Origin of the sequence: Lentzea kristufekii, assembly GCF_033949925.1 — a bacterium.
GTDB classification, from domain to species: Bacteria; Actinomycetota; Actinomycetes; order Mycobacteriales; family Pseudonocardiaceae; genus Lentzea; species Lentzea kristufekii.
In genome coordinates this window covers 115,344-230,686 of sequence record NZ_JAXAVV010000007.1, presented here as the reverse complement: position 1 = coordinate 230,686, position 115,343 = coordinate 115,344, and the positions used below count along the sequence as shown (strand labels likewise).

The following is a 115,343-nucleotide window of genomic DNA, read 5'->3' as shown; positions in this document are numbered from 1 at the left end:
GGCGTCGAGCACACCTTGATGTCCGGGCTGTAGTAGATGCTGCCGGTGCTGGGCTCGTTGCCGACGTCGCTCACGTTGTCCCGGACGAAGACGTCGCGTTGGAACGGAGTCGCGCTCACGGCCGGCGCGATGAGCGTCGCGGCCGCCAGCAAGCCTGCCAGCGCCGTTGCCAGTGTGGCTTTCACCATGTCCTCCATCGGTTGTGGACTGCCGAGGGAAGAAGTACCGGCGCGCTGTTGTGGCGACGTTGTCGTGCTGTTGTCGCCGCCTGGGATCAGACTCGGCGCAGGCTGAGCACGTTGCCAGAGGACCCGTTCGTTCCTCACCAACCGGGCCGTCACCTGGCTTTGATGGCGTCTGCAAGTACCACCAACCCAACATCAACAGGCACTTTCCTGCCGCCAACAGCGTCGACCCGGCTTACCGGAACGGAATCGAGTTCGGCGGACAGCGAACAGGTTGGATGTGGTTGACGGCGATTCGATCAAGAGTTGGTGGTACTTGCAGACGCCCATAGCCACCAACGAGAGGCCCTGAGGTTTCGGACAGACTTCAGGCCAGACTTAGTAGGGGCCGATCAGCCGGTAGCCGGGCCACAGCTCGGCCCACGGCGCCCGCGGCTCGCGGCACACCGAGATGGCCCGGCCCTGTTCCATGGTCGCGAGCCAGTGCCCGTTGTCGATGCGCGCCGCCACGGAGCACTCGCGGAAGTCCCGCGCCAGCAGGTCCTCGCCCACCCCCACCGCGATCACGACGTCCGCGCTCTCGGGCGGCGATCCGCGGAAGTAGAGTTCGTTGTGCCCGCTGTAGATCCGGGGGAGCGGATAGTCGTCGCGCATCCAGTGCAGCGCGCCCGCCTCGCCGAAGTTCTTCGTCAGCACCACGGCGCGCGACCGTTCACCTTCGGGCAGTGCGGCGTAGGCGTCGGCGGTCTGCCGGGCTATCCGATCCCAGCCGATGGTCTCGGTCGTCAGACTCGTCGCCGGGAACCGGGCGAACATCCGCTCCGGCAGCACCGGCACGATCACGGCCACCTGTACCACGGCGAAGACCGACAGCACCGAGACAGCCACTGGCAACCGCGACCGTCCGCGGGTCAGCCACTCGTCCGCGATCACCCAGCCCGCGGCGACCAGCGGCACCAGGTAGCCCTCGGTGTAGTCGATGCCGCTGGGCGAGACGGCGAGCACCAGCGCCGTGCCGATGAGGTAGGCCGCCCCCAGCGCCCGCGCCGGTCGCCATTGCGGCCGCCGCAGCAGGCCTGCCACGCCCGTGACCAGAACGAGGGCCACTGCCGGCCCCGTGAGGAACGCGACGTAGAGGGGGAACATCAGCCCGTCAGTCCAGTTGCCGTCGGACAGCGTCCGCGCCATGACGAGTTGCGGCCAGCCGTTGACCGCCTGGTAGATGACGTTCGGCGCGCCGATCAGCAGGGTCAGCCCGGCGCCTGCCCACAGCCACCGGCTGCGCAACTCCTGGCGCGGCCCCACCACGAGCAGCGCCAGCACCAGCGTCACCGGCAGCAGAAGTACGACGTACTTGGCGTAGGTCGCCACTCCGCACGTGGCACCGGCGGCCAGCCACCACCGGCCGTCCCCGCGCAGTAGCGCCCGCAACGCGAACAGCGCCACCGCGCTCCAGGCGACGAGGTCCGGGCTGTTGGTCAGCAGGAAGTGGGCCACGACGAGCACGGTCACCGACGTGCCGGAGGTGGCCGCCGCGAGCACCTGTGCGCGTGGCCCGCCGCCCAGTTCCGCGGTGATCAGCGCGGCGAGCACGACGACGGCCAGGCCGCACAGCAGGGCCGGCGTCCGGACACCCCATGCCGTGTCGCCGAACAGCACCGCGCCCGCCTTCGCCAGCAGCGGCGCGAGCGGTGGCTGGTCGAAGTATCCCCAGCGCGGATCGTCGCCCAGCATCCGGAAGTAGAGCTCGTCCGCCGAGAGTCCGTAGTTCCCGGCGAACGGGAACACCAGGGCCGCGTACAGCACCGCGACCACCGCCACCGGGCGTCGCGCCAGCGGCACGGCCAAGCCGGTCCGCGCTGCCACGCCCTCGATCGTGAACACCGAATCGCTCCCCTCGTGGTGACCACGGGGCCACCGCGACGGCGATGCTATCGACATGATCGCCTATGCCTATTGCTCCAATTGGCAGCAATCATGTGGGCGTCCGATGAAACGTGTAGACGATTGATTTAGCCGGAAGTGTCACACGTCCGCGCCCATACCAGGTCGCCTGACGCGGCGCTGCGGAATGGCTCCGAATCCGGATAATTGGCGGATATCCGCCACCACCTCGTCTTCGGCCGTCTCAATTGGCGGACGTGAATCCGTGGTAATTACCAAATCTTGATGTAACGCGCGGCGCTTCAGGGCACGTGTGACGCGTCGCACAGAATTCGGTCACGGCACGTGTCCGAGTGATCGCGGCTCGTGACAACGTGCTGGGAGCTCGGCGTTCGGGTATAAGCGAATTGATGAAGGTTTCAATTTTTCGAGTTGGGCTGTTCGGCGGATTCATGCAGGTCGTGGGCCTGGCTAATCTTCGGATGTCGCTTCGGCGGCTCTGGGGGCTTCTTTGGGGTGGGTGCTTTCGTCGACCCGCTGTTTCGCGTGCGCTTCTCGCGTTCAGCAGTGTGGGCGGATGACGCAAGGGGGTTTTCATGGCTGTTGTCCGAGAATTGACGTACGAGTCGCGAGCGAGCGCGTTGCCCGCACGGGTGTTGCGCTGATGAACCGCATATCGCGGTGCGCACCCAAGAACGCGACCTGATCCGCCGGCATCGTCATGCCCGGTGACAGTCCAGGAGCCCGGACTTCAAAAGTGGCCCCTTCACCCGCTGTATCTGTGACTTCAGCGGTCTCTCTGTCCTGTTGTGTCGGGGCAATCAGCAAAGAGGAGCAGTTCAGTGGTTGAGCGGCGCGCGCCCGGCGTTCGGTACTCGCTGACGGCGGCGCAGGTGGACATGTGGCTGTCCGCGGAGTTGCTCGGGGACACCCCGGAGTTCAACCCCGCGCAGTACGTGGTGCTCCGCGGGCCTGTCGACGAGGAGCTGCTGCGGGCAGGCGCTCGTGTCGCGGCCCAGGAGACCGACGCGTACCGCCTGTACTTCGGTGAGCACGCGGACGGCGCGCCTTGGCAGGCGCTCGCCGACGACCTTCCCGGCGATGTCATGCCGGTGGTGGACCTTCGTGGTGCGGCCGATCCGGCGGACGCGGCGCGGGCGTGGATGCACGCCGACAGCGCCCGGCCGATCGACCACCGTGCGGCGCCGCTCTGGCGCTGGGCGCTGCTGCGCGTCGCCGAGGCCGAGTACTGGTGGTACCACCGGGCGCACCACCTCATCACGGACATCTTCTCGTTCAACCTGCTCACGCAACGCGTCGCGGAGATCTGCTCCGGGGAGCACCGGCCGCGCTACTTCGGTTCCTGGGCCGATGTCGTGGCCGAGGACGAGGCCTACCGGCGGTCCGCCGACCGGGCGGTCGACGAGCGGTACTGGCTCGACTCGGTCGCGGACGCGGTGCAGGGCAGGCAGGACGAGCGGCGTGCTGACCGGCAGCGGCCGTCCCGGCGGCGCACGATCGCCGTCGACCCAGCATTGCGCGGCGCGGTCCTCGATCGCTGTGCCGAGCTGGGTGTGCGCGTCCCGCACTTCCTCGTCTCGGCGTTCGCCGCCTACCAGCGGCAGCTGACCGATCGCGACGACGTGGTGTTCAGCCTCCCCACGGCCTCCCGGCGCAGTCCGCTGACTCGCGCGACTCCCGGTCTACTGGCAGGCGTCGCACCGCTGGTCCTGCACGTGCCGGACGCGACGACGGTTCGGCAGCTGACCGGCGCCACCACCGCGCGGCTGGCCGAGATCAGCACCAGGTCGCGGTACCGGGGTGAGGACCTGGCCCGGCTGCTCGGCGTCACCGGCAACGGCGCCTGGTTCGGTCCCACGCTCAACGTGGTCGACTTCAACCGGCCGAGGGACTTCGGTCCCGAGGTGCACGCGGATGTGCCCCGCAACCTGGCGGTCGGTCCCGTCCGCGACCTCACCGTCACCACCTACGGCTGGTCTCGCGGTGATCAGGCGTGGCTCGACGTCGACGTCGAGGACGGAGTGGCCGCTGACGCCGAACTGGCGCTGCACGAGCAGCGGTTCCTGGAGGTGCTCGACCGGCTTGCACGCGGGCCGGTGGACGGCGGGGTCCCTTCGTCCACTGTGGATCCGAGTCTCACGCGGCGATGGGGATCCGGAGTCACGCCAGGCATTGCCGCGAGCGTCCCCGACCTCATCGCGGGGTACGCCGGGACCCGGCCCGACCAGCCCGCTGTCGTCTGCGGTCAGGACCGGCTCACCTTCCGCGAGCTGGGGGAGCGGGCCGACGCGCTCGCCGCCCGGCTCCAGCGGGCCGGGGTGACCGCGGAGTCGCCGGTCGCGGTGCTGGTGCCGCGCGGGCTCGACCTGGCGGTCGCCTTCCAGGGCGTGCTGCGCAGCGGTGGCGTCTACGTGCCGATCAACCCCGGGCTTCCCGCGGAACGGCTGGCGTTCCTGCTGGCCGACGTCGGCGCGGTCGCCGCGGTGACCACGCCGGAGCTTGCCGGTGAGCTGAGCGGCTTCGCCACCGTGCTGGTGTTCGGCGAGGAGTCCCCGGCCGCCGAGGAGGCGCCGGTGCGCGTCGAGCCCGGCGCGATGGCGTACGTGGCCTACACGTCCGGCTCGACCGGGCGGCCCAAGGGCGTGGCGGTGACGCATGCCGCGTTGTCGTCGTACGTGGCCGGCTGGCGCGAGGCACTCACGCCGCTGGGCGGGGCCGGCACCGTGCTGTCGATGTCGGGCCCCGGGTTCGACGTGTCCATCGGTGACATGACGCGGGCGCTGGCGTTCGGGCAGACCGTGGTGTTCCTGCCGCACGACGAGGTCGTGTCGGTCGACTCCCTGCACCGGACGCTGGCCGGCCACGAGGTCGAGGTCGCCGAGATCGTGCCCGGCATGCTCCTGCGCGATCTCGCCGCCCACTGCCGGGAGGCGGGTCCGGTCGAGTCGTTGCGCCTGGTCATCTCCGGTACGGACATGTGGACGTACGACGCACTCGTGTCGGCCGTCGCGGCCGTGGCGCCCAATGCCGTGCCGGGCAACGTCTTCGGCGTGACCGAGGCGGCGATCGACTCGATCTTCCACCCGGTCCTGGAACGGCCGGAGCACGAGGGCGAGGTGGTCCCCGTCGGCGTACCGCTGGCCGGCGTCGGTGTCTTCGTCGTGGACGGGTCGTTGCGGCCGGTGCCGGTGGGCGTCGAAGGTGAGCTGCTGGTCGGCGGCGCCGGTCTGGCCCGCGGTTACGTGGGTCGTCCGGACCTGACCGCGGAACGGTTCCTGCCCGACGTGTTCGGTGGGTCCGGCGGTCGGTTGTACCGCACCGGTGACCGGGCGCGGTGGCGGGCGGACGGTGTGCTCGAGTTCCTCGGCCGGGTGGACGAGCAGGTGAAGATCCGCGGCTACCGGGTCGAGCCGGGCGAGGTCGAGGTCGTCCTCGGTGACCACCCGGACGTGCGTGATGTCGTTGTGGTGGCTCGCGATGGCGGTCCGCACGGCGGCAAGCGGCTCGTGGCGTACGTCGTCGCGGAAGGCGAGTTCAGCGGTTCGGCGTTGCGGTCTTGGCTGCGGGAGCGGGTGCCGGACTACCTCGTGCCGTCGGTGTTCGTGGCGCTGGACCGGTTGCCGCTGACGCCGAACGGCAAGGTCGACCGCCGAGGTCTGCCCGAGCCCGAGCCGGAGACGGGCGAGGTGTACGAGGCACCCCGTACGTCCACAGAGGACGCCCTGGCGGCGGTGTGGTCGCAGGTCCTGTGCGTCGAACGCGTTGGTGTGCACGACAACTTCTTCGAGCTGGGCGGCGACTCGATCCTGGGTCTGCAGATCGTGGCGCGTGCCCGTGCCGCCGGTCTGGGCCTCGGCGTGGCCGACGTGCTGTCCCGCCAGACCGTCGCCGAGCTGGCTGTCGCGGTGCGCGACAGCCCCGTGGTGACGCTGGCGGAGCAGGGCGTGGTCACCGGTCCGGTGCCGTTGACGCCGATCCAGCACTGGTTCCTGGCGCAGGACGTCGAGAACCGGGACCACTGGAACTGGTCGGGCGTGTTCGAGCTCGCACCGGGCACCGACGCCGGCCGGCTCGCCGAAGCACTCGACGTCCTGGTCGCCCACCACGACGCGCTGCGCCTCCGGTTCTCGCCCGACGGCCAGCACAACGCCGGCGTCGAGGCCGCCGACCTGCTCCGGGTGGTCGGAGGCGACACGGACGTGGTCGCGGAGATGACGGCGGCGCAGAAGTCGTTGCGGCTGGCCGATGGCCCGCTGGTGGCGGCCGTCTTCTTCGACCGCGGCGATCTGTCCCCGTTGCTGGGACTGGCCGTCCACCACCTGGTGATGGACGGCGTCTCGTGGAACGTCCTGCTGGAGGACCTCGGCACCGCGTACCGGTCGGAGCCGTTGGCACCCAAGACGACCTCGTTCCAGCAGTGGGCCGAGCAGCTCCAGTCGTTCGATCCCAGCGATGAACGGGGCCACTGGGCCGCGGCGACGTCCGGCGTGGTCGCGCTGCCGGTCGACCGCGACGGGCTCAACGACGAACGTTCCGCGCGGGTTCACACGACGTGGCTGGACGCCGGGACGACCACCGCGTTGCTGGGCGACGCGCACAAGGCCTATCGCACGCAGGGCAACGACCTGCTGCTGGCGGCGCTGGTGCGCACGCTCGGTCCGTGGGCGGGCACCGACGAGCTGACCATCGACTTGGAGAGCCACGGTCGTGAGGCGATCGCCGACGGCATCGACCTGTCGCGCACGGTCGGGTGGTTCACGTCGATCTTCCCTGTTCAACTGTGCCGGCACGAGGATCTCAGCACGACCGTGAAAGCCGTGAAGGAGCAGCTCAGGGCGGTGCCGCGCCGAGGTGTCGGCTACGGCGCACTGCGGTGGTTGCACGGAGAACTCGCCGATGCGCCGGATCGCCCCGTGCTGTTCAACTACCTCGGAGCCGCCGCGGCCACCGGTGATCTGCTGCGCCGCGAACTGCCCGCGGCATCGAGGGGCGCGGCGACGTCCGGCGAGGGCACGCGGTCCCACGTGCTGAACCTCGAGGTGACCCGCACCGCCGACGGGAGGCTGCAGGTCGAGTGGCACTACAGCGCCGGCCTGCACGAGGCCGCGACCGTCGAACGGCTCGCCGGGGCTTATCAGTGCGAGCTGGAGGCGGTGGTCGAGCACTGCCGGTCCGGCGTCTCGGGTCTCACGCCGTCGGACTTCCCGCTGGCATCCCTGACGCAGCACGAGGTCGACCGGCTGGCGGCGCGGTTCCCCGGCCTGGCGGACGTGTACCGGTTGGCGCCCGTGCAGTCGGGCATGTTGTTCGGCGTCGTGGGCGCCCCGGCGGAGGACGGGCTCTACTGGGGTCAGGGGATCTACGAGCTCACCGGCACCGTCGACGCGGACCGGCTCGCCGGCGCCTGGCGATCGGTGATCGCGCGCCAGGCGGCGTTGCGCAGCGGGTTCGTGTGGGAGGGCGTCAGCGAACCGGTGCAGGTCGTGCTGTCCGATGTGGACGTCCCGCTCCGGGTGCGTGACTGGTCGGGTCTCGACGGGGACGCCCAGCAGGCCCGGTTGCGGGAACTGCTGGAGGAGGACCGCGCGCTCGGGTTCGACCTCGCCGCGCCGCCGCTGACGCGTCTGTACCTCGTCGACCGGGGTCTCGGGCAGCACTGGCTCGTCTGGGGGCTGTACCAGGGTCTGTGCGACGGGTGGAGCCTGCCCGTCGTCATGGACGAGGTGCTGGCCGCCTACGAGGGCTCGCCGCTGGCTCCGGTGCGGTCGTACCGCGAGTTCATCTCGTGGCTGGACGGGCGCGACCCCGGCGAGGCCGAGGGCTTCTGGCGGTCCTGTTTGGACGGCTTCGAGGCACCGACGCCGTTGCCGGTGGACCGCTTGGCCACCAGCCACTACGCGCAGGACCGGCGGCGCACGCACCTCGACGCGAGCGTGACCGCCGCCCTGGTCGGCCTGGCCCGCCGGGAACGCGTGACGTTGTCCGCGCTGGTGCAGGCCGCGTGGGCCAAGGTGCTGTCGGCCAGCTCGGGTGAGGACGAGGTGGTGTTCGGCCTGACCGTGTCGGGCCGCCCCGCCGAACTGGCCGGGGTGGAGTCGACCGTGGGCCTGTTCATCAACACGCTGCCGGTCCGGACGGTCGTGCCCGCGGACGTGCCGTTCACGTCGTGGCTGCGCGAGCTGCGGGACAACCAGGTCGCGGTGCAGCGGTTCGAGTACACGCCGCTGGTCGACGCGCAGCGCTGGTCGTCCGTGCCCGGTGGCCGTGCGTTGTTCGACAGCATCGTGGTGCTGCGCAACTACCCCGGCGGCCGGAGCCGCGTCGCCGACTTCGAGCTGTCGCCGTTGCTCGACTCGGTGGAGCAGGGCAACTACCCGCTCACCTTCGCGGTCGACGTGGAGGCCGAGCTCAGGATCGAGGCCGAGTTCTCCACCGCCGCGTTCGACGCGTCGACGGTCGAACGGATCCTCGACCAGCTGGTGGTCGTGCTGACGGCGGTGACCGAGCGGCCGGACCTGGCCGTGCAGGACGTGCCCCTGCAGCGCCCGGAGCAGGCGGCGGCGCTGGTGGCGTGGGGCGAGACCCCCGAGCCCGCCACCGAGCGGCCGGTGCCGGACCTGATCGACGACTGGGCGCGGATCTCTCCCGAGGTCGCGGTGGTCTGCGGTGCGGAGAGCCTGACGTTCGCGGAGCTGGGTTTCCGGGCCGACGCACTGGCCGGCCGGCTTCAGAACGCCGGAGTGGGAGTGGGCTCGCGGGTCGCGGTGCTGGTGCCGCGCGGGATCGACCTCGCCGTCGCCTTCCAGGGCGTGCTCCGCTCCGGTGGCGTCTACGTGCCGGTCAACCCCGGGCTTCCCGCGGAACGGCTGGCGTTCCTGCTGGCCGACGCCGGCGCGACGGTCGCGGTCACGACTCCGGCGCTGGCCGGTGAGGTGGCCGGGCTCGCCGAAGTGCTGGTGCTGGACGAGGACTCTCCGGGATTCGGCGCCCTGCCGGTGCGCATCGATCCCGACGCGTTGGCGTACATCGCTTACACGTCAGGGTCGACCGGACGGCCCAAGGGCGTGGCGGTGTCCCACGGCGCGTTGTCGTCCTACGTGGCTGGATGGCGGGAAGGGCTCGCTGATCTGGGCGGCCCTGGCACGGTGCTGTCCATGTCGGGCCCTGGGTTCGACGTGTCGATCGGTGACATGACGCGGGCGCTGGCGTTTGGGCAGACGGTGGTGTTCCTGCCGCACGACGAGCACGTGACGGTGGAGTCGCTGCGCGAGACCTTGGTGGACCACGAGGTCGAGGTCGCGGAGATCGTGCCGGGCATGCTGTTGCGCGACCTGGCCGCTCACTGCCGGGAGGCCGGGCCGGTCAAGTCGCTGCGACTGGTGATCTCCGGCACCGACATGTGGACGCATGACGCGTTGACTTCGGCGGTGGCGGAGGTGGCGCCGAACGCGGTGCCGGGCAACGTGTTCGGTGTGACCGAGGCGGCCATCGACTCGATCTTCCACCCGGTCGGCGAGGACCATCCCGCCGCGGTCGTGCCGATCGGCACGCCGCTGGCCGGTGCCCGTGCCGTCGTCGTGGACAGCAGGATGCGGCCGGCGCCGGTGGGTGTTCCGGGTGAGTTGCTGGTCGGTGGTTCCGGTGTGGCCCAGGGCTATGTGGGACGGCCTGACCTGACCTCGGAGCGGTTCGTTCCCGACGTGTTCGGTGGTTCCGGCGGGCGGTTGTACCGCACTGGTGACCGGGCTCGGTGGCGTGCGGACGGGACGATCGAGTTCCTGGGTCGTGTCGACGAGCAGGTCAAGATCCGCGGCTACCGGGTCGAGCCCGGTGAGGTCGAGGTGGTCCTCGGTGATCACCCAGGCGTGCGTGATGTCGTCGTGGTGGCCAGGGATGGCGGCCCGCACGGCGGCAAGCGGCTCGTTGCGTACGTCGTGGCGGAGGGTGAGTTCAGCGGTTCGGTGCTGCGGTCGTGGTTGCGCGAGCGGGTGCCGGACTACCTGGTGCCGTCGGTGTTCGTGGCGTGGGATCGCCTTCCACTGACGCCGAACGGGAAGGTGGACCGGCGTGGTCTGCCCGAGCCGGAGCTGGAGGCGGTCGCCGAGACCTATGTCGCGCCCCGGACCGCCGTCGAGGAGACCCTCTCCGCGGTGTGGAGTGGCGTGCTCGGTGTCGAACGCCTTGGCGTGCACGACAACTTCTTCGAGTTGGGCGGAGACTCGATCCTGAGTCTGCAGATCGTGGCGCGTACCCGTGCCGCTGGTCTGGGTGTGGACGTGGCGGACGTGTTCGCCCACCAGACCATCGCCGAACTCGCGCTCGTGGTGCGGGAGACGCCCGCGGTCTCGCTGGCGGAGCAGGGAGTCGTCACCGGGCCTGTGCCGTTGACGCCGATCCAGCGGTGGTTCCTGGTGCAGGACATCCCTGATCGTGACCACTGGAACTGGTCGGGTGTCTTCGAACTGGCGCCCGGCACCGATCCGGTCCGGCTGGGTCAGGCGCTCGACGTCCTCGTCGCGCACCACGACGCGCTGCGGATCCGGTTCGGTCAGGACGGCCAGCACAACGCGCCGGTCGAGATCGGTGGGTTCCTGCGCGTCGTCGAGGGCGACGAGACCGTGGTCGCGGAGATGACCGCGGCGCAGAAGTCGTTGCGCCTGGCGGACGGCCCGCTCGTGGCCGCCGTCTACTTCGATCGCGGTGATCAACCCGCGTGGCTCGGCCTGACCGTGCACCACCTGGTGATGGACGGCGTCTCGTGGAACGTCCTGCTGGAGGACCTCGGCACCGCGTACCGCTCGGAGGCGTTGGGGCCCAAGACGACCTCGTTCCAGCAGTGGGCCGAGCACCTGCTGGAGCTGGAGGCCGGCGGCGAGCGGGAGCACTGGGCGGCGGCGACGTCGGACGTGGTCGCGCTCCCCGCCGACGGCGACGGCCCGAACACCGAGGCGTCCGGCGCCGTGGTGCGCACCTGGCTGGACGCGGACACGACCGCCGCGCTGTTCGGCGAGGCGCACAAGGCTTATCGGACGCAGGCCAACGACCTGCTGCTCGCAGCACTGGCGAACGTCCTGGGGGAGTGGGCGGGCACCGACCACGTCACGGTCGACCTGGAGAGCCACGGCCGTGAGGGCCTGGACCTGTCGCGCACCGTCGGGTGGTTCACGTCGATCTTCCCCGTGCGGCTGAGCCGGTACGAGGGTGTCGGCGCCACGGTGAAGGCCGTCAAGGAACAGCTGCGGGCGGTACCGCGCCGCGGTGTCGGCTACGGCGTGCTGCGGTGGGCACAGGGCGAGCTGGCCGGTGCGCCGGAGCGTCCGGTGTTGTTCAACTACCTGGGCGCGTTCGACGCGGTGGACTCGGCCGGGCTGATCCGCCGCGAGCTTCCCGCCGAGCTGGCCGGCCCGATGCAGGGGCCTGGCGGGACGCGGTCCTACCCGTTGCAGCTCGAAGTGGTCCGCGCGGAGGACGGGCGGCTGCGGATCGACTGGCTGCACAGCACCGACCTGCACCTCTCCGAGACCGTGGAACGGGTCGCCGTCCACTACGTCGAGGCGTTGCGCGCACTGGTGGCGCATTGCAGGACAGGTGTCACGGGCTTCACCCCGTCGGACTTCCCGTTGGCGTCGTTGACGCAATACGAGGTCGACGGGCTTGCCGAGCGTTATCCGCTGGTGGACGTGTACCGGTTGGCGCCGGTGCAGTCGGGCATGTTGTTCGGTGTCGTGGGTTCGCCTGTCGACGGTCTCTACTGGGGGCAGAGCGTCTACGACCTGGCCGGTCCGATCGACGCCGAACGGCTGGCCGGTGCCTGGCATTCGGTGATCTCCCGGCATGCCGCGTTGCGCAGCGGGTTCGTCTGGGAGGGCGTCAGCGAGCCGGTGCAGGTCGTGCTGTCCGATGTGGACGTCCCGCTCCGGGTGCGTGACTGGTCGGGTCTCGACGGGGACGCCCAGCAGGCGCGGCTGCGGGAACTGCTGGAGGAGGACCGCGCGCTGGGCTTCGACCTGGCGGCGCCGCCGTTGATGCGGCTCTACCTGGTCGATCGCGGCGAGGGCCGGTTGTGGCTGGTGTGGGGGCTGTACCAGGGTCTGTGCGACGGGTGGAGCCTGCCCGTGGTCATGGACGAGGTGCTGGCCGCCTATGACGGCTCGCCGCTGGCTCCGGTGCGGTCGTACCGCGAGTTCATCTCGTGGCTGGACGGGCGTGATCCGGACGAGTCGGAGTCGTTCTGGCGCAGGGCGCTGGACGGGTTCGAGGCGCCCACGCCGTTGCCGGTGGACCGGCTGGCCACCAGCCACTACGCGCAGGACCGACGCAGGACGACGCTGGACGAGCGTGTCACCACGAAGCTGGTGGAGCTGGCGCGCAGGGAACGCGTGACGCTGTCGACGGTGGTGCAGGCGGCGTGGGCCAAGGTCCTGTCCGCGTCGTCCGGCGAGGACGACGTGCTGTTCGGGCTCACCGTGTCCGGCCGGCCGGCTGATCTGGCCGGCGTGGAGTCGATCGTCGGCCTGTTCATCAACACGCTGCCGGTGCGGGCCGTCGTGCCCGCGGACGTGCCGTTCACGTCGTGGCTGCGCGAGCTGCGGGACAACCAGGTCGCGGTGCAGCGGTTCGAGTACACGCCGCTGGTGGACGTGCAGCGCTGGTCGGCTGTTCCGGGTGGCCGCGCGTTGTTCGACTCCATCGTGGTGTTCGGCAACTACCCCCACCGGGAACTGCCGGACGACCCCGCCGAGATCCCGGACGGGTACGCCTCCGTCGACTCGGTCGAGCAGGGCAACTACCCGCTGACCTTCGCGGTCGACCTGGAGCGCACGCTGCGCATCGAGGCCGAGTTCTCCACGGCCGCCTTCGACGCCGTGACGGTCGAACGCGTCCTCGACCAGCTGGTGGTCGTGCTCACCGCCATCGCGGAACGGCCTTCGCTGGCCGTCGCGGACGTGCCGTTGCAGCGGCCGGAGCAGGCCGCGGAACTGGTGGCGTGGGGCGAGACCCCCGTCCCGGCCACCGAGCCGTCCGTGCCCGAGCTGATCCACAGCTGGACGGACACCGACGCCGTTGCCGTGGTGTGCGGCGACGCACGGCTGACGTTCGCCGAGCTGGGTGCTCAGGCCGATGGTCTCGCCGTCCGGCTCCAGCGGGCCGGTGTGACGGTGGAGTCGCCGGTGGCCGTGCTGGTGCCGCGTGGTCTTGAGCTGGCCGTGGCGTTCCAGGGCGTGCTGCGCTCCGGTGGCGTGTACGTGCCGATCAACCCGGGGCTGCCCGCCGAGCGACTCGCGTTCCTGCTGGCCCATGCCGGTGCGGGCGTGGCGGTCACGACCGCGGCGCTGGCGGCTGAGCTGGCCGGGTTCGCCGGTGAAGTGCTGTTGGTGGACGACGAGTCCGCGGTCGTCGGCGAGCTCGCTCCGGTCGACCCGAACTCCTTGGCGTACATCGCTTACACGTCGGGCTCCACAGGACGGCCCAAGGGCGTTGCGGTCACGCACGCCGCGCTGTCGTCCTATGTGGCCGGGTGGCGTGGCGGGCTGGCCGCGTTGGGCGGACCTGGCGCGGTGTTGTCGATGTCCGGGCCCGGGTTCGACGTGTCGATCGGTGACATGACGCGGGCTTTGGCGTTCGGTCAGCGCGTGGTGTTCCTGCCGCACGACGAGCACGTGTCGGTGGAGTCGCTGCACGCGACGTTGGTGGAGCACCGGATCGAGGTCGCCGAGATCGTTCCCGGCATGCTCCTGCGGGATCTGGCGGCACAGTGCCGGGTCGCCGGGCCGGTCGAGTCGTTGCGACTGGTGATCTCGGGTACGGACATGTGGACGCATGACGCGTTGACTTCGGCGGTGGCAGAGGTGGCGCCGAACGCGGTGCCGGGCAACGTGTTCGGCGTGACCGAGGCGGCGATCGACTCGATCTTCCACGCCGTGACGGAGGACCACCCGGCAGCCGTGGTGCCCATCGGCACTCCGCTGGCCGGTGCCCGCGCGATCGTCGTCGACTCCGCGCTGCGGCCTGTTCCCGTCGGTGTTCCGGGTGAGTTGCTGGTCGGTGGCGCCGGTGTGGCGCGCGGCTACCTGGGACGTCCGGACCTGACCTCGGCGCGGTTCGTGCCGGACGTGTTCGGCGCGGCCGGTGGCCGGCTCTACCGCACTGGTGACCGGGCTCGGTGGCGTGCGGACGGGACGATCGAGTTCCTGGGTCGTGTCGACGAGCAGGTCAAGATCCGTGGTTATCGCGTCGAACCGGGTGAGGTCGAGGTCGTCATCGGCGACCACCCGGATGTGCGTGATGTCGTTGTGGTGGCGCGAGATGGTGGTCCGCACGGTGGCAAGCGGCTCGTCGCCTACGTCGTCGCAGAGGGCGCATTCAGTGGTTCGGCGTTGCGGTCGTGGTTGCGCGAGCGCGTGCCGGATTACCTGGTGCCGTCGGTGTTCGTGGCGTTGGATCGCCTTCCGCTGACGCCGAACGGGAAGGTGGACCGGCGCGGTCTGCCCGAGCCCGAGCCGGAGACGACGGGCGAGGCCTACGTCGCGCCCCGGACCGCTGCCGAGGAGACCCTCGCGGCGGTGTGGAGCGGTGTGCTCGGTGTCGACCGTGTCGGTGTGCACGACAACTTCTTCGAGCTGGGCGGCGACTCGATCCTGAGTCTGCAGATCGTGGCCCGTACCCGTGCTGCTGGTCTGGGTGTGGACGTGGCGGACGTGTTCGCCCACCAGACCGTCGCCGCACTGGCCGCCGTCGTGCGGGACACGCCGGCGGTGACGCTGGCCGAGCAGGGCGTCGTCACCGGACCTGTGCCGTTGACGCCGATCCAGCACTGGTTCCTGGCCCAGGACATCCCGGACCGGGACCACTGGAACTGGTCGGGCATGTTCGAGCTGGCGCCGGGCACCGACCCGGAAAGGCTGGGGCGGGCACTCGGCGTCCTGGTCGCTCATCACGACGCGCTGCGCATCCGTTTCACGCCGGAAAGCCAGTACCAGGCGCCGGTCGACGGCAGCGCGTTGTTGCGGGTGGTGGAGGGCGACGAGGCCGTGGTCGCGGAGATGACCGTCGCGCAGACGTCGTTGCGCCTGGCCGATGGCCCGCTGGTGGCCGCCGTGTTCTTCGACCGCGGTGATCAGCCCGCGTGGCTCGGCCTGACCGTGCACCACCTCGTGATGGACGGGGTGTCGTGGAACGTGGTGCTGGAAGACCTCGACGCGGTCTACGCGGGCCGGGAGCTCGGGCCGAAGACGACTTCGTTCCAGCAGTGGGCCGAGGTGTTGCAGGACTTGAACGCTCAGGGCGAGCGGGAGACCTGGCTGGCCCAGACCGCGGACGTCGTGGCGGTGCCGCAGGACCAGGACGGCCCCAACACCGAGACCTCGGCCGGTGTCGTCCGGTCGTGGCTGGACGCCGGCACCACCGCCGCGCTGCTGGGCGACGCCCACCGCGCCTACCGCACCCAGGCCAACGACCTGCTGCTGGCCGCTCTCGCCCAGGCACTGGGGGAGTGGACGGGTACCGGCCACGTCACGGTGGACCTGGAGAGCCACGGCCGCGAGGCGGTGGCGGACGGCGTGGACCTGTCGCGCACCGTCGGGTACTTCACCTCGATCTTCCCGGTGCGGCTCACGCACGAGAGCGATCCGGCGGCGGCGATCAAGGCCGTCAAGGAGGAGCTGCGGGCCGTGCCGCGCCGCGGTGTCGGCTACGGCGCGTTGCGCTGGCTGCACGGAGATCTGGCCGATGTGCCGGAGCGTCCGGTGCTGTTCAACTACCTGGGTGCGTTCGACGCCGTCGACTCGCTGGGGCTGATCCGCCGGGAACTGCCCGCCGAGCTGGCCGGTCCGAGCGAGGGACCGGGCGGGACGCGTTCGCACGTCCTGCAGATCGAGGCGGAACAGGACGCGGACGGACGCCTGCAGGTCGACTGGCACTTCAGCCACAACCTGCACGACATGGCCACCGTCGAACGTGTCGCCGCGCGCTACGTCGAGGCGTTGCGCGCACTGGTGGCGCACTGCCGATCCGGGGCATCGGGCTTCACGCCGTCGGACTTCCCGCTGGCGTCGCTGACCCAGCCGGAGGTCGACGGGCTTTCGGAGCGTTACCCGCTGGTGGACGTGCATCGGCTGGCGCCGGTGCAGTCGGGCATGTTGTTCGGTGTCGCGGGTTCTCCTGTCGACGGGCTCTACTGGGGCCAGGGGGTCTACGACCTGACGGGGCCGATCGACGCCGACCGATTGGCCGAGGCTTGGCGTTCGGTGATCTCCCGGCATGCCGCGTTGCGCAGCGGGTTCGTGTGGGAGGGCGTCAGCGAACCGGTGCAGGTCGTGCTGGCCGATGTGGACGTTCCGCTCGAGCGACGGGACTGGTCTCGGCTCGGCGACGCCGAGCAGCAGGAACGCCTGCGGGTGCTCCTGGACGAGGATCGCGCGCTGGGCTTCGACCTCGCCGCGCCGCCGCTGACCCGCCTGTACCTGGTGGACCGCGGCGAGAGCCGGTTGTGGCTGGTGTGGGGGCTGTACCAGGGTTTGTGCGACGGGTGGAGCCTGCCCGTCGTCATGGACGAGGTGTCCGCCCTCTACCAGGGCCGGACGCTGGAGCCGGTGCGGTCCTACCGGGACTTCATCGCGTGGCTGGGCCGGCGCGACCCGGCCGAGTCCGAAGGGTTCTGGCGCGAGTACCTGGGCGGTTTCGAGGCTCCCACGGCACTTCCGGCCGATCGGCCGGCCGCGAACCACTACGACCAGGACCGGCGTCGCCTGCGCCTGGACGAGACCGTCACGGGCAGGCTGGTCGAGCTGGCCCGCCGCGAGCGCGTGACGTTGTCGACGGTCGTCCAGGCGGCGTGGGCACTGCTGCTGTCGACGTACTCGGGTGACGACGACGTGATCTTCGGCCTGACCGTCTCCGGCCGTCCGGCCGACCTGGCCGGGGTCGAGTCGATGGTCGGGTTGTTCATCAACACGCTGCCGGTCCGGGCCGAGGTGCCGGCGGACACGACGTTCGCCGCGTGGCTGCCGAGGTTGCAGGACAACCAGGTTGCGCTGCAGCGGTTCGAGTTCACGCCGTTGGTGGACGTGCAGCGGTGGTCTTCCGTGCCGCACGGCCGGGCGTTGTTCGACTCCATCGTGGTCTTCGGCAACTACCCGCAGGAGGAGCTGCCGGAGGACCTGGGTGGGGTGCAGGCCGCCGACTCGGTGGAGCAGGGCAACTACCCGCTCACCTTCGCCGTCGACCTGGAGCGCACGCTGCGCGTCGAGGCGGAGTTCTCGACGGCCGCGTTCGACGCGGTCACGGTCGAGCGGATCCTCGACCAGCTCGCCGTCGTGCTGACCGCGGTGGCGGAGCGGCCGGACCTGGCCGTCCGGGACGTGCCGGTGCAGCGTCCCGGCCAGGCCGCGGAGTTGGTGGCGTGGGGCGCGACCCCTGTGCCCTCCGCCGAGCCGCCGGTGCCGGACCTGATCGCCGGTCGGGTGTCGTCCGAGGTCGCCGTGGTGTGCGGCGATGAGCAGCTGACGTTCGCCGAGCTCAACGCCCGAGCCGATGCCCTTGCCACGCGTCTGCGCCGCGCTGGTGTCACGGTGGGATCACCGGTCGCCGTGCTGGTGCCGCGTGGTCTTGAGCTGGCGGTGGCGTTCCAGGGCGTGTTGCGCTCTGGCGGCGTGTACGTGCCGATCAATCCTGGGCTTCCCGCTGAACGGCTGGCGTTCCTGCTGGCCGATGCCGGTGTGGTCGCGGCCGTCACGACGTCGGCTCTGGACGGTTTCGCCGGGGAAGTGCTGCTGGTGGACGACGAGTCCGCGGTCGTCGGCGAGCTTGCTCCGGTCGACCCGAACTCGTTGGCGTACATCGCTTACACGTCGGGTTCGACGGGCCGTCCGAAGGGTGTGGCGGTGACGCACGCCGCGTTGTCGTCGTACGTGGCCGGGTGGCGTGACGGGCTGCGTGCGCTGGGCGGTCCGGGCACGGTGTTGTCGATGTCGGGCCCTGGGTTCGACGTGTCGATCGGGGACATGACTCGGGCGTTGGCGTTCGGACAGCGCGTCGTGTTCCTGCCGCACGACGAGCACGTGACGGTGGAGTCGTTGCACCGCACTCTGATCGACCACGACGTCGAGGTCGCGGAGATCGTGCCCGGCATGTTGTTGCGTGACCTGGCGGCGTTCAGCCGGACGGCTGGGCCGGTGGAGAGCCTTCGTCTGGTGATCTCCGGTACGGACATGTGGACGCATGACGCGTTGACGGCCGCTGTGCGCGAGGTGGCGCCGAATGCCGTTCCGGGCAACGTGTTCGGCGTGACCGAGGCGGCGATCGACTCGATCTTCCACGCCGTGACCGACGACCATCCTGCCGCTGTGGTGCCGATCGGCACGCCGTTGGCGGGGGCCCGGGCCTTCGTGGTGGACGGGTCGTTGCGACCGGCGCCGGTGGGCGTTCCGGGTGAGTTGCTGGTCGGTGGTTCCGGTGTGGCCCAGGGGTATGTGGGCCGGCCTGACCTGACGGCCGAGAGGTTCGTCCCCGATGTGTTCACGGGTTCTGGTGAGCGGTTGTACCGGACCGGTGACCGGGCTCGGTGGCGTGCGGACGGGACGATCGAGTTCCTGGGTCGTGTCGACGAGCAGGTGAAGATCCGTGGTTACCGGGTCGAGCCCGGTGAGGTCGAGGTCGTCCTCGGTGACCACCCGGACGTGCGTGATGTCGTTGTGGTGGCTCGTGAAGGTGGGCCTCACGGTGGCAAGCGTCTTGTCGCGTACGTCGTGGCGGAGGGTGAGTTCAGTGGTTCGGCGTTGCGGTCGTGGTTGCGCGAGCGGGTGCCGGACTACCTCGTCCCGTCGGTGTTCGTGGCGTTGGATCGCCTTCCGCTGACGCCGAACGGGAAGGTGGACCGGCGAGGTCTGCCGGACCCCGAGCCGGAGACGACGGGCGAGGCCTACGTCGCGCCCCGGACCGCTGCGGAGGAGACCCTCGCGGCGGTGTGGAGCGGTGTGCTCCGTGTCGACCGTGTCGGCGTGCAGGACAACTTCTTCGAGCTGGGTGGCGACTCGATCCTGAGTCTGCAGATCGTGGCTCGGATTCGTGCCGCCGGCCTGGGTGTGGACGTGGCGGACGTGTTCGCCCACCAGACCATCGCCGAACTCGCCATGGCCGTGCGCGACGCTCCGGTGGAGTCGTCGGCCGAGCAGGGCGTGGTCACCGGCCCGATTCCGTTCACACCGATCCAGCACTGGTTCCTGGCCCAGGACATCCCGGACCGGGACCACTGGAACTGGTCGGGCATGTTCGAGCTGGCACCGGGCACCGATCCTGGCCGGCTCGGGCGGGCGCTCGACGCACTTGTCGCGCACCACGACGCGTTGCGCATCCGGTTCACGCCCGATGGCCAGCACAACGCCGGTGTTGATGCCGCCGAGGTTCTCCGCGTCGTTGCTGTGGATGACGTCACTGCGGAGATGACCGCGGCGCAGAAGTCGTTGCGGTTGGCCGATGGCCCGCTTCTCGCCGCTGTCTACTTCGACCGCGGCGACCAGCCCGCGTGGCTCGGCTTGACCGTTCATCACCTGGTGATGGACGGCGTCTCGTGGAACGTTCTGCTGGAGGACCTCGACACCGCCTATCAAGGCAGTTCGCTCCCGTCGAAGACGACCTCGTTCCAGGCGTGGGCCGAGCAGCTCCAGACCATCGACGCCGCGGAGGAGCGCGACCACTGGGCCGCTACGACGGCGGACGTCACGGTCGTTCCGGTGGACGGGCACGGGCCGAACTCCGAGGCGTCCGGTGCGGTCGTGCAGTCGTGGCTTGATGCCGAGACGACGGCGGCGTTGCTCGGTGACGCGCACAAGGCGTACCGCACGCAGGGCAATGATCTGCTCCTGACTGCTCTTGCCCAGGCATTGGGTGAGTGGGCTGGTAGCGATCACGTGACGATCGATCTGGAGAGCCACGGCCGTGAAGGCGCGGACCTGTCTCGCACGGTCGGCTGGTTCACCTCGATCTTCCCGGTTCGGTTGAGCCGTCACGACGAACCCGGTGCGGCGATCAAGGCCGTGAAGGAGGAGCTGCGGTCGGTTCCGCGCCGCGGTGTCGGCTACGGCGCGTTGCGCTGGCTGCACGGAGAGCTGGCCGACGTGCCGGATCGTCCGGTGTTGTTCAACTACCTCGGGGCGTACGACGCCGTCGACTCGGCGGGGCTGATCCGCCGGGAACTGCCCGCGGACCTGGCCGGGCCCAGTGAGGGTGAGGGCGGGACGCGCTCGCACCTGTTGCAGCTCGAGGTGCAGCAGACCGCCGACGGGCGGCTGTCGATCGAGTGGTTCCACTCAGGCGCTGTGCACGACACCGCCAGCGTCGAACGGGTTGCCGCCCGGTACGTCGAGGCCTTGCGCGCACTGGTCGCGCATTGCCGGTCCGCCAGCGGGTTCACGCCTTCGGACTTCCCGTTGGCGGCACTGGCCCAGCGAGAGGTCGACCTGCTGGCGGAGCGCTATCCGCTGGCGGACGTGTACCGGTTGGCGCCGGTGCAGTCGGGCATGTTGTTCGGTGTCGTGGGCTCTTCCGTCGACGGCCTCTACTGGGCGCAGAACGTCTACGAGCTGGCCGGCCCGATCGACGCCGGGCGGCTGGCGGCGGCGTGGCGTGCGGTGGTCGGCCGGCACGCGCCGCTGCGGAGCGGGTTCGTGTGGGAAGGCGTCAGCGAACCGGTGCAGGTCGTGCCGGTCGACGTCGACGTGCCGCTGACGACCCATGACTGGTCGGGTCTCGACGAGGCCGCCCAACAGGTCCGGCTCCAGGAGCTCCTGGACCACGACCGCGCACTCGGGTTCGATCTCGCTCACCCGCCGCTCATCCGGCTCTACCTCGTCGACCGGGGCAACGGGCGGAACTGGCTCGTGTGGGGCCTGTACCAAGGGTTGTGCGACGGGTGGAGCCTGCCCGTCGTCATGGACGAGGTGTCCGTCGCCTACCAGCGGCAGGCGTTGCCGCCGGTGCGGCCGTACCGCGACTACATCGCGTGGCTCGGTCAGCGTGATCCCGCTGCCACGGAAGGGTTCTGGCGCACCTACCTGGACGGCTTCGAGGCACCGACGGCACTCCCGGTGGACCGGCTGGCCGCGAGCCACTACGCCCAGGACCGCCGGCGCACACACCTGAGCGAGGCCGTCACGGCCGGGCTGGTGGACTTGGCGCGACGTGAGCGCGTGACGTTGTCGACGGTCGTGCAGGCGGCGTGGGCCAAGGTGTTGTCCGCGTCGTCCGGCGAGGACGACGTGGTGTTCGGCCTGACCGTGTCGGGCCGTCCGGCTGATCTGGCCGGGGTGGAGTCGATGGTCGGCTTGTTCATCAACACGCTGCCGGTGCGGGCCGCGGTGCCTGCCGACACGTCGTTCGCCGCGTGGTTGCCCGCGCTGAGGGACAACCAGGTTGCGCTGCAACGGTTCGAGCACACGCCGTTGGTGGACGTGCAGCGGTGGTCTGCCGTGCCGCACGGCCGAGCGTTGTTCGACAGCATCGTGGTGTTCGGCAACTTCCCCCAGGAGGAGCTGCCGGAGGACCTGGGCGGGGTGCAGGCCACCGAGTCGGTGGAACAGGGCAACTACCCGCTCACCTTCGCGGTCGACCTGGAGACCACGCTCAAGATCGAGGCCGAGTTCTCCACGGCCGCCTTCGACGCCGCCACCGTCGAGCGGATCCTCGACCAGCTGGTGGTCGTGCTCACGGTTGTCGCGGAACAGCCGGAGCTCGCGGTCGGCGACGTGCCGTTGCAGCGCCCCGAGCAGGCGGCGGAGTTGGTGGCGTGGGGGAGGACGCCGGAACCGGTGACCGAACTGCCGGTGCCCGACCTCGTCGGCGGCTGGGCTCACGCGACGCCGGATGCCGTGGCGGTGGTGTGCGGTGAGGAGAGCCTCACGTTCGCTCGGCTGGGCGCTCGGGCCGACGCGCTGGCCGCACGGCTGCAAAGGGCCGGCGTGGCGGTGGGGTCGCCGGTGGCGGTCGTGGTGCCGCGCGGAATCGAGCTGGCGGTGGCGTTCCAGGGCGTGTTGCGCTCTGGCGGCGTGTACGTGCCGATCAATCCTGGGCTTCCTGCCGAACGGCTCGCGTTCCTGCTGGCCGATGCCGGTGTGGTCGCCGCTGTCACGACCTCGGCTTTGGGCGGCTTCACCGGAGAAGTGCTGCTGGTGGACGACGTGTCCGCGGAGCCTGGTGAACCGCTTGCCCCGGTCGCCCCGAACGCCCTGGCGTACATCGCTTACACGTCGGGCTCGACGGGCCGCCCCAAGGGGGTGGCGGTGACCCATGCCGCGTTGTCGTCGTACGTGGCGGGATGGCGTGCCGGGCTCGCCGACCTGGGCGGTCCGGGTGCGGTGTTGTCGATGTCGGGTCCTGGGTTCGACGTGTCGATCGGGGACATGACGCGGGCGTTGGCGTTCGGTCAGCGCGTCGTGTTCTTGCCGCACGACGAGCACGTGACGGTGGAGTCGTTGCACCACACCTTGGTCGAGCACTCGGTCGAGGTCGCGGAGATCGTGCCCGGCATGCTCCTGCGAGATCTGGCGGCCCACTCCCGGACCGCGGGGCCGGTGGAAAGCCTCCGCCTGGTGATCTCCGGTACCGACCTGTGGACGCATGACGCGTTGACGACCGCGGTGGCGGAGGTGGCGCCGAACGCGGTGCCGGGCAACGTCTTCGGTGTGACCGAGGCGGCGATCGACTCGATCTTCCACCCGGTGGGTGAGGATCGTTCCGCCGCCGTGGTGCCGATCGGCAGGCCTTTGGCGGGTGCTCAGGCGTATGTGGTGGACGGGTCGTTGCGGCCGGTTCCGGTGGGTGTCCCGGGTGAGTTGCTGGTCGGTGGTTCCGGTGTGGCCCAGGGGTATGTGGGGCGTCCGGATCTGACGGCGGAGCGGTTCGTGCCCGGTGTGGCCGGTGAGCGGTTGTACCGCACCGGTGACCGGGCGCGGTGGCGTGCGGACGGCACGATCGAGTTCCTCGGGCGGGTCGACGAGCAGGTCAAGATCCGCGGCTACCGGGTCGAACCCGGTGAGGTCGAGGTCGTCCTCGGTGATCACCCCGATGTGCGTGATGTCGTCGTGGTGGCCAGGGATGGCGGCCCGCACGGCGGCAAGCGGCTCGTTGCGTACGTTGTGGCTGAGAGGGAGTTCAGCGGTTCGGTTCTGCGGTCTTGGCTGCGGGAGCGGGTGCCGGACTACCTGGTGCCGTCCGTGTTCGTGGCGCTGGACCGCCTTCCGCTGACGCCGAACGGAAAGGTGGACCGCAGAGGACTGCCCGACCCCGAGCCCGAGACGTCCGGCGTGGCGTACGTCGCGCCGAGGACCGCTGCCGAGGAAGTCCTGGCGGCCGTCTGGTCACAGGTTCTCGGTGCGGAACGTGTTGGCGTGCATGACAACTTCTTCGAGCTGGGCGGAGACTCGATCCTGAGTCTGCAGATCGTGGCGCGTACCCGTGCCGCCGGTCTGGGTGTGGACGTGGCGGACGTGTTCGCCCACCAGACCATCGGCGAACTCGCTCTCGTCGTACGTGATGCCCCGGCGGAGTCGCTGGCCGAGCAGGGTGTCGTCACAGGCCCGATTCCGTTCACGCCGATCCAGCGCTGGTTCCTGGCTCAGGACATCCCCGACCGGGACCACTGGAACTGGTCGGGCATGTTCGAGCTCGCACCGGGCACCGATCCCGGTCGCCTCGCGTCGGCGTTGGACGCTGTGCTGGCGCACCACGACGCGTTGCGCATCCGGTTCACCCCGGACGGCCAGTACAACGCGCCGGTGGAGACCGGGTTCCTGCGTGTGGTCGAGGGCGACCACGACGTGGTCGCGGAGATGACCGTGGCGCAGAAGTCGTTGCGGCTGGCCGATGGCCCGCTGGTGGCGGCTGTGTTCTTCGATCGTGGTCCGCAGCCTGCGTGGCTCGGCTTGACGGTGCACCACCTGGTGATGGACGGGGTGTCGTGGAACATCCTGCTGGAGGACCTCGACGTCGCCTACCGGGGTGGTGTGCTGGCGCCGAAGACGACGTCGTTCAAGGCGTGGGCCGAACAGCTCCAGACCATCGACATCGCCGGCGAACGTGAGCACTGGGTTGCGGCGACCGCGGACGTGGTCGCGCTTCCGGCGGACGGCGACGGACCGAACACGGATGCGTCCGAGGCGATCGTGCAGTCGTGGCTGGATGCCGAGACGACGGCGACTCTGCTCGGTGACGCGCACAAGGCGTATCGGACGCAGGGCAACGACCTGTTGCTGACGGCTCTTGCCCAGGCTTTGGGGGAGTGGAGCGGTGGTGACCACGTCACGATCGATCTGGAGAGCCACGGCCGTGAAGGTGCGGATCTGTCGCGCACGGTCGGTTGGTTCACGTCGATCTTCCCGGTTCGGTTGAGCCGTCACGACGAACCTGATGCGGCGATCAAGGCGGTCAAGGAGGAGTTGCGCGCTGTTCCGCGTCTTGGTGTGGGCTATGGCGCGTTGCAACTGGTCGATGTGCCGGATCGGCCGGTGCTGTTCAACTACCTCGGCGCGTACGACAGGAATGACGACTCGACTGGGCTGATCCGTCGTGAGCTGGATGGTGCTCTCGCCGGTCCGAGCGAGGGCGAGGGTGGAACCCGGTCGCACCTGCTCCAGCTCGAGGTGCAGCAGACCGCTGACGGCCGGTTGTCGATCGAGTGGTTCCACTCGACCAACCGGCACGACACCACCACCGTCGAGCGGGTCGCGGCCAGGTACGTCGAGGCGTTGCGCGAGTTGGTCGCGCATTGCCGGTCGGCCGGTGGCTTCACGCCGTCCGACTTCCCGCTGGCGTCGCTGACCCAGCCCGAGGTCGACGGGCTTTCGGAGCGTTATCCGCTGGTGGACGTGTACCGGTTGGCGCCGGTGCAGTCGGGCATGTTGTTCGGTGTCGTCGGTTCTCCTGTCGACGGGCTCTACTGGGGGCAAAGCGTTTACGACCTCGCGGGCCCGATCGACGTGGAGCGGTTCGAGGCGGCTTGGCGTGCGGTGATCACCCGGCACGCGTCCCTGCGGAGCGGCTTCGTGTGGGAGGGCGTGGCGGAGCCGGTTCAGGTGGTGCTCGGCGATGTCGAGATGCCGTTGACGGTCCACGACTGGTCCGGGCTCGACGAGGCCGCACAACAGGTGCGGCTGGAAGAGCTGCTGGCGGACGACCGCGCGCTCGGCTTCGACCTGGCCCGGCCGCCGTTGATGCGGCTTTACGTCGTGGACAGGGGCGACGGGCAGAACTGGCTCGTCTGGGGGCTGTACCAGGGTTTGTGCGACGGGTGGAGCCTGCCCGTCGTCATGGACGAGGTCACCGCCGCCTACCAGGGCAGCGCGCTCGAACCGACCCGGCCCTACCGGGACTTCATCGCGTGGCTCGACGGGCGTGACCCGGCCGAGCCGGAAGCCTTCTGGCGCGAGTACCTGAGTGGGTTCGAGGCGCCGACTCCGCTGCCCGCCGATCGTCTGGCCGCGAGCCACTACGCCCAGGACCGCCGGCGCACGCACCTCGACGAGGATGTGACCGCCGAACTGGTGGCGCTGGCCCGGCGCGAGCGCGTCACGTTGTCGACGGTCGTGCAGGCCGCGTGGGCCAAGGTCCTCGCGGACACCTCCGGTGAGGACGACGTGGTGTTCGGCCTGACCGTGTCTGGCCGTCCGGCCGATCTGGCCGGGGTGGAGTCGATCGTCGGACTGTTCATCAACACGCTGCCGGTCCGGACGGTCGTGCCCGCGGACGCGCCGTTCACGTCGTGGCTGCACGACCTGCGGGACAACCAGGTTGCGCTGCAACGGTTCGAGTTCACGCCGTTGGTGGACGTGCAGCGGTGGTCTGCCGTGCCGCACGGCCGTTCGTTGTTCGACTCCATCGTGGTGTTCGGCAACTACCCGCAGGAGGAGCGGCCGGAGGACCTGGGCGAGGACTGGTTGCAGGCCACCGAGTCGGTCGAGCAGGGCAACTACCCGCTCACCTTCGCGGTCGACCTGGAGGCCACGCTCAAGATCGAGGCCGAGTTCTCCACAGCGGCGTTCGACGCGGTCACGGTCGGACGGATCCTCGACCAGCTGGTGGTCGTGCTGACCGCGGTGGCGCAGCGGCCGGGCCTGCGGGTGCGGGACATCCCCTTGCAGCGCCCGGCGCAGGCTGCCGAGATCGTCGAGTGGGGGAGCACGGCTCCGCCCGCGGCTGAGCTGCCGGTGCCGGACCTGATCGCCGGGTGGTCCTCTTCCGAGGTCGCGGTGATCTGTGGTGACGACCGGCTCACGTTCGCCGAGCTGGGCGATCGGGCCGATGCCCTGGCCGCCCGCCTCCAGCAGGCCGGTGTGACAGTCGGATCGCCGGTCGCCGTGGTGGTGCCGCGTGGGATCGACCTCGCGGTGGCCTTCCAGGGCGTGCTGCGTGCCGGCGGTGTCTACGTGCCGGTCAACCCGGGGCTTCCCGCGGAACGTCTTGCGTTCCTGCTGGCCGATGTCGGCGCCGTTGTCGCCGTCACGACCGGGGCTCTGGCCGGCTTCACCGGCGAGGTGCTGGTGCTGGACGACGCGTCGCCGGTGTTCGACGCGGTGCCGGTCCGCATTGATCCCGGCGCGTTGGCTTACGTGGCTTACACGTCTGGCTCGACGGGCCGCCCGAAGGGGGTGGCGGTGACCCATGGCGCGCTTTCGTCGTACGTGGCCGGGTGGCGTGACGGGCTGCGCGCGTTGGGTGGCCCGGGCCCGGTGTTGTCGATGTCGGGTCCTGGGTTCGACGTGTCCATCGGTGACATGACGCGTGCGTTGGCGTTCGGGCAGACCGTGGTCTTCCTGCCGCACGACGAGCACGTTTCGGTCGAGTCGCTGCACCACACCCTGCGCACGCACGACGTGGCGATCGCGGAGATCGTGCCGGGCATGCTCCTGCGCGACCTGGCGGCGCACTGCCGCACGGCCGGTCCCGTGGACAGCTTGCGGCTGGTGATCTCGGGTACGGACATGTGGACGCATGACGCGTTGACTTCGGCGGTGGCGGAGGTGGCGCCGAACGCGGTGCCGGGCAACGTGTTCGGTGTGACCGAGGCGGCGATCGACTCGATCTTCCACGCCGTGACCGGTGACCACCCTGCCGCCGTGGTGCCGATCGGCACGCCGTTGGCGGGTGCGCAGGCCTTCGTGGTGGACGGGTCGTTGCGACCAGTGCCGGTGGGCGTGCCTGGTGAGTTGCTGGTCGGCGGTCCGGGTGTGGCCCAAGGTTATGTGGGACGGCCTGACCTGACTTCGGAGCGGTTCGTTCCCGACGTGTTCGGTGGTTCCGGCGGTCGGTTGTACCGGACCGGTGACCGGGCTCGGTGGCGCGCCGACGGGACGATCGAGTTCCTGGGTCGTGTCGACGAGCAGGTGAAGATCCGTGGTTACCGGGTCGAGCCCGGTGAGGTCGAGGTCGTCCTCGGTGATCACCCCGATGTGCGTGATGTTGTTGTGGTGGCTCGTGATGGTGGTCCGCACGGTGGCAAGCGGCTGGTGGCGTACGTCGTCGCGGAAGGGGAGTTCAGCGGTTCGGCGTTGCGTGCCTGGCTGCGGGAGCGGGTACCGGACTACCTGGTCCCGTCGGTGTTCGTGGCGCTGGACAGGTTGCCGCTGACGCCGAACGGCAAGGTCGACCGGCGAGGACTGCCTGACCCGGAGCCCGAGTCGGCCGGTGAGCAGTACGTCGCACCCCGGACCGCGGCCGAGGAGACCCTCGCCGCGGTGTGGAGCGGTGTGCTGGGCGTCGAACGCGTTGGCGTGCAGGACAACTTCTTCGAGCTGGGCGGCGACTCGATCCTGAGTCTGCAGATCGTGGCTCGGGTTCGTGCCGCCGGACTCGGCATCGACGTGGCGGACGTGTTCGCGCACCAGTCGGTGGCGGAGCTGGCGTCAGCAGTGCGTGACGCTCCGGCGGAGTCGTTGGCCGAGCAGGGTGTGGTGACCGGTCCCGTCCCGATCACGCCGATCCAGCGGTGGTTCCTGGCGCAGGACATCCCTGACCGGGACCACTGGAACTGGTCGGGAATGTTCGAGCTGGCACCCGGTACCGATCCCGATCGGCTGGGCCGGGCGCTCGACGTCCTCGTCGCTCACCACGACGCGCTGCGGATCCGCTTCAGCGCGGATGACCAGTACAACGCTCCGGTCGACGGTGGCGGGCTCCTGCGCGTCACCGACGGAGATGTGGTCGCGGAGATGACGGCGGCGCAGAAGTCGTTGCGCCTGGCCGATGGCCCGCTTCTCGCCGCCGTCTACTTCGACCGCGGCGACCAGCCCGCGTGGCTTGGTCTGACCGTTCATCACCTGGTGATGGACGGCGTCTCGTGGAACGTCCTGCTGGAGGACCTCGACACCGCCTACCAGGGCGGTTCGCTCCCGCCGAAGACGACCTCGTTCCAGCAGTGGGCGTTGCAGCTGCAGGAGGACGATCCCAGCGGTGAACGTGAGCACTGGCTGGCGGCGACCGCGGACGTGGTCGCGCTTCCGGCCGACGCCGGCGGACCGAACGTCGACGCGTCCGAGGCGATCGTGCAGTCGTGGCTGGATGCCGAGACGACGGCGGCGCTGCTCGGCGACGCGCACAAGACGTATCGCACGCAGGGCAACGACCTGTTGCTGACGGCTCTTGCCCAGGCTTTGGGTGAGTGGGCCGGTAGTGATCACGTGACGATCGACCTGGAGAGCCACGGCCGCGAAGGCGCGGACCTGTCTCGCACGGTCGGATGGTTCACCTCGATCTTCCCGGTGCGCCTGACGAACCAGGAGGATCCTGCGACGGCGATCAAGGCCGTGAAGGAAGAGCTCCGCGCGGTTCCGCGTCGTGGTGTCGGCTATGGCGTGTTGCGTTGGTTGCACGGTGAACTGGCCGACGTGCCGGAGCGTCCGGTGTTGTTCAACTACCTCGGCGCGCACGACGGCAACGACGACTCGGCCGGGCTGATCCGTCGTGAGCTGGACGGCGATTTCGCCGGCCCGAGCGAGGGAGAGGGCGGGACGCGGTCGCACCTGTTGCAGCTCGAAGTGCAGCAGACCGCCGACGGACGGCTGTCGATCGAGTGGTTCCACTCCACGAACAACCACGACACCGCCACCGTCGAACGGGTCGCGGCCCGGTACGTCGAGGCGTTGCGCGAACTGGTCGCGCACTGCAGGTCGGCCGTCGGTGGGTTCACGCCGTCGGACTTCCCGCTGGCCACCCTCACCCAGGACGAGGTCGACGGGCTCACGGGACGCCATCCGTCGCTTGTGGACGTTCATCGGCTCGCGCCGGTGCAGTCGGGCATGTTGTTCGGTGTCGTCGGCGCTCCCGACGAGGGGGACGGGCTCTACTGGGGTCAGGGCGTCTACGACCTGGCCGGTCCGATCGACGCCGAACGGCTGGCCGGTGCCTGGCACCAGGTGATCACCCGGCACGCCGCGCTGCGCAGCGGGTTCGTCTGGGAGGGCGTCAGCGAGCCGGTGCAGATCGTGCTGGCCGGCGTCGACGTCCCGCTGACCACCCACGACTGGTCGGATCTCGACGAGGCCGCACAGCAGCTCAAGCTCCAGGAACTGCTGGCGGACGACCGCGCGCTCGGCTTCGACCTCGCCCGGCCGCCGTTGACGCGCCTGTACCTCGTCGACCGGGGCAACGGGCGGAACTGGCTCGTCTGGGGCCTGTACCAGGGTTTGTGCGACGGGTGGAGCCTGCCCGTCGTCATGGACGAGGTGTCCGTCGCCTACCAGCGGCAGGTGTTGCCGCCGGTGCGTCCGTACCGCGACTACATCGCGTGGCTCGGGCAGCGTGATCCCGCTGCCACGGAGGGGTTCTGGCGCACCTACCTGGACGGCTTCGAGGCGCCCACCGTGCTGCCGGTGGATCGTCTGGCCGCGAGCCACTACGCCCAGGACCGCCGGCGCACGCACCTCGAGGAGAACGTCACCGCCAGGCTGGTCGAGCTGGCCCGGCGCGAGCGCGTCACGTTGTCGACGGTCGTGCAGGCGGCGTGGGCCAAGGTCCTGTCCGCGGCCTCGGGTGAGGACGACGTGGTGTTCGGCCTGACCGTGTCGGGCCGCCCGGCCGATCTGGCCGGGGTGGAGTCGATGGTCGGCCTGTTCATCAACACATTGCCCGTGCGGGCCGAGATCCCCGGCAGGACGCCCTTCTCCGCCTGGTTGCACGAGCTGCGCGACAACCAGGTCGCGCTGCAACGGTTCGAGTTCACGCCGCTGGTCGACGTGCAGCGCTGGTCCGCGGTGCCGCACGGCCGCGGCCTGTTCGACAGCATCGTGGTGTTCGGCAACTACCCGCAGGAGGAGGCACCCGCCGACAGCGGCGAGGAGTGGGCCGACGCGGTCGAATCCGTCGAGCAGGGCAACTACCCGCTCACCTTCGCGGTCGACCTGGAGTCCACGCTCAAGATCGAGGCCGAGTTCTCCACGGCCGCCTTCGACGCCGCCACCGTCGAGCGCGTTCTCGACCAGCTCGTCGTCGTCCTCACCGCGGTCGCCCACGAGCCGGAACTGGCCGTCGCCGACCTGCCGTTGCAGCGTCCGGAGCAGGCCGCGCGGCTCGTGGCGCAGGGCGAGACCCCGGCGCCGATCGCCGAACCGCCGGTGCCCGAGCTGATCCACGGCTGGGCGCGCACCGGCGCCGTGGCCGCGAAGTGCGGCGACGAGCGCCTGACGTTCGCCGAACTGGACGCCCGCTCCGCCGGACTGGCGGCACGGCTCCGGCGCGCCGGCGTGACGGCGGAGTCGCCGGTGGCGGTGCTGGTGCCGCGCGGGATCGACCTGGCGATCGCCTTCCAGGGCGTGCTGCGCAGCGGCGGTGTGTACGTGCCGGTTAACCCCGGCCTGCCAGGCGAACGTCTCGCGTTCCTGCTCGCGGACGCGGGTGCCGTCGCGGTGGTCACCACCGAGGGCCTCGCCGGCGAGCTGGCCGGGTTCGCCGGCGAGGTGCTCGTGCTGGACGGCACGGTCGTCGACGACCTGCCGGTGCGGATCGACCCGGACGCGTTGGCGTACATCGCTTACACGTCGGGGTCGACCGGACGGCCGAAGGGAGTGGCCGTGACCCATGGCGCACTCTCGTCGTACGTGGCGGGATGGCGTGACGGACTCGCCGATCTGGGCGGTCCGGGTGCGGTGTTGTCGATGTCGGGCCCCGGTTTCGACGTGTCGATCGGCGACATGACCCGCGCACTGGCGTTCGGGCAGACGGTGGTGTTCCTGCCGCACGACGAACACGTGTCCGTGGAGTCGTTGCACAGCACGCTTTCCGGTGACGGCGTGGCGATCGCCGAGATCGTTCCGGGCATGCTCCTGCGCGACCTGGCGGCGCACTGCCGGACGGCCGGTCCCGTCGACAGCCTGCGGCTGGTGATCTCGGGTACGGACATGTGGACGCATGACGCGTTGACCTCGGCGGTGGCGGAGGTGGCGCCGAACGCGGTGCCGGGCAACGTGTTCGGTGTGACCGAGGCGGCCATCGACTCGATCTTCCACCCGGTGGCGGAGGACCACCCGCAAGCCGTGGTGCCCATCGGCACTCCGCTGGCCGGAGCCCGCGCCGTCATCGTCGACGACGCGCTGCGGCCGGCTCCCGTCGGTGTTCCCGGCGAGCTGCTGGTCGGTGGTCCGGGTGTGGCGCGTGGCTACGTGAACCGGCCTGACCTGACCGCGGAACGGTTCGTGCCGGACGTCTTCGGCCCGGCTGGTGGCCGGCTCTACCGGACCGGTGACCGGGCGCGGTGGCGTGCGGACGGGACGATCGAGTTCCTGGGTCGTGTCGACGAGCAGGTGAAGATCCGTGGTTACCGGGTCGAACCGGGTGAGGTCGAGGTCGTCCTCGGTGATCACCCCGGTGTGCGTGATGTCGTTGTGGTGGCTCGTGATGGCGGCCCGCACGGCGGTAAGCGGCTCGTGGCGTACGTCGTCGCAGAAGGCGAGTTCAGCTCGAAGGAACTCCGGACCTGGCTGCGCGAGCGCGTGCCGGACCACCTCGTCCCATCGGTGTTCGTGGCGCTGGAGTCGGTGCCGCTCACGCCGAACGGCAAGGTCGACCGCAAAGGGCTGCCCGACCCCGAGCCGGAGACGGCGGCCGAGGTCTTCGAGGCACCGCGGACGTCCGTGGAGGACGTGCTGGCCGAGGTGTGGTCGCAGGTGCTGGGCCTCGAACGCGTTGGCGTGCACGACAACTTCTTCGAACTCGGCGGCGACTCGATCCTGAGCCTGCAGATCGTGGCACGCACTCGTGCCGCCGGCCTGGGCGTCGACGTGGCGGACGTGTTCGAACACCAGACCATCGCCGAACTGGCCCCTGTCGTGCGGGACACCCCGACCGCCATGCTGGCGGAACAGGGTGTCGTCACCGGTCCCGTCCCGCTCACCCCGATCCAGCACTGGTTCGTCGAGCAGGACATCCCGGACCGCGATCACTGGAACTGGTCCGGCGTGTACGAACTGGCTTCCGGCACCGACCCGGAGAAACTCGCGCGGGCGCTCGACGCCGTCATCGCCCATCACGACGCCCTGCGCATCAGGTTCCGCCGGGACGGCGACACCTGGGTGCAGGACAACGACGGTGAGCTGACTCAGGTCCTGCGCGTTGTCACCGCCGGGGACGACGACGAGGTCGTGGCGCACATGACCGAGGCGCAGATGTCCTTGAGCCTGGCGGACGGTCCGCTCGTGGCCGCGCTCTACTTCGACCGCGGCGCGGAACCGGCCTGGCTGGGGCTCACCGCGCACCACCTCGTCATGGACGGCGTGGCGTGGAACGTCCTGCTGGAGGACCTGGACACCGCTTACCAGGGTGGTCTGCTCGGGCCGAAGACGACGTCGTACCAGCAGTGGGCCGAAGTGCTGCGCGACGACAACCCGGAAGCCGAACGCGCTCACTGGGCCGCGCAGACGGAGCGGGTCATGGTGGTGCCCGTCGACGGCCACGGTGCGAACACCGAGGCGTCGGCCGACACCGTCCGCACCTGGCTGGACGCGAAGTCCACCGAGGTCTTGCTCGGTGAGGCCCACAAGGCCTACCGCACGCAGATCAACGACCTGCTGCTGGCCGCGCTCGTCAGGACGCTGGGCGAGTGGGCGGGCACCGGCGACGTCACGATCGACCTCGAGAGCCACGGCCGCGAGGCGATCGCCGACGGAGTCGACCTGTCCCGCACCGTCGGCTGGTTCACGTCGATCTTCCCGGTGCGCCTGCGTCACCAGCGTTTCGGTGACGACGGTGAGCTGATCAAGACGGTCAAGGAACAGCTGCGCACCGTGCCGCGCCGTGGCGTCGGCTACGGAGTCCTCCGGTATCTGGAACGCGACGACAATGTTGTCGAAGCACCTGCGCGGCCTGTTTTGTTCAACTATCTTGGAGCGTTCGACGCAGCGGGCGACGACGCGGTCGGCCTGATTCGCGAAGAACTTTCCGCTGACCTGTGCGGACCGACGGAGAACGAACAGGGGAACCGTTCCCACCTGCTGCACATCGAAGCGGAGCAAACGTCGGACGGCCGGCTCCTGGTCGAGTGGTATTTCAGCACCAACGTGCACCGGGAGGCGACCGTGCAGCGGCTCGCGGCCCGCTACGTGACCGTGCTGAAGGAGCTGGTCGAGCACTGCCAGTCCGGAGCCGGCGGCGTGACTCCGTCCGACTTCCCGCTGGCCAACATCGATCAAGCGAGTCTCGCCGCCGTGCTGAAGCAGATGGGAGGGTGATCAAGTACAGCTCGGGGGCATCTAGCGCACTGGGCTCTGCGCATCTGGGGGAATGAATTACACGGTGATGAACGGTTCTATTCGGCGTGCCATTTTAAATCAATCATGGCCGCCGCGAATGACCCTCATGTGAATGTCTTATGACTGCTCGGCGGGAATAGCTTGACCGGGTAAATGAAGATTGTGTAAAAATGACGCCAGGGGAGGGGCTTATCTGTGATCGAAGATATGTATCCGTTGGCGCCCGTTCAGCAGGGCATGCTGTTCCACGTCCTGGAAGCGCAATCGGACAAGGGCGTCTACTGGGCGCAGGGGCTCTACGAGTTCGACGGGGTGCTCGACGTCGGCGCCATGCGGCGCGCGTGGGAACTGGTGGTCGCCCGCCACGCCGTGCTGCGCACCGGATTCGTGTGGGAGGGCGTGCCCGAGCCGCTCCAGGTCGTCATGGGTGATCTCCAGGTGCCCTTCGAGGTACACGACTGGACTGCCGTGACCGACCAGCAGGCCGCGCTCGACGAGCTGCTCGCCCGCGACCGCGCCCAGGGCTTCGACCTCACCAAGCCGCCGCTCATGCGCGTGCACGTCATCAACGACGGCACCAGCCACCACCGGATGGTGTGGGCCCTCTACTCCGGCCTGTGCGACGGCTGGAGCGTGCCCGTCGTCCTCGAAGAGGTCGGCGCCACCTACGACGCCCTGTGCCGCGGTACGACCCCCGATCTCGAACCCGTCCGCCCCTACCGCGACTTCATCGCCTGGCTGGGCAAGCGCGACCGCGCGGAGGCCGAAGCCTTCTGGCGCGACTACCTGGCCGGCTTCGACGCCCCGACGGCGTTGCCCGTCGACCGCTCGGTTCGCGACCACTGGGCTCAGGGACGCCGCCGCGCCGAGCTGCCGGAGGACCTGACCACCTCGGTCATGGACCTCGCCCGGCGCAGGCGCGTCACGCCGTCCACGGTGATCCAGGCGGCGTGGGTGCTCCTGCTGTCCGCCTACTCCGGTGACGACGAGGTCGTCTACGGCCTCACCGTGTCCGGCCGCCCCGCCGACCTGCCCGGCGTCGAGTCGATGGTGGGCGTCTTCATCAACACGCTGCCCGTGCGCGTGCGGGTGTCGTGGGAGCGTTCCTTCGCCGACTGGCTGGGGGAGCTGCAGGCGAACCAGGTCGCGGTGCAGCGCTACGAGTTCACCGCGCTCTCGGACATCAAGCGGTGGTCGGACCTGCCCCGCGGCAGCGGTGTCTTCGACAGCATCGTGGTGTTCGGCAACTACCCGCAGGCGCTGCTGTCCGAAGAGGACGAAGAGAGCGACGGCGACGAGGACCGCTTCGGCGCCCTCGACTCCATCGAGCAGGTCAACTACCCGATCGCGTTCGCGGTCGACCTGGAGGACACGCTCAAGATCGAGGCCGAGTTCTCCACCGGCGCGTTCGACGAGGCCACCGTCGACCGGCTGCTCGACCAGCTGCAGGCCGTGCTGGCCGCCGCGGTCGCCGGTCCTGACCGGCCTGTTCGTGCAGTGACGCCGACGCCGGCGACCGGCTGGGGCACGGGCCCCGCGTTCGACGAGCCGTACGTCGGCCTGGCCGAGCGGTTCCGGTCGGCTGTCAGCGAGTTCGGCGACCGGCCGGCCGTGCGTGACGGGGACCGCGAGCTGACCTACGCCGAGCTGGGTGACCGGGTGGCGCGGGTGGCGTCGGGCCTGCGCGCCGCCGGTGTCGCCGCGGAGACGCGGGTCGGCCTGTGGTTCGAGCGATCCGCTGACCTGGTCGTCGCGATCATGGCTGTGACGGAGGCGGGTGGCACGTACGTGCCGCTTGATCCAGCGCTCCCGCAGGGCCGGCTGCGTGACGTGCAGACCGCCGCCGGGGTCGAGCTGGTGGTGTCCCGCGGTGACTACGCCCTGGACGGTCCGCGCGTCGTCGAGTTCGCCGAGCTGGTGACCGGGGCGCCCGGATGGCCGGAACTCGTTGCCACGCCTGAACGCCTGGCCTACACGATGTTCACGTCGGGCTCGACCGGTGTGCCGAAGGGCGTCGAGATCACCGAGGAAGGTGTCGTGCGGGTCGTTCTCGACCCGGCGGTGACCGCCGTGCCCGGCGACGTGGTGGCGCACATGGCCGCCGTGTCGTTCGACGCGTCGACCTGGGAGATCTGGACGGCGTTGCTGAGCGGCGCGACGCTCGCCGTGGCGTCCGCGAACCTGGCCGAGCGGCTGGACGTCGCCAAGCTCTTCGCCGAGCACGGCGTGACGTTGTCGTTCATGACCACCGGTCTGTTCCACCAGCTGGCGGACACCGACCCCGGCGTGTTCTCCGGACATCGCAAGGTGCTGGCCGGTGGCGAGGCGATGTCACCTCTCCAGGCGCGCAAGGTGCTCGACGCCAACCCGGCCGTGGCGATCTACAACATGTACGGCCCCACCGAGTCCACTGTGTACGCGTCGTTCCACGACATGCACACCGGCCGGCTCGGCCCGTCGTCGGTCCCGATCGGCACCGCGTTGCGGGGCCTGCGCTTCTACGTGCTGGACCGCTGGCTCCAGCCGACGCCGGTCGGTGTGCCGGGAGAGCTGTACATCGGTGGCACCGGCCTGGCGCGTGGCTATGCGGGCCGGGCGGACCTGGCCGCCGAGCGGTTCGTCGCCGACCCGTACGTGCCGGGTGCCCGGATGTACCGCACCGGTGACCTGGTGCGGTGGGGTGCGGACGGCGCGGTCGACTTCGTCGGCCGCACGGACGACCAGGTGAAGATCCGCGGGTTCCGGGTCGAGCCGGGCGAGGTCGAGCACGTGCTCGTCGGCCACCCGGACGTCGCGAACGCCGCCGTGATCGTGAACGACAAGCGCCTGATCGCCTACGTCGTGAGCACCGCCGACCAGGCGGAGCTCCGCCGCTTCCTCGCCGAACGACTGCCGGAGTTCCTGGTGCCGTCGGCGATCGTGCCGCTCGACGAGCTGCCGTTGAACACCAACGGAAAGCTCGACGTGCGCGCACTGCCCGACCCCGGCGCACCCGAGAGCACCACCGCGTACGCACCGCCCAGCACCGATGCCGAACGCACCCTCGCCGAGGTGTGGTCGCAGGTCCTCGGCGTCGAACGGGTCGGTGTCCACGACAACTTCTTCGAGCTGGGCGGCGACTCGATCGTCAGCCTCCAGATCGTCTCGCGGTCCCGTGCCGCCGGACTGCGGCTGGAGATCGCCGACCTCTTCACGCACCAGACGGTCCACGAGCTCGCCGCCCGCGTCGGCACGTCCGAGCCCGGTTCGGCCGACCAGGGCACCGTCAGCGGACCGGTGGCCTTCACGCCCATCCAGAGCTGGTTCCTCCGCGAGAACCTGCCGCAACGCGACCACTTCAACTGGTCCGGCATGTTCGAGCTGGCACCGGGAACCGACGCGGGCACGATGCGGTCCGCGCTCGGCACCGTCGTCGCCCACCACGACGCCCTGCGGCTGCGCCTGAACGGCGACACCCAGGAGAACGTGCCCGCCGAGACCGCCGAGCTCGTGACCGTGCTCAGGACGGACCTCGACGGTCCGGCGCTGGACGAGATCGTCACCGCGGCCATGACCGCCGCGCAGACGTCGCTGAGCCTCACGGACGGGCCGCTGTTGCGTGCCGTGTACGTGGATCGCGGCGCCAAGCCCGCGTGGTTCGGCCTCACCGTGCACCACTACGTCGTGGACGCGGTCTCCTGGAACGTCCTGCTGGAGGACCTCGACACCGCGTACTCCGCCGGCGCGCTGGCGCCGAAGACCACGTCGTACCAGGAGTGGGCCGCCGCACTGGAGGCGTTCGACCCGCAGGACGAGCTGCCCTGGTGGCGTGAAGTCGCCCGGACGGCCACGGCCGTGCCGACCGACCTCGACGGACCCAACACGGAGGACTCGACCGAGTCCGTTCGCGTGGCCCTCGACGCTGACCGGACCTCGGTCCTGCTCACGCAGGCCCACCGCGCCTACCGCACCCAGGGCCACGAACTGCTCCTGGCCGCGCTGCTCCAGGTCCTCGGGCGGTGGACCGGCACCGGCTCCGCCGCCATCGACCTGGAGAGCCACGGCCGCGAGGCGATCGCCGACGGCATCGACCTGTCCCGCACCGTCGGCTGGTTCACCGCCATCCACCCCGTCGGGCTGCACCACGACGACCTCGGGGACGTCGGCGGTCTCATCAAGGGCGTCAAGGAACAGCTGCGGGCCGTGCCGCGCCGCGGTGTCGGCTACACCGTGCTGCGCGAGCGCGACGAGCAGCTCCGGAACGCCTTGGCGCGCCCGGTCGTCTTCAACTACCTCGGTGGTGTCGACGCCGCCGAGGACGACGCCGTGGGCCTGTTCGCCCGCGAGCTCTCCGAGGACCTGTGCGGCCCCGCAGAGGGCGACGGCGGCCTGCGCTCCCACGTGCTCGGCGTCGAGGTCGTCCAGGCCGCCGACGGAACCCTGTCCGTGGAGCTGCAGTACAGCACCAACCTCCACCTGCGCTCGACCGTCGAACAGCTCGCCGAGGCCTACGTGGCCGCACTGGCCGGCATCGTCGACCACTGCCGGTCCGGCGCGCACGGCCTGACACCGTCCGACGTTCCGCTGGCGGCCCTCGACCAGTCCTCTTTGGACGCCCTGGTCGCCCGCACGCCCGGACTGACCGACGCCTACCCGTTGTCGCCGTTGCAGCAGGGCATGCTCTTCCACGCCGTCGAGTCACCGGACAGCGGCGTCTACTGGACGCAGGACGTGCGGGAGCTGACCGGCGAGCTCGACGTGGACGCCATGCGCGCGGCCTGGCAGCTCGTGCTCGACCGGCACCCGGCGCTGCGCACCGGCTTCGTCTGGTCGGGTGTGCGCGAGCCGCTCCAGGTCGTCGTGGCTGACGTCGAGGTGCCGTTCGAGGTGCACGACTGGTCTGACGTCACGGACCCCGACGCCGCTGTCGAGCAGCTGCTGGCGGGCGACCGCGCTCGCGGGTGCGACCTCGCCACCGCGCCACTGCTGCGCGTGCACGTCGCCCAGGGCCGTGGCCACCACTGGATCCTCCTGGCGTTCCACCACCTCTACGCCGACGGCTGGAGCATCCCGCTGCTGTGGGACGAGGTCACCGCCGCCTACCAGGGCGAGTCGCTGCCGCCGGTGCGGCCGTACCGCGACTTCATCGCGTGGCTGGCACAGCGCGACTCCGCCGAGGCCGAGGCGTTCTGGCGCGAGTACCTCGCCGGGTTCGACTCGGCGACGCCGTTGCCGGTCGACCGGGTGGTGCGCGAGCACTGGGCCCAGGACCGGCGCGAGCTGGCGCTGCCCCGCGACGTCACGACGGCGCTCGTCGCCCTGGCCCGCGACCGGCGGGTCACCCTGTCGACCGTCGTGCAGGCGGCGTGGGCCGTGCTGCTGTCGGCCTACTCGGGCGAGGACGACGTCGTGTTCGGCCTGACCGTGTCCGGGCGCCCGGCCGACCTGGCCGGGGTGGAGTCGATCGTCGGCCTGTTCATCAACACCCTGCCCGTGCGGGTGAAGGTGGCGTGGGAGCGGTCGTTCGCGGACTGGCTCGGTGAGCTGCAGGAGAACCAGGTCGCCGTGCAGCGGCACGAGCACACACCGCTCGCCGACATCCAGCGCGTGGCCACCGGTGGCCTGTTCGACAGCATGCTCGTCTTCGGCAACTACCCGCAGGGTGAGGCCCCGGAGGAGGGCGAGGAGGACCCGGAGGAGCTGTTCGCCTCGACCGACTCCGTCGAGCAGATGCACTACCCGATGATCCTCGCGGTCGACCTCGAAGCGACCCTGAAGGTGGAGGCCAACTTCTCCACCGGCGCCTTCGACGCGTCCACTGTGGAGCGTCTGCTCGGTCAGCTGGCCGAGGTGCTCACCGCCGCCGCCCGCCGGCCTGCCGCCGCCGTGCGCGAGGTGACTCCCGCGCCCGTGACCGGATGGGGTCTGGGTCCGGTGCTGGACGAGCCCTTCATCGGGCTCGCCGAGCGGTTCCGGCTCGCTGCCGCCCGCTTCGCCGGTGAGGTGGCCGTGCGTGGCGGCGACCGCGAGCTGACCTACGCCGAACTGGGCGAGCGCGTGGCTCGCGTGGCGTCGGGTCTGCGTGCCGCCGGTGTGCGCGAGGAGACGCGGGTCGGGCTGTGGTTCGAACGGTCCGTGGACCTCGTGGTCGCGATTCTCGCTGTGACGCAGGCGGGTGGCACGTACGTGCCGCTCGACCCCTCGTTGCCGCACGGCCGGCTGCGTGACGTGCAGACCGCCGCGGGGGTCGAGCTGGTCGTGTCCCGTGGCGACTACGCCCTGGACGCGCCGAGTCTCGGCGTGGTGGACCTGGCCGATCTTGCCGCGGAACCGGACGACCGGCTGGTGCCGTCGTTGCCGGAGCGCCTCGTCTACACGATGTTCACGTCGGGCTCGACCGGTGTGCCGAAGGGCGTCGAGATCACCGAGGAAGGTGTCGTGCGGGTCGTGCTCGACCCGGCGGTCGCTGCTCGCCCCGGCGACGTCGTGGCGCACATGGCCGCGGTGTCGTTCGACGCTTCTACCTGGGAGATCTGGACGGCGTTGCTGAGCGGCGCGACGCTCGCCGTGGCTCCCGCGAACCTGGCCGAGCGGCTGGACGTCGCCACGTTCTACCCGGCGCACGGCGTCACGTTGTCGTTCATGACCACCGGTCTGTTCCACCAGCTGGCGGACACCGACCCCGGCGTGTTCTCGGGGCACCGCAAGGTCCTCGCCGGTGGCGAGGGCATGTCTCCGGTCCAGGCGCGCAAGGTGCTCGACGCGAACCCGGCCGTGGCGATCTACAACATGTACGGCCCGACTGAGTCCACTGTGTACGCGTCGTTCCACGACATGCACACCGGACGGCTCGGCCCGGCCACCGTGCCCATCGGCGACGCCCTGCGCGGCCTGCGCTTCTCGGTGCTCGACCGCTGGCTCCAGCCGACGCCGGTCGGTGTGCCGGGAGAGCTCTACATCGGCGGAACCGGCCTCGCGCGTGGGTACGCGGGCCGAGCGGACCTGGCCGCCGAGAGGTTCGTTCCCGACCCGTACGTGCCTGGCGCGCGGATGTACCGCACCGGTGACCTGGTGCGGTGGGGCGCCGACGGTGCTGTCGACTTCGTCGGCCGCACCGACGACCAGGTCAAGATCCGCGGGTTCCGGGTCGAACCGGGCGAGGTCGAGCACGTGCTCGCCGGGCACCCGGACGTCGCCAACGCCGCGGTCGTCGTTCGTGAGCTGCCGCAAGGGAAACGGCTCGTCGCCTACGTCGTGGGCACCGCCGAACCGGCGGACCTGCGGACGTTCCTCGGTGAACGGCTGCCCGAGTTCCTGGTGCCGTCGGCGATCGTGCCGCTCGACGAGTTGCCGTTGAACAGCAACGGAAAGCTCGACAAGCGCGCACTGCCGCTGCCCGAGGCGCCGGACTCCGCCAGCCACGAGGCACCCGGCACCGACGTCGAACGCACCCTCGCCGCCGTGTGGTCGGAGGTGCTCGGCGTCGAACGAGTCGGCGTGCACGACAACTACTTCGAACTGGGCGGCGACTCGATCGTCAGCCTCAAGATCGTCGCCAGGGCCCGGGAAGCGGGTCTGGAGCTGAAGATCGCCGACATCTTCACGCACCAGACCATCCAGCAGATCGCCGCCCACACGGGCGTCGCCACCGTCTCGCAGGTCACCGCGAAGCCGCTGGCGGACCTGGAGCCCCTGCGGGCACGGGTGCCGGACCTGGTCGACGCGTACCCGTTGTCGCCCATGCAGCAGGGCATGCTCTTCCACGTCCTCGAGGCGCCCGCCGACACCGCCGTTTACTGGGCGCAGGACGTGCGCGAGCTGCGCGGACCGCTCGACGTGGCCGCCCTGCGGGAAGCCTGGCGCACCGTCGTCGGCCGCCACCCCGCGTTGCGCAGCGCGTTCGTGTGGGAAGGCGTCGAGGAACCGCTGCAGGTCGTCGTAGGCGGGGTCGACGTGCCGTTCGAGGTGCTCGACTGGACCTCCGTCGCCGACCCCACCGCCGCTCTGGACGACCTGCTCGACGCCGACCAGCGGCGCGGGTTCGACGTCACCACGGCACCGTTGCTGCGGGTGTACGTGGCCGACCGGGGCGACCGCCAGTGGGTCGTGTTCACGTTCCACCACCTGTACCTCGACGGCTGGAGCATCCCGCTCGTCTGGGACGAGGTGTTCGCGGCCTACCGGGGGCAGTCGCTGCCGCCGGTGCGCCCGTACCGCGACTACATCGCCTGGCTCCAGGAACAGCCCTCCGCCGACGACTTCTGGCGCGAGTACCTCGACGGCTTCACCTCGCCCACGGCACTGCCGGTCGACCGCACCACCCGTGTGCACTGGGAGCAGGGCAGGCGCCACCGCGAACTGCCCGAGAGCGTGGCCCTGGCACTGGAAGGGCTGGCACGACGTGAGCGCGTCACGATCAGCGCCGTCGTGCAGGCCGCGTGGGCGTTGCTGCTGGCCTCGCACAGCGGTGACGACGACGTCGTCTTCGGCCTCACCGTGTCCGGGCGGCCCGCCGCGCTGGCCGGTGTCGAGTCGATCGTCGGGCTGTTCATCAACACGCTGCCCGTGCGGATCAGGGTCCCCGGCGACCGCACCCCGTTCGACCAGTGGCTGCGGACCGTCCAGGACGGCCAGGTCGCCGCGCAGCGGTTCGAGCACTCGCCGCTGGTCGACATCCAGCGGGTGGCCGGTGTGCCGAGGCTGTTCGAGAGCATCGTCGCCGTGCAGAACCTGCCCGGCGGGTTCGACGACGGTGACGGCGACGACGACGAGTTCGACTCACCCGCGTTGCTGGAGCAGGGACGCTATCCGCTGAAGCTCGTCGTCGACGTCGACGGCCAGCTGGCCCTGCTGTGCGAGTACTCCACCGGCGCGTTCGACGACGCCACCGTCGAGGCGCTGCTGGACCAGCTCGAACGCATTCTCGTCACCGTCGCGGCGCTGCCCGGCACGTCCGTGCGGGAGATCGCCCTGCTCGACGCCGCCCAGCGCGCCGAGGTGCTGGGGTGGAGCACGTCGGAGTCGCGTGAGATGCCGGCGACCCACCTGGCCGAGCTGTTCGGACGCCAGGTCGCGGCCCACCCGGAGCGCCCGGCGTTGCGCGGCGGTGTCGACCTCACCTACGCCCAGCTCGACCGCAGGGCCTCGGGTGTCGCCGAATGGTTGCGCGCCAACGGTGTCGGCACGGGCACCAGGGTCGGACTCCACCTGGACCGCGGCCCCGGGCTGATCATCGCCATGCTCGGTGTGATCGGCGCCGGCGGCAGCTACGTCCCGCTGGACCCCGCCCAGGGCACCGCCCGGCTCGCCCAGATGATCGGCACGGCCGGAGTCGGACTCGTTGTCACGGCAGGGGAGTGGCCCCTCGACATCCCTCGGGTGCGCGTGCTCGACGCGAACGTGCTCGACCTGCCCGAGGCCAAGGGGCCTCTGCCCGTCGCAGGCGGTCCTGGCAGCGAGCTGTACGTGCTGTTCACGTCGGGCTCGACGGGCGTGCCGAAGGGCGTGTCGCTGACCCACGAGGGCGTGGCCAGGGTGTGCACCGATGCCGCCGTGCGCGTCGGGCCCGGTGACGTCGTCTCGCACCTCGCCGGCATCGGCTTCGACACCGGCGCGTTCGAGATCTGGCTGGCACTGCTCAACGGCGCCACCCTCGTCGTCGGCCCCGCGGACATCGCCGAACGGATGGACGTCGGCAAGTTCCTGCGCGAGCACGGCATCACCGCCTCCCTGCTCACCACGGGCCTCTTCCACCAGCTGGTCGAGACCTCGCCCGACGTCCTCGACGGCCTGCGCCTGCTCGTGGTCGGCGGTGACGCCCTGCAGGCCCAGCACGCCCGCACGGCCCGCGAACGCCGCCCGGACCTGCACATCGTGAACGCCTACGGGCCCACCGAGACCACCATGACGTGCACGATCCACACGCTCGACGACATCGGCGCGCAGGTGCCCATCGGCAGGCCGTTCGCGGGCATGCGGGCCTACGTCCTCGACCCGTGGCTGCAGGTCGTGCCGGCGGGGGTGGCGGGCGAGCTGTTCGTCGGCGGCCCCGGCGTGGCCCGCGGCTACGTCGGCCGCGCGGACCTCACGGCGGAACGGTTCGTCCCCGACCCCACGGGCTCCGGGGAACGCCTGTACCGCACCGGTGACCGCGCTCGCTGGCGCTCCGACGGCACGCTGGAGTTCCTCGGCAGGGCCGACGAGCAGGTCAAGATCCGGGGCTTCCGGGTCGAGCCCGGCGAGGTCGAGGCACTGCTGGGCACTCACGAGGACGTGCGGGCCGCGGCCGTCGTGGCCACGTCGTCCGGGACCGGGAAGCGCCTTGTGGCCTATGTGGTCACCAGCGTCGGCACGGCCGAACTGCGCGCGTTCCTGCGCGAAAAGCTGCCCGACTACCTGGTGCCCTCGGCGTTCGTCGAACTCGACGCCCTGCCCCTGACGCCCAACGGCAAGCTCGACCGCCGTGCCCTGCCGGAACCGGCGGCGCCGGAGTCGGACGGTGCCTACGTCGCCCCGCGCACCGACGCGGAACGGGCGCTGGCGGGCATCTGGGCGAAGCTGCTGGGTGCCGACCGCGTCGGCGTGCACGACAACTTCTTCGACCTGGGCGGCGACTCGATCGCCTGCCTCCAGGTGGTGGCACGGGCGCGTGCCGCGGGCCTCGGCCTCGCGGTCGCCGACCTGTTCACGCACCAGACGGTCGCCGAGCTGGCCGCCGTGACCACCGCCCCCGTGCCGGTCGAGGAGGGCCCGGTCACCGGACCGGTGCCGCTGACGCCCATCCAGCGGTGGTTCACCAAGGCCACCATCGACGACCGGAACCACTGGAACTGGTCGGGGCTCTTCGAGCTCGCACCGGACGTGGACGCCGGCAGGCTTTCCGCCGCGCTCGACACCCTGGTGACCCACCACGACGCCCTGCGCACCCGCCTGCACCACGGGCCCGACGGCTGGCGGCAGCACGTCGCCGAGCCGGGCGAGGCCGCGGCGTTCACGGTCGTCCAGGGCGATGTCCGGGAGCACATGGACGCGCTGCAACGTTCGCTGGACCTCGTGAACGGTCCTCTCGTGGCCGCGGTTCTGTTCGACCGCGGTGACGAACCCCCGTGGCTCGGCCTCGTCGTGCACCACCTGGTGGTCGACGGCGTCTCCTGGAACATCCTGCTGGAAGACCTCGACGCGGCGTACCAGGGCGAACCCCTCGGGGCGAAGACCACGTCGTTCCGGCGGTGGGCCGAGTCCGTCACGGCCTTCGCCGACAGCGCCGAGGTCCGCGACGAGCTGCCGTACTGGCTGGAGCGGGCGGAGACCGGCTTCACGCTGCCGGTCGACGCGACAGGTGCCAACACCGAGGACTCCGCCGCCGTCGAAGAGGTCACCGTCCGCGCCGCGGGGCTGCCGAACGCGAAGGTCCTCGACGTGGTCCTGGCCGCGTTGCTGCAGACGCTGGGGGAGTGGGCCGGCACCGGCACCGTCGTCGTCGACCTCGAACACCACGGCCGCGAGAGCCTGGCACCGGGCACGGACCTGTCCCGCACGGTCGGCTGGTTCACCTCGGTGCACCCGGTGGTGCTCCAGCACGACGACCTGGGCGACGCCGCCGGAGTCGTCGCCGCGGTGAGCGAAAGCCTGAAAGCCGTGCCACGGCACGGAGTCGGCTACGGCGCGCTGCGCCATCTGACGGCTGAAGACCCGGAGGTGCTTCGCCTCCGTGCCGCCCCAGACCGTCAGATCAACATCAACTTCACGGGCGGAATGGACTCCGTGAACGACGACGAGGTCAGGGGCCTCATCGTCGACGAACTACCGGGTGACCTGTGCGGCGAGAGCACCAGCCGCGGACTGCGTCCGTACGCGCTGCACCTGGAGATCGAGCGCACCGGCGAGGGAGATCTCCTCGTCGAATGGCACCACAGCACCAACTTGCACCGCACCGAGACCGTGCGACGGGTCGCGTCCCGATTCCGGGAGGCCGCAGAGGCCCTGATCGCACACCTGAACAGGAAGTAGGGGGAGCAGTCCTTTGTCCACACCCAAGCGGATCTACGCCCTGTCGGCCGACGAGGCCGCCGAGGCCGAGAACCTGACACTGCGCATCGCCAAGGAGTACTCGGGCCCGGCGGACGAGCAGCTGCTGCGCGACCTGCCGCTGCTCGCCGCCGAACTGCCCGTGGGCCAGCGCCGATTCCTGCGCGACTTCGCGCTGGAAGACGAGCTGGGCTACGCCGTGGTCCGCGGTCACCACATCGACGACGCGCGCATCGGCCCGACGCCGCAGCACTGGCGTGGCCGGCCGACGCCGACGCCGGAGTTCGCCGAGGAGATCCTCCTGCTGCTGCACGGCTCCCTGCTCGGTGAGCCGTTCGGCTGGAAGACCCAGCAGGACGCCCGGCTCGTCCACGACATCTTCCCCATCAAGGGTTTCGAGACCGAGCAGATGGGGATCGGCAGCACCGACACGCTCACGCTGCACACCGAGGACGCGTTCCACCCGTGGCGCGCCGACTACCTGCTGCTGGAGTGCCTGCGCAACCCCGACAAGGTCGCGACGATCGTCTCCGAGCCCGACCTGCGGTCGCTCGACGCGAAGCACCTCGAGCTCCTGCACGAGCCGAACTTCCTGATCCGGCCGGACGACTCGCACCTGGCCAAGCACAACGAGACCAAGGGCGTCGACGCCGAGTTCTCGGAGATCGCCGAGATGAAGGCCGACGACAACCGCGTCGCCGTCCTCTACGGATCGCGCGAGCACCCGTACATCCGCATCGACCCGTACTTCATGGAGACGCCCACGGACCCCGCCGCGCGCGAGGCCCTGCAAGCGGTCAGCGACCTCCTGGAGGCGTCCTGCCTGGACGTCGCCCTGGAGCCGGGTGACGTCCTCATCATCAACAACCACCGCCTCGCGCACGGCCGGCAGGCGTTCCAGGCCCGTTACGACGGCACGGACCGCTGGCTCAAGCGGGTCAGCATCACCACCGACCTGCGCAAGTCCCACGAGCGGCGCGCCTCGGCGACCGCACGCCTGATCTGACGGATACGGAAGTCATGCCGAACCCGCTCCACAGCCTCCCGCCCACCGCCAAGGGCATCCTCGCCGTTCTCCGGGTCCTGCCACGGGTCAGCCGGCCGCGCACGGTGCTCCTGGCGGGCGGCGTGGTGGTGGGCGCGGTCCTGCCCATCGGGATCGCCGTCCTCACCGGTCTGCTGATCGGTGCCATCCCCGACGCCGCGCGCGACGGCGCGGACTCGTCCGCCGCGGGCCGGGTGGGCACCCTGCTGGTCGCGGTCGCGATCACGATCCTCCTCGAGCGCCTGACGTCCCCGCTGCTGCGGGCCGCCGTGTCGACGCTCGGCCGCGACCTCGACCGGTACCTGCAGGAGGTCGTGCTCACCGCACTCGCCAGGCCGAGGGGCATCGCGCACCTCGAGGACCCCGACGTGCTCGACGAGGTCCGCATCGTGCGGGGTCTCGGCATGAGCGCGCACCGGCCGGGCCAGACCGTCGAGGCCCTGCCGGAGGTGCTCACGTCGTGGCTGCGGGCCATCGGCTCGGCGGCCGTGCTCACCTGGTTCCACTGGTGGCTCGGCCTGGCGTGGCTCGTGATCTGGCCGATCATCGTCTACCGGATGCAGCGCGACTACCTGCGGGTCGGCGAGGAGGGGTTCGGGCAGAGCGCCCAGCTCCGCCAGGCCGAGTACGCGAGGGACCTCGCGCTCGATCCGGGCCCGGCCAAGGAGGTGCGCCTCTGGGGCGCCCTCGGCTGGCTCGTCACGCGGTTCGACACGTTGTGGCAGGCCGGGATCGGCCCGATCCGCAGGGCGCGCCGCCCCCGGCCCGGCATGGTGCTCGGCTCCGCGTCCGCGATCCTGGTCATCAACGTGCTCTCCTACGGCCTGCTGGCCTACGCGGCGGTGCAGGGCGACCTGACGCTCGCCGCCCTCGCCGTGTTCGTGGAGGCACTGGCCAACGCCAACGAGTACGCGGTCGGCGACGAGCACCTGTACCTGTCGAACGCCGCCGTCACCGTGCCGAAGCTCCTCTCGCTGGAGAAGCGGCTCGCCGACGGCGCGCCACCGCAGTCGGGGCTCCCGGTCAGCGCGGACGTCCCCTCGCAGGAGATCCGCTACGACGGGGTGGCGTTCCGATATCCCAGCGGCGAACGTGACGTCCTGAACGGTCTGGACCTGGTGATCCCGGCCGGGCAGTCGCTGGCGATCGTCGGTGACAACGGCGCGGGCAAGACCTCGCTGGTGAAGCTGCTCGCCGGTTTCTACGAACCCACCGGCGGCAAGATCAGCGTCGACGGCGCGGACCTCGCCGGCCTCGACCCCGAGGAGTGGCGCAGGCGGGTGGCGGTGCTGTTCCAGGACTTCACCCGGTACCACCTGCCGGTGCGCGACAACATCGGCCTCGGCGCCGTCGAGCACGCCGGTGACGAGGACATGCTGCGCCGAGCCGCGGACCGCGCCGGGATCGGCGACCTGATCGAGTCGTTGCCGAACGGCTGGGACACCGTCCTGTCGCAGACCTACTCCGACGGCGTCGACCTCTCCGGCGGGCAGTGGCAGCGCGTCGCGCTGGCCCGTGCGATGTTCGCCGTCGAGGCCGGCGCCAAGGTCCTCGTGCTCGACGAGCCCGCTGCGGCGCTCGACGTGCGGGCGGAAGCCGAGCTGTACGAACGGTTCCTGGACCTCACCCAGGGGCTCACCACGATCATCATCTCACACCGCTTCTCCACCGTGCGGCGCGCCGACCGGATCGTGGTCGTGTCCGACGGACGCGTCATCGAGGCCGGTGGCCACGACGAGCTGATCGATCGCGACGGCCGCTACGCCCACCTGTTCCGCCTGCAGGCGGAGCGCTTCCAGCCGACGGGAGGAAGCACCGATGCGTGACACCTGGCGGGCTTTCGTCACCACCATCAGCTTCGGGTTCCGCGCGGCACGCTGGCACGCGGTCTTCCAGATCCTGACCGAGATCGCGCTCGCGCTCACCGGGCCCCTGATCGCCTACAGCGCCGGCGTTCTCGTCGACGCAGCCAGTGAGCGGGATCTGGACCGGGCGCTCACCGCCGGGTTCGGCATCGCCGCCGCCACCGGGCTGCTCATCGTGGCCCAGTACTACAACGCCCACTGCGTGTTCGCGGTCCTCGAACGCACCCAGGCGCTGTCCGACCGGACGCTGATGCGCCTGCTCGGCGGGATCGGAAGCCTTGCCCCGCACGAGAACCCGAAGTACCTCGACCAGATCCAGCTCCTGCGCGAGGAGCGCGAGAGCCTCGCCGAGATGACCAACGCGACGGCCGGACTGATCAGCGCGTTCGTCGGCTTCGGCACGACGGCGCTGCTGCTCGCTCAAGTCCACCCCGCGCTCATCTCCCTGGCGCTGCTGGCGTTCATCTCGTTGTGGATCACCAGCCGGGCCAACGACCTCGCGGTCGACGCCCAGGAGGACACCGGCGAACCCGAGCGGCTGCGCCGCCACCTGTTCGACATCGGCACGACCGCCGGTGCGGGCAAGGAGCTGCGCGTCTTCGGACTTACCCGCGAGCTGGTCCGCCGGCACCACGAGGTCTCCGACGAGGTGCTCGACACCCGCAACGGCGCCGCCTGGCGCGGTGCCGTGCTCAAGAGCATCGACGCGGTGATCAACGCGGCGGGGTTCTTCGGCGCCATCGCACTGGTGGTCTGGCTCGCGATCCAGGGCAGGGCCACCCCCGGCGACGTCGTCATGGTCGTCGCGCTCACCATCGAGATGGCCGCGGTCGTCGCCTCCTCCGTCGGCTACAGCGGCGACTTCCTGTGGTGCCTCAAGCAAGCCCGCCGCTACGTCTGGCTCGAGCGGTTCGCCGCGACCGAGGTCAAGCGCACGGAGGAGCCGGCCGCGCCGCCGGCGTCGCTCAGCCACGGCATCGACCTCGTCGACGTCACCTACCGCTACCCGGCCAGCGACCACACCGTCCTCGACGGCGTGTCCCTGCACCTGCCGGCCGGCTCCGTGGTCGCGCTGGTGGGGGAGAACGGCGCCGGCAAGTCGACGCTGGTGAAGCTGCTGTGCGACTTCTACGAACCGGACGGCGGCGAGATCCAGGTCGACGGCGTCGACCTGCGCCGCATTCCCAGTGCCGACTGGCGGACCCGGCTCACCGGTGCCTTCCAGGACTTCGCCGAGCTGCAGTTCGCGGCCCGCGAAACCGTGGGCGTGGCCGACATCGGCCGGATCGACGACGACGCCGCGCTGCACGGGGCCCTCGGACGGGCCGGGGCGAGGTCCGTTGTGGACGGTCTGCCGCGCGGCCTCGACACCCAGCTCGGCCGGTCGTGGGAGGGCGGCGTCGAGCTGTCCGGAGGGCAGTGGCAGAAGCTGGCACTTGCCCGCGGCCTGCTGCGCACCGACCCGTTGCTCGCCGTCTTCGACGAGCCCACCGCCGCGCTCGACCCGCAGACCGAGCACGCGCTGTTCGAGCGCTTCGCCCAGGCCGCCAGGGAAGGAAAGCAACGAGGAACGGTGACTCTTCTTGTGTCACACCGCTTCTCGACGGTGCGCATGGCCGACCTGATCGTGGTCCTCGACGGCGGCCGCGTCCGCGAGGTGGGCAGCCACGAGCACCTCATGGCCCACCCCGACCTCTACGCCGAGCTGTACGACCTGCAGTCCTCGGCCTACCGCTGAAAGGAGTCGCCCTGATGAAGTTCGAACCAGCGCCCCTCGAGGACTGGATGCGCCTGTACTACTTCGCGGTGGACGACGACATCGGCAGCAGCGGGGTCGAGGACTACTCGCTCGCGGAGCTGCGCGCGTTGCTCGGCATCGGGAACGACGAGCTCGACGCCGTCGTGTTCCGCGACAGCACGTCGTTCGGCGGCGAGGAAGTGCGCACCGCCATCGCCGCGCGGTGGGGCACCGGTGACCCCGACAAGGTCATGGTCACGCACGGCGGCAGCGAGGCGATCTACCTCGTGCTCAGCACGTTGCTCGAACCGAGCGACGCCATCGTCGTCACCGAGCCGACCTATCACACGCACACGTCGATCGCCCGGTCCATGGGCTGCGACCTGCGCGTGTGGCCACTGCGCCCGGAGAACGGCTTCCGCCCGGACCTGGACGACCTGCGTGCGGTCGTCGACGGCGCCAAGGCCGTCGTCGTGAACTTCCCGCACAACCCGACCGGCGCGTCGCTCACCCCGGCCCAGCGCGACGAGTTCGTCGCCATCTGCGCGGAGGCGGGCGCGTACCTGGTGTGGGACCAGGCCTTCCGCGAGATGGTCATCGAGGGCGAGCCGCTGACCGACCCCGTGCACGACTACGACAAGGCGATCTCCATCGGCACCCTGTCGAAGGGTTACGGCCTGCCGGGTCTGCGCGTCGGCTGGGCGATCGGGCCGGAGGACGTCCTGCGGGGCACCCTCGACCTGCGCGACCGCATGACGTTGCACCTCTCGCCGCTGGTCGAGCTGCTCGCCACCCGCGTCGCCCGGCACGCCGACCTCCTGGTGGGCCCGCGCATGGAGCAGGCCCGCCGCAACCTGGGGCTGCTGCGCCAGTGGGCCGCCGACCACCCGGACCTGATCGACCTGCCGGAACCGATGGGCAGCGCCAGCACGTTCCCGCAACTGCTCGGCCACACCGACACCACCGGCTTCTGCCACGACCTGGCGAGGGAACACCGCACGCTCCTCGTCCCGGGGTCGTGCTTCGGGGACCCGACCCGCGTCCGGCTGGGCTACGGCGGCCCCACCGCCTCGTTCACCCGAGGCCTCGACACGCTCGCACTCGCAGGGGAGAAGGCCCGTGTTCAGAATTGACCTGTCCGAATCCGACATCGCCGAGGCGGGCGCGCTCGTGGCCTCGCTGGCCGAGCGGTACCGCACGGTCGAGGACCCCGCATTCGTGCGCGAGGCCACGATCATCGCCCACGAACTGCCGCGCGCCCTGCGTGCCGGCCTGCTGGAGTTCCGCCTCACCGAGCCCCACCCGCTGTGCGTGGTCGGCGGCTACCCGATCGACGACGACCGCATCGGTCTCACGCCGGCGCACTGGAAGGACTGCGGCGGCGAGGGCAGGCCGACGCTGGCGGAGGACCTGTTCTTCTACCTCTGCGCGTCGTTGCTGGGCGACCCGATCGCCTGGTCCACCCAGCAGGACGGCCGGCTGCTGCACGACGTGTTCCCCATCAAGGAACACCAGTACGAGCAGCTCGGTTCGGGCAGCGAGGAACTGCTCACGTGGCACATCGAGGACGCGTTCCACCCGATGCGCACGGACTACGTGGGCCTCATGTGCCTGCGCAACCCCGACGGCGTCAACACCACGTACGGCTCGCTGGAAGGCATCGACCTGCCTGCCGACGTGGTCGAGGTGCTGCGCCAGGAGCGCTTCCCGATCCGCCCGGACCGCTCGCACCTCGCCGCCAACCGCCAGAACGACGGCGACGAGCAGCTGCGCCGCCTGCGCGACCGCAGCTACGAGTGGATCACCGGCCTGGACGCGAACCCGGAGCCCATCGCGGTGTTGTTCGGCCCGCAGGAGAACCCGTACCTGCGCCTCGACCCGTACTTCATGGAGGTCCCGGCCTCCGACCCCGAGGCAGCCGCCGCGCTGGACACGATCGTCAAGGCGATCGACGCGAACATCGCGGGCTACGCCCTGAAGCCCGGTGAGGTCCTGTTCCTGGACAACTACCGCGGCACGCACGGCCGCGAGCCGTTCACCGCCCGTTTCGACGGCACCGACCGCTGGCTGACCCGCCTGAACATCGCCCGCGACCTCCGCAAGTCGCGGGCGCACCGCCGCAGTGCCGACGACCGCACCATCTACTAGTCAGGAATCTCCGATGCGCACGAGCCCATTTGATGACGAGGACGGCCGCTTCTTCGTGGTCGTCAACGACGAGGGCCAGCACGCCCTCTGGCCGGCCACGCTGGCCGCCGTTCCCGACGGCTGGACCGTCGCCCACGGCGAGGACACCCGCCAGGCCTGCCTCGACTACGTGAACCAGAACTGGACGGACATGCGGCCGCGCAGCGTCCGGGACCAGCTGGACCGGCAGGCCGCCGGGAGGTGACGGGACGGCGCAGCCCCGCCGGGTCCACGGTGAGGCTGCGCCTGGCACGTCCGCCTGGCGTGCCTGGATGTGCGGGCATGTCCGGCCTGCCTGATGAGGCTTCCTCCGGCGTGCCGGCCGTAGCTGTGTCCGGTGTGGGCCCTGCCCGGCGCTTGGGATGCCCCGCCGGATCCCCGGTGGGGCTGCGCTCGGCGCCTCTGGGGTGCCTATGGCTGGGGCGCGTCCGGTGAGGCCGCCCCGGTATGTCCGCCGTGACTGCGTCCGGTGTCGCTCTGCCCGGCGCCTGGGTGTGGCCGTGTCCGCCGGAACCCAGGTGAGGCTGTGCCTGTCGTGCCCGGCGCGCCTGTGCTTTGGGTGTGCGGGCGTGCCCGCCGTAGTTGTGTCCAGCGTGCCCCCGGCCGTGTCCCGCCGGGTCCCGGTGAGGCCGCGCCCGCCATGCCCGGGAGTGTCCCCACGTGTCCGGGTTGGACGATCTAGGCTGTCGCGGTGATCACCGGGTGGCGGCACCCCGCCCGCCTCGTCGTACTCGCCTTCCTGGCGGCCACCGCGGCCGCCACGGCGCTGTTGATGCTGCCGGTCTCGGCGGAGTCGGGCCAGGCCACGGGGTTCATGGACGCGCTGTTCACCGCGGCCTCCGGCATCAGCGGCACCGGGCTCGCCGTGGTCGACACCGGCTCGCACTGGTCGGTGTTCGGCGAGGTGCTGCTGCTGGTGCTGTGGCAGGTCGGCGGTTTCGGCATCATGACGCTCGCGTCGGTGCTGGCGCTGCTGATCTCGCACCGGCTGAACCTGCAGATGCAGCTCACCGTGAAGACCGAGACCAACACGCTGAACCTCGGCCAGGTCCGCAGGGTCGTGGCCGGGGTGGTCACGATCAGCCTGGTCGTGGAGGCGATCGGCGCGGTCGTGCTGGCGCTGCGGTTCTGGCTCGGCTACGGCGAGCCGTTCGGGCGGGCCCTGTACTCCGGGGTCTTCCACTCCATCTCGGCGTTCAACAGCGTCGGCCTCTCGCTCTACCCGGACAACCTCGTGCGGTACGCGACCGATCCGTGGGTGTGCCTGCCGATCGTGGCGCTCGCGGTGACGGGCGGGCTGGGCTTCCCGGTGCTGTTCGAGTTCCTGCGCCGCGGCCGCAAGCGGTGGTCGCTGCACACCAAGATCACCGTGCCCGTGTACCTGGGCCTGATGACGTTCGGCACCGTGGTCGTGCTCGTCGTCGAATGGGCCCGCGCGGGCACGCTCGGTCCCTACGGCGTCGGCGACAAGCTCCTGATCGGACTGTTCCACGGCGTCATGCCCGGCTCGGCCGGGTTCAACACCGTCGAGGTGGCCCAGCTGCAGCCCGCCACGCTGCTCGTCAACGACGTGCTGATGTTCATCGGCGGCGGCAGCGCGGGGACCACGGGCGGCATCAAGGTCACGACGTTCGCGCTGCTCGCGTTCGTGTTGCTCGCGGAGGTTCGCGCCGAACCCAGCGTGCACGTCATGGGCCGCCGGCTGAGCTCGGAGGTGCAGCGCCAGGCGGTCACGGTCGCGCTGCTGGGCGTCGGCGTGGTGATGGTCGCGACGATGGTCATGCTCGCCACCACCTCGTTCCGCCTCGACGCCGTGCTGGTCGAGACCACGTCGGCGTTCGGCGGCGTCGGCATGTCCACCGGCATCACTCCCGAGCTGCCCCTCTCCGGGCAGATCGTCATCATCGTGCTCATGTTCATGGGCAGGGTCGGGTCGATCACCCTGGTCTCGTCCCTGGCGCTGCGGGAACGCCGCCGGCGCTACGAACTACCCGAGGAGCGACCCATTGTCGGATAAGCACCCGTCCCGCGTCGTCGTGCTCGGACTGGGCCGCTTCGGCAGGTCGGTCGCGCTCGAACTGGTCGCCCTGGGCACCGAGGTCATGGCGATCGACTCGGACCCGAAGCTGGTCCAGCGCTACGCCGACGACGTCACCCACGCCGTCGTCGCCGACACCACCGACGCCGAGGTCATGCGCCAGCTGGGAGTCGACGAGTTCCAGCGCGCGGTCGTCGGCATCGGCAACAACCTCGAAGCCAGCATCCTGACCACGGCCGTGCTGGTCGACTTCGGCATCCCGGACATCTTCGCCAAGGCGATCAGCCGGGAACACGGCCGCATCCTCGAACGCATCGGCGCCCACCACGTCGTACTGCCCGAACACGAGATGGGCGAACGCGTCGCGCACGTCGCGGCCGGCCGCGTGCTCGACTACATCGAGATCGAGGACGACTACGCGATGATCAAGGCCCGGCCGCCCGAGGAGGCGATCGGCAAGCCGCTCGGCACGAGCAAGCTGCGGGCCAAGTACGGGGTGACCGTGGTGGGCGTGAAGCGTCCGGGGCAGGGCTTCACCTACGCCACCGCGGAGACCGTGATCGAGAGCGGTGACGTGCTCATCCTCGCAGGGAAGGTCAGTGACGTGGGGCGCCTCGCGGACCGGACGTGACCGGCTCGTTCTGGTGGGACCTGCTGATCGGCGTGGCGGCCGCCCTGCTGCTGACCTGGGTGGCGCTGATCGTCGCGCTGGTGGTCGTCCGCCCGCGCGGAGGCCTGCTGCGCGAGGCGTTGCGCCTGCTGCCCGACGTGCTGCGCCTCGTGCGCAGGCTCGCCGCGGACAGGTCGCTGCCGCGGGGAGTCCGGGTCCGGCTGTGGTTGCTGATGGTCTACCTCGCCATGCCGATCGACCTGGTCCCCGACTTCATCCCGGTGCTCGGGTACGCCGACGACGCGATCATCGTCACGGCCGTGCTGCGCGGCGTGGTCCGCCGCGCGGGCATCGACGCCGTTCGCGCGCACTGGCCCGGCACCGATGACGGGTTCGCCGCGGTCGTCCGCCTCGCCGGGTTGTGACGTCACCAGGGAATGACGCCCTCGTCGTCGAAGAAACCGCCGCGCGGCCCGTCGTCCGGCAGGGTGGCGAGCCGGATGGCGATCGCGGCGCCCTGTTCGGCCGTGCGCGGCGCGGCGAAGCCGGTGAAGTCGGTGGCGACGTAACCGGGGCAGGCGGCGTTCACGATGACGTTCGTGTCCGCTAGTTCGCGGGCGTACTGAGCGGTGATGCTGTTGAGCATCGACTTCGACGGCGCGTAGGCGGCGAGCGGCGGCCCGGTCTGCAGCGCGAGCGAACCCATGTTGCTGGACATGTTGACGATGCGCGGTGACTCCGCTTCGCGCAGCAGCGGCAACATCGCGTTCGTCACGCGCACGACGCCGAACACGTTGGTGTCCAACACCGTGCGCACGACGTCGAGATCCAATGTGGACGGGATTTGAACGCCGCCGTCGGTGCGCCCGCCGATGCCCGCGTTGTTGACGAGCACGTCGAGCCTGCCTGTCGTCTGCTCGATGGTCTTCGCCGCGGCTGCGGCGCTGTCGTCGGAGGTGACGTCGAGCGCGACCCCGAACGCGTCGATGCCGTTGGCCCGCAGGCGTTCGACGGCATCCGCGCGCCGGACGTCGTCACGCGCCCCCACCGCCACCGTGAATCCGATCGCCCCCAGGCCCTGGGCGATGGCGAAACCGATTCCCTTGTTCGCGCCGGTGATCAGCGCGGTCCTGTTGTTGCTCACGTGATCCATGCTCGGTGGAGTGGCCCGCGCTGTCCAAGATCGATTCAGTACGCTGTGATACTCCACGGGTATCAGTACGCTGAAGTGCGTGCACGATCTCGAGACCCGCGAACTCCGCTACTTCGTCGCCGTCGCGGAGGAGCTGCACTTCGGCCGCGCCGCCGAACGGCTCGGGATCGCCCAGCCACCGCTGTCCCGCGCGATCCGGCAGCTGGAGCACCGGCTCGGCGTCCAGCTCCTCGACCGCGACCGCCGGGGCGTGGCGCTCACCGACGCGGGCCGGGTGCTGCTGCACGAGGCACGCCCGGCGCTCGACGCGGTCGCGGCCGCCGCGCGCCGGACGCGCCGCGCGGGAGACCCCCGCCGGCCACTGGTGCTCGTGACCAAGGCGGGGGCGTCCCACGAACTGCTGCAACGGCTGCTCGGCGCGGTCGAGGCCGAGACGCCGGTCGAGGTGTTGTTGTGCGAGGTCGGCGAGCAGGCGGGGCTGCTGCGCGACGGGAGTGCCGACGTCGCGATCATGCACCGGCCGTTCGACGACCTCGCCGGATTCGACACCGAAGACCTCCTGACGGAGGGCCAGGTCGCGATCCTTCCTGCGGCGCACCCCCTCGCGGCACGTGATCAGCTCACGTTCGCCGAGGTCCGCGACGTGCCGGGCCTGCCGATCGCCCGGTGGCCGCGGCTCGACGGGTCCTATCCGGACGGACCGGGCCCGGAGGTGCGCACGCAGTCGAAACTCGCTCAGCTCGTGGCGCTCGGCAGGACGTTGCTCGTCATTCCCGCTTCCAGCCGCGCCTGGCAGTGGCCGGAGCACGTCGCCGTGCCCGTCCTCGACGCTCCTGACGTCACCACGGTGCTCGCGTGGCAGCCGGGCAACCGGTCGCAGGCCCTGGCGTCGTTCGTCCGCACGGCGGCAACGCTCTGGCCGTGACGGTCACTCGGTTCCCTCGAACGTCACCGCCGAGTCGGTGCGGGCGGGCGTGCCCCAGACGAAGTCACGGGCCGCCGCGTCACCGGCGAGGTAGTGGCGGAACCACGACGTGAGCACCCGTTTCGCCGCGACGAGCTGAGCTGCCCTGGTGATGGAACCGTTGTCGCAGAACAGTCCCGAGGAGTCCATGAAGCCGCAGTGAAAGCCGCCGGTGATGGTGCGGAGCTGCTTCGACGGCGGCTTGGCCGCGAACATCGGCCGCTGGTGCTCACCGACCGGGGTGATGGTGTCCTGCGATCCGGCGAGGAACTGCGCCGGCACCCGCAACGTCGCGGCCGCCGCCTTCGCGGAGGGGTTCGTCTCCGCCGCCGCGTAGGTCGAGATCGCCGTGATCTTCGGGTTGCGCGCGGCGGCGAGGACGGCGGCGCCTCCGCCCATGGAATGCCCCGAGACACCCAGTGCCGTGGTGGTGATGTGCTCCCGGAAACGGGAACCCGCCGTGCCGTCCTGAGCGACGAGCCAGGTGAGGCCGGTGTTGAGGTCGTCGGCGAAGGCGCTGTGACTGGGGCTCAGGCCGCCCTGGGTCGTGGGCACCACCACGACGAAGCCCCACGAGGCGAGGTGCGTGCTCGTGCTGGTGTACTTCGACGTGGCCTGGAAGAAGCCGTGCCCGAAGGCGATCGCGGGGAACCTGCCGGTGGCGACGGGCTGGTTCACGCCCGAGGTCGCCGCCGGGTAGTGCACCCGCGCCGGGACGGACCTGCCGCCCGCCACGGCCGTGACATCGCTGTACGCCACCGGGTACGTGCCTGGCAGGCCGTAGTCCGGTGGCGCGGCTGACGCCGGAGTGGCCAGGGTCGAGGCCACCAGGGCGAGCGTGATCGCGAGAACGCGCATGAGCTTCTCCTCATGAGAAAGTCAGGGAGATCCGAATCGCATGTGCAGGGTGGAGACGGCCAGGTGCAGGCGTGGCCGCGCCGCGCCGAGCCAGCCGAGTTCGCCGTCCGGCGTGATGCGCCAGCGCAGGCGGGTGAGGCTGACACGAGCGGACGTGCGTAGTTCCGTGCGATGTGTCCTGCCGTGCAGGGTCTGCCAGACCGAAGTGGTCAACCGGACGGGAAGTGCTCGCGACGACCTGCGGGTCTCGGTGGCGGAAGCGATGACGTCACCTTCGTCGTGAGCCGTCGCGTCGAGGTGCGGCTCGGTGGAGAAGGTGAAGCCCGCCAGCAGTTTCGGGATTCCCCACAGTGCTCGCGCACCCTGCTGGGACGCGCTGTCGTCCACCATGATGTCCAGAATGGACAGACCGAGCCGGGCCTTCCGGCGTACCAGGACCGCGGCCATCACCTCGTGGTAGGCCAGTACACCGGGCGGCTGGTAGTCGACGAACGCCGACACCACCAGCACTCGGCCGAACAGGCTCAACGGCACCACGTCCGGCGGTGGCAGGGGCACGGCCGAACGTGGTGCCGTCCACAGGGTGAGCCAACCCCGTCCGTGCAGATCCCACGGCTCGGCGGGCCACTCACTCGGCATCGTGCACCTCCACGTCGCGACGCAACGCGGCGGGCGCGCCGTCCGGGACCGCCGGACTGCGCGGTGCCACGGCGTTCACCCGCAAGTGTGCGGCGCCTGGTTCCGGACGCGGATCAGGCTCCCCCTTGTTGGGCCACAACGACATCGCCCGCTCCGCGAGCGCGGTGATGGTCAGCGCCGGGTTCACGCCGAGGTTCGCCGGGATCGCGGACCCGTCGACGACGTGCAGGCCGGGACAGCCGTACACCCGCTGGTACGGGTCGACCACGCCCGTCGCGGGGGAGTCCCCGATCACGCAGCCGCCGATGAGGTGCCCGGTCAGCGGGATGTCCACCAGGTCCGTCCACGCTCCTCTGGCCACCCCGCCCGCCTTGGCCGCGAGCCGCCGCGCCACGTCGTGCCCGGCGGGGATCCAGGACGGGTTCGGAGCACCCTCGCCCTGCGTGGTGGTCATCCGCCCACGCCTGGACACGGTGGTGAGCGAGTTGTCGAGACTTTGCATGACCAGCAAGGCGATCGTCTCCTCGGACCACGCGCGCGGCGTGTGCATCCGCAGCACCGAGCCGCGCTCGCGGAGGAGTTGGGCGAGGCCGCGCCGCAGCCGCGCGGGACCGCCGTCGACCAGCGTCGTCATCAGCAGCCCCATGAGGTTGCTGCCTTTGCCGTACCGGACCACCTCGACGTGCGTGTCGGCGTTCGGGTGGATGGACGACGTGATGGCGAGACCGCGGGAGTGGTCCACCCGGCCGCCGGGCGTCCGCACGGCCACCACGGCCTCGGAGTTGGTGCGGCACAGGAACCCGAGCCGTGGCGAGAGACCGGGCAGGCCACCGCGGTCGCGGATGCGGTGGAGCAGCCGCTGCGTGCCCAGCGACGCCGCGGCGAACACGACCTGAGAGCTGGTGAACACCCGCGTCGCCCGTCCTCCGGTGCGTCGTGCCACCACCTTGTACCCGCTCAGATGCGGCCGCACGTCCACGACGGTGGTCAACGGCCACACCTGCGCGCCAGCTCGTTCGGCGAGGTGGAGGTAGTTCTTCGGCAGCGTGTTCTTCGCGTTGTGGCGGCAACCGGTCATGCAGGAGCCGCAGCCGACACATGTGTCCCGCCTCGGTCCGGCGCCGCCGAAGTAGGGATCCGTGCCGCCGGGTCCGAAGTGGACGCCGACCTGGGAGGTGCGGAACGTGGGCTCGACACCGAGCTCGATCGCCACGTCCCGCAGGAACCGGTCACCGGCGGTGCGGCACGGGTTGTCGGCCACCCCGAGCATCCGGGCCGCCTGGTCGTAGTGCGGGGCGAGCTCGTCCTCCCAGTCGGTGATGTGTCCCCAGCGGGAGTCGCGGAAGAAGGACGCCGGGGGCCGGTACAGGGTGTTGGCGTACACAAGGGATCCGCCGCCGACACCTGCTCCGCTGAGCACGGCGACGTCGCGCAGCGCGGTGATCCGCTGGATGCCGGTGCAGCCGAGGGACGGAGCGAACAGGTAGTCGCGCACCTGCCAGGACGTCTCGGGCAGCTCGTGGTCGGCGAAGCGCCGCCCCGCCTCCAGGACGCCGACCCGGTAGCCCTTCTCCGTCAGCCGCAACGCGGTCACCGCACCGCCGAACCCCGACCCGATGACCAGCACGTCGTAGTCCACGGCTCACACCTCCACGGCGCTGGGAACGGGTTCGAAGTCCGCTGCCCGCAGCCGTGCGGTGCGGCGCAGGTACTCCCACGTCCCACCCGGCCAGTTGGTCGTGATCGACCCGTCGGCGGTGCGGTACCACGACGAGCACGTGCTCCACACGCCCCTGGCCAGCCTGGCGGTCATCTCGCGGTCAAAGGCCTCGGCCACGTCGCGCCGCACCTCCAGCACCGTTGCGGTCTCCGCGAGGTGGCGCACGGCGGACACCACGTACCGGCACTGCGCCTCGATCATGGTGATCACCGAGTTGCCCCCGAGGTTGGTGTTCGGGCCGTAGACCAGGAACAGGTTCGGGAAGCCGGGGACGGTCAGGCCGAGGTGGGCGCGGGGACGACCGGCCCATGCCTCGGCGAGGTCCTGACCGCTGCGCCCGGTGATCCGCAGGGGGAGTCCGAAGCCGGCGACCGTGAACCCGGTGCCCCAGATCAGCACGTCCGCGGGGTGGTCGCGGCCGTCGCCCGTGCGCAGGCCGTGCTCGGTGACCTCGGTGATCGGCTCGGTCACCACGCCGACGTCCGGCCGGCTCAGGGCCGGGTACCAGTCGTTGCTGAACAGCACCCGCTTGCAGCCCGGCTGCGTGGCGGGCCGCAGAGCCGCCCTCAGCGCGGGGTCGCGGACCTGGACCCGCCGGTGCGCGGCGGCGACGGCCGCGACGAGTGCGCGGGACAGCCGCCCGGCGTTGAGCAGCCCGGTCAACGCCTCGCCCGCGAGCCACACCCCGCCTCGCGCGGCACGCAACCTCGACGGGTGCGACCGGCCGGTCAGCCGGGCGTCGGGCTTCGGCAGCACGTGCGGGGCCGAGCGCTGGAACACCGTCAGGTGTCCCGTGAGCGGCGCGATCTCCGGCACGAACTGGGCCGCGCTCGCACCCGTACCCACCACGGCCACCCGCCGGCCGCGCAGATCGACGTCGTGGCGCCACGCGGCGCTGTGGAACACCTCTCCGGTGAAGCGGCCGAGGCCGGGCAGAGCCGGGATCGACGGCGTGCTGAGCTGTCCCACCGCGCAGACCAGCACGTCGGCCTCGACGGTGCCGCCGTCCGCCAGGTCGATCCGCCACCGGTTGCGCGTCTCGTCGAACGACGCCGCCACCACCTCGGCGCCGAACCTGATGCGGTCGCGCACCACGGCCGCCGTGGTGCGCAGGTAGCGCAGGATGTCCGGCTGGGCCGAGTACCGGCGTGGCCACGAGGTGCTGGGGGCGAAGGAGTACGAGTAGAGCGAGGACGGCACGTCGCAGGCCGCGCCGGGATAGGTGTTGTCCCGCCAGACGCCGCCCGCGTCGCTCGCCCGCTCCAGCACCGTGAACCGGTCGAACCCGGCTCTGTGCAACGACAACGCGACACCCAGCCCGCCGAACCCGGCACCGATGACGACCACCTCGGGTTGTGCTCTCACGTGATCGACGCTAGGAACAACCACCCGTTCGCACCAGGACAACACCGGCCGCGCAGTTGACAATCGCGGCCATGAGGTCGTTGGCCGAGCCGGTCGTCCGGCACTGGGACTTCCCCCGCGGCGTCGCGAGCGTCGCACTCCTGCTGCGCTTCGGCGCCGAGCACGGGCTGCCGGCGGACAGCCTGCTCGACGGCAGCGAGATCGACGCCGCGCTGCTCGCCGACCCGGTCGCCGAGATCGAGGCCCGCCAGGAGCTCGCGGTCGTGCGCAACCTCGCCGGCCTGCTGCCGCACGCGGGTGTCGCCGTCGGACGCCGGTACCACGCCACCACGTTCGGCGTGCTGGGCTACGCGTTCCTCAGCGCGGCCACCCTCCAGGACGCGATCACCACGGCCCTGCGCTACCTCGACCTCAGCTTCGCGTTCACCGCCCCCACCGCCGTGATCGACGGCGACCGGCTCGTGCTGGCCCTCGACAGCGGTGCGCTGCCGGACGGGGTGGCGTCGTTCCTCGTCGAACGCGACCTCGCCGCGATCCACACCGTCGTGGGGGAACTGCTGACCGGTGCCGTGCCGGTCCTGGGCGTCGACTTCGCCCACGCGGAACCTCCGGACGTCCGCGGGCACGAAGAGGTCTTCGGTGTCCGGCCACGCTTCGGAGCCGGCGCCGATCAGTCCGTTGTGGACGTTTCGGTGCTGGCCGAGGCCCTCCGGCTGGCCAGTCCGGAGACGACGGCGTTGTGCGAGGAGCAGTGCCGGACCCTCGCCGCGCGCCGCAGGGAGAGTCCGGGAGTCACCCAGGAGGTGCGCCGCCTGCTCGAGTCCTCGGTGAGGTTCGAGGAGAGCATGTCTTCGGTGGCACGGACGCTGGGCATCAGTCCGCGCACGTTGCGCCGCCGCCTGGCCACGTCCGGCACGAGCTATCAGGCACTGCTGGACGAGGTCCGCGCGAAACGAGCCGTGCGGCTCCTGACCGACGGGGACCTGTCGGTCGAGGCCGTCGCCGAACGGCTCGGTTTCGCCGAGGCCGCGAGCTTCACCCACGCGTTCCGCCGCTGGTTCGGCGTGACCCCCGGCAGGTACGGCCGGCTTCGGCGGTGACCCGGTCCGCGGATCAGCCGTAGCAGGCGCCGAAGGAGATGTTCACCTGCGTCGAGGTGATGCTGCGGCGACACGTTGATGATGCTCTGCCTGGGGCCCTCCAACTCGGGGATGTCCGGGAAGCTGTCGATGACGTCGCCGGTCAGCAGCGTCACGGTGCGGACGCCGTGCGGCGCCAGGTCCACGGCCCACTGGCGGCGCAACGACTCGATGGCGTATCCCACCTGCACGTTGCCCATGGCGAGGTCGAGCAGCGCGGACTTGCCGATCCCCGCGTCGCCCCGGACGACCAGTGCCGCGCTGACACCGGAGGACGCGTCCTTCAGCAGGTTGCTCGACTTGGGTCCGTTCGCCATCCCGGCCGACCAACATGGCACGAGAGCCTTGGCCGTCAGCTGGGCAATCCACTCCCAACAGGGCGCACCGTCGCCTCGGTGAACGTCTGCCGGACGATACCGATCCACCAGAGGAACGTCAGCGCGATGATCGTCGGGTTCTTGAGGAACAACAGCACGGCCAGGTAGGTCTGCCTGGCCGACGGTGGCAGCAGCGCGGACACGACGTGTTCGGCGAACACCTCGAACACCGCGAACGCCACCCCGAGGAAGACGACCTGCCACACAAGGCTTCGCCAATGCCGGCGCGCGAACTCGCGGCCAGCACTCCAGCTCAACGTCCGCCCGGCCACGGCGATCCTCCACACGAGCACCACCAGGGCGATGCGGGCGGCGAGCACGAGGACCTCGGAGGCCGTCGCGACCACGGGGTCGATGTCCTCCGTCCAGTTCACGGTGACCAGTCGCTGGATGGAGGCGACCGAGGACAGTCCCACCACCAGACCCAGGTGACGCGTGTAGCACCACCAGGTCCACCTCGGCACCTCCAGCGTCAGCTTGAACTCGCTCACGGTTCCCCCTCGATACTTCAGTTGACTGAACAATTTAGTTCAGCATACTGAAATATCCACTGCGGTAAAGTGGCGGCGTGGAAGGTCGAGATGCCGGACGTGAGCTCAGCACCGCCGTGGTCGCGTTCCACGAGGCGGTGGGCGCGAGCCTCGGGGTGACGGCGGTCGACCAGCGCGCGCTGGCCGTGATCATGGGCGCCGGGTCGGTGTCCGCGGGAGAGCTGGCCAGGGAGATCGGCCTGACGCCCGGTGCGGTCACAGGCGTGGTCGACCGCCTCGTGCGGGCCGGACTCGCCCGCCGCGAGCCGGACCTGGAGGACCGCCGCCGGCTGGTGATCACGGCGGTCCCCGGCGCGTTCGGCGACACCTTCGCCGGGCTGAGCAAGGCGATGGCCGAGCTGACCGATCGCTACACGCCCGCCGAGCAGGCGGTGATCGCCGACTGGGTGGCGAACACGATCGGCGTGCTGCGCGAGCAGACGCGGATCCTCACCGAGGAGCGAGCGTCACCTCCCAGTCGCCGGTGACGCGCTCGGGAATGACGGTGATCTTGACGGCCTGCCCCTTCGCGAGGTCAAGCCCGTCGGTCTTCTTCCAGTCGGTGGGCTGCAGCCATGAGGTGCCCACGCTGTAGGACCAGTGCGAGTAGTCCAGGACGACGACGTCGTTGACGAGCACCCGGATCCTGCCGGGTGTGTTCGACCGCAACTCCATCAAGTTGTCGCCCGGCCATTCGATCGTGAACTCCCTCTGCCCAGCCGGAGCCGCCGGGTCGGGCCGCAGCACGATCGCCGGCTCCGGCTGGCTGGCGGGGAACGTCGCCAGCGTCTGGGGGCGCGGGGGGAACGAGTACTCGCTCACCGGTACCACCTCGCCGATGCCTACGGCGAACGTGCCCTTGGCCGTCGTGCGCCGGGGTTCCACGGTCAGCGTGATGACGGACGGCTGCCCCACCACGACGTCGAAAACGCCCCAGTCGCGCACCCTGCGCGAGCCGCCACACCCGTCGCGTTCGGTATAGGGGTGGCCGTTGACGACCAAAGTGGTGAGCATGCCGTCGCCCCGTCCGGTCTCGCAGTGGGTGAACAGCACGAGGTCCAGCGACTTCGGCACGAAACGCAGGGTGGTGCTGGTCGAGGGGAGGTCGCCCCAGGCCTGGGCGACGAGCCGGGCGCCGTCCTGGTACTCCGGCAGGCTGCGTGGCGGCACGGCGGGTCCGGGCTGCTCGATGCGGGGGAGCAGTGCGAAGACGATGCCGATGAGCACGAGCACCACACCGGCGGCGCCCGCGACGGCACGACGGCGCCTGGTGGCCGACACCCGCGCCCGCACGCCCGCCATGCGTGCCTCGTGGGCGGAGTCGGTGATCTCGGCGCGCTCGCGCAGCACCTCGGTGAGGTCGCTCAGGTTCATCGCCACACACCTTCGAACGTGATCGTGTCGTCGAGCCGCAGCTTCGCGAGTGCCTTGCTCGCCTGGCTCTTGACCGTGCCGACGGAACAGCCGAGCAGCCGGGCCACCTGCGCCTCGGTGAGGTCCTCGTAGAACCGCAGCACCAGCACGGCGCGTTGCCTGCGCGGCAACCGGCCCAGCGCCTGCCAGAGCCACTCGCGTTCGCCGACCGCCTCCTGCGGCGACTCGCCCGGTCGTTCCGGCAGCTCTCCGGTCGGTTCCTCGCCTCTCCACCGGCGCCGCCACCAGGTCGCGTGGGACGTCACGATGATCCGCCGGACGTAGGGCTCGGGGTCGCCGTCGACGCGATGCCACGCGCGCCACGCCTTGGCCAGCGCCGTCTGCAGCAGGTCCTCCGCGTGCCCGACGTCGCGCGTCAGCAGGAAAGCCGTTCGCAGCAGCCGTGGCGACGCGACCGCCACGAACTCCTCGAACCCCTCGGGTGAATGCAGCACTCCACGGCCTTTCCGCTGTGTCCGTCACTGCTACTACCAGCCGGGTGCCGCGAATGGTTGCCCCGCGTGCGGCTCGCTCTAGTACGCCCCGAGCCCCCTCTGCTGAAGTGTCCAAACGACTACTGACTGATGATCCGAATCGAGAAGCAATGGACAAGGCATCCGTCGCGCGCTTCCTGCTACTGGCGCTGCTCTGGGGAAGCAGCTTCACGTTCATCAAGGTGTCCCTCGAAGGTCTGACACCGGGACAGCTGGTGCTGAGCAGACTCATCCTGGGCGCGGCCGTGCTCCTCTCGATCGCGGCCATCCGCAAGGTCGCCCTCCCGAGGTCCGTTCAGGTCTGGGGCCACATCGCGGCCGCCGGCCTGTTCGGCAACGTGATCCCGTTCCTGTTGTTGTCCTACGGCGAGAAGAGCACCGGTGCCGGCATCGCGGGCGTCCTGATCGGCGCCACCCCGCTGCTGACGCTGGCGCTCGCCACGGCCGCGTTGCCGACCGAGCGGGCGACCTCCCGCAAGGCCGTCGGCCTGGCGCTGGGCTTCGTCGGCGTGGTGCTGCTGATCGGCCCGTGGCACGAGTCGCTGGGTTCGCTCAGCGGACGGCTGGCCTGCTTCGGCGCGGCCGTCAGCTACGCGATCGGCTTCGTGTACGTCCGGAAGTACCTCTCGCCGCTCGGCCTGGCCCCGCTGTCGCTGGCCGCGTCCCAGCTCGTGTCGGCGGCCGTGCTGCAGGCGGTCGTCACACCGTTCCTGGCCTGGCGGACGCCCGACTTCACCGGGTCGGTGACGCTGAGCATCGTGCTGCTGGGGTTGTTCAGCACTGGCTTGGCGTACGTGCTCTACTTCCGCCTCATCGGTGACGTCGGTGCCACGACGGCGTCCGCGGTGAACTACGTCGTGCCGGTGTTCGCGGTGCTCGTCAGCGTGCTGTTCCTCGGCGAGCACGTGACGTGGAACCTCCTGGCCGGTGGCCTGGTCGTGCTCGTCGGCGTGGCCTACGCGGAGAACCGGATGGGGCAGTTCCGCAAGGAGAAGGAGACCGCGGGAGCGGTCCGGTGAACGCGAGGGCGCTGCTCCGCGTGATCACCGCCGACCTCGACATGGTCATGGACCGCGACCCGTCGATCCTGTCGCGCAGCGAGGCGTTGCTGCACCCGACGGTCATCGCGATCTGGGGACATCGCGTGTCGCACTGGTTGCACCTGCGAGGACATCGGCGCGGCGCCCGGCTGGTCATGGTCGTCGCGAGGCTGCTGACCGGGGGGATCGAGATCCACCCCGGCGCGACGATCGGCCGTGGTTTCTTCATCGACCACGGTGCGGGCGTGGTGATCGGCGAGACCGTCGTCATCGGGGACGACGTCACGATCTTCCACCAGGTGACGCTCGGCGCGGTCGGGTGGTGGCACGACAACCAGCGGCCGGAGGGCTCGCGGCGGCACCCGAAGCTCGGCGACCGGGTCGTCGTCGGGGCCAACGCGACGATCCTCGGCCCGGTCACCATCGGCCACGACTCCGTGGTGGGCGCCCAGGCGCTCGTCATCCGGGACGTGCCGGCGGACTCCCGGGTCCTCGCACCGTTCTCCATCCCGAACCTGAAGTCGAGCCGCAGCGTCGCGAAGGCGGCCAGGCCTCGCCAGTCCGTCGTGGTCGCGGGGCAGAAGCACAAGGGTGCGGCCGTGTTCCCCAGCTGGTGACACCGAACCGATCGGAGAGCTCGTGAACGTCCGGCTCAGTCAGCCGCTCACCAAACGACCACCCGCCGAGTCGCTCGTGGACCTGATCGGCGGCACGCCCACCGTGAAGCTCGACCTCGGCGTGACGACCGCGAACCTCTACGCCAAGCTGGAGATGGCCAACCCGCTGTCCAGCGTGAAGGACCGCGCCGCGCTCTACATGATCAACGGCGCGGAGGAGCGCGGGCAGCTCACCAGGGGCTCGGGCACCATCGTCGAGGCGACGTCCGGCAACACCGGCATCTCCATGGCGGCGATCGCCGCCGCACGTGGCTACCGGTGCGTGATCGTGCTGCCGGACAGCGCGACCAGCGAGCGCATCCAGCTGCTGCGGGCGTTCGGCGCGGAGATCGTGCTGACCCCGTACCAGGAGGGCTACGTCGCGGCGATCGCCAAGGCCGAGGAGATCTACCGCGAACGGCCGGGCTCGTGGTTCGCCTGCCAGCACGAGAACCCCGACAACGTGGCGGCGCACCACGCCACCACCGGCCCGGAGATCTGGAACGACACCGACGGCGAGGTGGACGTCTTCGTCTGCGGTGTGGGTACCGGCGGAACGCTCAGCGGCACCGCGAAGTACCTGAAGGAACGCAACCCCGCGATCCGCGTGGTCGCCGTGGAGCCCGAGGGATCACCGGTGCTCAGCCAGGGATGGGGCGGCCTGCACCGCATCCCAGGTCTCAACGGCGGTTTCGTCGCGGCGACGACCGACGTCGACCTGATCGACGAGGTCCTGGCGGTGTCCAATGAGGACGCTTTCGCCACGGCGCGGGAACTGGCCAGGACGGCGGGACTTCTCGTCGGCGTCTCCTCCGGCGCGGCAGCGCACGCGTGCCGGGTGCTGGCCGCACGGCCCGAGTACGCGGGCAAGAACTTGATCACCGTGTTCCCGGACACGGGCGAGCGTTACCTCTCGTGGTTCAACCAGGACGACATCGCCAGCAACGAGGAGTGAACAGACATGACGCAAGTCTCCAACATCCTGCTTCCCGGCGAGGGCGAGTCGGTGCAGATCGGCACGACCACCCACACGACCTTCAAGGCCAGGGGCAGTGAGACGGACGGCAGGCTCGGTCTGTACGAGCACCGGATGGCTCCCGGAGCGCCCGGCGCCTCGCCGCACGTCCACAACGAACAGCTCGAAGCGTTCTACGTCCTGCACGGCATGGTGGAGCTCCACCTCGACGGCAAGTCGTTCGCCGCACCACCCGGCACCTACGTCAACGTGCCGATGGGCGTCTCGCACGGGTTCCACAACCCGTACGAGGACCAGGCGACGATGCTGATCATCTTCACCCCCGCGCTCAACCGCGAGGAGTACTTCCGGGGTCTCGCCGAGATGTACGCCGACGGCAACAAGCCCTCCGAGGACGAGTTGCTGACCCTGATGGCGAAGTACGACCAGTTCGAGGTGACGATGAACGGCCACGACGTCCCCAACTGGGGCCGGCACTGAGGTGAGTGACGGGCGCCCGGACCGGGCGCCCGTCCGCTCGTGCGGGTCCCGCTGCGTCTCAGCTGGTGGTTTGACGGTTGACAGTCTGGCCAGGAGTGGAATATTCCAACCCTTGCAGAGTGTCCGGCGCGGACGGGTGGGCGGGGCCACCCGACCGGCGCCGCCGGCCAAGAGGTGGCGAATGACAGAGGAGTTACCGGAGATCCCCGGCTTCCGGTACGCCCGACCGCTAGGCAGGAACGTTCATCTGTACCGCGCCGCGGACGGTGAGGTCGCGGTGAAGCTGCTCGTCGACCCGCCGCGGGTGGCCGAGATCAGGACGGTGGCCGGTCTGCGGCATCCCGGCATCGCGAGCGTCGACCGCGCCGGACGGACCCGCGCGGGCCTGCCGTACGTGGTGATGAGGTACTTCCCGGACGGTGATCTGGCCGCCGCGGCACCGCTGCCCTTCGCGCGCGTGCTGGAGATCGGTGTCGCCGTCGCGGACGCCCTGCACGCCGCGCACCAGGCAGGCGTCCTGCACCGCGACGTGAAGCCCGCCAACGTGCTGCGCGACGAGCACGGGCAGGTGTACCTGACCGACTTCGGCACCACCGGCGGAGACCACCTGCTGTGGACGGCGCCCGAGGTGCTCAGCAGCGGTGCGCACAGCGTCCGGGCGGACGTCTTCTCGCTCGGCGCGACGCTCTGGCACCTGCTCGCGGGCCACTCTCCGTTCGTAGTGCCACGCGGTGACAACTCGCGCGTGGCGATCGCGCAGCGCATCCTGCTCAGCGCCGCACCGCCGTCGGGCAGGGCACCGAAATCGCTGGAAGTGCTGCTGCGCCAGGCGATGTCCGCCGATCCCTCCGCACGACCGGCGTCGGCGGGCGAGTTCGCCGAGCGGCTGCGGCAGATCCACGACGAGTCGGCTCCGACCGCCGCACTGGCAGCGGTCGTCGTCCCGGCAGGCCCGCCCGCGCGCAGGAAGACTCGCTGGCCGCTGTACGCCGGAGTGGCCGGGGCCGTCGCCGTGGTCGGCATCACCAGCGCGCTTCTGCTGCAGGACAAGGGTTCCCTGCAGATACCGGCCGGGGCGCAGCCGGACAGCGCGGCCGAGGGCGGATCTGCCGACAAGGTGGTGGTCACCGTGACCCGCGTGAACCCGCAGACGCTCCGCTTCTCGTGGACCTACCCGTCTCCGCAGCCCGGCGACACGTTCGTCTGGCGCACCAACGACGAACTCAAGACGGGCACGGTCAGCGAGCCGTCGGTCGAGCTGACCGCGTCGGGCACGCTGTGCGTCGAGGTGCGGGTCGTGCGGGCGGACGGCGGCAACGCGAGCGCCAGGGACTGGTCGCCGGAGGGCTGCGGCTTCTGATCGGGCCGGGCAACGTCCTCACCGGACGCTGCCCGGCCCGGCAGACCTACTTCGCTGCCACCACGGTCGTTTCGACCTGGCGCTCGTTGTCGCCCGGGTTGTTGTCCTCACGGCCGTCGAGGCGAACCCGCGCCTTCAACGTCGCCTTGCCGAGTGCCGCGTCCTCCGCGGAGTAGGTGTACGCGAGCGGCACGACCACCGTGCCGTCCTTCGCCACCTGTCCGCGAGCCGTGCCGACGACGGTGTGGTAGCCGTCCGGCCTGCGGCGAAGCAGTTCGACGACGATGCCCTCGGCGTAGCGGGTGCTCGTGACCGACACCTCGACCCGCCCTGTCTCGCCGGCCGTCGCGGTCGCGGGTGCGACGACGTTCGACACGGTCACGTCGTGCGTCTCGACCTTCAGCGTCTGAGTGGAGGAGCCGGATCGGCCGTCCGCCGTGTAGCCGGTGATCGTGACCTCGTACTCGCCGTCGGTGGCGTACCGGTGCCAGACCTCCGCCATGCCGGGCACCGCCGGAATGGCGGCGGACGTGCCGTCCCCGAACCGCACCTCGCCGCCCGCGAGCCAGCGCCCCGCCGGATCACCCGGATCGATGGCGAACCGGACGTCGTCGAAGACGCCGGGCTGCTGCGGCGACACCCACCAGGCGGTGGGCTTGATCTGCGGCGCCTCGGCCAGCCGCAACGTCAGCGGTCCCGCGCCGTACACGTCGTCGGCGACCCGGATGTAGTAGGTCTCGCCGGGCGTCGCGGCGAAGATCGCCGGGTCGTGCGCGCTCTGCCGGCAGTCCACCTCGGCCAGCGCGCTGCCTCGGAACACGGCGACACCCGGGCTGTTCCGGCTCTCGGTGACCTTCGCCGCGACGAACAGCGCACGGTCGGCTGTGTAGCGGAACCACAGCGAACGGGTGGAGGAACGGTCGCAGCCCGGCCTGGTCTCGCCGGCCTCGATCGTGGCGGGCCCGGTGTCACCGGCGACGTCGGCGTCCAGCCGGATGTCCGCGGCGGACGCGAGGTCGTCGTGGGCCGCCCGCGGCACGAGCTCGAGCCCGAACGTCACCGGCCCGGCGAACCGCGTGTCCTGCGCCAGGAAGTGGTAGGTGGTGCCGGCGGTCACCGCGAACGTGGTCGAACCGCCGCCGTGCGGGTACTGGCAGGCCCCCGGTGTCCAGGTCAGCGCGCCCCGCTCGCCCGTGTAGGCGGAGACGGCCGGCTTCTGGTCGTTCGGCCGGTCGGTCGTCATCCGGACGAAACCGTCGGATGGTGCGGTGTAGCGGAACCAGACGCTGCTGGTGCTCCACCAGCAGTGGGAAGGGTCGTCGTCCGCCGCGGTGCCCTCTCGGGTGTCCACAGTGGACGAGAACGGGAGTGAGGTGATGGCGGTGGCGCCGGCGAAGTCGTCGTTGGACGGAGGCGCCGCCTGGGCGGCACCGGGCGCCAGTGCCGCGGTCAGCACGACCGCGGCACCGATGATCAAAGCACGCAAATGAAACCCCAGTTTCCACAGGCCGCTCGGCGCGGCCTCTCGTGTGTGGAGACGCGCCGGATCTCTCCGGGGATGTCAGCTGCGGGGAATTGCGCCTTCTGCCGCAACGACTTGCGGCCAACAGGTCACTTGCGCTGGTCGGCCACCAGCCAGCACAGGCAGAAGGGGTGACCCGCGGGATCGGCGTACACCTGGAAGTCGTCCCCGGTGGTGTTCCCGATGGCCGGCTTCAGCACCCTGGCGCCCAGGGCCATGACCTGCTCGTGCGCCTCGGCGAAGTCCTCGACCCACAGGTCGAGGTGGACCTGCTGCTGGGTCGGGCCGTCCGGCCACTCCGGCGGCGCGTGGCCGGGTGCGAGCTGCACACCGACCCGCGGCACGCCGTCGACCACCACCATGTGCCAGTCGTCGTCCTCCTGCACCTCCCCGCCGAGCACGCCTGCCCAGAACCGGCTCTCCTGGGCGATGTCGGCGGCGTCGAAGGCGACGACCTGGAATTTGATCCGGATCACCGCATTCTGCCCACGGGTGCGGCGTCCCGCACCACGGTCGCCGCCTGCACGGTCAGCCGATGGTGACGACCCGCGCCCAGGCGGGCGGCGTGTCCGGAACGTAGTCGGGATCGTCCTCATCGTCGTCACCGGACTGATGTGGTCGCGGGAACAGGCCGACCACCGTCCGGCAGGGCGGTGCCACTTCGGGCCAGGGTGTCTGGCCGTCGGTCAGCGCCACGATGACGTCCGGGCGGGTGCGCAGGGCCCTGGCGAAGCCCTTCCGCAGATCCGTGCCACCGCCGCCCACCAACGGGATGCCCTCCGCCTGGCACAACGGACCGGTGATGTGGGCGGCGGCGTCACAGGACAGCACCGAGACGAGATCACGGCGGCCGCCCACCGCGCGGACGATCGCGGCGATCTCGACGAGCGCGCTGCCCAGTTCGGCGTCGCTCACGGACCCGGACGTGTCGACGATGACGACGACCTCGGGCGGCCTGCGGCGCAGGCTCGGCAGGACCACCCCCGGCACGCTCGCCGACCTGCGGGCGGGCCTGCCGTAGGTGTAGTCCTCGCCCACGCCGGGGCCGGAGACGGCGGAACGCACTGCCGATCCCAGCAGTTCACGCCACGGTTGTGGCGGGTGGAACGCTTCCTCCGCCCACCGCCGCCACCCCCGCGGGAGCGAGCCGGGGTGTCCGGTGATGCTCTGCGCCACGCGGAATCGGACGGCGTCCTGCTCCTGGGCGGTGAGCCCGTGCGCGCCGTCCGCGCCGAACTCCCACTCCCGTGCCAGGCCGTCCGCGCCGCTGCCGCAGTCGAGCCAGGCGAACGCGTTGGTGTGCGGGCCGAGCCGGAACTGCCGCAGGTAGTCCTCCATCAGCTCACCCGGCGGCAACCGGAGCGCGGTCGGCAGCACGGCGTCGTCCGGGCACACCAGGCCGTCGCCGAAGACGTCGTCGTTGATCTCGCAGTCCGCCGCGATGTTCATCCGCAGCCGTTCGCCGGGCCCGGTCAGTTCGTGGCGGGCCGCGAACCGGTCTCCGCGCCCGTGGTGGTCGCGGATCAGGTGGGACACCTCGTGCACCCAGATCCCGGCGAGCTCCTCCACCGGTCTGGCGTCGACGAACGCCGGCGAGACGTAGCAACGCCAGTGCCGGTCCACCGCCATCGTCGGCACCTGCTGTGACTCCACGACCTTCAGCGCGAACAACGCCGTCGCCAGGTACGGCCGGCAGCGCACCGCGTACAGGCGGGCGGCGAACAGCTTCTCCTCGTCCAGGGTCCGCGTCGTCATCAGCGGGCACCCACGACGGTCTTGGTGCGTGCCTTGGCGCGGTCCGCCCGCTGCGACAGCGACACCGCCCCGGCCAGCTGCTCGATGGCCGCGGGAACCTGCCAGTCGTCCTGCCGCAGCGCGGCGAGCGTGCTCGCCGGCACGACGACCAGGTCCGGCGCACCGGTCTCGACGGCCAGGGTCAGCAGTGCCCACGCCGCGTTCCAGCGGGCCTCGTCCGGCCGGTTGCGCACTGCCGCGACGACTCCGTCGAGCACCACCTGCCGCAGGTCGCCGCGCTCGGGCAGCACGGCCGCCGCCGGGTCCGCGAGCAACTCCTCGGGGTCCGGCAGGTCCATCCGGTCGAGGCTCGCCAGCAGTTCGAGCCCAGGTCCGTCTCCCACGGTGCCCCGCACCAGCATGGACAGCACCTCCCGCGAGGTGCCGGCCGCCGTCGCGAAGGCGATCAGGCGCAGCGCCATCTCCCAGGTGCGCGGTGAGGGCCAGGCGCCACCGCGGAGCGTCTCGTTCTTGGGCAGCTGGTGCACGAGGTTCGGCCGCACGGCCAGGAGTTCGCACACCGCCCGGCGCGCGAACGCCACCGCGTCGGGCAACAGCTCAGGGGCCAGCCGCGGCAGTGCGGCGGTCGGCCAGGTCCCGCCCAGCCCGCGCACCACCACCTCGTGGTCGAACGTCCACTTGAGATGGACGAACCGGTTGGCCAGCGGCGGGCTCAGCTCCCAGCCGTCGGCGGCCGAGGAACGGGGGTTGGCGGCCGCGACGATCCGGACGCCCGGCGGCAGGTGCAGGGCGCCGACCCGGCGTTCCAGCACCACTCGCAGCAACGCGGCCTGGACGGCGGGCGGCGCGGTGGACAGCTCGTCCAGGAACAGCAGTCCGCGCCCGGCCCTGACCAGCCGGACCGCCCAGTCGGGAGGCGCCATCGGCACGCCCTGCGTCGCCGGGTCGTCGCCGACCACCGGCAGGCCGGAGAAGTCGGAGGGTTCGTGCACGCTGGCGATCACCGTGGTCAGCGGCAGCTCGAGGGAGTCGGCGAGCTGGGTGAGAGCTGCGGTCTTGCCGATCCCGGGCTCGCCCCACAGCAGCACCGGCAGGTCCGCGGACACGGCGAGCGTCAGGGCCTCCAGCTGCGGGTCGGCGCGCCACTCGGTGGACGTGTCGCCGAGCAGGGCGAGCAGGTCTGCGGCCACGTCCAGCGGCCGGGTGCTCGTCGATCCGTTGTGGACAGTCGTGGCAGAGGGCATGTGTCGATCACCTTGGTTCAAGTCTGAGGCCGTGCGCCGGCCGGGCGAGGAGGGGGTGGGTGAGTCAGGCGTGGCGGAGAGCCGCGTGCCGCCGGCGGGCGCGGCGGCCCCGCCCGCGAGAGTCCTCAGTGGACGAAAGTGGCCGGACGTCGTGGAGTTCCGCCCGGTACAGCCCGTGCAGGACCTTGCGCCGTGCCGCCGTCTCCAGCTCGTCGCGCAACGCCCCGCTGAGCAGCAGCGCGTCCGGTCCGAGCAGGCCTTCGACGACGGCGAGGGCACCGGCGACGTCGCCGTGGTCCAGCCGGGCGCGGATGTCCAGGAGATCTTCCGGGTGCCGGTGCGCCGTGTCGATCGCGTGCAGGCAGGGCAGGCTCCGGCCACCCAGTGCGGCCAGCAGCTCTTCCCGGCGGATCTCGTCCGGACCGTGGTCGAGCGGGACGAGCACCCCGTCCACCACGCCGATCCGGTGCAGGGCGCCACGACAGTCGACGAGGCGCGAACTCGCTGTGCTGTCAGGACTTCGCGGCGCACTCGCGGGCCGGTGCTCCGGTAGCAGCGCGGACCTGACGAGGGGGTGCAGCCGGTCGGCGTCGATCATGCCGGCGTGCCACAGCTCCAGGTCGGGCGGCACCCAGGTCGCCGCGTCCGGCAGGACCGGCAGCGTGCAGGCACGCGGGGCGGTCGCGGTCAGCCCCGGCGCGTCCAGGTCGAGCACGACCTGCTGCCGGGAACTCAGCCGGACCACGACGGCGCTGCCCGGCCACCCCTCCGCGCGGAGCAGCAGCGCGGCCTCGGCCGCCCACCGGTGCGTGGCGCGGCCGTCCGGTCGCTCGGGGTCGCACTGCGCGGCCCCGCACCTTTCTCGCAGCTCGAAGGCCCTGCGGGCGTCCCACAGGTGGCGGTGCAGATCGAGCCGGAAACGCCGATCGGGCCGGGGATGCGGATGGCTGCCGGCCCTGCTCAAGGCCCCGGACCGCTCCCACAACGCGAGGCTGATCCGTTGCCCCGCACCGGCCCAGGCGGGCGGTGTGCGTGCGACGAGATGCACCTCGTCGCCACCGTCCGGTGGCCGATACCGGGCGAGGGACACGGTGAGGCCGGGGCGCAGCACGCCGTCCGGCCTGATCCGCGGGAAGTGCCACCGAAGCAGGTCGGGGGCCAGATGACGCAGATCGGCGCGAACGAGGTCCGCGAACTGCTTGCCACGCGTGCGACTCAGGACACGGAGGTTGAAATCGACATCGACCCGTGCGGCAGCACAGGCTCCGGACCAGTCACCGGCCTGACGGCGGGCGGTCGCGGACTCGATCATCGACGCCGGCACGGCGAACTCGCGCACGTGCGACCAGAAGGTGAGGCGGGAGGATCCATTCACGGTCGAGTGGTGCATCAGCACTCACCTTTGGTGAACGGGACCCCCGATCTGCTCGAGTTGGTGATCATCGCGGACACCGTAGCAGGGCCCGCAAGGGTCTGGTCACCTGATTTCGCCGCCACCCAGCCCTCGATCCCGTCCAGGAACCGGTCCACGCCGAAGGCGAGCTCGAACGGCAGCGCGTCCCCGTCCGCCCGCTGAGGGGCGGCGAGTTCGGCCGCGTGGACGGCCGTCAGCGCCGGGTAGTCCGTTACGACGAGCACCGCAGTTGGATGTCGCGCGGCTTCGTCCTCGCGATGTCGATCGCACTGAGCCGGGTCCTCAACATCCCGGCCGTGGCCCCAGGCCGCGGCGGTCACGGCCTGGGCGTGACGGACCTCGGATTGGTGACCCATTCGGCGAGTGCGGTGAGCGTGGTCTCGGCACTCGCCGCCATGTAGTCGCGCAACGCGACCAGGTCGGCTCGGGTCCGGCCGAGCACGGGGTCCGTGCGGAGCAGCCGCCACGACTGCTCCGCGACGGTGCCCCGGCCCTGGGCCCGCAGCGTCCAGCTCCACTCGACGATGCCGTCCTCGGCGCCGCCGACCACGAAGGCGAAAACGGTGCCAGGTTCGGCTTTCACCACCTGCGAGCGGCTGGTCCACTCCTTGTCGTCCTTGCGGTTGTGGCCGCTGAACCACGTGCCGACCTCAGGGCCGACGCCGTCGTCGTAGGCGACGTCACTCGCGTTGGGACTCCAGCGGCCGATCGCGGACACGTCGCTGACGAGCCGGTAGACGTCGGCGGGCGCGGCGTCGACCCACGCCTGGCGGGTGAAGGTGAGTTCGGTCAGATCGATGTCGTTCATGACGTCCATCTGACCGGCCGGGCCGCGGGCGCACCACTCCCGGCTCTGCGTATCCCCGGCTGGGACACGTCAAGCGTGCGGACCGGGCACATACTCGAATCCATGAACGACACCGCACGGCTCGGAGAGTTCCTCAAGACGCGGCGCTCGCAGCTCCGTCCCGAGGACGTCGGCGTGCGGACGTACGACGAGCGGCGCCGCGTGCCCGGTCTGCGCCGGGACGAACTGGCCAGGCTGGCCGGGGTGAGCAGCTCCTACTACACGAGGCTCGAACAGGGGCACTCCACGAGCGCTTCGCCCGAGGTGCTGGACGCGCTCGCGACCGCGTTGCGACTGGACGAGTCCGAACGGCAGCACCTGCACGTCCTGGCCAAACCGGTGAAGCAGGCACGCGTGCGCAGGCCCGCTCCCGAACGCGTCGACGAGGCGACCGGCCAGCTGCTCGCCGCACTGGCGGACGTCCCCGCCGTCGTGCTCGGCCTGCGCAGCGACGTGCTCGCCTGGAACCGGCTCGGCCACGCGTTGTTCGCCGGGCACCTGGACTTCGGCGCGGTGGACCAGCCGGTGCGTCCGAACATGGCACGGCTGGTGTTCCTCGACCCGCACACCCGAGAGCTCTACGCGGACTGGCAGAGCAAGGCCAGGGCGGTCGTGGGGAACCTGCGCCTGGTGGTGGGCCGGCATCCGGACGACGCCGCCCTGCACGAACTGGTCGGGCAGCTGAGCGCGAAGAGCACGGACTTCGCGTCGATGTGGGCCGATCACCGCGTCAAAGCCTGTGCCACGGCCGTCTACGAGATGCGGCACCCGCTGGTCGGTCCGCTGACCGTGACCCAGCAGACCCTGAGCAACGGCCTCGGCCCGAGCGTCGTCGTGGCCACCGCGCGACCGGGCTCGTCCTCGCACACCGCGCTGGCGCTGCTCGCCCAAGCCGCGGCCTGACACCACAAGCAGTCACATCAGATGGGTGCGGCGCTGCCGCATGCCCGAAAACAGTGAGGAAAGCATGTCCGCGAAAACTGCCCGGAAGGCACTCGCCGCCGCCGTTCTGGCCGCGAGTTCCCTCGTCCCGCTCGGAGTCCCGGCCTCGGCCGCGACGTATCCGCTGTGCGCGGCGCGCATCGTCCAGCACTTCGACCTCGCCCGGGGGCAGACACCGGAGAGCATGGTGTTCGCCCCGGACGGCACGGCGTACGTGACGTTCGCCAAGGCCCGGCAGATCGCCGAGATCACGCCCGGCGGCAGGATCAGGGTCCTGGCCACGCTGCCCGCGCCCGCGGACGGCGGGGCGAACACGCCCGCGCTGGGATTCCCTTTGACGGTCGGCATCGACCGGGCCGCCGACGGCACCCTGTACTTCCTGTACGCCACCGGCACCGCCGACCTCACCGGCGTGTGGGCGCTCCGGCCCGGAGGCACGCCACGGCGCATCGCCGCGTTGCCGGCCACCAGCCTGCCCAACGGAATCGCGCTCCACCAGCGCACCCTCTACGTCGCCGACTCGACCGGCGCCGTCTGGCAGGTGCCCGCGTCCGGCGGCACCGCCACGGTCTGGTCGTCCGACCAGGCGCTCGCTCCCGCCGGGTTCCTCGGCGCGAACGGTCTCCGGCTGCGGGACGGCGCGGTGTGGGTGACCAACCTCGACCTCGGGACCATCGTGCGCATCCCGTTGCGCGCCAACGGGACCGCGGGTGGTGCGAAGGTGGTCGCCACCGGCCTGACCGGCATCGACGACTTCGCGTTCACCGGCCGCGGTACCGAGATCATCGCCGCTTTGGACACCGTCAACCAGGTCGCTCTGGTCAGGCCCGACGGCACCCACGCCGTGGTCCTCACCGCGGCCGACGGACTGCAGGGCCCGACCACGGTCGCGATGCGCGGCCACGACGTCTACGTGCCGAGCGCCGCCTACCTCACCGGGAAGGACCCCAACCTGCTGCGCGCCCGCCTGATCACTTCGACCCGGCGGCCACCAGCTTCGCGGTGACGGGTTCGAGCACGGCGACCAGTTCGTCGAGCTCGGCGGGGGAGAGGGCCTCGTAAGGCGCGGCGGCGAGTTCGTCGGTGAGGTCCTCGATGCTCCGCCGCAGCGTGCGGCCGGCGTCGGTGAACCGCCCGTCGGCGTCGACGATCCCGCGCTCGCGCAAGCCGTTCATGACCGCGGCCAGCCGCTTCTCCGGCAGGTGGTGGATGCGCCCGAACGACTCCGGCGGGTGGATGCCCATCGCGATCGCGGAGAGCACGTGGGCCTCGGTGCCGCCGATGCGCGCGCCGACGAGGGCGGCGATGTGCCCGTCGCCGCGGTGTTCGCGGAGCGTGGTCGCGGAGTGCCACAGCCGGGCCACCGGGTCGCCCGGCACGTCGAGGGTGCGCATACCGGCGTACATCACCCGGCCTTCGGTGGGCGCGCTCGTCGCGGCCTTGGTGGTGAGGTCGGCGGCGCGCAGCAGACCGGGCGAGGCGGCCATCTCGGCGCCGACGATCCGCCGCACGGAGGCCGCGCTGCCCCGTTCCCGCGCGGCCAGGGACGCCTCGGGCGGGATCTTCTCCCAGGCACTCGGGATGTGCCGCGCGGCCTCACCGTCGGCGAAGCTGTAGAACGCGGCGTGCACGACCTCCGCCGGCACGCGCCCCAACGGCGCGGCGCGGCTGGCGAAGTACCCGTCCCAGTAGCCGCGGTGGCCGAGGGCGGCCAGCTCCTCGTCGCACTCCTCGGCGAAGAAGGTGACGAGGCAGATCGGCTCCAGGAGCTCGAACATGCGACGAGCGGTGCGGGACATGGCCGCCATCGTGGCAGAGCCCGATTTCGCGTATCCCGGAATTCGGTGCGATCCGCCTGATCACGGTCGCACACCGTGCGGCAGGGCAGAGTTCGGTGTGGTGCTCGACGACCAGGAACTGGAAGCCCGCTGGGAGATCGCGATGCCCGCCGCCGGTTTCGCGGAGTCCGCGACCGTTTCCCCGACCACGCCTTCGACGTCGCGTCCGCGGCCAGTATCATGCGAGTTGGGTTCAGCTTCGGTGCGGTCCAAGCCGACGATGTATCGACTGATCAACTTGTGTGTCGTTCGGTCGTCGCACTCGGTACGGGCGGTCAGATGCCTGTCGGTGACATGCCGTTCGTGTTGACGCTCGGGTTACCGAGCTACTGCGACGAAGCGGTGTACGGCTTTGTCGCGCCCGTGGTCGTCAATGGCACGACTGTGGATCTACGGTCGTGACGGCCCGCTCGCTTCGCCCGCAGTATGGGTGGCCGTTGTGAGCTGGACAGCGGCGGTCATCGGGCAGTCGCACTGCGAGGGTGATTCCCGAGGTGGCGAGAGTGCGGCCAAGGTGAGGTCGCTGCGGGCTTCTCGATCGTGCGCTAACGCCATCTGGTCCTCAGTGGACAGACCCAGGTCAACCCAGGCAGTGGGGTCCGCACGTCCGGAAGCGCCTCCGCGTGGGCACGGCCTGTTCGAACAGGCCCGGACCATCGACGAGACGATCAGCGGCCAGTTCCCCGACGGCGCGTTCGCCACCGGTGTCCTGGCCGAGTTCGATCTGGGCAACGGGCGGCTGCGCTACCTCAACGCCGGTCACCCGCCACCCCTCGTACTGTGGTCGGGCAAGGTCGTCAAACGTCTCACCGATGGACGGCGACTGCCTTTCGGCCTGGGCACCAGCGGGCTCACCATCGCCGAGGAGACGCTGCAGCCCGGCGACTGGCTGGTCCTGCACACCGACGGCATCACCGGGGCACGCGACGACGCCGGCGAGTTCTTCGGCGAGAGCCGGCTGACGGACCTCCTCGAACGGGAGGCCGCGGCTGCGTCAGGCGCTCGACTTGGACGCTCCGCCGGTCACCGTCGAGTTCCGGTTCTCCACCAAGGCCGGGGCGCGCACGCTCTAGCGTCCGGCCGCCTCACAGCGGTTTCCACATCAATGGTGCCTCGCGCCTTCGTTGTTCAGCCACTGTGGAGCTCAGCCGAGCACTGCGGCGACGTTGGCGCGATCGGCCCCGAGCGTCACGTAGAGCTGGGCCCACCGCTTGTCGGTGTCGGTAGCTGTCTGACCGTCACAGAACGGTTTGCGGCCGTGCGCGGTGTAGTAGCGCAGCAGCGAGAGGGTTTCGCCGGTGTTGCGCATGGCCTCGTCCGTGTAGCGAGGGCCCGGTGGTTGAGGCTGGTGGCGCAGACAGGTGAGTTCCGTGCCGCTCTCGTTGTCGAAGATCGGTCCGGGGTCGGGGGTTCCGGTACAGGCGATCAGCATGGTGGCGGAGCACAGGAGCAGGGCCGGGACGCGCATTGCGCCTCCTATTCGAACAGGGCTCGGGCTGTCAGTCCGAGGCCGACGACGAGAACGAGCCCGGCGGTGATGGCGGGCAGGGCGGTGAAGCGGTCTCGGATGCGTTCGACTGCGGCGAGTCGATCGCGCAGGCGGACCAGCAGCAGGCCGACGAAGGTGAGCGTGGTGGCCATGCCCAGGCCGTAGCCGAGCACGAGCAGCACACCGAACCAGGTACGGCCCAGCGCGACTGCGCCGAGCAGCACGACCAGTGCAGAGGGGCTCGGTACCAGACCGCCCGCCACCCCCATACCGATCAGGCCGCCACGACCCAGACGATGCCCGTGCCCGTGCCCGTGCCCGTGGCCGTGTGCGTGGCCGTGCCCTACGGCGACGGGTTGTCGCTGCAGCGCGGAGCGCAGCAAGAACGCGCCGATAGCGGTGACGAGTACGCCGCTCGCGACTCCGAGCACCCGTAGCAGGGATTCGCCCGCCAGCGCGCTGGAGAGGCTGATTGCCAGGCCGATGAGCAGCACGCCGAGGGTGTGGGTGAGGGTGACGGTGGCGCCGACGACGACAGCGTCACGAGCAGTGCCGTCACGTCCGGCGAGGTAGGCGGCGATGACGGTCTTGCCATGTCCAGGCAGCGCGGCGTGGGAGGCGCCGAGCAGCAGCGACAGCAGCACAGCGAGCACGCCGATCAGCGGAGTGAGGTCCTGCCTGCCGGCGAAGTCGGTGAAGGCGCGGGTGGCCGTACCGAGCAACGTGCTGCCGCCCTGGGCCGCGGCCGTGCCCGAGGTCGCGGTAACGCCGGGTTCGACGCGCAGGCTCACCGCGCGGATGTCGAGGGGATCGGACAGCAGGTCGTCGGGATAGGCGCGGAGCTCGTCGCTGGCGCTGGTCGCCGACACGGGCGGGTCGAGCAGCGCGATGCCGTCGCCGGTCGCGGTGATCTCGTGCCAGCCGACGCGGCCTGGCCGGTAGGTGTCACGCACGTCGATGGTGGAGGCGGACCTGAGGTCCGCGGAAGCGGTGAGCCGGCAGGTGAGCCGGGTGGTGGCCAGACCCGCTTCGCCAGGAGGAAACTCGACCGAAGCCAACCGCAGGAGTACGGCCGTGCGCGTGCCGTTGACACTCACATCGAGCCCGCCGAGCACGGTGTCGCACTCGCGGTCGGCGTAGTCGCTCTGGCGAGCGGGCTGCTCCTGCAGGGTCGGGATCTCGGCGAGGTCGATGACCGAGACGACGTCGACGCGGTCGGGGTGCACGGTGATGGCGTGGTGGTGGTTGATCGTGAAGTTGCCCAGCGGATGCGCTCCGGCATACGCGGGAGCCATCAGCATCGCCAGCCCGGCCAGGACGAGGACCGCCAGCGACCTCACCTCAGGCCGTCCAGCGCGGCGCGGGCGGCCGGGGCGTCCACGGGGGAGAAGTGCGGGTTGATCCGCAGCGCTGTCCCGAGCGCGTCGCCGGCGTCCGCGGTGCGGCCGAGGGCGCGCAGGATCATGCCGCGGTGGTAGGCGAATGTCGCGTTGCGCCAGCCGGTCGCGGCGGCGCGGTCGGCGTGAGGGAGAGCCTCGGCGTCACGTCCGGCCAGGTGCAGCGCCCACGCCAGCGCGTCCGCCACGAGCGGGTGCTGCCTGCGAGCCCACTCGCGTTCGGCGGCGACGAGTGCGGAGGAGGGATCACCGCGGTCGGCGGCGGCAACGGAGGTGGCCAGGTCGTCTGTGCTGCCCGCGGCGGCGAGCAATCGCTCCTGCTGGGCGAGGAGGTCGAACTGGCGTGCGGCGTCCTGCGTGCGGCCCGCCGCACGCAGCAGGACGGCGTGTTCGTGGAGATACTGCGGTGACGGCACGCGTGCCACGAGCTGGGCGTAGACAGCGAGCGCGTCATTCAGCTCGCCTCGGGCGGCGGCGATCTTGGCGCGGCCCTGCAGCAGGGCGGGGTCGAGCGGGTCGATCAGCAGGCCCTGCTCGTACTGGGTGGAAGCTTCGTCGAGGTCGCCGTTGTCGAAGGCCAGTTCGCCGAGGTGGTAGCGGCAGAACAGCGTGTCGGCAGGCGAGGAGGAAGCGTCGAGTGCACGGGTGAGGGCCTGGCGGGCGGAGTCGACGTCACCGCGTTGCTCGAAGTCGTAGGCGGCGCGGGTGAACGCGGGCACACCGGGTTCGAGGTCGAGCATCCGTTGCACGGCGGCTCGCGCCTGGTCTGCCATGCCGAGTTGGGTGAGGGCGTCGGCGAGCACGCCGTAGACCTCAGCGGTGTCGGGCAAGGCGGTACGGGCGAGTTCGGCCTGATCACGGGCAGTTGCGAAGTCGTGGCGGGCGTTGGCCAAGGCACCGAGGCCCGCGTGTGCGAGGCCGTTCCCTTCCGCCTTGTGGCGCAGGGAAGTCTCAAGTGCGCCCTGTGCCTTGCCGTAGTAGGCCGGGTCACCGGTGATTCGAGCCTGCTCGACGTAGGCGGAGCCGAGCAGTGCCCACGTGTCGGCGTCGCCAGGGGCACGCCGCAGCCGCTCCTGGGCGGCAGTGATGGTGCGCTGCACGTCGCTGCGCACCACGGCGGCGCCCTGGCCGGGAAGGGCCGGGTCGTCGCCGCGGCTCAGCGCGGTCGCGGTGGCGGCGAGCAGCGCGACGCCGGCGGTGATCGCCAGCACAGCGATGATCTTGCGGCGGTTCATGGCGCGCTCCGTGGGTTGCTGCCGAGTGAGATCACGCGGGACGTGCCGGGGAACGGACCGGATCCGTCCCCCGGCACGCTGTCATGCGAGCGCGGGAACCGCGGTCCGCTGTGGACGGCGGTTCAGCAGCCACACGCCCGAGCCGATCAGCAACGCCGCAAGGACGCCGTTGAGGATCAGCCCGTCCGGCAGACCGCCGCCGCCACCACCGCCGGCCGCGGGTGCCAGCGCACCCGCAGCGCCGGAGTTGACCGCGGTGTTGTTCGGCAGCGCCACGTATGGGAACGAGGTGCCGAACGCCTTGTCGTTGGCGTTGACCTTGTCCCCGGCCGCGAGCGCGGGCACGATGCCGCTCACCGCGGCGCCTTCCAGTGCCTGCACGCCGATGTCGAGCACGTCGTCGGTGAGCCGGCGCCCGTTCGGGAAGCCCTGCAGGTCACCGCCGAGCACACCCAACCGGTTCGGTGACGCCGCCGGCGGCACGGAGGTGTTGAGCCGCAACTGTTCCGACGGCGTGAACCGCTTCGGGTTCACGTCGGCGTTGTTGAGCTGCGAGTTCAGGTCGGCCTTGATCGGCCCACCGAGCTTGGTGGTGATGCCGGTCAGGAAGATCTCCACCAGGTCGTTGCGCGGCGTCGCCGGGGCGGGCAGGCCGTAGATCGCCTGGATCAGCTTGGGCACCTCGGGCTCGGTGACCCGCTTGACCAGCTCCGGCGTCTTGCCGTCCTGGTCGGGCGTCAGGGCGTTGAACTTGTCCTTGAGCCCTGCCGGGACGACGACCTCGTTGACCAGCGGGTTGCCCAGACGTGAGACCTGCACGAACGGACCGACCGCCCGCGACTCCCCAGGGGTGAGGATCATCGACTGCCGCTCGGTGTCGCTCCACACCCCGATGACCGGGTTGCGGGTCGCGTCACCCTTGAGCGCCAACTGCGACTTGGGCACCTGCAACGCGATGGTGTTGACGTTGTAGCCGCGCAGCGTGTCCTGGCCGACCTCGGAGAGGTTGCCGCCGTAGAGCAGGTCGAACACCCTCAGGTCGAGGAAGAACGCGTCGTCGGACTGCCCGACGTAGCTCTTGCCGCCACCGGGCACGTCGGTGATCGCCTGGGTGCGCAGCGCGCCGTAGTCCGGCATCGACGCCGGGCCGGTGTTGGACGGCGCGACCTTGCCCGAGCGGATCAGCTTGCGATCACGCCCGTCGCGGTCGATCAGTTCGAGCGTGTAGGTCTGCCGGAACAACAGGTTCTCGTCGTCCAGCGATGTGACCGGCCCGTTGTTGTACAGGAACGTCGACGTGCCACGGCGGTCCTCGGTGCGGAAGGTCCACCGGTAGGTCAGGTCCGCCTTGGCATCGCCGTCGTTGTCGATGTTGATGTCGTAGCGGGCATCAGTGGCCCACGGGTAGAAGTTCGGCCCGCCGTTGGGCTCCTGGAACGGCGACCAACTCGCCACCAACGTGACCGTGTCCGGCTTGTCAGGGCTGACGAAGGCGTAGACGTCGGTGTTGTCCACCGCCGGATCACCCGCGATCAACGGCGCCTCTCGGTGACTCGACGCCCCGGCCGAACCGGAACCACCGATCAGCCCTGCCGCGAGCAACGTGCTCCCGACCGCGATCAGACTTACCGCCACGCGTCGTCGACGACGCGTGGGAGGGGGTGCTGACATGCTCCATCCCTTCGGATCGACGTCCGTCCGCAGCGTTGGCCGCCACGCGGACAGGACCGTCTGATTCGAAGCCGGGACCGAAAGGGCTTGCTGGTGTCACTCGAATGCCCTCTTGCACACCCATGGCATCAAAAGGTTCTGCACGGTTCGGCAGCGGTGAGAGGTTCCGATCCGCAGGCGTGAACCTTCTGCACCGCAGGGACGTCACGTCGCGCCCTGCCAGGCGGCGAGGGGAGCCAGTAGGGACAACAGGCTCAGGGGTGGAGCCGAACTCAGCGCCAGAGCACGCACGACCCACAGCCACGGTGGCGGCGAGGGCAGCTACGACACGATGGAAGCGAGGCGATCAGCACGATGCCGACCTGGTGCAGGATCCCAGCTGATCGGCCTTTCCGGCGTGGCTCCGGCGCTGAGGTGTTCGGCTAGCGTTGCAGCTGGCCGCGCACGGCACCTGCCGGGTACTCGGCGTTGTGCACGTTGACGTAGAACTGGCCGGGCTTGTTCGCGATCTCCCTGGCGAGTGCTCGGTCGACCTGGGCGCAGCTGTAGCTCGTCCCGCCGGACGGTGCCGCCAGGTTGACCACGACAGGTCCAGCCGTGCCCTTGACTCCGCGGTGGATGTGCGCGGCGGTCGCAGCCTGGATCTTCCTCACCGTCAGGCTGACACACACCTTGTCACGGGAGATCCGCACGGCGGCCTGACCGCGCCCGTCCGGATCGCCGGGCCCCGGTACCTCCGCATTGCCGGTGAGCTGGGAGTAGCGGTGTTGGCCGCCCAGGCCCAGCCCGAGGTCCAGGTCGAGATCCAGGCCCAACCCGATGCCGGACTCACCGCCGTGGTGCGAACCGTTGTCGTGGGCGAGTGCCGCCGGAGCGGCGCCCGCGAGCATCAGTGCTGCAGCTGTGGACACGAAGAGCAAACTCAGTTGACGCTTCACCGAAACCTCCTGGTTGCGTGACGACTCGTCGAAGGTGATTCGAGAAGCGGAGAGAATCGGATTGGTCGGTTCGCTGGTTGTCAGGCGCGCTTGGCCTCATGCTCTCGCAGGACCGCGAGAGCTTGGTCGGCGTGAGCGGCGAACTTCAGCTCGCTCTTGATCACTTCGAGGATCCGCCGGTCGGTGTCGATGACGAAGGTGTGCCTTTTGGTGTGCAGAGGACTGAAACGCCGCCATGCACCGAACTGCTTCGCGACCACACCGTCCACGTCGGACAGCAGTGGATAGCCGAAACCGTGGGCGGCGGAGAACTGCTGCTGCTGTCCGACGGTATCCGGGCTGATTCCGATCCTGTGCGCGCTGAACTCGCCGAATTCCCTGGCCAGGTCGCGGAAGTGGCAGCTCTCCGTGGTGCAACCGCCGCTCATCGCGGCGGGGTAGAAGAACAGCACGACCGGGCCGGAAACCAGGAAGTCGGACAGTGCACGGGGCTCGCCGCTGTCGTCGGGCAAGGTGAACTCCGGGGCGGTGTCTCCTCGTTTCATAGTTGCTGTTCGGTCCCGCGCACAGCGCGGATTGGTCTCCGGTTCACTCGAAAGTGGAGCAGATTCTGCATCTGCGGGTGAGGAGTGATATCTGATCTCAGCCAGGATTCCTACTTCCTTCCGATGTGCGATGCAAGGCTGCGCGACAGCCCGAGATGCGGCATGCGTGTCTCACAGGTGGCCATCGTCCCCGAACTCATGTCGGACAGGTGACGAGCGAGGAGCGCTATGCGCGAACGAGAACAGGCGCGAGTGCTCATCTCGCGTGGTTCTGAGGATCTTGAGGAGCCCGTGAGCGTGGAGGGCCTGCTACTGCGGGTGGCCCGCGGCGACGAGGTCGCGTTCGGACAGCTGTACGACCTCGTGTCGGGCATGGTGTTCGGGCTCGTGCGGCGCGTGTTGCGCGATGAGGCGCAGTCGGAGGAGGTGTTCCAGGAGGTCATGCTCGAGGTGTGGCGGACGGCGACCCGGTTCGACCCGGAGCGCGGAAAGGCCGTTACCTGGATCATGACGATGACGCACCGGCGCGCGGTCGACCGTGTGCGGTCCGCCCAGGCGGCGGTCAACCGCGACGAGCGAATGGCGGCGATGGGCACCACGATTCCCTTCGACGAGGTCGTGGAGCAGGTCAGCGAACGGCTGGAACAGCGCAAGGTGCGCCGTTGCCTGTCCTCGTTGACCGATCTGCAGCGGGAGTCCGTGCTGCTGGCCTACTACCAGGGCTACAGCTATCCGGAGGTCGCCGGCGTGCTCGGCATTCCGCTGGGCACGGTGAAGACCCGGATGCGTGACGGCCTGATCAGGCTCCGGGACTGCTTGGGGGTGACGGCGTGAGCGCTTCGTCAGATCTGCACACGTTGACAGGCGTCTATGCGATGAACGCCTTGTCCGACTTCGAACGCGTGGAGTTCGAAGCGCACCTGCCGCACTGCCTGCCGTGCGTTCAGGAGGTCGCCGAGTTGCAGGCCACCGCCACCATCCTGGGCACGGCGGAGGTCGCGCCACCGGAACGCTTGCGGGCACAGGTGCTGGCCGGCGTGAAGACCGCACCTCAGCTACCGCCGAAGGCTGCTGCTCCGGAACCGGCTGTATTCGTGCTGCCCGCTCGGAACAGGTGGCTGGTCCGGACGAGCGTGCTCGCCTCAGCCGCCAGTGTGCTCGTCGCCGTCGTGGTCGGTGTCCAGGGAGTGCAGGACCGCCGTGAACTCGACGCGCTGCGTCAGTCGGCAGCCGGTTACAGCCAGGTCGCGGATCTGCTGAGCGCTCCCGACGCAAAGCTGCTGAGCGATTCGGGAACAGGTGGTGGCCACGGAACCGTCGTGATGTCGCCGGGCCGCGGCAAGGCGGCGTTCCTCGCCAACGGGTTGCCGTCACTACCCGCGGACCGTGCATACCAGCTGTGGGTGGTCGGACCAGATGGGCCGCGTTCGGCCGGACTGCTGCAGGACAAGCCCGTGCTGGCCGATGGTTTGGCGGATGCGCGAGCATTCGCGTTGACCGTCGAACCGAGCGGTGGCTCACGCACCCCGACTACGACCCCGGTCCTTGCGATCTCGATGGCCTGAACTGCACACGACGCGACCCCGAGGGCCTGGTGGCTGTCGGGGTCGCGTCGTCTCTGCTGGTGTTCAGAGCCAGGAGGAGAGCGCCTTGAGAATGTCGGCGCGCTTGCGTGGTGCGGTGAGGGTAGCGACGGGCTCACCGCCGGAGAACAGGATGAGGGTGGGGATGCTGAGCACCTGGTAGCGGACGGCGATGTCGGGATGGGCGTCGATGTCGACCTTCATCACCGAGATCGTGTCGTGGTGTTCCTCAGCGATGCTGGTGACGACCGGACCCAGTGCCTTGCACGGTCCGCACCACGGGGCCCAGAAGTCGACCAGCACGGGCTTGTCCGCGCTGAGAACGGTGGTGTCGAAGGAGTCCGTGGTCACGTCGGTGAGTTGCATGGTGGGAGTTCCTGATCATCCGAAGGTGAAGGAGAAGGCCTGGACGCCGGGGCTGACGGTCGCGGTGAGCGAGCCGCCCTGGATCGTCGGTGTGGCGACGAGCTGGTAGGAGTTCGGAGTGCCGTCGACCTGGATGGTCTTGGTCTGTCCGTTGTCCTGGATCGTGACGGTTCCCTTGCCGGACAGAACCATCCGGACTTCCTTGGCGCGGTAGTTGAGCTTGATCTGCCCGGACTCGCCAGTAGGAGTGATGGATTGGGTGTCCAGCTTCCAGGCACCCGCGAGTGCGAAGCTGTCGGTGCCTTGGTTGTCGGGGAACTGGAACGACTTCTCGCCGCTGGTGTAAGTCTCGGTACCGGCGAAGTTCACGCGCTTGGTCGAGCCGAGGTAGGTCTCGCGAGTGATGTCACCTACGACCGGGGTGTCATCGGCCAGCTCGGTGGCGGCCGGCAACTGCACACCAGGCTTGGCGTCGTTGAGAAGTTGTCGAATCAGCTTCTCGGTGACCTTGTAGTCGCCTTCGCCGAACTTGATGTGCCGCACCGTGCCCTGAGCGTCGATGAGGTAGTGCGCGGGCCAGTAGCGGTTGCGGTAGTTGGTCCAGGTGTCCAGGGTGTTGTCCAGGGCGACCGGGTACGTGATGCCGAAGTTCTTCGCGGCGGACGCGACGTTGTCCGCTTCCTTCTCGAAGGCGTACTCGGGGGAGTGGATGCCGATGACCTGGAGGCCTGCGTCGCGGTAGGCCTTGTCCCACGCGGTGATGTGCGGGATCGAGCGCTGGCAGTTGATGCAGGAGTAGGCCCAGAAGTCGAGCATGACGACCTTGCCGCGCAACGACTTCAGGTCCAGCGCCTGGCCGTCGGGGGTGTTGAGCCACTGCTTGATCCCGGTGATGTCCGGTGCGGTGCCGCAGCTTTCCAGCTCAGGCGCGCCGTCGGAGCACTTGTCGAGGTCCTTGTTCTGGTCGTTGACCAGCCCGCCGAGGTTGAGCGCTCTGCGCACCTGCTCGGAGTTGTTCACCTTGTCCTGCAACGAGCTGGTGTAGTCGGGGATTACGCGCTGCAGCAGCTGCGGCAGGTTGAACACCAGGCCGAACGCGAGTGCGATCATCACGACGCCTGCGGTGATGCGGATGCCGCGCTGACGTTTGCGGAAGGACTGCACGCGTTCGGCGACCCGGCGGCCGGCGAGCGCGAAGATCAGCAGCGGAATGGCGGCGCCGACGGCGAACGTGAGTGTGAGAACGACCGTCTCGGTGCCGATCCTGCCGGTCGAGCCGGCGACGGTGATCGCGGCCAGCACGGGGCCCGCGCAGGGCACGTAGACCGCGCCGAGGGCCAGGCCGAGGGTGAACCCGCCGCGGCTCGCGTCCGGATTGCGTTGCGGGATCCAGGTGAACGGCTTTTCCAGCAGCTGTTCGAAGCGCGGCACGATCAGGCCGATGCCGATCAGCGCGAGAACGACGATGCCGGCCCAGCGCAGGACGTCCTGCGGCAGGTTCAGCACCGTCAGCAGCAGTGACCCGAACAGGGTGACCAGGCTGAAGCTGACGACGAGTCCGGCGATGACGAGGAAGGGCCGGGTACGGGACGCCGGCTTGGCCGCCAGCGCCACCCCTGTGCCCGACGTCGTCGTCCGGGCGCTCTGCGTGCCGCCGGAGAAGAAGATGACGGGGAGGACGGGCAGGATGCACGGCGAGATACCGGTGACCAGGCCGCCGATCAGACCGATCAGTGCGAGGGTCAACATGTGGGGCCCTACTTGGATTGGCGGAAGCGTGTGATGCCGGTGATTCGCGGCTGATCGCGTTCCAGATTGCTCCTCTGGGACATGCGCTTGGCGCATGGGTCGACTTCGACCGTCGTTTGTGGATTGTCGTTCGCGTCGGAGAGTCTGCGCTGATCACGCGTGATTCAAGGAGCGCTTGGTAACGAGTGGATAACCACACCCATCCGGTCCTCCTGGGGTGGCGAATCACGAGTAGCAAGTCCCCGAACACGCCTTGGAGAAGTTCCAGTCATGAACAAGACCGTCCGCAACACCGTTCTGGCCATCGGCGCCGCCTCGCTCGCCCTGTTCGGAGCTGCGTGCGGCTCGGGTGACATGGCGAGCAGCAGTTCCAGCACCGCGCCCACCTCGGCGACCTCGACCACCCAGCCCTCGGCTGCGATGGCCGACCCGGCCAAGGACCTCGTCGGCCCCGGCTGTGCCGACTACGCGAAGCAGGTTCCGTCCGGCGCCGGTTCGGTTTCGGGCATGGCCGCTGACCCGGTCGCCGTCGCCGCGAGCAACAACCCGTTGCTGACCACGCTCGTGAGCGCGGTGTCCGGGAAGCTGAACCCGAAGGTGAACCTGGTCTCGACGCTCAACGGTGCCGAGTTCACGGTGTTCGCGCCGGTCGACTCAGCGTTCGCGAAGATCGATGCCGCGACGATCGAGAAGCTCAAGACCGACGACGCGCTGCTGACCAAGATTCTCACGTACCACGTCGTCCCCGGCCAGATCACGCCTGACAAGATCGCCGGTGACCAGAAGACCGTGCAGACCGGCACCGTGAAGGTGAGCGGTTCGGGCAACGCGATCAAGGTCAACGACGCCAACGTGATCTGCGGTGGCGTGAAGACCGCCAACGCCACCGTCTACCTCATCGACTCGGTGCTGCTGCCCGCCTGACATCTCCAGGGAAAGCAGTACCGCGACTCCGGGAACCGCGCTGTGTAGGCGGTTCCCGGAGTTCTCATGTCTGCCGGTTGCGTCTCAGTGTTGCATGTGGATGATTACGGTGCCGTTGTGCCGAAGATCGCGTGGTTCTCGGGTTCCGGCACCGCGATGATGACGCGATCGGAGATGTCGACCGCTATCTCGCCAAGTGCGCACTATCTTGCCCGTCCCCACAACTGTCGTTGCGCGGTTGGTCGATTCCTCGGCTACGGAGAGAAAGTCGATGTCCGGCACGGCAACCGCGCGTCCGGCTGCGACGCCAACACCGAGTTCGCCGCAGCGTCCAGTGTTGCCGTATGCGATGGCGAGCACGCGATCGTGTCACGACCAGGGAATCGGCGTGCTGTCGAACCAGATCGCCTGCCAGGTCAGGCAAGAGTGATGGTGAGGACGGGGGAGCCAGTCGGGCTCGGTGATCCGCCGACGGGCTCGCCGGTGAGAATGGCTTCGCCGATCCCTTGGATCCCGCTCACGAGCAGCGAAGCCACTTTGCTCGCCGGACGTACTGTTCCCGCTGATCGCGGGCCGTGGTCGTCCATCAGTCACAGCTGGTAGACGCGATCACGCGGCAACGCGCTCAGGTCGTCTGCCAGGAAGAGCATCTCGTCGCGGCTGTACGACATCACGGCGGTACCCGCCTGATCTCGTGCGGTGAGGAGCCGCAGATCCGGCGCCGAGAGCAGATCACCGACGTGAGTACGCGCAGACACGGCCATCGGGGTGAACGTCGAGGCGGTCAGCGCGCTGTGCGCACCGGCCACTGCCGCAGTGACCACACAGGCAGCGGAGATGAGGACCGTGGCGCGCCGGAAACCTTGACGCCGTGAGAAAACCGTCACGTTCTCCAAGGTCGGTGGCACCTGCCGCACGTGCCGGACCGCGTCCAGCACCCGTGACCGCAGAGCGTGCGGATACACGTGGTCGACGGCGTTGCCGAGCCAGGCTGCGGTCTTCCTCAGCCCGGTCATTTCGTCCGTACAGCCCCGGCATCTGCCCAGGTGTGCTTCGAACTCGGCTCGCTCGGCGTCGGGGAGAGCGCCGAGTGCGTGGGCACCGGTCAGCAGGTGCGGGTTGATCGCACGCGTCAGGCCCGGTTTCACACTTGTACTTCGAAGCCGGTCGATGGGCGGATTGCCTCACGCCGCGGCACGCCAACTGACGATACGGCTGCCGGTCGCATCATGGTGTGGCCCGCCGAGGAAGGCCTGAGCCCGAGGTGGTGTGCCATGGGGTGGGCGTGACAACGATGGGCGGGTGGCCCGTCAGTGGCCCACCCGCCCATCCGGTCAGTCCTTGTGGAGGGCAGCTTTGACCTTGTCGGTGGCGGCGCCGAGTGCGTCCTTGACGTCCTCGACGACGTCCTTGACCGCGGCCTTGGCCTGGTCGGCGATGCCTTCCCCGCGCAGTTCGTCGTCGCCGGTCACTTCGCCTGCGGTTTCCTTTACCTTGCCGCTGAGGTCCTCGGCCTTGTTGCTGATCTTGTCGCTGAGCGACATCGTGGTTCCTCCCGTATCTGGTCGCCGGCTGGACTGCTGATTCATGGAACATCGGATTCGGGTCGTGGGCACGGGATTCACCGCAGGTTCACCCTGGTCTGCGGTCAGAATTCCGGCTGATCCCGGTGAGGTGACGCAGCGCAATCATCAGGCAGGTCTGACCGCCACTATTGAGCCGCACTCGGGTCAACGCAGGTAGCAGTCGTGTATCCGTGGCTTCGTGCGCAATACGTGAGTTTCTTTTGGAAACGCCGTGCTGTTTTCGTCGGGTTCACTCGATCGGCTGGGGTCGGCGTCGTAGTCGAGCGGGATCGCGGTTCTGGTGGTGGTCTCGATAGGGGTGTGCGTCGCGCACCGAGATTGCCCGAATCGTTTCTTGGAGGGACGGCAATGTCCGAGTCAACTGTGACCGCCTCGAAGTCCAGCGGGTACAGCGCACCGGCTCAGAGGTCGGGGAGCGGCAAGGCGGATCTGGTCACCAGTCACGGCACGACGTCGATCGCCGATGGTGTGGTGCAGAAGATCGCGGGTCTCTCGGCGCGGGAGGTGCCAGGTGTGCACGGGCTCGGCGGCGGAGCGGCGCGGGCGTTCTCGGCGATCCGGGAACGGATCCCCGGTGCGACCGCGTCGGCGGGCCAGGGCGTGTCGGTCGAGGTCGGCGAGAAGCAGGCGGCGGTGGATCTCCAGATCGTCGTCGAGTACGGGGTGGCGATCACCGACGTGGCGCAGGCCATTCGCCGCAACGTCATCGGCGCTGTGGAACGGATGACCGGCCTGGAGGTGGTGGAGGTCAACATCGACGTGCAGGACCTGCACATCCCGTCCGACGACGAGGACGAGCCCACCGACAACGGCCGGGTCAAGTGAGCTCGGATCCCGACGCAGCACGGATCGCCGCCGCTGTGCGGGCTCTGCCCGAGGTGGTGGGCCTGCACGGCGGGCGGTTCGGTGAGGTGGCGACGTTCACGCCGCCGCACCGGACTGTCGGGGTTCGGGTGCGCGAAGACGAAGTGACGGTCGGCGTGGTGGTCGGCTACCCGTTCACCGCCGGTCGCATCGCGCAGGCGGTTCGCGGCGCTGTCGGCGGTGCCGGCGCGGCGGGTGTGCCGGTGCACGTGGTGATCGGTGACCTGGTCGAGCCGGGGCTGCCGCACGGCGAGTACACGGGTGGTGCGCTGCGGGAGTCGCCCGTAGCGGGTGATTTCGCGGAGGTGACGTCATGAGCAGGACGCAGATGGGCTTGCTGATAGGTGTGCTGCTGGGGCTGGCGGCCGCCCTGGGCGGGTTCGGGGCGTTCGCCGCGACCGTCGTCTTCGGAGCGACAGGTCTGCTGGTGGGTCGTTACCTGGACGGCAAGCTCGACCTGTCCCAGTTCGTCGGCCGCGATCGGGGCTGACGATCGTGACCGCGACGATCCCCGCTCCGCTCAAGGCGATGCCGCAGCGCGACAGTGGACCCCGAGCAGTCGCCGATGCCTCCGAACGCGGTGCGCTGCGGATCTCGGAGGAGGTCGTGGCGCGCCTCGCCGGCCACGCGGTCCTCGAGGTCGAGGGTGCCGGTGGTGCAGTCGGCCAGGTGCTGGGAGTCAGCCTCGGCGGAAAACCTCGGGCCCAGGACGCGAAAGTCTCCGCGCACGTCGCAGGCGACACCGCGACGTTGACTGTGCGGCTGTCGCTGACCTACCCGGCGCCGGTCGCCCGCACCGTGCAACGCGTGCGCGAGCACGTGGTCCGCCGGGTGGGCGAGCTGACCGGGCTATCGGTCACCCGCGTCGACATCACCGTGACCGCATTGCACAACGCCACCGCAACCCGACGCAGGAGAGTCGAGTGAAACGACGTCCCAGCCGAGCCATCCCGGCCACGGTCACCGCGCTGATCCTGCTCGCGGCAGCGGTGGTGGTCGCGGTCGTGGCGATCCAGATGCTCCTTCACGAACCAGCATGGGTGAACTACGGCGCGGTCGCCGGCTACCTGCACGGACTCCGATGGACCGACACAGCCGTGGCCGTTGCTGGTGGTGCCGTCGCCGTGCTGGGCCTGCTGCTGGCGATCGCGGCCGTGGTACCCGGCGCGCCGACAGTGCTGCCGATGAAGGGCACGCCGAACTCCGGTGCGTCCAGCCGCGGCCTGCGCTCCACGTTGCGTGCCGCCGCCTCCACCGTGGACGGTGTCAGCGGCGCGGCCGTCGCCCTGCGCGGACGACGGGTGAAGGTCCGCGTGAACACGGGCCGCACCCGCCCCGAAGGACTGTCAGACGCGGTCCGTGCCGCGGTCGCACACCGCCTTGGCCAAATCGCTCCCGTCGCCCGGCCTGTCGTGTCGGTGCGGGTTCACTCATCAAGGAAAGCGCTGTGACCGGCCCCCGCCGCCCTGCGCGGCTCAACCGCACATTGCTGGCCACGATCGGTATTGCACTGCTCGCAGTGGGCGGGTTCACGCTCGCCACGCACTTCCGAGTTCTGCACCTCGTCGACCCCGGCGCACCTGTCGTGCCCGGTGTCGATCCGCCTCCGACGTGGGCGCTGTACGCCACAGCCGCCACGGCGATCCTGCTCGGCCTGCTGGCGCTGCGCTGGCTGCTCGCACAAGCCGTTCGCGGCCCCCGATCACCTACCTGGCGTGAAGACACCGGCCTCGGCCACACGGAACTCTCCGCAAGCACGGCCATCGCGCCGCTCGCCGAAGAGCTACGCACCTACCCCGGAGTACACGACGCCCGCGCCACGCTCACCGGACCGCGCGACGCCCCGGAACTCGCACTGATCATCGTGATCGAGCAGGACGCGGATCCCGCCGACGTCCGCCACCAGCTGGAGGACGAGGGCTTGCCCCGACTACGTCAGGCACTCGAACTGGACACGGTCCCCACTGACATCGAGTTCCGCTTCGCCACCGCCACGACACGCAGCCTCCGCTGACCACACCAGCCTCCGCAGCCGATCAGTCAATGAGGTTTCCCCGACAGCTCGGCGACTGTCAAACATGATCTGGCAGGACTTCACGAGAGTCGTCGGTGACGGCACCGAAAAGTACCCGACGAGCTGAGACTTGAGCGGTCCGGCCGTACCAGAACTCGGACCCGGCTAGGACGGTCAGGTCGGAGACGAAGCTTGAGCGCGGCCCTTCCGCGGCGGCGTCGCGCAAGCAGGTCGAGCTCCGCAGTCACAACGGGCCGTGACGGCGTTGGGGTTCAGCCTGTATGGCCAACGACTCGCCACCGGCAGCACCTACGGCCTGGTCCAGGCGACGGGGGAGTACCTCGACCACGTGCGGAGCAGTTCTCATCGGCCGTAATGTTTCGCGCGCGGCTCGCGACACTGCGGTATGGCTGTGTCCCGGAATCGCGTCCTCGCAGTCGGCACCGGCTTGACCGTGGTGATCGGTGGCGTGGCCGCGGCGCTGATCAACGAGCTGCACAACGGGTGGGTGTGGTGGGTGGCCGCCGCGGCGGCCGTGCTGGTCTGGGCGGTCATCGCCGGGGTGCTGGTCCACGCGTCCGGTCAACCCGCACCAGTCCTCCAAAGCGTCGGCCCAGTGATCACTGCGGGCGAATTCCATGGCGCCGTGACGACGAACATGACGATCTGCGGTGCACTTCCCGCCCTATCTGATGGCGTGAGTGACGGTGACGGGGTCGTGTGGAACATTCCCGCACCCGTGCGCACGCTCAGCGGACGCGACGACGAACTGGCGGTCGTCGCAGATCTCCTGCAGACAACGGACACCAGGTCGGCTGTGGCACTGCACGGCATGCCAGGGGTCGGCAAGACCCAGCTCGCGTTCGCATGTGCCGACGGCGTTCGCGAGGACACCCGGATTGGCTGGCTGGTCCCGTCGGCGACGCGTCTGGTCGCGACCGCCGCGCTCGCCGAACTGGCCAGCCTTCTCGGGGTGGGTGACCAGGACCAGGAGACCGCTGCCCGCCGTGTGGTGATTGAGCTGCGCGGGCGGGAGAAGTGGTTGCTGCTGTTCGACAACGTGAGCCTTCGCGCAGATATCGCGGACCTGGTGCCGGACGGCTCCGGGCGAGTGCTGATCACGTCGGTGGAACCGGACTGGGGCACGGTGGCCGAGGGCGTGCCGGTCGAGCCGCTCACCGAGGACCACGGCATCGCGTTCCTCGTCACCAGGTCCGGCGATGACGACCGAGAGGCGGCGACGGACCTGACCCGCCGCCTGGGAGGGCTTCCGCTCGCGCTGGAACAGGTCGGTGCCTACTGCCGGCAGACGGTGAGCAGTCTCGCGCACTACCGGGAGCTGTTCGACTCCAACAGGACCAGGCTGCTGCAGCAGGGTATTCCCGAGAACTACCGGTTGCCGGTGGTCGTCACGCTGCGGCTGTCCATCCGCCGGGCGGAACAGCGCAGCGTCGCCGCCGTTCAACTGCTGAGGTTGCTCGCGTTCCTCCACCCCGTGGGCGATCCTCGTGACATCGTCGCGGACATACGAGGCACACCGCTGCGCCTGCGGATGGCGATTGTCGACCCCATGCGGTTCAACGTAGTCGTCAACGTCTTGGTGTCACTGTCCCTGTTGACCCGGGACGAGGAAACCGACCGGGATCTCAGGAGCCTGGCCGTGCACGAGCACGTGCAGGCGACCCCCCGTGCCCCCGAACGGCACACCGCGCAGGATGTCGCGCTTGATCGAGTCGGGGGTGTCGAGGTGGTTGAACAGCACCCGGTTCGTCGCGGGATCGTCCTCCTGGAGCATCCACAGCAGCACCGAGCGGGGCGGCCGCAACCGATCCAGCCACTGCACCGCGTGCTCGACGGCGAGCTCCTCCGGCTCGCCGATGCCGAGCCGCCGCCGCACCGCGGCCGCGTCGTCCTGGTCGATCAGCGAGAGCAGGAAATGCACTCCCGGATGGCCGTTCCCCCTGTTCACAGCGGGAGTATCGCAGACGGCGCAGTGTGGTCGCGCCGGATTTCCGCCGGGCCTACCGCCGCACGTCCGAGCAGCGTTGGACCACCCGGTCGTGCTCGGCGGCGAGCGTCTCGTCGGATGGCCGGTCGCCGTAGGGTTCCAGCGGGTCCCGGACGTCGGCGAGCAGGCGGTAGCGAACGAGTCTCGTGGCCGCTTCGAGCCACGGCTTGATCTGACCGGGCTTGCCCGGCGAGAACAGGCCGAGCGCGATGTCGAACCACCAGGGGAGGACGAGATCTCGGGCGACCGCGTCCTCGATGCGCTCGCGGATCGTCGCGCACGCGGCCTCATCCGCCTTCGCCGACTGGTCCAGGGCCATCTTCTCGGATCGCCGGGCGCGCACTGCTTCGTCGTGCCGACGGCGTGCGAGCACCACTTTCTCGACCGGGCGCGGGCCGCTGGCGCGGAACGCGAACCACGTCTGTTTCTCCTTCCGCCACGCCCGTTCCGCGGCCGGGGGGAGTTCGGACAGCGCCTTGACGGCCAGGATCGCGGCGTCCCGTGACCTGTCCCAGCGCGTGACATCGTCCTGTGCCTGTTCCAGCTTCGTCTGCAACTGCTGGACCTTCGCTTCGGACTCGGGTGCGGCAGCCAGTCGCGCGCGGATCAACTGGACCATCTCGGGAGTGATGTCCGGTTGCCAGGTGTGGAAGTCCGCTCGGGGCAGCCCGCCGCTCAAGCGCACCTTGCGATCCAGAGCGGTGACGTCCAGGCGCAGGTTCGAGATCTCCGCGGCCTGCCTGTCGAGTCGCTTGTCCGCTTTGCCGAGGTTCGTCTCGACCTTGTTGACCTTGTCCAGCACCGATTGGACCGAGTGCCGGCCGACCTTGTCCTCCAGGTCGCGGAGTCGCCTGCGGATCTCGTCGGCGGTGTCCGATCTGTCGCTCAGAGCCGTCTCGAGCGAGTCGAGACGCCGGTGGTGGTCGTCGGTCGTCTCCGTCAGGTTGTGGATCGGGTCGTTCCTCACTTCAGGCACCTCCATGCCCACCAACCGATTCCGGCCAGCACGGCCAACGCCGACCACCCGCTCAGCAGTGGCGCGGACAGGGCGCCGAGCACAGCGGCGATTCCCGCCCAGCTGCGGGCACTCGGTTCCTCATCGCCGCGCACGGCGGGGTTGATCAGGAGTGCGGTGCCGACGGCAAGAGCCAGCAGAGCAGGCGCCAGGTTCCACGCGCTGAACCACAGGACGAGCACCACGACCGCGGCCACCGCGGCCGCCGCGCCGAGGACGCGGTTGGGGAGTAGGAGCCTGTTCGCATTGATGTCGCGCCGTGCCTTGAGGAGCGCCTCCACGGCGTCGTGCAACTCGTCGGAGATCTTGGCCCACTGCGGGTCGTCCGGAGCCGTCGCGGTGAAGGCGTCGAGCCGTGTCCGAAGCGATTGCCGCCTGACCGCGAGCAGGGAGTTGGGGTCATCCGCCATGGCAGAACATGGTCAGGGCCGGTGCGGTGCCGATCCAGGCCTACCGCGCGGAATAGGCCGCTTGCCGACGGACATCACCCTTACAGCCGTTCCGCGGCAGCGAAAACGTGTCCACTTCCAGGCCAGAAGTGACATCAGTCAGTCCATTGAGGACTTTGGTGCGGCTTCTCCGCGGGCGTGCCGAGTGCTCGGTCACGGGTGCACGGTATCGGCCGCCCTCAGCGCGGCGGCAGGTAGTAGAACCGCCGCCGGCTCAGCAGCAGCGAGTCGTCGGACAGCGTGAAGAAGTCGGCGAAATCGAATTCGTGCGGTTCGTGACGCGGCGCGGTACCCGGTGGGGAGTAATGGCCGACGGCCACCACGCAATACCCGTCGCCGATCACCTTGAACAGTTCGTGCGTGCCTCGGGTGGTGCGGGCGAGGCGCAGCGCCGCCGCGCGGCCGTGGCACGCCGGCGCGTCGGGTGCCCGCACCTGCATGTCCTCGTGCAGCAGCGACGCGTAGGCGTCCAGGTCTCCCTCGTCCTGGTACAGATAGGACAAGCGGACGTGGTCGACGCCCGCGGCCAGGGTCGCCGCGCTGGGGGGCGTGCGTCGGCCGTCTCCCGTCATGGCGAACTCCTCCTGGCCGCTCAGAATGCAATGCCCAGAGTTTCATCTGCCGATAACCCAGGCCTATCACGGCGCTTTCCCGGCGCTCATCGCGGTGCGAATGCTCCCGGATGACGGGATGATCGAGCATCCGCCGGATATACAAGTACATCCCGTGTTGCATACATTGAAGAAAGTCGGTCGCTGGGGGAACACAGGGAGGGGCGGCGGACGTGAGTGCGGTGCTGCGCAGGTCTGGGGATTCGGTGTTCCGGATCCTCGGGCCGATCGAGATCGAGGGGCCCGCAGGGCCGGTGTGGGTGACACCCGGCCGCCAGCAGGTCGTGCTCGCGCTCCTGCTGATGGAGGCCAACCAGGTCGTCAGCACAGATCAGATCGTGGACACGCTGTGGAACCAGCTTCCCCCGGACACCGCGCGCACCCAGGTGCAGATCTGCGTGTCACGGCTGCGCAAGAAGCTGGCCGACGCGGGCGTCGACCTGCCGATCGTCACGCGGATGCCCGGATACCAGTTGCTGCTGGGCGGCAACACGCTCGACTCGCACGTCTTCGCCGGCAAGCTCGCCGAGGCCGGGGTCCTGGTGAAGGAAGGCCGTGCGGCGGAGGCGGCGAGCCTGCTGCGGTCGGCCGTGGCGCTGTGGCGGGGCCCTTGTCTGAGCGGACTGCCGAACCCGGCGTTGCGCGCTCGCGCGTTGCGGTTGGACGAGGACCTGCTGACCGCGACGGAGGACTACCTCGAACTGGAGCTCGAACTCGGCCGCCACCACCAGATCGTCGGTGAGGTCACCCGTCTCGTCCACGAACACCCGATGCGCGAACGGTTGCGTGCCGTGCTGATGCTCGCGCTGCACCGCGCGGGCAGGCCCGGCGAGGCGCTGGAGGCGTTCCGGACGGGCCGGCACCTGCTGGTCGAGGAACTGGGCCTGGAGCCGGGGGAACGGTTGCGGCTGCTGGAGTCCGCGATCCTCGCCGGGGACACCATCGGCGGCCGGGCCGAGCCGGGCCCGCCCGCTCCGCCGCCCGCACCGAGCTTCGAACGCCCGCGCCAGCTGCCCGCCGACACCGCCGACTTCATCGGCAACGAGGCCCTGATCCGCACCGCCGAGGCCGTGCTCGTCGGCGGTGACCGAAGAGCCGTGGGCGTGGTGGTGGTCATCGGCAGACCGGGCAGCGGCAAGACGACCGTCGCCGCCCACATCGGCCACCGCGTCGCCGACCGGTTCCCCGACGGGCAGCTGTACTGCGACCTGCGCGGCACCCGTGAGGAGCCGACCGCCGCGGCCGACGTGCTGGGCCGGTTCCTGCTGGCACTCGGCATTCCGGGCACGGTCATCCCGATGGGCCTGGACGAGCGCGTCGAGATGTACCGGACGTTGATGGCCGAACGGCGCACGCTCGTGGTGCTGGACGACGCGTCCGCCGAGAGCCAGGTGATCCCGCTGCTGCCCGGCAGCAACACGTGCGCCGTGCTGGTGACCAGCCGGTCGCGGCTCACCGGTGTGCCGGGTGCGCGTCAGGTCGAGGTCGAGGTGTTCGACGCGGCGCAGTCGCTCGACCTGCTGGGCCGGGTCATCGGCGCTGAACGGGTGGCGCGGGAACCCGAGGCCGCCGCGGCGCTCGTGCGGACCGTCGGCGGGTTGCCGCTGGCGCTGCGGATCATCGCGGCACGGCTGGCGGCGCGGCCGCACTGGTCGCTCGCGTCGATGGTGCACCGGCTGGCCAGCGAACGGCACCGGCTCGACGAGCTGGCGCACGGCGAGATGACCATCCGGGCGAGCCTTTCCCTGACGCACAACGGAATGGATCGGCGGTCGCGGACCCTGTTCGGCCTGCTCGGTCTCGCCGAGGGCCCGGAACTGCCCGGCTGGGTCGCGGGCGCGGTGCTCGACGACGACTCCCGGTACCCGTCGGATCTGCTGGAACCGTTGGTGGACGTGCAGATGCTGGACGTGACCACGGTCGAGCGCACCGGCGAGTTCCGCTACCGCTACCAGGACATCGTGCGGCTGTTCGCCCTCGAGAAGCTGAACGCGGAGGTGTCGCCGGACATGCGGCGGCGTGCGGTGGAACGTCTCCTCGGCGGCTGGCTGGCGCTGGCGGAGCAGGCCCACCGCGCCATCTACGGCGGCGACTACGCGGTGCTGCACGGCACCGCGCTGCGGTGGCTGCCGCCGTCCACGTACGTGCAGCAGGTGGCCGCCGATCCGCTGGAGTGGCTGGACGGCGAGCAGGCCAACCTGTGCGCGGCGATCAGCCAGGCCGCCGACGCCGGGTTCGACGAGGCCTGCTGGGACCTGGCCGTCACCGCCGCGACGCTGTTCGAGTCGCACGGCTACCTGGACGACTGGGAGAAGACGCACGAGAAAGCGCTGCAGGCCACCCGTGCCGCCGGGAACGCCCGCGGCACGGCGGCGGTGCTGAGCTCACTGGGCACGTTGCACATCAACCGCGGCCAGATCACCCGCGCGCACGAGGCGTTGACGACGGCACTGGCGACGTTCCAGGAGCTGGACGACCCGCGCGGTCTCGCGCTCTGCCGCCGCGACCTCGGGCTGCTCGCGCGCTGGGCGGGTGACGACGACGAGGCGCTCGTCCTCTACGCGGACGCGATGCGTGACCTGGACCGGGCGAAGGACCTCGTCGGCAGGGGCATCGTGCTGACCCACCAGACCGACATCCTGTGCCGGCGCGGCCGCACCGACGAGGCCACGGCACAGCTGCTGGAAGCGATCATGATCTTCGAGGGAGCGGGCTACCGCAACGGGATCCCGCACGCGCTGCGGCGGATCGGCCAGGTGCAGGTGCGGGCGGGCAAGCACCAGGACGCCCTCGTCACGTTCACGCGGGTGCTCGGCATGGTGCGCGAGAGCCGTGACGTTATCGGGGAAGGGCATCTGCTGCGCAACCTCGGTGAGGTGAACGCGAGGCTCGGTCAGGACCGCGAGGCGAAGGCGTACTTCGAGCTGGCACTGGCGGCGCGGGAACGGATCATGGACCTCGTCGGCGCCGCGGCGATCCGGGTGGACCTGGCGCCGGTGCTCGCTCGCCTCGGTGACTCGAACCGGGCGTCGGAGCTCGTGCTGCACGCGGTGCAGATCTTCGGCGACCGCGGGATGGAGCGGGAGCGGGTGGCGGCCGAGGAGGCGCTCACCGTTCTGACGGCAGGGCGTTAGTTCCGGAGTGAAGCTTTAGTTCCACGGGTTGCTGTCGGCGGGCGCACCGTTCCAGGGGTTGCTGTCGGCGGGCGCGCCGTTCCACGGGTTGCTGTCGTCCTGCACCGAGTTCCACGGGTTGCTCTCCGCCGCGACGTGCGCCGGGCCGGCCTGCACGTCCGTGCCCACGATCGCGGCGCCCAGACCGAACACGAGGGCGGCACCGGCGACGGCGGTGGCGATCCGGGTGAACGCGGCGTGCTCCATGAGATTCTCCAAGGTGTTCGGTGCGGGATTTCAGCGGCTATTTCCGGCTGATGTCCAAAACGCTATTGGGTGCGGTAATCCCGTCCCTATCCCGTCGGCAATCCCGGCGCTATCACGACCGGCAGTTTTGTCCGGCGTGCGATAGTGGGCGATGTAACCGCAGTTCAGAGCCATTCTGGCCGCGTCGAGCGGCGAGGTTCCGGGCGAATTATCCGAGTGGATTGCTCCGAGATGCCGCCGAGATAGCGCGATATCCGAGATTGGTGTCCGTCCAGCCACGGCAGCCCAGGAAAACCGTCTCGGAGGAATGATGTCCGCCAGCGATCATCGACCGACCGTCCCCGCCGGGATCCTCCGGTGACCGCGGTGCCCCAGGTGGACGACCCCGGCGTGACGGCCGAGGCCCCGCGCACCCTGTGGCGTGACCGCCGGGCGTTGGGCTGGGCGTTCGCCACCGGCGTCTCGGCGGTCGGCGACGAGATCTGGTACGTCGCCCTCGCGTTCACCGCCGCACAGCTCGGCAACGCCGGACTCGCCGGCCTGGTGCTGGCCTGCGCCACCATCCCGCGTGCTCTGCTGACGATCGTCGGTGGCGCGCTCACCGACCGCTTCGACGCCCGCCGCATGATGATCGGCGCCGACGTCGCCCGGATCGTCGTGCTCGCGGCGGCACTGATCGTGCTCGCCGCGACCGGGGTGTCCGCGGGCCTGCTCATGGTCGTGGGCCTGTTGTTCGGTGTGGCCGACGCGTTCTACGGACCCGCGTCCGGCGCGTTCCCCCGGCAGCTGGTGCGCAGGACCGAACTGGTCCGGTTGTCGGCGTTGCGCCAGCTGCTCGACCGGCTGGCCGGCGTGCTCGGCGCGCCGTTGGGCGGCCTCGTGCTCGTGGCGTGGGGACTGGGCGGCGCGATGCTGCTGGACCTCATCTCGTTCGCGGTGGTCCTCGTGGTGCTCGTCGCGGTCCGGCCGCGGTGGCCGCTGGCGCGGTCCACCGGCAGCACGGTCCGCGCCGACATCCGTGACGGGCTCAACTACCTGAGGCTGACGCCGAAGGTCCGCGACCTCGTGATCACGTTGTCCGGCCTCAACGTCTTCGTCAGCCCGGTGGTCGCGGTCGGGCTCGCACTGCACGCCGTGGGCAGCGGCTGGGGCGGGGTCGGCCTGGGCTGGCTGACCGCCGCGATGGGCGGCGGTGCGGCGATCGGCACCCTCATCGCCCTGAAGTGGCGCCCGGAACGACCGCTGCGCGCCGCCGTGCTGCTGCTGTTCGGCCAGGCCGCGTCACTCGGTCTCGTCGGCAACGCCGGTTACGCGGCGACGCTCGGCGGGATGGCCGTGGTCGGCGTCGTCGCGGGACTGGCCTCACCGATGTTGTCCGGTGCCTTCCAGGCGACCGTCGACGAGGAGTACATCGGCCGCGTCGGCTCGGTGCTCACGCTCACCGACGACGCGCTGACACCTCTGACCATGGTCGGTTTCGGCCTCCTCGCCCAGCTTCTGGGCCTCGGTACCGCCGCACTGCTGTTCGCCGGCGGCTTCATCGCGCTGCTCCTCTACGCCTTCTCCCGCCCACACGTGCGGGACCTGCGGATCCCGGACGAAAGGAACTCCTGATGACCACGCAGCTCAGCTCGCCCGCCACCAGCAATCCTGGCCACGGCGACGCTTTCACCGACCACATGGTCAGCCTCTCCTGGAACGCCGTCGACGGCTGGCACGACCGCCGCGTCGGCCCGCTGGAGCCGTTGCCGCTGCACCCGGCGACCATCGGCCTGCACTACGCCCAGGTGATCTTCGAGGGACTCAAGGCGCACCGCGGCCCCGACGGCTCGGTGTCGGTGTTCCGGCCCGACCGCAACGCGCTGCGGTTCCAGAGCTCCGCCCGCCGGCTGGCGATGCCGGAGCTGCCGGTCGAGGACTTCCTGTCCGCGATCGACGACCTGGTGCTGCTCGACGGCACCGGCCTGCCCGACGACCCGTCGATCAGCCTCTACCTGCGGCCGCTGATGTTCGCCACGGACCCGAACCTGATGCTGCGCCCGTCCGACGAGTACCGGTTCCTGCTGATGGCGTTCGTCGCCGGCGGTTTCTTCGGCGACAAGGCCCTCGAACCGGTCTCGGTGCTGATCAGCCGCGAGCACAGCCGCGCCGTCCTGGGCGGCACCGGCGACGTCAAGTGCGCGGCGAACTACGGCCCGTCGTTCGTCGCGCAGAACCTCGCCCGCCAGGCGGGGTGCCAGCAGGTCGTGTGGCTCGACGCCGCCGAGCACCGGTGGGTCGAGGAGATGGGCGGGATGAACCTGTTCTTCGTGCGCCGCACCGCTTCCGGCACCGAGGTCGTCACGCCCGGACTGACCGGCACGCTGCTGCCCGGCGTCACCCGCGAGTCGCTGCTCGTGCTGGCGGACCGGATCGGCCACACCGTCCGCGAGGAGCGGATCTCGGTGGACCAGTGGCGCGAGGAGTGCGCGGCGGGCCTGATCACGGAGGTCTTCGCCTGCGGCACGGCGGCCGTGGTGACCCCGGTCGGCACCGTGCGCGACCGCGACGGCGACTGGGTGATCGGCGACGGCACCGCCGGACCGGTGACCCGCGAGCTGCGCCAGGCGCTGATCGACACCCAGCGCGGCGTCCTGCCCGACCCCGGCGGCTGGCGGCGCGTGATCGTCCCCGCGTCCGGCCTCTGACAGTCCCGATCACGGAAAACCAAGGGTGGGGAAGAAAAACATGGAGCACGCAACGAGTGTCGTGGTCGAGCCCGCCGCCGACCGGCGTCCGCCGCCACTGGCCGAGCACCTGAACTCGGACGTCACCAGGGCCGCGATGCTGATCCAGCAGGAGGTGCTCGCCGCCGCCAGGGCGTTCCTGCGCGGTGAGGGTTTCGTCGAGTTGCTGCCGCCGGTGATCGGCCCGGTGACCGACCCCGGGGCACGCGGTTCCAAGCAGGTCGACGTCGACTACTACGGCCACAAGTACAAGGTCATGAGCAGCGGCATCCTCTACAAGCAGGCCTCGCTGCTGACGTTCGACAAGCTGTTCTACATCGCGCCCAACGTCCGCGCCGAACCGGTCGAGACCTGCAACACCCAGCGCCACCTCGCGGAGTTCCACCAGATCGACGTGGAGATCGCGAACGGCACCCGCGCCGAGGCGATGGGAGTGGCGGAACGGCTGCTGACCTATGTGGTGCGGCACGCGCTGACCGCTGTGCCCGAGCAGTTCGAGCTCCTCCGTCGTGACCCGCTGGCGTTCGCCTGGCTGCTGGCCGGACCGTTCGGCGTGCTCAGCCACCGCGAGGCGGTCGACGAGCTGCACCTGCTCGGCCACCCGCAGAGCCCGGACGCCGAGATCGCGTGGACCGGCGAGGAACTGTTGTCCCGGCAGAAGGATCGCCCGTTCTTCGTCACCGACTACCCGAAGGGCTCGCGCGGTTTCTACGACCGGGAGAGCACCACCGAACCGGGCCGGCTGCGCAACTTCGACCTCCTCGCGCCCGAGGGCTACGGCGAGCTGGTCAGCGGCAGCGAACGCGAGTCGGACTACGCCACGATCGTCACCCGGATGCGGGAGACCGGGGAGAACCCGGCGAAGTACCGCTGGTACCTCGACGTCATGCGCCAGGGCGTGCCGCGCAGTGCCGGGTTCGGCATGGGTCTGGAGCGGCTCACCCGGTTCCTCACCGGGCTGGACGCGGTGTGGCAGGTCAACGCGTACCCGAAGGTGCCAGGGGAGATGGCGCCGTGAGGGCGGGTGGGTTCCCCGAGGAGCAGGTGCGGGCGCGTGCCCGCACCGGTGCGGCGGAGGCGTTCCCGCCTGTCGAGTCCTACGGCCACGAGGTGTTCGGCCAGGGCTCTTCCGGTGCGGAGGTCGTGGCGGACGAGCTCGACGCGGCCAGGCTGGTGCCGCCGGTGTTCATGCCGCTGCGGCTGGAGAAGCTGATCGACCTCGGCCGCGAGCCGCTGCAGTCCGATGTGGACCTGACGACCGCGGTCGGCGGCTTCACCTCGGCACTGCCGGTGTTCCTGTCCGCGTTCGGTTCCACGCGGATCGGCAGCTCCGAGGTGTCGGTCGCGGCCAGCAGGCAGGCGGGCGCACTGGGCATCCCGATGGTGATCGGCGAGAACGTCGTGCCCGTCACCGGGTACCGGCGCGAACCGGCCGCCACCACGGGGATGCTCGCCAGGGTCCGCGCCTACCTCGACGAGGCGGGTCCGTCGCTCGGCGGAGTCGTGGTGCAGCAGAGCACCGAGGACGCGGACGCCGAGGTGTGGAACCTCGTCTACAGCGACCCCGCCGCGGAACCGTTGCTCGCCAGCGGAAGGCTGGGCTTCGAGCTCAAGGTGGGCCAGGGCGCGAAGCCCGGACTCGGCGGCCTGACGGTGCTCGACCGCGCCACGGCCGCGCGGGTGTCCGAGCAGTTCGCCATCGACGACCTGTGGTCCGGTCCCGGCGTGCTGCGCTCGGGCAGTCCGGGCACCTTCACCGACGAGATCCTGCGCCAGCAGATCCGGTTCATGCGCAACAACTTCCCGCGTGCCCGGATCTGGGTGAAGCTGCACCCCGGCCGGGACGTGGCCCAGGCCGCGGCGTGCGCGTGGGAGGCCGGCGCGGACGCGGTGACCGTGGACGGTGCCGAAGGCGGCACCGGGTGGGCGCCGCGCGCGTTCCTCGACCACGTCGGCCTGCCGCTGGCCGAGTGCCTGCGGCGGATCGGCACGCCGTCCGGCTGCCTGCTGGCCACCGGCCGCATGTGGGAGGGCGGGCGCGCGGTCAAGGCCCTCGCGCTCGGTGCCACCGCCGTCGGACTCGGCCGTGCCGCGCTCACCGCCGTGGACACCGATCCCGAGCACGGCCTGCGCAGGCTCGTCGAGTGCCTCGCCTTCGAGGTCCAGCTGCTCACCAGCGCACTGGGCAAGTACACGCCCGCCGCCCTGAGCGGCGAGGACGTCTGGTTCCCCGGCCGGTCCGGTGCCGCCGACCCCGCACCCCGTCATCGAGAAAGCCTGACCTGACTTGACTTCCTCTCCCTCGTGAACGACGGAGATTCCTACGGCTCGCGCTGCAGGACTTTCTGCTTCGTCGCCGACTGCCCGCCCGGAGGATTCCGTTGAGGTCTTACACCGGCTCCACAGACCGACACCGCCAGCCCGGCGGCCAGAATATTGCGTGCCGCGTTCACGTCCCGGTCATGGGTCGCACCACAGCCACAGGTCCACGTGCGCACACCCAGCGGCATCGCCGCTGCGAGCGCGCCGCAGACCGAGCACAGCTTGGACGACGGGAACCAGCGATCCACGACGATCACATCCCGCCCGTACCAGTCCGCCTTGTACTGCAGCAGTTGCCGGAACTGCCGCCAGCCCGCGTCACTGATCGCACGGGCCAGGCGCCGGTTGCCGACCATGTTCGACACGGACAAATCCTCGATCACGAGCGTTTGGGTTTCACGCACGAGCCGAGTAGTGATCTTGTGCAGGAAGTCCGTACGCCGATCAGCGATCCGAGCGTGGACACGGGCGACCTTGACGCGGGCCTTGACCCGATTGCTGCTGCCCTTCTGCTTACGGCACAACGCCCGCTGTGCCCTGGCCAGCGCCGTGCGGTCACGCCGCTCGTGCCGGGGATTGCCGACCTTCTCCCCGGTCGAGAGCACCAGCAGGTGATCGAGACCGACATCGATACCCACCACCGCATCGGTGGCGGGCAACGGCCGCACACCGGGGTCCTCGCACAGCAGAGACACGAACCAGCGCCCGGCCGAGTCCCGCGACACCGTCACCGTCGACGGCACCGCGCCCTCGGGCAGGGGCCGCGACCAGCGGATGTCCAGCGGCTCGGCCATCTTCGCCAGCGTCAACGCACCGTCACGCCAGCGGAATGCCGAACGCGTGTACTCAGCGCTGGCACGCGACTTCTTCCGCGACTTGAACCGCGGAAACTGCGCACGCTTGGCGAAGAAGTTTGTGAACCCGGCCTGCAGATGCCGCAACGCCTGCTGCAACGGCACCGCCGACACCTCGGCCAGAAACGCCAGCTCCCCAGTGCGCTTCCACACGGTCAACAACGCCGACGTGGCCTCGTAACCGACCCGCTCCCCACGCAGCGTCCACGCCTCCGCACGAGCCTGCAACGCCAAGTTGTAGACCTTGCGGACACACCCGAACGTACGCGACAACTCCAACGCCTGCGCCTCGCTCGGATAGAAGCGGTACCGAAAAGCCCGCTTCACCAGCACGTTCACCGTTCACAGATTACCAGGCCGCCGTGTGTCCCTGTGCGGCTGGGTTGTGGATGCCGTATCGCCTCGGCGGCGACACGGCTGTTCCCGCCCAGCTCCGCAGAGGTCCGAATCCTCCTCGTCCTGAACGACGAGGTCTCCTCGGAGGACTTCAGATGAACAACCTGGTCCTGCTGTCCGGAACCGCCTCGGACTCGCACACCTGGAACCTCGTCTACCTCCAGCTGCTGCTGGAGGAGGCAGGTCACCGCGTGATCAACCTCGGCGCGTGCGTTCCGCCCGTGCTGCTCGCCGACGAGTGCGAGGCCGAACAGCCCGACCTCGTCGTCCTCAGCACGGTCAACGGCCACGGCTACCAGGACGGGCCGCGCGCACTCGCCGAGGTGCGGAGCCGGCCCGGCCTCGCGGCCGTCCCGGTCGTCATCGGCGGCAAGCTCGGTACCGGTGGCCCGGAGCCCGCGCAGGCGGATGCCTTGCGGGCAGCGGGTTTCGCCGAGGTCTTCGACGACGACACGGCCATCACGCGGTTCCGGGAGTTCATCACCACGCACGCGTTGTGCCGCACGGCGGGCACGGCGCTATGACGGGCTTCGCGGACGCGGTCGCGAGGGCCGCGGCCGGGGGCAGACTGGTGGTGCAGCCCCGCATGGGCATGGCGTCTCCGCTGGAGATGCGGGCCGGGCTGCTGGCGGTGCGCGATGCCGACGCCAGCACGGTCGGCACCCTCACCGTCGACAGCTACACCAGGGTCGGCGACCACCGGGCGGCGCTGGCCGCGGTGCACGACGGCGCCCGGCTCAACGGCTACCCGATCGTCTCGCACCACCCGGAGACCACGCGGGCCGTGCTGGACGGGCTCACCGGGTTCCCCGTGCAGGTGCGGCACGGATCCGCCGATCCGCGCGCCATCTTCGGTGCGCTGGCCGCGGCGGGGCTGGACGCGACCGAGGGCGGTCCGGTGTCGTACTGCCTGCCCTACAGCCGGAAGCCGCTGCGCGACTCGGTCGAGCACTGGACCGAGGCGTGCGAGAACTTCTCCGGCCACCTGGAGACCTTCGGCGGATGCATGATGGGCCAGCTGTGCCCGCCGGGCCTGCTGGTCGCCCTCAGCGTCCTGGAAGCGGTGTTCTTCCGCTTCCACGGGGTCGAGAGCGTCTCGCTGAGCTACGCCCAGCAGACCAACGCGGACCAGGACGCCGAGGCGATCCGCGCCCTGCGCGTGCTCGCCGCCCGTTTCCTGTCCGATGTGGACTGGCACGTCGTGGTCTACGCGTACATGGGCGTGTTCCCGCGAACGCCGGCCGGAGCGCGGCTGCTGAACGACAACGCCGCCCGGCTGGCCGTCCGGGCGGGCGCCGAGCGGCTGATCGTCAAGACCGTGGCCGAGGCGCACCGCATCCCCACCGTCGACGAGAACGTCGACGCGCTGGAGAGCGCCGCCGAGGCCGCGGCGCAGGCCGCACCCGACGAGTCCTTAGTGGACACCGGGGTGCTGGCCGAGGCGACGGCGCTCGTCGAAGCGGTGCTCGAACTGCCGGGTGATCCCGGCACGGCGCTGCTCGCGGCGTTCCGGCGCGGCCTGCTCGACGTGCCGTACTGCCTGCACCCCGACAACGCGGGCCACGCCCGCAGTCACATCGACGACACCGGCCGGCTGCGGTGGTCGTCCGTCGGCGCCATGCCGATCCCGCGGTCCTCGGTGGACCGCTCCGGCCCGGCGCCGGACTCGGCGAGCCTGCTCGCCGCGCTGCACCGCGTCGCGCACCTGCACGACGCCCGAACCCGCTGAGGAGACGAGTCATGACCACCAACCCGTTCGAGGACGCCGACGGCGTGTACCTGGTTCTGGTCAACGAGGAGAACCAGCACTCGCTGTGGCCGCAGCGCATCCCCGTACCCGAGGGCTGGACCGAGACCTTCGGCCCGGACGGCCGCGACGCCTGCCTGGCGTACGTGGAGGAGCACTGGACGGACCTGCGGCCCGCCAGCCTCATCGCCTCGATGTCCTGACCTGACCTTCCTACCCGTCAAGGGGGTGCCACCGTGCTCGACGATCTCCAGACCCTGCCGTCCGCGGTCGACCGGGCCGTGCGCTCGGCACCGGACGCTCCCGCCGTCGAGTGCGACGGCTTGGTGCTCACCTATGCCGAGCTCGACGCTCGTGCCGGCCGCCTGGCCCGCGTCCTCGCGGACAGGGGCGCCGGACCGGAGGACGTGGTGGCCGTCGCGGTGCCGCGCTCGGCCGAGCTGGTCGTCGCGTTGCTGGCGATCGTCCGGGCGGGAGCGGCGTACCTGCCGCTCGACCCCGACTACCCGGCCGAGCGGACCGCGCACATGGTGGAGGTCGCGCGGCCGACGCTGACGCTCGGCCTCGCCGAGGTGGCGGAGTGGTCGCAGGTCGAGGCCGGTGGGCAGAGCGCTGTGGCGCCGTTGCCCGACCACCCCGCCTACGTCATGTTCACCTCGGGGACCACCAACAAACCCAAGGGCGTGGTGATCACCCACCGCGGCATCCTCCAGCGGATGGCCGACGTCCAGGCGCACTACGGCCTGGGGCCGGGCGACCGGGTGCTGCAGAAGACGCCGTCGGGGTTCGACCCGTCCGTCGTCGAGGTGTTCCTGACCCTGGCCGCCGGGGCGACGCTGGTGATGGCCCGCCCCGGTGGCCATCGGGATCCCGCCTACCTGGCCAGGACCGTGCGCGCCGAGCGGATCACGATGATCCGGTTCGTCGCGTCGATGATCCCGCTGTTCCTGGACGAGTACCTGCGGCACGGCGCCGACGGGCCGTTGCGGCTGGTGGCGTCGGAGGGCGAGGGACTGCCGATCGCGGTCGCGGACCGGTTCCGCGAGAGCCTGGACGTGGTGCTGTACAACGAGTACGGGCCGACCGAGGTGTCCGTCGGCGTCACGTGCCTGCCGTGCCGCGAGGTCGGGGGCAGCGGTCTCATGCCGATCGGCCGTCCCACTCCCGGGGCGGGGATCCGGGTGCTGGACGCGGAGTTGCGGCCGGTGCCGGCGGGTGAGGTCGGTGAGCTGTACCTGACCGGTGTCCAGCTCGCCCGCGGTTACCTCGGGCGGCCGGGGGAGACGTCGGTGCGGTTCGTCGCCGATCCCTTCGGGGCGCCGGGCGAGCGCATGTACCGCACCGGCGACCTGGGGCGGCTGCGGCCCGACGGGGACCTCGACTTCGCCGGGCGGACCGACGACCAGGTGAAGATCCGCGGCTTCCGGATCGAACCCGCCGAGGTGGCGGGCGTGGTCGCGGCGCACCCGCGGGTCGGGCAGGCGGCGGTGACCGTGCTGACGACACCGGCGGGCGAGAAGTCGCTGGTGGCGTACGCGGTGGCGGACGGACCTGCACCCACCGAGGCCGAGGTGCGTGAGCACTGCGCGTCGGTCCTCCCCGGTTACATGGTGCCCGCGGACGTGGTGTTCCTCGACGCGTTGCCGTTGACCCCCAACGGAAAGCTCGACCGGCGTGCGTTGCCCGTGCCGGTCAGGGAACGTGTCCCGCTGGGCGGCCCGCCGCGCACTCCGGCGGAGGAAGCCGTATGCGCGTTGTTCGCCGAGGTCCTGGGGGTCTCGCCGATCGGTGTGGACGACGACTTCTTCGCGCTGGGCGGGCATTCGCTCGCGGCGGCACGGCTGGTCGGTCGGCTGCGGGCGGTCGCGGGGATCGAGGTACCCGCACCGGCGGTGTTCGAGGCGTCCACGCCCGCGTTGCTGGCCGGGGTGATGGCGACGGCCGGCGCCGCCCGGTCCGGTCCGCTTCCGGTGCCCCAGCCCGCACGCCCGGCTCTCTCGGCCGCGCAACGGCGGATGTGGTTCGTGCAGCAGTCGGAACGCGGGCCCGCCTACAACGTGCCGATGGCGATGCGCCTGCGTGGCCCGCTGGACGTTTCCGCGCTGACCGCCGCGTTGGCCGATGTCGTGGCACGGCATGAGCCGTTGCGCACGATCTTCCCGACGTTCGAAGACGAGCCGTACCAGCAGGTGCTTGACGCGCCATCGCTTCAACTGTCCGCAGTGGACGGTCTGGTCTCGCGGCCGTTCGACCTGGAGACGGAGATCCCGATCCGGGCTGGTCTGGTCGTCGAAGGAGACGACGAGCACCTGCTGGTCCTGGTCGTGCACCACATCGCGGTGGACGGGTGGTCGATCACTCCGCTGTGGCGCGACCTGGCCCGGGCCTACGCCGCGAGGCTCGAAGGCCGCGCGCCGGACTGGGCTCCGCTGCCGGTGCGGTACCTGGACTTCACGAGCTGGCACCGCGACCTGCTGGCCGCGGACGGCGACCTGCTGGCGTTCTGGACGGCGGAACTCGCGGGCATGCCCGAGGAGATCGCGCTGCCCGCCGACCGGTCGGTCCGGTCGGCCGGTGTCCGTGCGGCGGGCGAGGTCGGGATCAGCCTCGACGCTTCGGTGCACGGCGCGTTGGTGAAGCTTGCCCGTGAGTCGAGGGCGACGGTGTTCATGGTGCTCCGCGCCGCGCTGGCCGGGCTGCTGTCGCGGCTCGGCGCGGGGGAGGACGTGCCGATCGGTGGGATCGTCGCCGGCCGCGAGGACGAGTCGCTGGCCGACCTGGTCGGGTGCTTCGTCAACACCGTCGTGCTGCGCACGGACCTGTCCGGGCAGCCCACGTTCCGGGAACTGCTGGCCAGGGTGCGGGAACAGGACGGTGCCGTGCACCTGCACGGCGAGCTGCCGTTCGACCGGCTGGTGGAGGAACTGAAACCGGCCCGCGCCCAGGGCCTGCACCCGTTGTGCCAGACGTTGCTGGTGCTCCAGCCGCCCGCGACCGCGCCGGACTTCCCCGGACTGTTTTGCACGGACGTGCCGCTCGAAGTGGGTGCCGCCAAGGCGGACCTGGTGTTCGACTTCGCCGAGGGCGACGGGCTGCGCGGCACGCTCAAGTACGCCACGGACCTGTTCGACGCGGCCACGGCCCAGGCGCTGGCCGGCCGGATGGTCCGCTTCCTCGAGACCGTCGCGCAGGCACCGGACACCCTCGTCGCGGACGTGGACCTGCTGTTGCCGGGCGAACGGGCGGTGGCCACCGCCGCACCCAAGCGTGCTTCCGCCACCCTGCACGGGCTGATCTCGCAGATCGCCGCCCGCACTCCGCACGCCACCGCGCTGGTCTGCGGCGGGTCCACAGTGGACTACGCCGAGCTGGACGACCGGGCGAACCACCTGGCGCACCAGCTCGTGGCCGAAGGCGTCCGCCGAGGCGATGTGGTCGGTGTCCG

Annotated in this window: 72 protein-coding genes and 1 pseudogene (2 of these 73 cut by a window edge); 41 read left to right on the top strand and 32 right to left on the bottom strand. The window is 70.3% G+C overall.

The genetic code is table 11. The annotated features are described in order from the left end of the window. Positions 1–185, bottom strand: partial view of a hypothetical protein gene (locus tag SK571_RS16725; protein WP_319985007.1) — the 5' portion only. 757 nt of this gene lie to the left of the window's left edge; only the first 185 of its 942 coding nucleotides appear in the window; the start codon lies at positions 183–185; the stop codon falls past the left edge of the window. Positions 186–563: 378 nt separating this feature from the next. Beyond that, entirely contained in the window at positions 564–2,069 is a 1,506-nt protein-coding gene (locus tag SK571_RS16720; RefSeq protein ID WP_319985006.1) for an ArnT family glycosyltransferase, read from the bottom strand. An 842-nt stretch (positions 2,070–2,911) separates the two neighbouring features. Between SK571_RS16720 and SK571_RS16715 the strand changes: the two genes are divergently transcribed. The 11 genes from SK571_RS16715 to SK571_RS16665 all read left to right on the top strand — a co-directional run bounded on the left by SK571_RS16715 (position 2,912) and on the right by SK571_RS16665 (position 55,728). After that, positions 2,912–33,793: a non-ribosomal peptide synthase/polyketide synthase gene (locus tag SK571_RS16715; RefSeq protein WP_319985005.1), complete on the top strand. Its 30,882-nt coding sequence runs from the start codon at positions 2,912–2,914 to the stop codon at positions 33,791–33,793. Positions 33,794–34,009: 216 nt separating this feature from the next. Continuing rightward, positions 34,010–45,802, top strand: a complete 11,793-nt coding sequence (locus SK571_RS16710) for a non-ribosomal peptide synthetase (RefSeq protein WP_319985004.1) — start codon at positions 34,010–34,012, stop codon at positions 45,800–45,802. A gap of 13 nt (positions 45,803–45,815) precedes the next feature. Further along, the gene (gntD, locus tag SK571_RS16705) at positions 45,816–46,826 is read left to right on the top strand and encodes a guanitoxin biosynthesis L-enduracididine beta-hydroxylase GntD (RefSeq protein ID WP_319985003.1); all 1,011 of its coding nucleotides are present in this window, start codon (positions 45,816–45,818) and stop codon (positions 46,824–46,826) included. Positions 46,827–46,840: 14 nt separating this feature from the next. Next, complete coding sequence (locus tag SK571_RS16700) at positions 46,841–48,691, top strand: ABC transporter ATP-binding protein (RefSeq protein ID WP_319985002.1); 1,851 nt, start codon at positions 46,841–46,843, stop codon at positions 48,689–48,691. After that, the gene (locus SK571_RS16695) at positions 48,684–50,468 is read left to right on the top strand and encodes an ABC transporter ATP-binding protein (RefSeq protein WP_319985001.1); all 1,785 of its coding nucleotides are present in this window, start codon (positions 48,684–48,686) and stop codon (positions 50,466–50,468) included. Before SK571_RS16700 ends, SK571_RS16695 begins: the two co-directional genes overlap by 8 nt. A 14-nt stretch (positions 50,469–50,482) precedes the next feature. Beyond that, entirely contained in the window at positions 50,483–51,601 is a 1,119-nt protein-coding gene (vioD, locus tag SK571_RS16690) for a capreomycidine synthase (RefSeq protein WP_319985000.1), read from the top strand. Next, the gene (gene gntD, locus SK571_RS16685) at positions 51,588–52,616 is read left to right on the top strand and encodes a guanitoxin biosynthesis L-enduracididine beta-hydroxylase GntD (protein WP_319984999.1); all 1,029 of its coding nucleotides are present in this window, start codon (positions 51,588–51,590) and stop codon (positions 52,614–52,616) included. The genes vioD and gntD (SK571_RS16685) overlap by 14 nt, the downstream gene beginning before the upstream one ends. Before the next feature lie 13 nt (positions 52,617–52,629). Then, a complete protein-coding gene (locus tag SK571_RS16680) occupies positions 52,630–52,860 on the top strand; it encodes an MbtH family protein (RefSeq protein WP_030475860.1) in 231 nt (76 codons plus the stop codon). Positions 52,861–53,346: 486 nt separating this feature from the next. Further along, positions 53,347–54,672, top strand: coding sequence for a TrkH family potassium uptake protein (locus SK571_RS16675; RefSeq protein WP_319984998.1), 1,326 nt, complete (start codon positions 53,347–53,349; stop codon positions 54,670–54,672). Continuing rightward, positions 54,662–55,324, top strand: coding sequence for a potassium channel family protein (locus tag SK571_RS16670; RefSeq protein WP_319984997.1), 663 nt, complete (start codon positions 54,662–54,664; stop codon positions 55,322–55,324). The genes SK571_RS16675 and SK571_RS16670 overlap by 11 nt, the downstream gene beginning before the upstream one ends. After that, positions 55,321–55,728 carry a YkvA family protein gene (locus SK571_RS16665; RefSeq protein ID WP_319984996.1) on the top strand — a complete coding sequence of 136 codons (408 nt, stop codon included), beginning with the start codon at positions 55,321–55,323 and terminating at the stop codon, positions 55,726–55,728. Before SK571_RS16670 ends, SK571_RS16665 begins: the two co-directional genes overlap by 4 nt. 2 nt (positions 55,729–55,730) lie before the next feature. Here SK571_RS16665 and SK571_RS16660 read toward each other — a convergent pair whose 3' ends face one another. Further along, positions 55,731–56,456 carry an SDR family oxidoreductase gene (locus SK571_RS16660; RefSeq protein ID WP_319984995.1) on the bottom strand — a complete coding sequence of 242 codons (726 nt, stop codon included), beginning with the start codon at positions 56,454–56,456 and terminating at the stop codon, positions 55,731–55,733. A 79-nt stretch (positions 56,457–56,535) separates the two neighbouring features. Here SK571_RS16660 and SK571_RS16655 point away from each other — a divergent pair, with 79 nt between their 5' ends. Further along, a complete protein-coding gene (locus tag SK571_RS16655) occupies positions 56,536–57,381 on the top strand; it encodes a LysR family transcriptional regulator (protein ID WP_319984994.1) in 846 nt (281 codons plus the stop codon). A 3-nt stretch (positions 57,382–57,384) separates the two neighbouring features. On the opposite strand, the gene SK571_RS16650 is transcribed toward SK571_RS16655, so the two are convergent. The 4 genes from SK571_RS16650 to SK571_RS16635 are packed head-to-tail and all read right to left on the bottom strand — an operon-like array spanning position 57,385 to position 62,002. Further along, positions 57,385–58,278, bottom strand: a complete 894-nt coding sequence (locus SK571_RS16650; protein WP_319984993.1) for an alpha/beta hydrolase family protein — start codon at positions 58,276–58,278, stop codon at positions 57,385–57,387. Positions 58,279–58,299: 21 nt separating this feature from the next. Continuing rightward, the gene (locus SK571_RS16645; protein WP_319984992.1) at positions 58,300–58,917 is read right to left on the bottom strand and encodes an acetoacetate decarboxylase family protein; all 618 of its coding nucleotides are present in this window, start codon (positions 58,915–58,917) and stop codon (positions 58,300–58,302) included. Further along, positions 58,907–60,556 (bottom strand): GMC family oxidoreductase, encoded by a 1,650-nt coding sequence (locus SK571_RS16640; RefSeq protein WP_319984991.1) that lies wholly within the window; start codon positions 60,554–60,556, stop codon positions 58,907–58,909. Before SK571_RS16640 ends, SK571_RS16645 begins: the two co-directional genes overlap by 11 nt. Positions 60,557–60,559: 3 nt before the next feature. Beyond that, positions 60,560–62,002, bottom strand: a complete 1,443-nt coding sequence (locus SK571_RS16635; RefSeq protein WP_319984990.1) for a flavin-containing monooxygenase — start codon at positions 62,000–62,002, stop codon at positions 60,560–60,562. Between the two features lie 71 nt (positions 62,003–62,073). On the opposite strand from SK571_RS16635, the gene SK571_RS16630 reads away from it, so the two are divergent. Beyond that, positions 62,074–63,102 (top strand): AraC family transcriptional regulator, encoded by a 1,029-nt coding sequence (locus SK571_RS16630; RefSeq protein WP_319984989.1) that lies wholly within the window; start codon positions 62,074–62,076, stop codon positions 63,100–63,102. Positions 63,103–63,493: 391 nt separating this feature from the next. On the opposite strand, the gene SK571_RS16625 is transcribed toward SK571_RS16630, so the two are convergent. After that, positions 63,494–64,009 (bottom strand): hypothetical protein, encoded by a 516-nt coding sequence (locus tag SK571_RS16625; RefSeq protein WP_319984988.1) that lies wholly within the window; start codon positions 64,007–64,009, stop codon positions 63,494–63,496. 77 nt (positions 64,010–64,086) lie between these two features. Here SK571_RS16625 and SK571_RS16620 point away from each other — a divergent pair, with 77 nt between their 5' ends. Further along, positions 64,087–64,536, top strand: a complete 450-nt coding sequence (locus tag SK571_RS16620) for a MarR family winged helix-turn-helix transcriptional regulator (RefSeq protein ID WP_319984987.1) — start codon at positions 64,087–64,089, stop codon at positions 64,534–64,536. On the opposite strand, the gene SK571_RS16615 is transcribed toward SK571_RS16620, so the two are convergent. Both SK571_RS16615 and SK571_RS16610 read right to left on the bottom strand, forming a co-directional pair. Beyond that, entirely contained in the window at positions 64,499–65,422 is a 924-nt protein-coding gene (locus SK571_RS16615; protein WP_319984986.1) for a hypothetical protein, read from the bottom strand. The genes SK571_RS16620 and SK571_RS16615 overlap by 38 nt on opposite strands. After that, entirely contained in the window at positions 65,419–65,916 is a 498-nt protein-coding gene (locus SK571_RS16610) for a SigE family RNA polymerase sigma factor (RefSeq protein ID WP_319984985.1), read from the bottom strand. Before SK571_RS16610 ends, SK571_RS16615 begins: the two co-directional genes overlap by 4 nt. 149 nt (positions 65,917–66,065) lie before the next feature. Here SK571_RS16610 and SK571_RS16605 point away from each other — a divergent pair, with 149 nt between their 5' ends. From SK571_RS16605 to SK571_RS16585, 5 genes are all read left to right on the top strand, one after another. Beyond that, a complete protein-coding gene (locus tag SK571_RS16605) occupies positions 66,066–66,974 on the top strand; it encodes a DMT family transporter (RefSeq protein WP_319984984.1) in 909 nt (302 codons plus the stop codon). Continuing rightward, the gene (epsC, locus tag SK571_RS16600) at positions 66,971–67,612 is read left to right on the top strand and encodes a serine O-acetyltransferase EpsC (RefSeq protein WP_319984983.1); all 642 of its coding nucleotides are present in this window, start codon (positions 66,971–66,973) and stop codon (positions 67,610–67,612) included. The genes SK571_RS16605 and epsC overlap by 4 nt, the downstream gene beginning before the upstream one ends. 22 nt (positions 67,613–67,634) lie before the next feature. After that, the gene (gene cysK / locus SK571_RS16595; protein ID WP_319984982.1) at positions 67,635–68,606 is read left to right on the top strand and encodes a cysteine synthase A; all 972 of its coding nucleotides are present in this window, start codon (positions 67,635–67,637) and stop codon (positions 68,604–68,606) included. A 6-nt stretch (positions 68,607–68,612) separates the two neighbouring features. Beyond that, positions 68,613–69,107: a cupin domain-containing protein gene (locus SK571_RS16590; RefSeq protein WP_319984981.1), complete on the top strand. Its 495-nt coding sequence runs from the start codon at positions 68,613–68,615 to the stop codon at positions 69,105–69,107. A 181-nt stretch (positions 69,108–69,288) separates the two neighbouring features. Then, positions 69,289–70,467, top strand: coding sequence for a serine/threonine-protein kinase (locus SK571_RS16585; protein WP_319984980.1), 1,179 nt, complete (start codon positions 69,289–69,291; stop codon positions 70,465–70,467). Positions 70,468–70,513: 46 nt separating this feature from the next. Here the strand turns inward: SK571_RS16585 and SK571_RS16580 are convergent, their stop codons facing one another. The 7 genes from SK571_RS16580 to SK571_RS16550 all read right to left on the bottom strand — a co-directional run bounded on the left by SK571_RS16580 (position 70,514) and on the right by SK571_RS16550 (position 77,210). Next, complete coding sequence (locus SK571_RS16580; RefSeq protein WP_319984979.1) at positions 70,514–71,944, bottom strand: hypothetical protein; 1,431 nt, start codon at positions 71,942–71,944, stop codon at positions 70,514–70,516. Between the two features lie 134 nt (positions 71,945–72,078). After that, entirely contained in the window at positions 72,079–72,462 is a 384-nt protein-coding gene (locus tag SK571_RS16575) for a VOC family protein (protein ID WP_319985112.1), read from the bottom strand. 55 nt (positions 72,463–72,517) lie between these two features. Next, positions 72,518–73,744 carry a vWA domain-containing protein gene (locus SK571_RS16570; protein WP_319984978.1) on the bottom strand — a complete coding sequence of 409 codons (1,227 nt, stop codon included), beginning with the start codon at positions 73,742–73,744 and terminating at the stop codon, positions 72,518–72,520. Then, complete coding sequence (locus SK571_RS16565) at positions 73,744–74,988, bottom strand: AAA family ATPase (protein WP_319984977.1); 1,245 nt, start codon at positions 74,986–74,988, stop codon at positions 73,744–73,746. The genes SK571_RS16570 and SK571_RS16565 overlap by 1 nt, the downstream gene beginning before the upstream one ends. Positions 74,989–75,052: 64 nt before the next feature. After that, positions 75,053–76,378, bottom strand: a complete 1,326-nt coding sequence (locus SK571_RS16560; protein ID WP_319984976.1) for a hypothetical protein — start codon at positions 76,376–76,378, stop codon at positions 75,053–75,055. Further along, positions 76,378–76,626 (bottom strand): hypothetical protein, encoded by a 249-nt coding sequence (locus SK571_RS16555; protein WP_319984975.1) that lies wholly within the window; start codon positions 76,624–76,626, stop codon positions 76,378–76,380. The genes SK571_RS16560 and SK571_RS16555 overlap by 1 nt, the downstream gene beginning before the upstream one ends. Before the next feature lie 92 nt (positions 76,627–76,718). After that, positions 76,719–77,210 carry an SRPBCC family protein gene (locus tag SK571_RS16550; RefSeq protein ID WP_319984974.1) on the bottom strand — a complete coding sequence of 164 codons (492 nt, stop codon included), beginning with the start codon at positions 77,208–77,210 and terminating at the stop codon, positions 76,719–76,721. Between the two features lie 102 nt (positions 77,211–77,312). Between SK571_RS16550 and SK571_RS16545 the strand changes: the two genes are divergently transcribed. Further along, the gene (locus tag SK571_RS16545; protein ID WP_319984973.1) at positions 77,313–78,152 is read left to right on the top strand and encodes a helix-turn-helix domain-containing protein; all 840 of its coding nucleotides are present in this window, start codon (positions 77,313–77,315) and stop codon (positions 78,150–78,152) included. 64 nt (positions 78,153–78,216) lie between these two features. After that, on the top strand, positions 78,217–79,197 hold the full coding sequence (locus tag SK571_RS16540) for a hypothetical protein (RefSeq protein WP_319984972.1): 981 nt from the start codon (positions 78,217–78,219) through the stop codon (positions 79,195–79,197). Here SK571_RS16540 and SK571_RS16535 read toward each other — a convergent pair. Continuing rightward, the gene (locus tag SK571_RS16535; RefSeq protein ID WP_319984971.1) at positions 79,163–79,990 is read right to left on the bottom strand and encodes an SCO6745 family protein; all 828 of its coding nucleotides are present in this window, start codon (positions 79,988–79,990) and stop codon (positions 79,163–79,165) included. The two genes, SK571_RS16540 and SK571_RS16535, sit on opposite strands and share 35 nt — an antisense overlap. Before the next feature lie 412 nt (positions 79,991–80,402). On the opposite strand from SK571_RS16535, the pseudogene SK571_RS16530 reads away from it, so the two are divergent. Beyond that, positions 80,403–80,954: pseudogene (locus SK571_RS16530) on the top strand (PP2C family protein-serine/threonine phosphatase); the annotation flags it as partial. A gap of 219 nt (positions 80,955–81,173) precedes the next feature. Here SK571_RS16530 and SK571_RS16525 read toward each other — a convergent pair. The 6 genes from SK571_RS16525 to SK571_RS16500 all read right to left on the bottom strand — a co-directional run bounded on the left by SK571_RS16525 (position 81,174) and on the right by SK571_RS16500 (position 87,304). Continuing rightward, positions 81,174–81,497, bottom strand: coding sequence for a hypothetical protein (locus tag SK571_RS16525; protein ID WP_319984970.1), 324 nt, complete (start codon positions 81,495–81,497; stop codon positions 81,174–81,176). Between the two features lie 8 nt (positions 81,498–81,505). Next, the gene (locus SK571_RS16520; RefSeq protein ID WP_319984969.1) at positions 81,506–82,858 is read right to left on the bottom strand and encodes a High-affinity nickel-transporter; all 1,353 of its coding nucleotides are present in this window, start codon (positions 82,856–82,858) and stop codon (positions 81,506–81,508) included. Next, positions 82,855–84,150: a tetratricopeptide repeat protein gene (locus SK571_RS16515; RefSeq protein ID WP_319984968.1), complete on the bottom strand. Its 1,296-nt coding sequence runs from the start codon at positions 84,148–84,150 to the stop codon at positions 82,855–82,857. Before SK571_RS16515 ends, SK571_RS16520 begins: the two co-directional genes overlap by 4 nt. Positions 84,151–84,231: 81 nt before the next feature. Continuing rightward, positions 84,232–85,785, bottom strand: a complete 1,554-nt coding sequence (locus SK571_RS16510) for a DUF4331 domain-containing protein (protein WP_319984967.1) — start codon at positions 85,783–85,785, stop codon at positions 84,232–84,234. A 458-nt stretch (positions 85,786–86,243) separates the two neighbouring features. After that, positions 86,244–86,759: a CHRD domain-containing protein gene (locus SK571_RS16505; RefSeq protein ID WP_319984966.1), complete on the bottom strand. Its 516-nt coding sequence runs from the start codon at positions 86,757–86,759 to the stop codon at positions 86,244–86,246. An 80-nt stretch (positions 86,760–86,839) separates the two neighbouring features. After that, entirely contained in the window at positions 86,840–87,304 is a 465-nt protein-coding gene (locus SK571_RS16500) for a peroxiredoxin (protein WP_319984965.1), read from the bottom strand. Positions 87,305–87,532: 228 nt separating this feature from the next. Here SK571_RS16500 and sigK point away from each other — a divergent pair, with 228 nt between their 5' ends. After that, the gene (gene sigK / locus SK571_RS16495; RefSeq protein WP_319984964.1) at positions 87,533–88,138 is read left to right on the top strand and encodes an ECF RNA polymerase sigma factor SigK; all 606 of its coding nucleotides are present in this window, start codon (positions 87,533–87,535) and stop codon (positions 88,136–88,138) included. Beyond that, a complete protein-coding gene (locus tag SK571_RS16490) occupies positions 88,135–88,869 on the top strand; it encodes an anti-sigma factor (RefSeq protein WP_319984963.1) in 735 nt (244 codons plus the stop codon). Before sigK ends, SK571_RS16490 begins: the two co-directional genes overlap by 4 nt. A gap of 63 nt (positions 88,870–88,932) precedes the next feature. Here the strand turns inward: SK571_RS16490 and trxA are convergent, their stop codons facing one another. Both trxA and SK571_RS16480 read right to left on the bottom strand, forming a co-directional pair. Further along, positions 88,933–89,253, bottom strand: a complete 321-nt coding sequence (trxA, locus tag SK571_RS16485; protein WP_319984962.1) for a thioredoxin — start codon at positions 89,251–89,253, stop codon at positions 88,933–88,935. Positions 89,254–89,268: 15 nt separating this feature from the next. Next, positions 89,269–91,002 (bottom strand): cytochrome c biogenesis protein DipZ, encoded by a 1,734-nt coding sequence (locus tag SK571_RS16480; protein ID WP_319984961.1) that lies wholly within the window; start codon positions 91,000–91,002, stop codon positions 89,269–89,271. A gap of 270 nt (positions 91,003–91,272) precedes the next feature. Between SK571_RS16480 and SK571_RS16475 the strand changes: the two genes are divergently transcribed. Next, the gene (locus SK571_RS16475) at positions 91,273–91,926 is read left to right on the top strand and encodes a fasciclin domain-containing protein (RefSeq protein ID WP_319984960.1); all 654 of its coding nucleotides are present in this window, start codon (positions 91,273–91,275) and stop codon (positions 91,924–91,926) included. 590 nt (positions 91,927–92,516) lie between these two features. On the opposite strand, the gene SK571_RS16470 is transcribed toward SK571_RS16475, so the two are convergent. Together SK571_RS16470 and SK571_RS16465 are read right to left on the bottom strand one after the other, a co-directional pair. Continuing rightward, positions 92,517–93,074: an anti-sigma factor gene (locus SK571_RS16470; RefSeq protein ID WP_319984959.1), complete on the bottom strand. Its 558-nt coding sequence runs from the start codon at positions 93,072–93,074 to the stop codon at positions 92,517–92,519. Positions 93,075–93,260: 186 nt separating this feature from the next. Next, positions 93,261–93,470: a CsbD family protein gene (locus SK571_RS16465; protein ID WP_319984958.1), complete on the bottom strand. Its 210-nt coding sequence runs from the start codon at positions 93,468–93,470 to the stop codon at positions 93,261–93,263. A 390-nt stretch (positions 93,471–93,860) separates the two neighbouring features. Between SK571_RS16465 and SK571_RS16460 the strand changes: the two genes are divergently transcribed. The 7 genes from SK571_RS16460 to SK571_RS16430 all read left to right on the top strand — a co-directional run bounded on the left by SK571_RS16460 (position 93,861) and on the right by SK571_RS16430 (position 98,569). Next, on the top strand, positions 93,861–94,337 hold the full coding sequence (locus SK571_RS16460) for an Asp23/Gls24 family envelope stress response protein (protein WP_319984957.1): 477 nt from the start codon (positions 93,861–93,863) through the stop codon (positions 94,335–94,337). Continuing rightward, positions 94,334–94,693 (top strand): hypothetical protein, encoded by a 360-nt coding sequence (locus SK571_RS16455; RefSeq protein ID WP_319984956.1) that lies wholly within the window; start codon positions 94,334–94,336, stop codon positions 94,691–94,693. Before SK571_RS16460 ends, SK571_RS16455 begins: the two co-directional genes overlap by 4 nt. Then, on the top strand, positions 94,690–94,866 hold the full coding sequence (locus tag SK571_RS16450) for a hypothetical protein (RefSeq protein WP_319984955.1): 177 nt from the start codon (positions 94,690–94,692) through the stop codon (positions 94,864–94,866). Before SK571_RS16455 ends, SK571_RS16450 begins: the two co-directional genes overlap by 4 nt. Positions 94,867–94,871: 5 nt before the next feature. After that, a complete protein-coding gene (locus SK571_RS16445; RefSeq protein ID WP_319984954.1) occupies positions 94,872–95,303 on the top strand; it encodes an Asp23/Gls24 family envelope stress response protein in 432 nt (143 codons plus the stop codon). Next, positions 95,300–95,827, top strand: coding sequence for a DUF6286 domain-containing protein (locus SK571_RS16440; RefSeq protein WP_319984953.1), 528 nt, complete (start codon positions 95,300–95,302; stop codon positions 95,825–95,827). Before SK571_RS16445 ends, SK571_RS16440 begins: the two co-directional genes overlap by 4 nt. Next, positions 95,824–96,390: an Asp23/Gls24 family envelope stress response protein gene (locus SK571_RS16435; RefSeq protein ID WP_319984952.1), complete on the top strand. Its 567-nt coding sequence runs from the start codon at positions 95,824–95,826 to the stop codon at positions 96,388–96,390. The genes SK571_RS16440 and SK571_RS16435 overlap by 4 nt, the downstream gene beginning before the upstream one ends. Before the next feature lie 517 nt (positions 96,391–96,907). Then, positions 96,908–98,569 carry an NB-ARC domain-containing protein gene (locus SK571_RS16430; protein WP_319984951.1) on the top strand — a complete coding sequence of 554 codons (1,662 nt, stop codon included), beginning with the start codon at positions 96,908–96,910 and terminating at the stop codon, positions 98,567–98,569. 792 nt (positions 98,570–99,361) lie between these two features. On the opposite strand, the gene SK571_RS16425 is transcribed toward SK571_RS16430, so the two are convergent. Next, positions 99,362–99,823: a hypothetical protein gene (locus SK571_RS16425; protein WP_319984950.1), complete on the bottom strand. Its 462-nt coding sequence runs from the start codon at positions 99,821–99,823 to the stop codon at positions 99,362–99,364. A 218-nt stretch (positions 99,824–100,041) separates the two neighbouring features. Next, on the bottom strand, positions 100,042–100,434 hold the full coding sequence (locus SK571_RS16420; RefSeq protein WP_319984949.1) for a nuclear transport factor 2 family protein: 393 nt from the start codon (positions 100,432–100,434) through the stop codon (positions 100,042–100,044). A 212-nt stretch (positions 100,435–100,646) separates the two neighbouring features. Between SK571_RS16420 and SK571_RS16415 the strand changes: the two genes are divergently transcribed. After that, positions 100,647–103,607: an AfsR/SARP family transcriptional regulator gene (locus tag SK571_RS16415; protein ID WP_319984948.1), complete on the top strand. Its 2,961-nt coding sequence runs from the start codon at positions 100,647–100,649 to the stop codon at positions 103,605–103,607. A 15-nt stretch (positions 103,608–103,622) separates the two neighbouring features. Here SK571_RS16415 and SK571_RS16410 read toward each other — a convergent pair whose 3' ends face one another. Next, complete coding sequence (locus SK571_RS16410) at positions 103,623–103,853, bottom strand: hypothetical protein (RefSeq protein WP_319984947.1); 231 nt, start codon at positions 103,851–103,853, stop codon at positions 103,623–103,625. Between the two features lie 357 nt (positions 103,854–104,210). Between SK571_RS16410 and SK571_RS16405 the strand changes: the two genes are divergently transcribed. The 4 genes from SK571_RS16405 to SK571_RS16390 are packed head-to-tail and all read left to right on the top strand — an operon-like array spanning position 104,211 to position 108,865. Beyond that, positions 104,211–105,467 carry an MFS transporter gene (locus SK571_RS16405; RefSeq protein ID WP_319984946.1) on the top strand — a complete coding sequence of 419 codons (1,257 nt, stop codon included), beginning with the start codon at positions 104,211–104,213 and terminating at the stop codon, positions 105,465–105,467. Beyond that, entirely contained in the window at positions 105,467–106,540 is a 1,074-nt protein-coding gene (locus tag SK571_RS16400; protein ID WP_319984945.1) for a branched-chain amino acid aminotransferase, read from the top strand. The genes SK571_RS16405 and SK571_RS16400 overlap by 1 nt, the downstream gene beginning before the upstream one ends. A gap of 40 nt (positions 106,541–106,580) precedes the next feature. Continuing rightward, the gene (locus tag SK571_RS16395; RefSeq protein WP_319984944.1) at positions 106,581–107,597 is read left to right on the top strand and encodes an asparagine synthetase A; all 1,017 of its coding nucleotides are present in this window, start codon (positions 106,581–106,583) and stop codon (positions 107,595–107,597) included. Continuing rightward, positions 107,594–108,865, top strand: a complete 1,272-nt coding sequence (locus SK571_RS16390; RefSeq protein ID WP_319984943.1) for a glutamate synthase-related protein — start codon at positions 107,594–107,596, stop codon at positions 108,863–108,865. The genes SK571_RS16395 and SK571_RS16390 overlap by 4 nt, the downstream gene beginning before the upstream one ends. 35 nt (positions 108,866–108,900) lie before the next feature. Here the strand turns inward: SK571_RS16390 and SK571_RS16385 are convergent, their stop codons facing one another. After that, on the bottom strand, positions 108,901–110,094 hold the full coding sequence (locus SK571_RS16385) for an RNA-guided endonuclease InsQ/TnpB family protein (RefSeq protein WP_319984942.1): 1,194 nt from the start codon (positions 110,092–110,094) through the stop codon (positions 108,901–108,903). Between the two features lie 152 nt (positions 110,095–110,246). Between SK571_RS16385 and SK571_RS16380 the strand changes: the two genes are divergently transcribed. The 4 genes in view from SK571_RS16380 to SK571_RS16365 are tightly spaced (at most 33 nt apart) and all read left to right on the top strand, a layout consistent with a single transcriptional unit that may run on beyond the window. After that, positions 110,247–110,675: a cobalamin B12-binding domain-containing protein gene (locus tag SK571_RS16380; RefSeq protein WP_319984941.1), complete on the top strand. Its 429-nt coding sequence runs from the start codon at positions 110,247–110,249 to the stop codon at positions 110,673–110,675. After that, entirely contained in the window at positions 110,672–111,880 is a 1,209-nt protein-coding gene (locus SK571_RS16375; RefSeq protein WP_319984940.1) for a methylaspartate mutase, read from the top strand. Before SK571_RS16380 ends, SK571_RS16375 begins: the two co-directional genes overlap by 4 nt. Before the next feature lie 11 nt (positions 111,881–111,891). Continuing rightward, positions 111,892–112,101, top strand: coding sequence for an MbtH family protein (locus SK571_RS16370; RefSeq protein ID WP_319984939.1), 210 nt, complete (start codon positions 111,892–111,894; stop codon positions 112,099–112,101). Between the two features lie 33 nt (positions 112,102–112,134). Further along, positions 112,135–115,343, top strand: the 5' portion of a protein-coding gene (locus tag SK571_RS16365) for a non-ribosomal peptide synthetase (RefSeq protein WP_319984938.1). The gene runs 1,531 nt beyond the window's last position; only the first 3,209 of its 4,740 coding nucleotides appear in the window; the start codon lies at positions 112,135–112,137; its stop codon lies off the right edge, out of view.

Excerpts from the sequence above, each read along its gene's own strand:
- SK571_RS16700 (WP_319985002.1), top strand. The coding sequence starts at position 46,841 with ATGCCGAACCCGCTCCACAGCCTCCCGCCCACCGCCAAGGGCATCCTC.
- SK571_RS16695 (WP_319985001.1), top strand. The coding sequence starts at position 48,684 with ATGCGTGACACCTGGCGGGCTTTCGTCACCACCATCAGCTTCGGGTTC.
- vioD (WP_319985000.1), top strand. The coding sequence starts at position 50,483 with ATGAAGTTCGAACCAGCGCCCCTCGAGGACTGGATGCGCCTGTACTAC.
- SK571_RS16680 (WP_030475860.1), top strand. The coding sequence starts at position 52,630 with ATGCGCACGAGCCCATTTGATGACGAGGACGGCCGCTTCTTCGTGGTC.
- SK571_RS16660 (WP_319984995.1), bottom strand. The coding sequence starts at position 56,456 with ATGGATCACGTGAGCAACAACAGGACCGCGCTGATCACCGGCGCGAAC.
- SK571_RS16650 (WP_319984993.1), bottom strand. The coding sequence starts at position 58,278 with ATGCGCGTTCTCGCGATCACGCTCGCCCTGGTGGCCTCGACCCTGGCC.
- SK571_RS16645 (WP_319984992.1), bottom strand. The coding sequence starts at position 58,917 with ATGCCGAGTGAGTGGCCCGCCGAGCCGTGGGATCTGCACGGACGGGGT.
- SK571_RS16630 (WP_319984989.1), top strand. The coding sequence starts at position 62,074 with ATGAGGTCGTTGGCCGAGCCGGTCGTCCGGCACTGGGACTTCCCCCGC.
- SK571_RS16615 (WP_319984986.1), bottom strand. The coding sequence starts at position 65,422 with ATGAACCTGAGCGACCTCACCGAGGTGCTGCGCGAGCGCGCCGAGATC.
- SK571_RS16605 (WP_319984984.1), top strand. The coding sequence starts at position 66,066 with ATGGACAAGGCATCCGTCGCGCGCTTCCTGCTACTGGCGCTGCTCTGG.
- SK571_RS16590 (WP_319984981.1), top strand. The coding sequence starts at position 68,613 with ATGACGCAAGTCTCCAACATCCTGCTTCCCGGCGAGGGCGAGTCGGTG.
- SK571_RS16585 (WP_319984980.1), top strand. The coding sequence starts at position 69,289 with ATGACAGAGGAGTTACCGGAGATCCCCGGCTTCCGGTACGCCCGACCG.
- SK571_RS16570 (WP_319984978.1), bottom strand. The coding sequence starts at position 73,744 with ATGACGACGCGGACCCTGGACGAGGAGAAGCTGTTCGCCGCCCGCCTG.
- SK571_RS16565 (WP_319984977.1), bottom strand. The coding sequence starts at position 74,988 with ATGCCCTCTGCCACGACTGTCCACAACGGATCGACGAGCACCCGGCCG.
- SK571_RS16560 (WP_319984976.1), bottom strand. The coding sequence starts at position 76,378 with ATGCACCACTCGACCGTGAATGGATCCTCCCGCCTCACCTTCTGGTCG.
- SK571_RS16550 (WP_319984974.1), bottom strand. The coding sequence starts at position 77,210 with ATGAACGACATCGATCTGACCGAACTCACCTTCACCCGCCAGGCGTGG.
- SK571_RS16545 (WP_319984973.1), top strand. The coding sequence starts at position 77,313 with ATGAACGACACCGCACGGCTCGGAGAGTTCCTCAAGACGCGGCGCTCG.
- SK571_RS16540 (WP_319984972.1), top strand. The coding sequence starts at position 78,217 with ATGTCCGCGAAAACTGCCCGGAAGGCACTCGCCGCCGCCGTTCTGGCC.
- SK571_RS16535 (WP_319984971.1), bottom strand. The coding sequence starts at position 79,990 with ATGTCCCGCACCGCTCGTCGCATGTTCGAGCTCCTGGAGCCGATCTGC.
- SK571_RS16525 (WP_319984970.1), bottom strand. The coding sequence starts at position 81,497 with ATGCGCGTCCCGGCCCTGCTCCTGTGCTCCGCCACCATGCTGATCGCC.
- SK571_RS16515 (WP_319984968.1), bottom strand. The coding sequence starts at position 84,150 with ATGAACCGCCGCAAGATCATCGCTGTGCTGGCGATCACCGCCGGCGTC.
- SK571_RS16500 (WP_319984965.1), bottom strand. The coding sequence starts at position 87,304 with ATGAAACGAGGAGACACCGCCCCGGAGTTCACCTTGCCCGACGACAGC.
- sigK (WP_319984964.1), top strand. The coding sequence starts at position 87,533 with ATGCGCGAACGAGAACAGGCGCGAGTGCTCATCTCGCGTGGTTCTGAG.
- trxA (WP_319984962.1), bottom strand. The coding sequence starts at position 89,253 with ATGCAACTCACCGACGTGACCACGGACTCCTTCGACACCACCGTTCTC.
- SK571_RS16480 (WP_319984961.1), bottom strand. The coding sequence starts at position 91,002 with ATGTTGACCCTCGCACTGATCGGTCTGATCGGCGGCCTGGTCACCGGT.
- SK571_RS16475 (WP_319984960.1), top strand. The coding sequence starts at position 91,273 with ATGAACAAGACCGTCCGCAACACCGTTCTGGCCATCGGCGCCGCCTCG.
- SK571_RS16465 (WP_319984958.1), bottom strand. The coding sequence starts at position 93,470 with ATGTCGCTCAGCGACAAGATCAGCAACAAGGCCGAGGACCTCAGCGGC.
- SK571_RS16460 (WP_319984957.1), top strand. The coding sequence starts at position 93,861 with ATGTCCGAGTCAACTGTGACCGCCTCGAAGTCCAGCGGGTACAGCGCA.
- SK571_RS16450 (WP_319984955.1), top strand. The coding sequence starts at position 94,690 with ATGAGCAGGACGCAGATGGGCTTGCTGATAGGTGTGCTGCTGGGGCTG.
- SK571_RS16425 (WP_319984950.1), bottom strand. The coding sequence starts at position 99,823 with ATGGCGGATGACCCCAACTCCCTGCTCGCGGTCAGGCGGCAATCGCTT.
- SK571_RS16420 (WP_319984949.1), bottom strand. The coding sequence starts at position 100,434 with ATGACGGGAGACGGCCGACGCACGCCCCCCAGCGCGGCGACCCTGGCC.
- SK571_RS16410 (WP_319984947.1), bottom strand. The coding sequence starts at position 103,853 with ATGGAGCACGCCGCGTTCACCCGGATCGCCACCGCCGTCGCCGGTGCC.
- SK571_RS16400 (WP_319984945.1), top strand. The coding sequence starts at position 105,467 with ATGACCACGCAGCTCAGCTCGCCCGCCACCAGCAATCCTGGCCACGGC.
- SK571_RS16395 (WP_319984944.1), top strand. The coding sequence starts at position 106,581 with ATGGAGCACGCAACGAGTGTCGTGGTCGAGCCCGCCGCCGACCGGCGT.
- SK571_RS16380 (WP_319984941.1), top strand. The coding sequence starts at position 110,247 with ATGAACAACCTGGTCCTGCTGTCCGGAACCGCCTCGGACTCGCACACC.
- SK571_RS16375 (WP_319984940.1), top strand. The coding sequence starts at position 110,672 with ATGACGGGCTTCGCGGACGCGGTCGCGAGGGCCGCGGCCGGGGGCAGA.
- SK571_RS16370 (WP_319984939.1), top strand. The coding sequence starts at position 111,892 with ATGACCACCAACCCGTTCGAGGACGCCGACGGCGTGTACCTGGTTCTG.